Origin of the sequence: Desulfolithobacter dissulfuricans, assembly GCF_025998535.1 — a bacterium.
GTDB classification, from domain to species: domain Bacteria; phylum Desulfobacterota; class Desulfobulbia; order Desulfobulbales; family Desulfobulbaceae; genus Desulfolithobacter; species Desulfolithobacter dissulfuricans.
In genome coordinates, this window is record NZ_AP024233.1 from 1,499,459 (window position 1) to 1,614,801 (window position 115,343).

Below are 115,343 nucleotides of genomic sequence, written 5' to 3' on the forward strand. Positions count from 1 at the left end.
GACTTTCCTCCTGCGGTTCACGGGGTGTTCTGCCAGGGATCGTTCAGGGGAAACCTGGCCTATATCGGGCTGGCTATTGTTTATAATGGCTATGGTGACGCCGGTCTGACCAGGGCAGGAATCCTGCTTGGTTTTCTGGTGCCTGTTCTGAACTTTTTCGCCATCCTGGCCCTTATTCTGCCCCAGCGGCGCCAGCGTACAGGTTATCCTGAAATCGTAAAGATGATCCTTGTCAATCCGCTCATCCTTGCCTCGCTGGTTGGGATTCTCTGGAGTTTTTTCGAACTGCCCATCCCCACAATCCTGGACCGGTCACTCCACATTGCCAGCGGAATGACCCTGCCCCTGGCACTCCTTTCAATCGGCGGAAGTTTTTCTCTGAAAAACCTGCGAGGTGATTTCTGCATGGCAGCTCTTGCCACAACCATGAAGTTGGTTCTGTTGCCGCTGATAACAGCAGCGTTGATGCTGTTGCTTGGTATTACCGGGCTGGATTTTGCCATCGGCCTGCTCATGGCCGGTGCACCGACTGCGGTAGCCACCTATATCATGGCGTCCCAGATGGGAGCTGACGGGGAACTTGCGGGAACAATCGTGATGATGGCCACCGGATTTTCAGCACTCAGTTACACCCTGCTGTTGCTCAGCCTGCATGCTTTTGGCATGTAGGATGTTGCGATAGAGTCCGGCAGGTTCAGCGTTTATCAGGTAAGGATGAAAGTGGATTCACTATCTTTTCAAATTGGTGCGCCCAAAAGAACAGATGATTATTTATTCACTTGGTAAAACATAAAAGAACACCGCCATAAAATGGCTGAAACTGCCGATTAAAACAAGCACATGGAAGATGGCGTGGTTGAACTTTATGTTATTAATGCTGTATAAGACTGCACCTATTGTATATGATATTCCTCCGGCCAAAAGCCATAGGAAACCATCTAAAGGTAAATTGTTAATTAATGGTTTTATCGCGAAGATGATAACCCAACCCATTGATACATACATGATGGTTGAAAGTAAATCATACTTTCCGGTAAAGAAAAGTTTTAAAATTATTCCTGTTAAAGCCATCCCCCAGGAAATGCCGAAAATAACCCAACCTATTGTACCATTTAGAGTAACAAGCGTAAAAGGAGTGTAAGTTCCAGCAATTAGGATATAAATTGATGCATGGTCGATGATTTTTAGCCTATTTCTCAGGTCTAAATTCTTGGCACTGTGGTAAAGAGTAGAGGCAATATACAATATGATTAGACTTGTGCCAAAAATACTGAAACTAATAATGTGCCAGGCAGTCCCGTACATAATTGCATGCGTAACTAGAAGCACCAAAGCAGCAATACTTAAAATAAAACCTATTGCATGAGAAATGATATTTATCTTTTCTTCTGTTGGTAAATAATATTCTGTTTTTTCAGTATTTTTCATCTGATTAATATCTTATGTTTGTATTAATCAAGACTCGCGAACGGAATAGTGATGGAAGAATTATAATCTGCTAGTTGATATTAAAAAAATTATCAAAAAATACAAATTAGTAATTTAATATCAACTGGTTCTATCGGTTCTCCAATTTTTATATTCTAACCTATCATTTTTACCTTCTCCTGATTTTGAATGTATTCTTTTTTCTTTGAAAAAGCATCTCATTTAATACATCAGTACAGTATAATGGCTGACAGTTTGTATGGTATGGGGCTTGCCGAACCGGCAAAGCTGAGGAAGGGAGTCGGGGGGAGGTGGGATTTTGATGTTCGCGAACCGAGGAAAGTCAGATGCAGGTCTAATTCCTTCCAGTACTTACTTCACAGGTTCAACGTATGAAGTAGCTGGACTCCAGAATGAAGGTGCAGGGCCACGGACTATTTCTTGAAACTATAGTTTTCCCTAACATTCATAGCCTCTTTAGTTCCGGCTAACTGACTGGGCAGACTGTTGTTTCCTTGAACAGATACAGGTCAGCCTTAGAGCAATCCATTCATGCCAGTTGCCTGGGCCTGTTTTTATTTTTTGTCCAGCACCTCTCTTACCGCCTTGGCTAGATCCAACATAGTTACAGGCTTCATGAGATATTCTCTAATGCCAATAGATTTTGCCTTATCTTTATTCATCATTTCACTGAATCCGGTGCAGAGAATAATTGGAATATCCTGTTTGATGGCAAGGAGTTTTTCAGTCAATTCTGAACCAGTCATCTTTGGCATGGCCATGTCTGTGATGACAAGATCATAATATTCCGGGTGAATCTGAAATTCCTCCAGAGCCGCCTGGCTGCTGGTGAGCGACTTCACCCGGTAGCCAAGGCTCTCAAGCATTTGCCGCCCCATTTGCGCAATGGTCGCCTCGTCATCGACGAACAGGATTTTCTCCTTTCCCCTGGGAGGCGATTCCCCGTTTACAATTTCACGATTCTCAGAGGCATATTTGATCCTGGGGAGATAAATATTGAACGTTGCGCCCATACCAGGTTCACTGTAAGCCATGATATGGCCGCCAATGCTTTTGATGATGCCATGAACCACCGAAAGGCCCATCCCGGAACCTTCTCCAATAGATTTAGTGGTAAAATAGGGGTCAAATATTTTTTCCAAGGTGTCCTGGTCTATGCCGTGGCCGGTATCGCTAACTTCGAGCTTAACATAGTCTCCGGGAGCTATGGCCAGACTGCTTGCTTTTTTGTCATTTTTTTCGATTGTAACAGGCAACAGGGAAACGCTCAGGACACCGCCATTTTCCCGCATGGCATGATAGGCATTGGTGCAGAGGTTCATTATGACTTGATGTATCTGTGTTGGATCGGCCAGAACTGACCCGCAGTTCGGATCGATATCCTGTTTGATCTCGATAGAAGCTGGGATGGAAGCGCGCAATAACTTGAGAGCCTCTTTGATTATGGGATGAAGCTGTATTGGCTCAACATTGTGTTCGCTCTGGCGACTGAATGTAAGAATCTGCTTCACCAGTTCTTTGGCGCGGGTGCCGGCCATGAGCACTTGTTCAATATCAGCGGCAAGCGGACTACCGGCTGGCAGTTTATTCAGGGCCAGTTCCCCATATCCGAGGATAGCTGCCAGGATATTATTGAAATCGTGAGCTATGCCTCCGGCCAGCGTCCCGATAGCCTCAATTTTCTGAACTTGCCTGATTTTTATATCAAGTTTCTCTTTGTCTTGCTCTGCTTGCTTACGATCGGTTATATCGCGAACAACTGCGATGACACGACGTTGCCCGCCAACTTCAGAGCTTTTCAGCGCGACCTCTGTCCAAAAGCATTCACCACTTTTTTTTCTGGCCTTCCACTCAAAAAGTTGAGGACCTTGTTCGACAGCCCTCTTGACCAAGTGCACAGCTTCTTGTTGAGAATATGGGTAAGCTCCTAAATTCAAGTCATTGATACTCAGTTGGAGTACCTCTTCATGTGAATACCCAAACATGTCCGATACTGAATGGTTGGCGTCCAGTATCTTTCCATTGTCGGCATCATGTATAAATATTGCTTCGCTGGTTGCGTTAAAGATTTCCAGATAATTCTTCTCACGATCACGTAATAATATTTCAGCCTCTTTAACTTTAGTAATCTCTCTAAGCAGCAGCAATTCCCGGAGGACGCTGAATCCCTGATATAATGCAATTTGTCAAAAGTCCTTTCGTAAACTTTATGCAAATTTTTACGGTGAATGTTAAATTTTTCTTGACATATCAATGAGTTAGCGATTTCCGCCTTTTTGTAAGAAAAACAATAACTTACAAGGAGGCGACCATGTCGAACCAAATCAGAACAATCGTGAAAGCAAGCATCAGACAAGCCGCACATATCGAGCAGATCAGGTTGCGCAAGGACCTGAATGCGGATGCTCTGTTTGCAACAATGCGCTCTGGATTTGAAAAAATCAAGGACCATCGTCCAGGTCAGGTCAAGCATACGCTGGCCGATACGCTCATGTCGGCTTTTGCCATGTTTTCCCTGAAAGATCCGTCGTTGCTGGCTTTTGATTGCCGACGGCTCGACGACCCCGATAATCTGAAGACCATCTACGGCATGGCTACGATTCCCAGCGACACATCCATGCGTGAGATTCTCGACCCGGTTGACCCTACTCTCCTCAGACCGCTGTTCAAGGACGCCTTTCGTCCGTTACAGCGAGGCAAGGTGCTGGAGAAGATGGTCTTCATGGAAGAGGGATACTTGCTCAACCTGGACGGTACCGGTTATTTTTCTTCCAGTAAGCTGTATTCTCCGGCCTGCCTGGAAAAGAAGAGCCGCAGTGGTAAAATAACCTACCATTTACAAGCGGTTGGCGCAGCCGTTGTTCATCCTGGATTCCGGGAGATGATCCCTCTTTGTCCGGAGATCATCAGGAAGCAGGACGGCACCACCAAACAGGATTGTGAACGAAACGCCGTCAGAAGGATGCTGGTCAAACTGCGCCAGGATCATCCTCACCTGAAGTTCATCGTCAACGAGGATTCCCTGGCCTCCAACGCACCGCATATCAGAGACCTGCGGGAACTGGGTTTCCGTTACATCCTGGGTGTCAAAGAGGGGGACCATAAGTTTCTCTTTGAATACGTTGATCAGGCCGTGGAGGACGGTCAGGCAGTGGAGTTGGTTCTTCCCGATACAAAGAAAGAGGAGATATCCCACTGTTTCCGCATTGTCTACCATGCTCCGCTCAATAAGGGCAACCAGGACATCCGGGTCACCTTTGTCGAGTATTGGGAGGATAATCCCAAGAGAAAGAAGCCGTTGCGCTTCAGCTGGATAACCGATCTGTCCGTAACACCGGACAATGTGTACCAGTTCATGCGTGGTGCCCGGGCCCGGTGGAAGATAGAGAATGAGACCTTCAACACCTTGAAGAACCAGGGGTACCAGTTTGGCCATAATTTTGGCCTTGGCAAACAGCACTTGAGTGAGGTGTTTGTACACCTTATGATGCTGGCCTTTCTGGTGGATCAGATTCAGCAGCTATGCTGCCCATTGTTTAAAGCAGCCCGTAAGCTGTATCGCACCAATCGATCCTTCTGGGAAAAGGTTCGATACCATTTCTACGGTTATGTTCTCAAAACCATGGAGGAATTGTATTATACCCTGTTACTGGCACGCCGACGTAACCTTACCTCATAGACGGGAGAGGTTATATCGCTATTTCAAAGATCAGGCCTTCCGGTTGAAAAATAACAACCGGGGGCGGATGGACACGTCTGTCCAAAAAACGGAATTTTTACCTTCCGGCAGGCAAAATACTGCAAATATGTCGACAGGAAGAGCTGGTTTTACCTCTCGGCTTGTTTCCTCGACTGAAAAATCAACTCTTCGGCGGTCGATTGTGACCTTCCGGGAATAGCTGTCTAAGCAGGAGAATATAAACAATAAATGCTGTGAAGATGACGAAGGACCATCCCTTTATCATCTGTATTTTTGTTAATGTTTCTGCATCTTTAACAAAGTAAAGCAATATCTGGTCTGAAAATAATATCCATAATATAGAAAAACATGCATAAATAAGGGAGACCCTTAGTGCCGCGTTGTGGGTAGAAATAGATTTAAGAGTGAATCCCATGGAGCCAATATCCGTTTAAATTGGTTGCAATGCACTGTTGAGTAGTAACAGTTTTTATCAGGCTACCTTGAAAAATTGTGTTTTCGTCCTATCTCTGCGTCACAGCAAAATGAAAAATGCTCACATATGCTTAATATGCTGCGCTTTTCGCTGAACAGTCAAGCTGTCCGGCTAATTTTGCTGTTCCTCGGAGTCTCCGCTTACCTGATCTTGAACGAAAATCCTAATTTTTCAAGGCACCCATCAGTGCAAAATTTGCTTGCTACGGGTGGTACTATATGGATTTGTTTTCATCTTCTTGACATCTTTAATCTTTTTTAACTCTCCTTGTTGCGATACTATGTCAGGAAAAATGGAAAGTAAACGGAAATTTTGACCTGATCCCAAACAAAGGCTGATGCATCAGGAGCGGAAAATACTGTGTTTATCACCATTATGCCTATATGTAGCGTCCCGCTTGATTACATACCTCGGAGGAGTTATCCTTTATTGCGTGCCAGACACCTATAGGACTGAGCAGACCGTGGAGAACAATCGCCATCCCAATCCGCCAACAGTTTGTGGCCGAGAGGAAATCGAACGATTCTTCAGACATATTGAAAGAACCCATTATCTGATGGGCAAATAACTTTTTGGCTCTGGTATGCGGCTGATGGAGTGTGTCTGGCTCAGAATCATGGATATTGATTTTGCCCAAAAGAGAATTCATATCCGGGGTAAAGGAGATAAGCGGCGCTGTACCATCCTGGCTCCGTTAGTGATTCCGGAGTGGCAGGTCCATGGTGAACGGGTAAAGTAAGCTGCATCGGTATTGGGCAGGGGGGAAGGAGAGGCAGGAATGCTCCTGACGTTTGCATGCCGAGAAAAGTCCAAAGCAGACCTGTTACATCCTGCGTGACTGTTGGGGGTGAAGATGCCATCACTCCTTTTCATCAAGACAGGGGGCATTAGACAAAGAGCTAGCGCGGATTCCGCGTACCGTCGGTTGGTACTCTCAGTGAATCTCGGCCCAGAGCATTTCCATGATCTCTTTTTTAATGGCAGTGAACCCGGGAAGAACCGTTACCCGGTGGTCACGGGGACGTGGGATATCTACGGTGATCGATTTAATGATGCGTCCCGGTCGGCTGGACATGATGTGAATCGTATCGGCCAGCAGTATAGCCTCGTCGATGTCGTGGGTGATAAACAGGATTGTGGCACGTTCTTTACGCCAGATGTCAAGCAACAGATCCTGGAGTTGCAGACGGGTCTGGGCGTCCAGTGCACCGAAAGGCTCATCCATCAGCAGCATGTCCGGATTGTTGGCCAGCACCCGGGCTATGGCCGTGCGCTGTTTCATGCCGCCGGAAAGGGATTTGGGCAGGGAATTTTCAAAATCCTCAAGTCCAACAAGGTGTAAATATCGGCGTGCAATCTCAGCACGTTCGACTGCCGGCAAGCCTTTGATGCGCAGGCCGAACTCCACATTTTTGCGTACGGAAAGCCAGGGAAACAGGGTGTAGGATTGAAACACCATTCCCCGGTCCGCCCCCGGGCCTTCAATGCGTCGTCCGTTGATCAGGGCCTGGCCGCTTGTTTCACGTTCCAGTCCGGCAACGATATTCAGCAGGGTGGATTTGCCGCAGCCGGACGGCCCCACCACGACGGCAAACTCTCCTTCACTGATATCGAGCGTGATGTCTTCCAGGGCCGTGACTGACGTATCACCTGACCTGAAGACTTTCCCTAAGTGTTCGAGTCTCAGTTTTGTCATGACCCTGCCTTTTCGCTCCAGGGTACACTGATGCGGGTGAGCCATTTAAAAAGCCAGTCCGTGGCCAGCCCGAGAAGACCGATAATGATCAGCCCGGCAAAGATCCTCTCAATGGCTAAAAAGCGCTGGGCCCGCAGGATCATGTAGCCTAGGCCGGAGTTGGCTGCCACCAGTTCCGCCACCACGAGATAGGTCCAGGCCCAGCCGATGGTGATCCGTAGATCATCCATGATGCCGGGCAGGGCTCCGGGGATAAGTACCAGCCGGTAAATCTGGGCCTGACTCGCGCCCAAAGTGGCAGCGGCCCGGGTCAGATCTTTTGGCACATTGGCCGTTGTATCGGCAACCATCAGCACCAGTTGAAAAAAGGTGCCAAGAAAAATGACCATGAATTTCTGCATGTCGCCGATACCGAAATACAGCAGCGTCAACGGTACCAGAGCCACCACGGGCAGATACCGGGCAAACTCCATGAGAGGTCCGAACAGTGCGGCACATTTCCTGGAGGTTGCAATCAGCATCCCCAGAGGAACGGCAATCACGACCGCCATGGCCCAGCCCACCATGACCCGGTAAGTGGAATCCCAAGTGTACTTCCATAAAATACCCTCGGCGTGCATTTCGCCAAAGGAAAGAAATACCCTGTGCGGTTTTGGCAGGAAGAGTTCCTTGACAGCGCCGGAATATGCCAGCAAACACCAGAAGAGGAAAAGCGCCAGAAACGAGAGCAGGGTGAGTCCCGTTCCCGGCGCCAGCCTGCGCAGTGGGTTGGGAGCGGTCATCTTATCTGGCCGCTGCTTTTATGTACTGGTCGGTGATCAGGCCGTCCACATCCAGATCCTTTTTCAGGATTCCTTTTGTTTTCCAGAATTTTCCGGCCCGAGCAGCAACTTCATAAATATTGTTATCCGTACTTTTATCGAAAAAAGCCAGGTTGCCGTCTCGGTCAAAAAAGCTCACGCCGGAAGCCATATCTGCTATGTCAGCCGGTTTTTCTCCCAGGTGTCTGGCCATGATGGCATTGCCCTCATCCGGGTTCTGCTTATACCAGGCAATGGCATCAAACCAGGCTTTGGTCATGCCGGTGGCTGCCTCGGGATGTTTGTCGGCATAATCCCGCCGCATGACAAACACATCCACGATGGTACGCGGAAAATCTTTTGAGGAAACCAGCACGTGGCCACCCTTGCGCTCTGCGGCCTTGGACAGCCAGGGCTCCCAGGAAACCGCCGCGTCGAGCCTGCCGGCCACAAAAGCGGCACCGGCATCAGAAGCACCCATTTCATGGATGGTCACTGTTTCTTCAGGCAGGCCAGCCTTGGCAAGGGCGGTCAGGAAAAAGAAATACGATGTAGAACTCTTGTCCAGGCCGATGTTTTTACCCTTGAGATCGGCCAGGGTCTTGATCTCTGCAGTGGCAATAATGCCATCACCGCCTGCAGATTCGTCCATGGCGAACAGAACCACCTCCGGGGTACCCTTGGCATAATGGATGACTTCACGATCCAGGACATTGCCCAGGGCATCGATATTGCCCGATGCCATGGCCGCGGCATACTGGGATTCGTCGTCAATGATCATCAGCTCCACATCCAGGCCGTATTTATCAAAAAATCCTTTCTCCTGGGCAATGTACAGAGGGCCGTAACCAACCCAGGTGGCGAAAGCAACTTTCACCTTTGTCTGACTGGCATCAGCATTTGATGAGACAAAAGCGCAACAGAGCAGGCCTATAAGAGCAAGAACCAGTCGTTTCATGAAAACCCTCCTTTTGGTGCTAAATGAAATGAATAACGGCTTAATGCTGATCAAAATCGAGTTATTTACATGGAATGCAACACCTTGCAACAATTTTATCTCAGACCAGTATCTGTTTAGAGAGTGGTTCGACTCTATCATGTTTCATGGTTCTGTTAACGTCTGGCACCCAGGGGATCATCGCAATGTATTGTACCCTGCTTTGACCTGGAATGGGTACCACACTATGATCTGCACATAATCTGGATTTTTTGGGCAGGCTCTGGATTGGCCAGCTCATGGCCGCTGCAACCCGGCTATGGCCATGGAGCTGACATGGAGGGGAAGGTGGTGCGGAGCTGCATTTATTTTTGCAAGCTGGTAAAAGCCAAAGGGATACCTGATCAGCACCATTTTTCCGGCAGAAACTGGTTTCAGTTACCAGCTGATCAGGGTGGAAGGAGTTTATCAATCCACTCTCCGACCTCAGATACACCTGCTCCTGCCCGGACTGCCCGCCCAGGGACTGCAGGTGGATCGCTGTTGGTAAAGATGGTAGAGGGGCCTTGTTATTTCCGGTAGCCGTTGTTGTTGCGCCGACCCCGTTCCCGAAGCTCAGGGGTTTTCATGCGCATGGTCAGGGCAGGGTAGCCAAGGGTCTGTTCCAGCTCCTGAAAAAATTCGCGGCAGGGACGGATGGTGAGGTCCTTGAGGATTTCGATGTCCACCTCGCCGCGGCCGTCGAAGTGAAGGGTCAGATGCACCGGGGTGGTGCCGTGGAACCGGTACAGCATGTCTTTGAGACGTTCCATGTGGCCACGGGTGGTCCGGTCGGCCCGCAGCTTGATCGAGGCCTTTTCAGTATACTTTTCCAGGGCGTCTGGCAGGGTGTGCACCGTCTGGGCGATAATCTTGGCGCCCCGTTCCTCCTGCTGCACCTTGCCAAGAACGATCACCGGGTCGTCACCGCCGAGCAGATGGGAGCAGTGCTCAAAGGAGGAAGGGAAAATCACGACCTCCACCGAGGAGGACATGTCCTCGAGAACGGCAAAGGCCATGCGGTCGCCCTTTCTTGATTTATGTTCCTTGTAATTCTGAATCAATCCGCCCAGGCGAACGGCCTGACCGTCCCGGTAGTTTTCCAGCCCGGCGATGTCGGTATCTGCCACCATGCGAATGTCATCGATAACCCCTTCCAGCGGATGACCGGTGAGGAAGAAGCCAATGGTCTCCTTTTCAAATGCCAGTTTTTTCAGTTTCGGCCACTCCTCCACATCCGGCAACTGCACCTCCGTAGTCTTTTGGGTCTTTGAACTGCTGCCCAGGCTGAACAGGTTCATCTGCCCGGAGAGCCGGTCGCGCTGTACGGCCTTGGCCTGTTCCAGGGCCTGGTCAAGGGCCTCCAGGAGCTGGGCCCGGTGTCCTTCCATGGTGTCAAAGGCTCCGGCCTTGATCAGGCTTTCGATCACCTTGCGGTTTACCTTGCTGGAGTCGATCCGGGAGCAGAAATCCCCAAGCGACTTGTAGGGGCCATTCTCCTCCCGTTCGGCAATAATGGATTCCAGAGCTGCGCCGCCGACATTTTTCACGGCTGCCAGGCCAAAGCGGATGCGGTCATTGATAACAGTGAAGTCCTGGAACGACTCGTTTATATCCGGTGGCAGGACATCGATGTCGTGCAGGTGGCATTCGTTGATGTACTTGACCACCTTATCCGTGTTGTCCACGTCGCAGGAGAGCAGGGCGGCCAGGAACTGGGCCGGGTAGTGGGCCTTGAGGTAGGCGGTCTGGTAGGCGATCAGCGCATAGGCTGCCGAATGGGACTTGTTGAAGCCGTAGCCTGCAAACTTGGCCATGAGGTCGAAAATATACTTGGCCTTGTCTTCGGGCACGTTGAGCTTGCGGGCCCCGGCCATGAACTTTTCCCGTTCCTCTTCCATGACTTCGGGAATTTTCTTGCCCATGGCCCGGCGTAGGATATCTGCGTCACCCAGGGAGTAACCGGCCAGGATATTGGCGATTTTCATAACCTGTTCCTGGTACACGATTACGCCATAGGTCTCTTCCAGCACCTCCTTGATCTGGGGCAGCGGGTATTCGGGCGGTCGCCGGCCATGCTTGGTTTCGACAAAGGTGTCCACCATGCCCGAGTCGAGAGGCCCGGGCCGGTAGAGTGCCACGAGCGCAATGAGGTCGGAGAACTGCTCCGGCTTCATCTTGATCAGGAGTTCGCGCATGCCGTCGCTCTCAAGCTGGAACACGCCCAGGCTGTCGCCCCGGCACAGCAGCTCGTAGGTCTTGGGATCGTCCATGGGGATCTTTTTAAGTTCCACATCGGTCCCGATATCGAGCTTGATGAGCTTGAGTGCCCGGTCGATGACGGTCAGAGTCTTGAGGCCGAGAAAGTCGAACTTTATCAGTCCGGTCATCTCGGTATACTTCATGTCGTACTGGGTCAGGACCTCCTTGTTGGGACCCACGCAGACCGGCAGAAACTCCACCATGGGTCGGGGGGAGATCACCACCCCGGCGGCGTGGATGGTCTTGTGCCGTGACAGCCCCTCCAGGGTCTGGGCCACGGTCAGCAGTTCGCGTACCGCATCGTCCTTCATGGCCTCGCGCAGGCGCGGTTCCTTGTCAATGGCCTTGTCCAGGGTGATCTTGAGCTCCTCGGGGATGAGCTTGGCGATCCGGTCCACCACCGGCAGGGGGATCTCCAGGACCCGGCCCACGTCGCGGATCACGGCCCGGGCCTTCATGGACCCATAGGCCACGATCTGGGCCACGTGTTTGTCCCCGCCGTATTTTTTCCGCACATAGGCGATCACCTCATCCCGCCGATCCTTGCAGAAATCCACGTCAAAGTCGGGCATGGATTTTCGCTCCACATTGAGAAAGCGCTCAAAGATCAGTCCGTAGGGGATGGGGTCGATGTCGGTGATGTGCATGCAGAAGGCGGCCAGAGACCCGGCTCCGGAACCGCGGCCCGGCCCCACCGGGATCTTCTGCGACTTGGCCCAGGTGATGAAGTCGGCCACGATGAGGAAGTAGCCGGAAAAGCCCATTTCCTGGATAACCCCGATTTCCATGGCCAATCGGTCCCGGTACTGCTTCTCAAGCTCCGGGGAGACCTCCTGCAGTTCGCGCAGATCGGCGAGCCGTTCTTCCAGGCCTTCCCAGCAGGCCTTTTCAAAGATCGTCTCCAGAGTTTCGTTTTCCGGCACCGGGAAGATGGGAAAATGATGTTCACCGAACTTGAGTTCCAGGTTGCACCGCTCGGCCACCTCCAGGGTATTGGTAACCGCTTCGGGACAGTAGCTGAACTGGGCCGCCATCTCCTCGGGAGACTTGAAATAGAGCTGGTCGGTGGAGAACTTGAACCGTTTGGGATCATTGATGGTCCGGCCGGTCTGGATGCAGAGCAGGACCTCGTGGGCATACGATTCCTCCCGGCTCAGGTAATGACAGTCATTGGTGGCCACCAGCTTGATACCCAGCTCGCCGGCAAGCTCCATCAATCCCCGGTTGGCAATGGTTTGCTCCGGAATACCGTTTTCCTGGATTTCAAAATAGAGCCGATCCCCAAAGACTTTCTGTAACTCCTGGGCGCTTTTCCTGGCCCCGTCTGGATCGTTATGGGTGATGCGCCAGGCAATCTCGCCGTGCAGGCAGGCGGAAAGGGCAATGAGTCCCTCCTGGTGGGCAAAGAGCACTTCCCTGTCAATGCGCGGCTTGTAGTAAAAACCTTCGGTCTGGGCAATGGAGGCCAGTTTCATCAGGTTGCGGTAGCCGGTCTCGTTCATGGCCAGCAGGACCAGATGAAAGTTATGGCCTGCGTTCTGGTTTTTTTTCAGCCGCGAGTGCTGGGCAATGTAGAATTCGCAGCCGATGATGGGTTTGAGGCCGGCTTTCTTTGCCTTGGTATAGAATTCCAGAGCCCCGTACATGGCGCCGTGGTCGGTGATGGCCACGGACTCCATTTCATATTCTTTGGCCTTGTTGATGAGGTCACCCAGACGGATGGCGCCGTCCAGCATGGAGTACTGGGTGTGGACATGAAGATGGACAAAGGGAGCGGACATATTTTTTCTTTCTGGTGTATCCGAAAATCACCCCGGGGCGTGGAGCTGCCAGGGAGATTTTCATGGTTTGTCATGGCTGGACAGTGGCGAAATATTGTCCACCCATGCTGGTTACCGGTCGGAACAGGTTGCAGGCTGCCTGGATCCTGGATGGAAAATTGTTTCTTATTACCACTGAAATTCAGCCTTCGATGGATGAAGGTGTCGACCTCACTTGTTTCACGGGTGTCTGTGGCCTGGATGGCCACAGTCAAGCCCCCAGGGACGGGTTTATGGCGTCCCGTGAAACAAGTGTAGAGTAGAGCGCTGTCAACAATGATCTTCAACGACTATGCCCTGCCGCACGCGGCTACTACATATCAGAGGAGGTCTCATTGCGGACAGCGCCCCCTCGTCGAACCGGACGTGCGGTTTTACCGCATCCGGCTCTCCGATGATCTCTCGCCTCAAGGCATTCACAGGGAGTTGACGGCTCTTTTATGCAGATAGACCAGCCCCTTGGACATAAGCGCCTTGTACAACGACGGTCCATCAAGGTGCCGGCAGTGCCGGTGGCTCCGTGTCCTCATAAAGCGACTGAACCGGGTCTGCACGTACCAATCAATCTTCTTGAACGACACCTTCGGGTATCCGAAGGAAAAGTAGTTGCCCCAGCCAATCAGAAATCGATTGACCTGATCAATTACTTTTTCTACCGGCTCTTGAATCCTGCGAATCGTCAGAGCATGTATCCTCTCCCGCGCCCGTTTCAGGCTCTTGGCAGAAGGGACAATGTTCAAATACCGACCCGCTCCGTACAGACTGCGATCAAAGCGGAACGTAAATCCAAGGAAATCAAAACTACTGCCGGGATCTTTCAAGTTAACTATGGTTGTCTTGTTCCGATTCAGGATCAGGTCGAGTTCCCCCAGCGTCTTGTCAACAAAGGCGTGAATGCGAGGTCCGATGTACCGAGCCATGATAACCCAGTCGTCGGCATATCGTACCAGCCTTGCGTTGGCAAAATTGCGGGGACCTTCCGGGCTGTGAAAGCGTTGGTCGAATTCATGGAGAAAGATGTTGGCCAGCAGAGGCGAGATGACTCCACCCTGTGGCGTACCCTTGCGGGAGCGAGTGATCTTGCGACCGCCCTGCCCATCCTCTTCAACGATATCGCTTTTCAACCACATCCTGATCAGCTTCAAAACGGATCGGTCAGCTATTCGACGCTCCAGGCATTGCATCAGTTTGCCATGGTCAATCGTGTCAAAGTAGCTGCTCAGATCCGCATCCAGGACTTCAGTAAATCCCGCCTTGAGCGCCTGCCGAATCGCGGCGAGAGCATCATGGGCCTTAAGGCCCGGGCGGAATCCGTACGAGCAGTCCTCAAAGTCTGCCTCGAAAATCGGCTCCAGGATCAACAGGACCGCCATCTGTACAACCCGATCCTTGACGGTCGGGATACCCAGCGGACGCATCTTTCCATTCGCCTTTGGGATATAGACCCGTTTTACCGGCATGGGCCGGTAGGTCTTATCCTTCAATTCCTGCTGTATTGTTTGCAGCAGGCCTGCTACACCTTCCGAACTCTCCTTGATGGACGCAAGGCTTACTCCATCCACCCCGGCAGCGCCTCGATTGGCGTAAACCCGGTTCCAGGCACTTTGCAGTACATCTAGGCGATACACCCGGTCGTACAGGGCATAGAATCGAAACTCCGGTTCCTGCTTGGCCTTGTGGCCCAGTTTCTTTCGCAAGAGGGAGACCTTCGGGCTCAGGCCGAACTCCTGCCCTGCCCGTTTATCCGTAGTGGGAGACAAACATGTGTACTCCAAGCGGGACTTCCTCCATTGTCAGAAACACGATCAAAGTCCTGCCCCTTCGCTCCACGGGAGTTACCCCGCTTCAACACTACTATGGGCAGGTCCGACTCCCGGCCGGGACCGCACAGAGGGTTATGCATTCCCCTCCAGCGTTTGGACTCGGGCTATCTGCTGCCCTGCCCGTCCCGCCGGGTCTCCCAGGTTCCCTGGCGCTCCCTTGAGTACATGCCATCTCCAAACACCCCGGGCGGCCCAACGCAACGCTCCTGTTGTCTCATCGCGTCAATGACTGGCTTCCCCATGACCTCGGAGGGTCGCCGCCGCCAAATGTGTAACGAGGCCGAATCGAGTTCACAGATGTTACGGCCTATACTCTATCTGACCTTACGGCCTTTTCCGACCCTGCTTGACGATTCGGGTTACCCCTACACGCCGGGTCGGCGATTTCGCGGTGAACAGGCAATTACCGCGGGTGGCATCGCAGCCACCAGATTCGCCAGAGCTTCGCCTGGCACACGAGGTCGACACCGGTTTCAATGCTGAAGATTGATGGTAATCACAAAATTGTTTGTTATGCCTGGCATGCGGTTATTTTAGTCCCTTGACCCCGTCAAGGAGGGCATCGGTGAGGTCGGCATCGGTGAGGTCAGCTCCGGTGAGGTCGGCCCGGATCAGGTTGGCACCCCGGAGAATGGCTCCACGCAGGTTGGCATCCCTCAGGTTGGCCCCGGGCAGGTTGGCGTAGATCAGGTTGGCTTTTTCCAGTTTGGCGCCCTGAAGATTGGCCCGCCGGAGGTTGGCCATACGCAGATTGGCATAACTCAGATCGGCACCGCGCAGATTGGCCTGCACCAGGTCAGCTTTCTGCAGGTCGCTGCCGGCCAGCTTGCAGTCGGGACAGTCGCGGGCCATCCATTTGACGGTCGCCTCTAGCTCACGCTTGTCAACCTTTGGCCGTGGGAGGACGCTGTCTTCCACACCGCCTGCCTCTTCTTCCAGCAAGATCTTTTTTTCCGGCCTGGCAGCGGACTCGGCAGCCTTGGTACGGATGGACGAACGAAAGCTTTTTCTCTTCTTCGTCTTTATTTCATGATAGAGGTTCTGGCTGTCGCCCTGGAGCAGTTCGGCGGTGTATTGCCGGACTCCGCTGCCGTTTACCAGGAAATAGTATTTTTTTCCGGGATCAGTGAAGACCTCAAAACAGCGCAGGTCGCCGTACCACCAGCTGCGCATGCGAATGCAGAGCTCGCCCTGGTCGCTGACATCCCATCGGCCCACCTCTTGGTTGTTATAGATATCCCTGGCAAAGACCGTGCTTGAAGGGTCGAAATAATAGTAACTTTCTTCGCCATATGACTGGAGAAAGAGTGTATTGCCTTCCACGAGGGAGAGTACGTCCTCCGGGGAGAGCCTGGAGGATCCTGTTTTCTCTTCCAGCCGGTGCTGGGTGGCCGGGCCGCAGCCAACAGCCAGCAGAAGGACAAGTACCAGAGACCAGACGGTATGCTTCATGGTCAGCTCCATATAATATTAATATGTTGAAATAAATGAATAAATTACGATTTTGTCCGGGATGGAGTCAGCCAGTATAGTACACGGTCACCGGGGTTTTGGCATTATCTTTTGCAGGGAGCAGGCCCTGGTCTCTGTGGACGTCGATCAGTCGCTGCAACAGGTCCCGGAGTCGGGTCGTCCCTGCATCATGCTGCAAGACCGGTAAAGAGGCCCAGTTCTTCGATGGCGGCCAGGGATTGCCACAGCCCTTCCTCGGTGTGGGGTTCCAGGGTGATAATCGGTGCCCTGTTCGATGCCTTCAGGTGGTCAAACAGACCCTGGAAGTCGAAGCTTCCCCTGCCAATGGCCAGATGGTCATCGCCGCCGGTGTTATTGTCATGCAGGTGAAGCTGGCCCAGCCAGGGGCCAAGCTCGTCCATCCATGGTTGCCACGGGGCACGGGCAAAGGCCTGGAGATGACCGGTATCGAGACAGAAGCCAAGATGGCTGCAGTCCAGTTTTTCAAAGAGTTTCCTGTGCACCGCCGGGCTTTTTTCATAGGTGTTTTCAAACATGACCCGGGTCCCGTTTTTCATGGCAATGGTAAGGAGCGTTTCCCAGGTATGGAGGGCATTATCGAACCAGGTGGAAAATTTTCCCAGGTGCTTGTTGTCCTCATAGCCTAGGTGGCAGACAATGGATCTGGGCGCAAATACCCCGGTTAACTGGAAGGCGCGGCGGAGTTTTTCCCGGGAAACCTCGCGGATTTTCGGGTCTAAGGCACCGGGAGAAAGATCGAAGAACGGGGCGTGCAGGGTGCAGCGCAGTCCGGCCTTGCCAAGGGTCTCCGCCAGGGCGGCAAATTCCTTTTCCTCCACATCCCACAGGCAGCCGCCCTCAAGACCGATTTCCGGCTGTAACCGGTGTCGCAGAAACAGGTCCAGCAGTCCGGTACCAAGGAGATCGAACGGTGCATTGATGAAGCAGCGGCTCTTTATGTGCTGAAAAGAGCCAGGATCTCGCCCGGTATTATCCCAGGTATGGTCAGCTTTACTCGACGGTTTCAACTTTTTTGACCGGGAAAAAGTCTTTATCCAGCGCTGTTTTCATATCTGCCACTTGTACTTTTTCGTCGTCATAGGTGACAAGGGCCATATGCTCACCAATGTCAGTGTGGACCTTGATGACGCCATCCAGCTTTTTCAGGGTAGCCCGTACCTTGTAGGCAGATCCGCCTCAGGTAATACCTGGCACAAAAAGCCTGACCGATCGGGTGGCGGCAAGAGCGAAAGAGAGGGAGACAAAGGAAAATATCAGCGTGAAGAGGAACACGACAAGATGTTTTTTGCCCATGTTGGATACCTTTTGTTTTATTATCTGTTCTGGGGTATCTGCCCGGCGGTCCTCCTGGATCAAGTATCCTGGAGCTCCCGGGCGGTGTGACGATTGTACCGGTTTTAGGCCTTGTAAACAAGAAGACAGAGGTGGAAAGGAGCGCTTTTCATGGCTCCATCCCAGGCCTCTGTCTGAAGGGTTCTGCGATCCAGCCGCCCGGCGGGCGACTGGATCGGCTATGGGTACTGTATTGAAGGGCTGTGACTTTACTCCTTGTCCTCCTCCTGCATGGATTTCACCAGCAGGGAACCGGCAATGCCAAGCATTCCGAGATCGCGGATCTGCTTCATGGCCGGCTGCATCATCTTGGCCAGCATGATCCGGCGAGTGGATGCTTCGGGCATCTCTTGCGGTGCCTGGGCCTTGAGCAACTCAATATCCTTCTTTTTGGAACCATAGTACCGGCTGTTTGGCCCGATCTGCACATTTTTGGAGGTTAGGCCAAAGGCGCCTTTCTTGACGTATTTGGATACCTCGGAGTTGGGATCGGTCAGGTCACCGAAGATCCGGGCCCCGGCCAGACAGGTCTGGACGCAGGCAGGCTGCAGCCCTTCAGCAACCCGGGGCATGCAGTAGGTGCATTTGTCGGCCTTGCCTTCGGACTCGTCGTCGGCCAGGTCAGGATTGACGTAGCGGGCGCCATAGGGACAGGCATCGGCGCAGGCGCCGCAACCCATGCAGCGGGTCTTGTCGATCTGGACGGTACCGTTGAAGGGATCCTTCCAGGTGGCGGCGATTTCCATGGTCTTGGTTTTACCGGTCTTGACATCCTTGAAGGTGGCCTCGACCGGATCGGCCGGGCAGACGTCCACGCAGGCCGGCTTGTCGCAGTGATTGCAAAGGCCCGGGTAGAAGGTGAAAGCCAGCTCGCCGGTGGATGTTTTTGCCGGGCCAAGGCGGTAGACCCAGTTCCGGCCAAACTGCGCCGGCACCTCCCACTCAGCCTTGCAGGCAATGGTGCAGGCATGGCAGCCCACACATTTGTCTATATCGATAATCATGCCATATTGCATTTGGATATACCTCCTGAATTTATCGTCTTGTCATCTCTTGCCGCGTTGTCCGCAGCAGGATCAGCTTGCCTTGACAAGCCGGACAAAGTTATTGCGCATGCCGCTGCAACCGGTTTCCGGGTCAACCGCCAGCTTGGTGATCAGGCTCTGATCATCGACACCCTGGTTGTAACCCACCGTGAGCTCCGGGTTCATGGAGCCAAAGCCGTGGTACATGTAGACCGCGTCTTCACGGATACCCGGCGTAACCTTGACCGTGGTGGTGGTGCGGGATTTGACCCCGTCCTGGTTGACGAAGCTGACCCGGTCACCATCACGCAGTCCCAGTCTTTTGGCAACCTTGTCGTTGACCCAGACCGGATTTTCAGGCATGGCGGCATGGAGCCAGACGTTGTTCTGGGTCCGGTTGAAGGTGTGGACCGGAGCCCGGCCGTACAGGAGGCGCATGTAGCCGGCCGGCGGCTCTTCCACCGGGATATAGGTGGGAATGGCCGGGAATCCTTCGTCTTCCAGATCCTCGTTGGCGAAGTTGACCGTGAAATCCTCGGAAATTCCGTAGGGATCCTTGCCCGGCTGGATATGGATGCCGTCTTCGGCCTTCAGCTTGGCAATGGACAGACCGGCACCGGCCAGGATCTTGTCGACCATCTCTTCCTGGCTCTGGACCGGAATTTTGTCACCGTAGCCCATCCTCCGGGCGATCTCGTTGGTGATCCAGACACCGTCCTTACGCTCGAAACCAGGGTCAACCAGTGGCATACGTGCTGAGACATACTGCTGATGCTTGTCAGCAAAGTTCCACTGGGTGCCTTTCTTGATATAGTCGTAGCGCTCGAGATAGGAGCACTCGGGCAGCAGGATGTCGGCGAACATGGTGATGTCGGTGGGCATGACATCGACACACATGACAAAGTCCATCTGCTTGAGCATCCGGATGGTCCGCTGCTGGTTGGGAATGGTCTGGATCGGATTCTGACCCCAGATCACGCAGCCCTTGATCGGGTAGGGGTCGCCGGACAGGGCGGCATCACGGATCAGCTCGGTAGGCGTTCCTGGAGGAGCAAAGGGATATTTACCGGCAATCTCCTTGAGATTTTCTCCTTCATGCTCGCCATGGGGCCAGCTCACCTTGCCAAAACCCTTGGGACCCTTGGGTTTGACAAAACCACCCTTGACGCCGTAGGCACCAAGAACACCGGTCAGGCAGGCCAGGGAGCGCTCGCGCTGGAAGTCGTTACCGTACCAGGAAACGTGACGGCCGGGGTGGATGGAAACGTTGGGCGCATTGGCGGCCAGCAGGTCAGCCACTTCCTTGATCTGGGAGGCCGGAACATCACAGATGGCGGCGGCTTTCTCCAGAGTCCATTCGCTGATACCCTCGGCCATGGTCTCAAAACCTTCACCGTGCTCTTCGACAAATTTTTTGTCATACTTGTCGTTCTGGATCAGGTAGTTCATGATGGCCAGCAGGAATGCGGTGTCGGTACCGGGCTTGATCTTGACCCAGATATCGGCCTTGCCGGCCGAGGCGGAAAAACGGGGATCAACCACGATCAGCTTGGCGCCGTTTTCCAGGCCCTTGAGATACCGTTTCAGATGCGAGACATGCACGTTTTCGCCGAAATGGCCACCGAGCAGCATGATGACCTTGGCATTGGGCATATCCACATTCTCGCCGGGCGCGGTACCTATAGTGGCAACATAGGCCGTATCCCGGATACCGCGGCACTGAAAGAAAGAGGCCTCGGATACGTTGGGTGTGCCAACGGTTTTCTCAAAAAAGTGCATGGGGTACTTGGCCGAGGCGCCATGGGGGAACATGGCCAGGCCGTGGGGTCCGTACTTGTCGACAATCCCTTTGAGTTTGCTGGCGCATTCGTTCAGGGCCTCTTCCCATGAAATCCTCTTCCATTTGGGCGCCCCACGTTTACCTACGTTTTTCAGGGGGTATTTCAGCCGGTCCGGATCGTAGAGCAGCTTGATGCCGGCGTTACCGCGGGCACAGATGGCTGTCCCGTTGTCAATGGATTTGGGGTTGCCTTCAAGTTTTACCAACCGCCCGTCGCGGACCTTGCCCACAAGCTGGCAACGCCAGAAGCACATCTCGCAGATTCCACCGACCGCAGTTTTGGTGTCCTTGAAGCTTCCCGGCGGGATCAGCGGTGTCTTGACCACACCGGTCTCAGCTTTGGCCACCACTTTGGAAAGTGGCACGCTTGCCGCGGCAAGAGAGGCGGTTTTCAAAAAATTCCGCCTGGTCAGATTAATTGCCATTTACGGTTCCTCCTTGGTGAAAAAATCTATTAAATCAACAGACACCTTGTAAAACGGGTGTCCTGCCTCGTTATGAACCCGTTGGTAGAACTGTTCAAACCAGGGACGGAAAAGCCGGCGCAGAAACTCTTCAGTCTTCTCCAGCCGTCCTTCCCGGGCCAGCTGAGCAAGAAATTCAAGTTCATGCATGATGTGGTCGGCCGGTTCAGTTTCATCGGCCAGATCAAAGCCGCATTGCCGGTAGAAATCCCTGGTCTCTTCTGTCAGCTTGCCCTGGAGACTGCCGGCACCGCCCACGTATATCGACCCATAGGGCGGGGCAATGACATGGGGTATGGCGTTTATGAACAGCCTGGTGTATTCAATCTGCAGGGTTTCAAGTGGGTTGTTATCCTGCTGGAGCCAAGTGCCTAACTCCCTGGCCTGGGAGTCCCGGTCGAGGGAGTGGAGCAGGTCCTGGAAGGTGACAAGGAATTCCTGATCGAGAAATGCGGGGTCTGGATAACGCATGCACAGCGCAAGAAAGCCGTACACTTCGGCAAGACCATTTGCGTCATCGCTCCCCGGTGTTGATTCTGTGGCAGAGTCTTTCGGTATCATGTGCGAATTCTACAACAGATAAATTTTAGTGTCAATGAATATGCATTCATTTTCTCCACAGGTGAATCTTATGTGATTAAGAAGGGTTGTGGGATGTCTGCTTTGACACAATGTGGTGAAATTTTCTCTTCCTAAACCACGGAATTCACAGCCTCCACTTGTCAGCCGGAAAAGGAGTGCATATCCTATTTCTGACTGACAATACCGCTGCGAAAACAGCCTTGAAAACCGTCCATGGGAATGTGGATAATCCGCCTTATGACCCCCTGGGTGGGAGACTGTGCTGATGATCGAGGCGGGCGAAATAATGTCTGAACTGCGAGGCGGGCGTACGTGCACAGAAGTCACGCGCTGTTTTTCGCTTCCACGGACAACCGGACCCGAGGTTGAGGAGAAGGGAGATGAAGATACTCACGGCGCCGCACATGGAGCGGTGTATAGGCTGCCATTCCTGTTCGCTGGCCTGCGCCAGGCTGGTGCACAAAAAACTTTCCTGGGAAAGCGCCGGGATCCGCATCCGCTCGGCAGGGGGGCTGTCCACCGGATTTTATGCCGTCCGCTGCCTTGGCTGTGCGGATCCGTTCTGCGTCGCGGCCTGTCCCACCGGGGCCCTCATCCGGCGGCGTGGCGGAGGGGTGCTGCTGCGGGAAAAGAAATGCATCCAGTGCGGCGATTGTGTCCAGGCCTGTCCGGTGGAGGGGATTGTCCAGGACAGGGACGGACGGATTTATGTCTGCCTTCAGTGCGGGCAATGCGTGGACTACTGTCCCCATGACTGTCTGGAGATGCGTGAAGCCAGGAGTGTGGAGCCCGGGGAGGTGATTGCATGAACAGGGATCATTTCAGGGTGCTGGTGGTTGATCTGGATACCGGTCAGAGCCAGGTGGAGCAGTTCGATGGCCGGGATCAGGCCATCGGCGGTTCCGGGCTTGCCGCCCTGCTTTTTGAAAAATACGGCCGGAAGGACAGGCCATGGAGCCACGCCGACCAGCCCTTTATCCTGGCCATTGGTCCCCTCACCGGGGCCTTTCCCCTGATGAGCAAGACCGTGGCCGCCTTCAAGAGTCCCTACCATGACCAGTACACCGAGAGCCATGCGGGCGGCCGGTTGGCCCTGGCGCTCCGGTTCGCCGGATACGATGGCCTGGTCGTCACCGGCTGCGCCCCCGGACTTTCCATCCTGGAACTGGGATCACGCCATATCCGGATTCGGGATGCCGGTTATCTTCGCGGTATGGATGCTTACGCCACCGGCAAGCTGCTCAGGAGAATACATCCCGGCGGTTCCGGGCACCGTTCCATCCTCCGTATCGGTCCGGCCGGTGAATGCGGCCTGGCCATGGCCTGCATCAATGTGGACACCTACCGCCATTTCGGTCGGCTGGGCGGCGGGACGGTGCTGGGAAACAAGAATATCAAGGGCATCATCATTCAGGGGGACAGTGGTTTTTCCCTGCCCGAGGGCAGCGACTACCAGAAACTCTTTGCCACTGTCTATGAACAGGTTACGGCCACCAACATGATGCAGAAGTATCATAACCTGGGAACGGCGGCCAACCTCCAGGTCCTGGATGATCTCAAAGCCCTGCCCTGGCGTAACCTGCAGCAGACAAGCGACCCCGAGACCATAACCGGGGTCAACGGTGAGACGTTTGCCGACAAGACGCTGCTCCGCAATGGAGCCTGTTCCGGATGTCCGGTGGGCTGCATCCACATCGGGTATGTACGGGAAAAATTTCACCAGGACAACCGCTACTTCTATCGTCAGGTGGCCTACGACTATGAACCCATCTTTGCCTGTGGCACCATGCTGGGGCTGGGCAACCCGTTTGAGGTCCTCGGGATCATGGATGAGATGGAGAAGATGGGCCTGGACGCCATGTCCGGCGGGGTAGCCCTGGCCTGGGCCACCGAGGCCCTGGAGCAGGGACTGGTCTCGGTCCGGGAAACCGGGGTAGAGCTGCGTTTCGGCGATGCGGCGGGCTACCGGCAGGCGGCGCGGATGCTGGGAACCGGGGCCAATGATTTCTACACCCTGCTCGGTCAGGGCACCCTTCGGGCGGCCGAGGCCTATGGCGGCCGGGACTTTGCCTGTGTGCTGGGCCAGGAGATGGCCGGCTACGCCACCGGCGAACTTTTCTTCGCTGCCCAGTCCCTGGGTTTCCGTCATTCCCACCTGGATACCGGCGGCTACTCCTATGATCAGAAGCATGCGGAAAAGGATGTCGACCGGGCGGTGCAGTTCCTGCTCGATGACGAGCCGGGTCGGGTCCTGCTGACCTCCATGGTGGCCTGCCTCTTTGCCCGGTCCATCTACACGGAGGAGATGCTTGCCCGGTGTCTTGACGTTCTGGGCTACGAAACCCTGGCTGGAAATCTCCCGGAGCTTGGCGAGCAGATCCGGTGCCACCGCTGGCGACTGCGGTTTGCCACCGGTTTCAGGCCCGAAGATGTCACCATTCCAAAACGATTCTACCGGGTGCAGACCTGGAAAGGGCCGGTGGATCCCGCCTATCTGGACCAGCTGCGGACCAGGTATATAGAGGCTCTGCGGGCGAGGGTCGAGCCTGATTAATGATCCACCTTGCGGCGCATCTTTTTTATTTTCCCACGGTGGGTCTTGCGATCGACCCGCCGTTTCTGTGATCCCCTGGTCGCCCTGGTCGGACGCCGAACCTTGCGGGGGGCCAGGGCCCGAAGGATGATGGCGCGCAGCCTGGCCAGGGCGGCTTCCCGATTTTTTTCCAGGCTCCGGTATTCCCTGGCCTTGATGATGATCTGTCCCTCAGCGGTGATGTGGTGGTCGTTGAGCTGCAGGAGGCGTTCCTTGAGAGGTTCGGGCAGGGAGGAGGCGCGGATATCGAAGCGCAGGTGCACCGCGGTGGAGGCCTTGTTGACATGCTGGCCCCCCGGTCCGGAAGCGCGGATGGCGGTCAGGCGAATCTCGTCGGCCGGGATAGTCAGTGAGGCGGAAATGGTACAGGCCGGGGAAACCAAGGTTATCTGTTCTCCCTGAGCGCAGGCGGCTTAAACAGAGCCATGAGTTCATCAAGGGACCTGCAGTCGGTTATCTGTCGGCGCAATCTGCTGGCTCCGGGCAGGCCGGTCAGATAGCGGGCAGCGTGGTTTTTCAGCCTGAAGAGGATGCGCTCTACCGGAAGAAACTCCCTGGCCAGTTCCAGGTGGCGCAGGACCACCGGGAAACGCTCTGCCAGGGTATCGGGCCGCCCCTCGGGCTGAAACACCCAGGGGTTTCCCAGGGCGCCGCGACCGACCATGACCCCGTCGCAGCCGGTCTCCTCCATCATCCGCAGTCCGTCTTCAAAGGTGAGAATATCGCCGTTACCGATCACCGGAACAGCCACACTCTCTTTTACTTTTCCGATCATATTCCAGTCCGCCAGACCGGAAAATCCCTGGGACCAGGTCCGGGCATGGATGGTGACCGCGGCCACCCCGGCCTCCTGGGCCATACGGGCAAATTCAGGGGCCACCAGCTGGTCGCTGGTCCAGCCGGAACGGAATTTGACCGTCACCGGCAAGCTGGTGTTGCGAACCACGGCCCTGATAATGGCCGCGGCCCGGTCAAAATCCTTCATCAGGGCGGCTCCAGAACCCTTCTTGATGACCTTGCGGACCGGACAGCCCATGTTGATGTCAATGAGATCAATGGGCAACCGGTCAAGCTCTGCCGCGGCCCGACCCATGATCTCAGGTTCATTGCCGAAAAGCTGAAAGCCCACCGGTCGTTCCCGGGGAGTGGTGGCCAGCATTTCCAGGGTCTTTGGCTGACCATGGACCAGCCCATGGCAGCTTATCATCTCCGAGAGACAGAGGCCGGCGCCCATCTCCCGGCACAGGAGGCGAAACGCCAGGTCCGTGTAGCCGGCAAGGGGAGCCAGGATGAAGGGGCTCTTGAGGGTAACTGTTCCTATCTGCATTATTCTTGAAAGATTGGTGCTCGTCTTGGGGCTGGATTTTTCCGGTTGTCTTTCTGGGGCATTGTATTATAACGATTTGATCATTTTGTACACGAAAGAGCGACAACCATATTGTTTCCCTTCTCCGGGTCCGGAGCAGGAGACTGCCTGAAGGTGCACCGACCCCCGACCAGTGGCCGGAAAACGGTTCCTTGGATGTCAGCCGGCCCTGAGCCGCAGGACAGCCGCTGCAGGTTTTTCAGTTTTTTATTGTTTGTTGTTCTTCCCGGCCCTGTAAACGGGAAGACAATGCCATGAATTTCGTTACAGGAGTTATGGAGAAAAAAAGACAATGGTTCTGAAGTTAGATGTCAGCAAATCAGAATTGAGCAGCGAAGAGATTCAAGAGCTCCAGGCAATGCGCAAGCGGTGTGCCCGGCGCATTCTGCTCTCCACCACCCTGGCTGCCTCCGGCCATCCCGGTGGCTCGCTCTCCTCCCTGGACATGCTGCTGGTCATGTATGCCATGATGAAGCATGATCCGGCAAATCCCCGCATGCCCGAGCGGGACCGGGCCGTGATGTCCATTGGTCACATCTCCCCGGGTGTCTACTCTGTCCTGGCGGAAAACGGTTATTTTTCCGAAGAGGACTTTCTCCAGGGATTTCGCCGCACCGGTTCTGGTTTTCCAGGCCATGTGGAGTCCATTGTCCCCGGGGTCGAATGGGACACGGGTAACCTGGGGCAGGGGCTTTCCACCGCTGTCGGCATGGCCCAGGCCCACAAGGTGAAAGGGGAAACCAACCGGGTTTTCTGTCTCATGGGTGACGGTGAACACCAGAAAGGCCAGCTGGTGGAAGCAATGCGCTATGCCCGTAAATACAGGCTGGACAATCTCATCGGCCTTGTGGACCGCAACCATCTGCAGATCTGCGGCTCCACCGAGGAGGTGATGCCCCAGTCGATCCGCAAACTGTACAGCGACATGGGCTGGGAGGTGATCTACCTGGAAGACGGTCATGACTACAATGCGCTCTTCCAGGCCATTTCCCGGGCCTACGGCAACACCAGCGGCGTACCGGTGGTGATCATTGCCCGTACCATCATGGGCAAGGGCATTTCGTTTATGGAAAACCAGGCCAAGTATCACGGTTCGCCCCTCAAGCCGGAACAGCTGGCCGAGGCCCTGGCTGAACTGGGCGTGGAAAACGATCTTGAAAAATGGCAGGAACTTCGCCAGCAGCCGGTACGGACCCACACCATCATGGCGCCGCGCACCGACTATCCCGAGGTTTCCCCAGGTGAGCCCATCCTCTACGACGCAAAGACCATGACCGACAACCGTTCCGCCTATGGCAACGCCCTGCTCGGACTGGCCGAGGCCAACAACAACGGGACCCCGGTGATCACCGGTATCTCGTGTGACCTGGAAGGATCGGTCAAGATGGGCGGATTCCATAAACATTCACCCGAGGCCTATTTTGAGGCCGGTATCCAGGAACACCATGCCGCGGCCATGGCCGGGGCCATGAGCTGTGAAAACCTGGTCACCTTCTTCTCCACCTTTGGTGTTTTTGCTGTTTCCGAGGTCTACAACCAGAACCGGCTCAGCGATTTCAACCATGCCAACATGAAGATCGTCGCCACCCATCTGGGGCTCGACGTGGGTGAAGACGGGCCGACCCACCAGGGCATCGATTACCTGGGACTCTTTAAAAATCTGTTCCGGTTCTCGGTCTTCATGCCGGCCGATCCCAACCAGACCGACCGTATTGTCCGCTATATTGCCACCAGCCCTGGAAATCATTTCGTGGGCATGGGGCGCTCCAAGACGCCTGTGATCACCCGGGAAGACGGCTCAGTGTTCTTTGACACCGACTATGTCTTTACACCGGGTCGGGCAGACTGGCTGCGGCGGGGCAGCGACGCGACCATCATCACCTACGGCGCGGTGACTCCGAGCTGTATCGAGGCCTGGAAATTGCTGCAGGAGGCCGGTATCTCAGTGTCGGTACTGAACATGGCCTCGCTTATTCCGCTCGATCGCGACAGCGTGATCGAGGCCGCCAAGGCCGGTCCCCTGGTCACGGTGGAAGACCACCACGTGGAGAGTGGGCTCGGCGTCAGTGTGGCAACCGAGCTGGTCGAGGCCGGCGTCTCGACACCGCTGGTTCGTCTCGGGGTTCGGCGCTATGGTGGTTCGGGCAAACCGGCCGAGCTCTATCAGCAGCAGGGACTGGATGCCCGGTCCATTGCCGAGACGGTCCGGGAACTGCTTAAATAAGGATTGCCACCCAGATAGCAGAAAGAAAAAAAAGACGCGACAGCCGCTATCTGGCTGTCGCGTCTTTTTTTATGTCCTCTTTGTCTTCTGGCCAGCTTGAAAATTTTGTTTTTTCTGCTACCGGCCGGGGCTCTTTTCTGTCTCTTTTCTTCTCTGTTCCTGCCGCAGCCTCTCCAGGGTTCCAAGATAGATCCGTTCCGAGAGATCGGCAATAATCTGCTCCACCGCCTCCTGTTCGTTGATGCTGGTGGTGTTGTCGCTGAGCTGGTATTCCTCGCTCCATACTTCCCGCGGGACCTCCCAGAGCAGGGTGCCGTTTTTCAGGTCTTTGAGCACGTAGCGGACCTGGAGCCGGACCTTGACCTCTTTTGTCTCGGCATTGCCATCCCAGGATATGCTGGGCAGATCGATGGCGACGATTTCACCGGCCAGAATCAGATCGGCCCGCTCCCGATCCCGGATCAGGTTGATACTGGGCGATTTCTGGAACCAGCGGGCCAGAGAGTGGTAGATTCTGGTGTCCAGGTCCAGCTGGTTGGTGCGGTTTTTCCACTGGGGCATGTAGACGGTCTTTTCCGGTCCATCATAGATGTGGGGAAAATAATAACCGCAGCCGCCGAACACAAGTGTAAGCAGCAGGACGGTCAGGAGTTGACCCCTCTTGTACAGTCTCACGTGATACCCCCTGTCGTGGTATGGGCTATGGGTCTGTGGTTCAGACGACGATATTGACCAGCTTGCCCTGAACCACAATAATCTTTCTGGGTTTTTTGTCGCCGGTGAACTTCTGGACCCGTTCGTCGGCCAGAGCCTGTTTTTTTAAGTCCTCCTCCTGGATAGCCGCCGGAACCTGCAGCCGGGCCCGGACTTTGCCGTTCACCTGGACCACAATGGTTATCTCCTCTTCCTTCAAAGCCTCGGGATCACAGGTGGGCCAGGGTTCCTGATCCAGAAGTGTGGTATGTCCCGTCTGTTCCCAGAGTTCGGCGCAGAAATGGGGAACCATGGGAAAGAGAAGCCGCAGGATGGCCTCCAGGGCCTGGCGCAGGACCGTGCGGTGGATCCTGGCTGCCTGCTCAGCGGTCAGCCGGGAGATCTGATTGGTCAGTTCCATGACCGCTGAAATGGCGGTGTTGAAATGGAAGTTGGTTTCAATGGAATCGGTAACCCGCTGGATCGTCTGGTGTGTCTTGCGGTAGAGGGCCCTATCGGTTTCGTTCAGGTCGCTGATCCGGATATCCTGGGGTTCCTCCTGAAAGCAGTCCAGGCTGGAGTTGACGAGCCGGTATACCCGGTTGAGAAAACGCGACGCCCCGTCCACCCCCTGGGCGTTCCATTCCAGATCCTTTTCCGGCGGCGCAGCGAACAGGGAAAAGAGACGGGTGGTGTCGGCCCCGTATTGATCGATGAGATCCGAGGGATCCACCACGTTGCCCTTGGACTTGGACATCTTGGCCCCGTCCTTGATCACCATGCCCTGGGTCAGGAGATTGGTAAACGGTTCGTCGATGTTGAGGTAACCAAGATCCCGCAGCACTTTGGTGAAAAACCTGGAATAGAGCAGGTGGAGGATGGCATGTTCCACCCCGCCGATGTACTGGTCCACCGGCAGCCAGTAGCCGGCCTTTGCCGGATCCAGCGGCGCCTGGTCGTTATCGGGGCAGGTGTACCTGGCAAAATACCAGGACGACTCGACAAAGGTATCCATGGTGTCGGTCTCCCGCCTGGCCGGACCACCGCAACCGGGGCAGCTGGTGCTGTAGAACTCCTCTTGCTGGTGAAGCGGGGCGTGGCTGCCGTTTGGATCGTTTGTGCCCGGCAGGGTTACGGGCAGCTCATCGGCGGGTACCGGGACCACGCCGCACTCGGGACAGTGGATGATCGGGATAGGGGCGCCCCAGTACCGCTGGCGGGAGATACCCCAGTCCCGAAGCCGGTAGGTGATGTGCGGTCGGCCAAAACCCTTGTCGGCGGCATAATCGATGATGGCCTTTTTGGCTTCCTGCCAGTCCATACCGGTGAACTCAGCGGAATCGACCAGTTTTCCAGGACCGGTCCAGGCCTCCTCCATGGTCTCGCCGGCCAGGTGGTTTCCTTCCGGCTGGATCACCGGACGAATGGGCAGACCATATTTTCTCGCAAACTCGAAATCACGCTGATCATGGGCCGGGACGGCCATGACAGCTCCGGTGCCGTATTCCATGAGTACAAAGTTGGCCACATAGATGGGCACCCTTTCGCCGTTGAAGGGGTTGATGCAGTAAGCGCCGGTGAAGACACCATGCTTTTCCGGTTCCTCGTCCACGGCCAGGCGCTGTTTCTCAATCAGAGTCTTTTCTATGAACTCCCGGACCCGGGTTTCCTCCTCGCGTCCCTGGATGAGTTTGTCGATGAGCGGATGTTCCACGGCCAGCGACATGAAGGTCACCCCGAAGATGGTGTCGGGCCGGGTGGTAAAGATGGTGATCTTCTCCTGGCTGTCCTCCACCGGGAAATCGCAGGCCAATCCTTCGCTGCGGCCGATCCAGTTGCGCTGCATGGTGACAACCTTTTCCGGCCAGCCGGTGAGCTGATCCAGGTCTTCCAGCAGTTCGTCGGCATAATCGGTGATCTTGAAAAACCAGCCGTACATGGTTTTGGGCAGGACATGCTCGTCGCAGCGCCAGCAGCAACCGTCGATGACCTGTTCCCGCGCCAGCACGGTCTGGCAGCTCTTACACCAGTTGACCGTGGTCTCCTTGCGATACACCAGCCCCTTTTCAAGCATCTGCAGAAAGATGAGCTGTTCCCACCGATAATAGGAGGGATCACAGGTGGCCAGTTCCCGGTCCCAGTCGTAACTGAGGCCCATGGCCTTGAGCTGGTCACGCATGTAGGCGATATTATCGTAGGTCCAGGTAGCAGGATGGATACCGCGCTTCAGGGCAGCGTTTTCCGCCGGCAGGCCAAAGGCGTCCCAGCCCATGGGATGAATGACATTGAAACCCTGCATGCGTTTGTAGCGGGCAATGACATCACCGATGGAGTAGTTGCGGACATGCCCCATGTGGATCCGGCCGGAGGGATAGGGAAACATCTCCAGGACATAATATTTCTTGCGGGAAGGATCTTCGCTCACCTTGTACGGTTTTTCTTCGGCCCAGCGTTGCTGCCATTTGGCCTCGATGGTCTTGAAATCGTACCTGTCGCTCGACTGTCTATCCATGACTCTCTGTGGTTTGGTTGTTTACATGAATCCGTGCAGCTTGCCGGGTTGCCGCCCCGGCCGGGCAGGGGCGTGGCTCCTAGCTGTATCCTTCTCCCGGAGGCTGCATGGGGGTGTAGTTTTCAAACGTAGTGTACTGGGAGAGGAAGGTCAATTTGACCGTACCAATGGGCCCATTACGCTGTTTGCCGATGATCACCTCGGCAATGCCCCGGTTGGGGTTGTCCTCTGCGGTGTTATACACCTCGTCGCGGTAGATGAAAAGGATAAGGTCGGCATCCTGCTCAATGGCGCCGGACTCACGCAGGTCCGAGAGCTGGGGCCGCTTGTCGTTTCGAGATTCCAGGCTGCGGTTGAGCTGTGAGAGGGCCACCACCGGGACATCGAGTTCCTTGGCCATGGCCTTGAGCGAGCGGGAGATGTCGCTGATCTCCTGGGTACGGTTCTCGATATTGGACTTACCCTTCATCAGCTGCAGATAGTCGACCACAATCAGGCCAAGGTTATGTTCGGCCTTGAGGCGTCGGGCCTTGGCGCGCATGTCGAGCACGCTCATGGCCGCTGTATCGTCGATGAAGATGGGCGCGTCGGTGAGCATGCCGGTGGCCCGGGTCAGTTTGGGCCAGTCGCTTTCCAGCAGCCGGCCGGTCCGGATTCGCTGGGAATCGATGCGGCCCACAGAGCAGAGCATACGCAGGGCCAGCTGTTCCATGGACATCTCAAGACTGAAGACCCCCACGGATACCTTCTCGATAAGAGCGGCATGCTGGACCATGTTCATGACCAGGGCGGTCTTGCCCATACTGGGGCGGCCGGCGAGAATGATCAGGTCCGAAGGCTGCAGCCCGGCAGTCATCCTGTCAAGTTCTTCATAGCCTGTGGCCACACCGGTGATATGTTCCTTGCGTTCAAAGAGCTTGGTTACCCGTTCAAAGGCCCGGGGCACGATCTTGGCCATGGGCTGGAAGCCCTGACCCTTTTTGGCCTGGGCGATCTCAAAGATGGTCCGCTCGGCGTCGTCAACCAGGGAGTCGATATCGTCCTGTTCTTCGTAACAACGGGCCGCCACTTCTGTGGCGCTGCGGATGAGGCGACGGAGAATGGATTTCTGGCGGATTATTTTCGCGTGGTGGACCAGGGTCCCGGAAAAGGGGATGATATCGGTCAGTGAGGCCAGGTAGGCAGGACCGCCGACCTGATCGAGTTTGTTCTGGTCGCTGAGAAGGTTGGTGACCGTGATCAGGTCATGGGGTTCTCTTTTTTCAAAGAGCTGGACCATGGCCTGGTAGATCAGCTTGTGGGCGTCGCGGTAGAAATCTTCCGGCTCGAGAATCTCGACAATTTTGATCAGGGATCCATCCTGAATGAGGACAGTCCCGAGTACGGCCTGTTCCGCCTCCACATTCTGGGGCGGCAGGGTACCGGTATGGCGCTGTTCCTGTGGTACGGGTGACGATGTTTGCAGAGCCATATCAGTTCAGCTGGAGAAATGTCTAAACCGTGTAGGGTTCAGACAGAAAAAAGGCGGTGTTATCCACTGTCAGAAACGACGAATGGTTTTTCCTGCATAGTGAGCGGGAAAAACCATTCGCCTGGCAAGCAACTGATTGCGGCTGCCGACAGGACCGGCAGCTCCGTGCTCTGGCAGCCTAAGCCGCGTCACCCGCGGTTTCCGGTACCACCTGCACGATGATATCGGTGGTCATCTGGTAACCCACCTTGACAGCAACCTTGACTTCGCCGATGGCCTTGATCGGCTCAGCCAGCAGAATGGCTTTGCGATCTACAGCAATGCCGGCTTCGTCAAGTTTCTCTGCAATATCGCTGGTGGTAACGGAACCAAAGAGCCGGTCCTCTTCGCCAACCCGGCGGGCGATTTCAATGGTCTTGCCTTCCAGCTTCTCGGCCAGGGACTGGGCAGCCTTTTTCTCCTCTTCGAGTCGGGCGGCGATGGCAGCCTTCTCCCGTTCGAGGCGGGCCATGTTTTCCTTGTTCGCGGGTACGGCAAAACCTTTGGGAAAGAGATAGTTTCTGGCATAGCCAGGCTTGACATTTACAATGTCTCCTTCCTGTCCAAGATTGTCAATTGTCTTTTTCAGTATGATTTCCATCGGTTGGATCCTCTTTCGTCATATTCGCAAGAATTATCGAAAAATGAAGCTGTACAGTACCCGCCTGGATTAAGTGGTTCGGATCAGAATGGGCTGTGAACTTCTTCCGGTCCTTCTGAAAAACTGTCAATGGCTTTGGTACCAGTGTTTGCCGGTAAAAATTTTCTTTCCGGGCATGGTGTCCAGGGAACAGCGTTTCAAAAACGACCTGCTTTGTACGGCATCTGAAAAACAACCGGCATCCACCGGTTGTTTCGTCTTGTCAGGTGTTTTGGTGTTCGTCCGCCGGCGGGGTCTGGAATTTTCTGAAATCCAGCCAGACATCGGCCAGCCCCAGCATAGCCACCAGCAGCAACCCGTAGCTCTGGACAATGAGGATAATATACAGAACCATCCTCAGATATCCAGGTACTTTCCACCGGTCAAGCAGAAAAACAACCACCGCCAGACCCTGGAAGAAGTAGAGCAGCCCCATGACCAGGGCGAGACAGGTACCCAGGTCACGAATGAATCCCCGGCCAACCAGGATGAGCAGTCCGGCCCCGATTATTCCCCACACCAGCCGGTCGGGCAGCTGCCACTTGCTGTATGGGGGCCAGGGGGCAAATTCCGGATGCAGACGCCTGAGTATCCTGCTGCCGGCAACCAGGTTGAGCCAGACGGTCAGCAGCAGGGAGCAGGCAAGTACCCCGGGCAGCACCCGGGGGATCAGCATCCTTATGTCATCGACCACTTCTTTCAGGGCCAGGAGCATTTCCGGAGAAAGCTCGGTGCTCTGGCGGTAGGCCTCGTAGGTCTGGGCAAATCCAGCATCCAGCATCTCCACGAGATGGCGGTAGGGATTAACCCCCTGGGTCATTCCGTAGATGGCCCAGAGAATAAACCAGGTAAGGCCGAGAACAAAAACGCCGCGACCGCCGGCCGCGACCGGTGATTCGCCCTGGATCGTGCTTCGGTACAGACTGTAGCCCAGCGGTACCAGGCTCAGCACGAGAAGCTCCATGCCGAGCTCACCGGTACCTATCGCCACCATGAGTGAAACGACAAGACCGTTTCGCAGATAGATGCTCCCCTGACGCAGGCCATGCACCCGGAGGGTATATAGTACCGGGATGGCCAGCAGTCCCGCCCCCCAGCTGAAGAGGGAGGGAATCAGAACCGGCAGGGAAAATACGGCGGCCAGCAGGACCGCCGGACCCGATAGTGGCGAATTGTTCGCGGGTCTGGCGCTGTCATGCTCCGCCACAGTTAGTAATTGCTCAGAACTGGGTTGGGCCTGTGTACGGCAGAAGGGCCAGCTGGCGGGCGCGTTTTACCGCTTCGGTCAGCTGTCTCTGGTGCCTGGCACAGGTACCGTAGATACGTCTGGGAATTATCTTGCCCCGTTCCGTAACAAAATTACGCAGGGTTTTGACATCCTTGTAATCTATAACCAGCTCTTTATCTGTGCAGAACCGGCACACCCGGCGACGGGAAAATACTCTTTTGCGTGGAGCCATTGTACTTCTCCTTATGTTCTTGTCCCGGTTCGGGAATTACTCGGTTTTCTCTTCAGTTGAGGCGGTCTCTTCAGCAGCACCGGCCTCTTCCTCGGTTTCTTCAGGTGCAGCTTCGGCGGCCACCAGTTCCATTTCCCTGGCGATTTGCTCGGCATCGATGGAATCGGCCAGCTTGATGGTGAGGTAGCGCAGGACCCGGTCATCGATGCGGAAGATACGCTCCAACTCATCAACAGCGGCAGCCGGGGCGGCGTAGTTGATATAAACGTAGTAGCCCTGGACCTCTTTCCTGATCTCATAGGCCAGTCGTTTCATGCCCCAGCGATCAAGATTGATGATCGTGCCGCCATCATCGGTGATGATGGCATTGGTACGATCGATGATTTCCGTGAACTGGTCTTCGCCCAGGTTTGGGCGCAGAATGTAGGTGGTTTCGTAGTGACGCATGATTCCTCCTCTTGGTCAAAACGGCCCTCGCTTCAATCCCTGGGGTGAGAGCGAGAAGGTTAATGTTGGTGAACATCTCAGTTAACACTGATGCATGCATAGTGTCAACAGAAAACTCACCGGCTCAAGAGATGGAGTCAGAGGGGATGGGCGTCAGGAGTTTTTCTTCTCGTCCGCCTTGATGGCTTCCCACTGACGGCGGAGCGCTTCGTCGTCGCCGGTGGCCGCACCAGCAAAGACATGGGGATGACGGCGGATCATTTTTTCACAGATGGACGACAGGGCATCAGTCGCGGTGAAGCAATCCTGGTCGCTGTACATGGCGGTGAGCATACCAAGGATATAAAAGAGATCGCCGATCTCCTCGCAGACGTGGTCCGGATCATCCCTGTCAATGGCCTGGGCCAGTTCCTCTGTTTCCTCAAGGAGGTATTTTTTCAGGCTTTTCGGGGTCTGCCGCTGATCCCAGGGACAACCATCGGCGGACCGGAGCCGGGCGATGATATCCCTTAGGCGTAGGAACTCTCTGGCATCACTGGTGTAATTCATGGGCAATTACTCTCATGGACCTGCACATATTGCCTGGGTGGCCTGGAACAGCTATTGGACGCCGATAATTTTCAGGGCCTCTGCTATCCGCACCCCTTCCTCTTTTTCCGGGTCCGAGAGAATTTTCCGCAGCTGGTCCAGCTTGAGCTGCAGGTCAGCGGCGGTAATTTCCAGGTACTGGATGGTCTGGGCGGCCGAAGATTCCGTGACATCCATGGCCTCTCGCAGATCATCGGCATTGCGGATCAGGGATTTGACCTCGCTGATCTTTTCCAGGCGGATGAAGAGCTCATCGAAGTTAACCGGTTTCTCCAGGTAATCCACCGCCCCCTTTTTCATGGCCTCCACCGCGGTGTCGATGGATGAATGGGCTGTGATAACTATAACCTCGGTGTCGATGCTCTTTTCCTTGACCACCTGCAAAAGCTCGATACCGCCGATGTCACCGGGCATGACCAGATCGGTGACCACCACATCAAAGCGTTGGCTAGCGAGTTTGCGGGTCGCCTCAACACCATCGCCGGCAACCGTTACCTCATAGCCGGCATCCTGCAGTCTTTTTTCCAGCAGACGCCGGACAACCGGATCATCGTCTGCAACGAGAATGGACATATGGTTCATAGCAACTCCTTGCACCGGGTGCGCTGTACTTTCCTGGATCCTGGATGGCACATATTACTTGAGCTGATAATAGAGGGCCCTGAGATGTCTCTTGGGGACAAAACGGGAGCATATACCGGTCAGGGATTCGGTGGCGCCAATGATGAGATATCCGTCGGGTTCCAGGACATCGGCCAGCCGGTTGAAGAGTTTTTTCCGATCTTCCATGGTGAAATAAATGGCAACATTGCGGCAGAAAATGATGTCAAACTTGCCAAGACCGGTGAAGGGCCGCATCAGGTTGAGTTTGCGAAAGGTGGCCATCACCCGCAGTTCATCCTTGACCTGCCAGTAGCCGCCGACTGGAATGAAGTATTTTTGCAGTTTGTCCCGGCCAAGTCCCCGTTCAATTTCAAACTTATTGTATCTTCCCCTGGAGGCCTGGGCAATGGCTGTGTCTGAGATGTCGGTTCCCAGCAGCTTGATGTTGTATTTTGAGGTATCGCCCAGCAGTTCCTTGAGGACAATGGCAATGGAGTAGACCTCCTGGCCGGTGGAACAGGCGGCGCTCCAGATCCGGATTCTCGGCTTGGAGAATTTGGATTTGGGGGTTCGCCGATCGATCAGGTCGGGAAGAATCTTGTGCTGAAGGAGTTGAAACGGTCCTGCATCGCGAAAGAAGAGGGTTTCATTGGTGGAGATGGCATCGATTATCTTGCGCTCAATGAGCTTGCGGGAATCGGAACGGGCTTTCTGGTACAGTTCCTTGAATGTTCTACAGCCCAGTTCCTCTGCGACCTGGGAGAGCCGGGTCTCAATAAGATATTTTTTACTTGCATCAAGATGGATCCCGGATACCTCATGGATATACTTGGTGATTATCTTGAGCTCTTCTGGTGTGATTTTCAGCATGCAGTGGACCGGCGGTTATGCTTCAGACAGGGATAAGACCACAGTGTCTTGTTGGTGGTCACGTGCTTTAGCATCATTTGACAGTTTTAATAATCTCATCGGCGATTTTGTCGAGCGGAGCCACCACGTCCAGCAGACCTTTTTCCGCCGGAGCCTTGGGCATGCCGTAGACCACACAGGTTTCCCTGTCCTGACCGATGATCCAGGCACCCTTGCGCTTGAGAATCTCCAGCCCCTTGGTCCCGTCGGACCCCATGCCGGTCATGATGACGGCAGTGGCCCGGCCAACGTAATAATCGGCCACCGAGCGGAACAGATAATCGACCGAGGGCTTGCAGCTGTTCTCCGGTGGATCATTGGTGATCTTGATGAGTCGGTTCTGGCCGTCGGCCGAGGCGACCAGTTTCATCTGCTTGCCGCCGGGCGCGATGTAGGCCACATTGGGCTGGATGGCCTCCCCGTCCTCAGCCTCTTTGACCATGATTGCACACTTGCTGTTGAGGCTGTTGGCCAGCGACTTGGTGAAAACCGGCGGCATGTGCTGAACAATAACGATGGGCACTCCAAGATCACCGGGCAGCATGGGCATCATCCGGGCCAGGGCATTGGGGCCTCCGGTGGAGACGCCAATGGTGACGATCTCGGATTTACTCTGCCGGACCGTGCCCTTGCAGGGCAGTGGCCGGCTTCCACCGGCAGCAGGCCGGGTGGCCGGAACGGTTTTTTGACTGCGCAGGGAAGAACCAATGGACCTGGCCGTGGTCGTTTTGCGCCCCCAGGTTTGCGGCCACGGATTGCACCTACGGTGGTTCGACCACGCTGAAAAGCCTTGATCAGCGGTGCCAGCAGATCATGGAGTTGTTTCTTGCTCTCGAGAATATTGTTGGTGCTGGGTTTGAGGATGAAGTCAAATGCGCCGAGTTCCAGGGCCTTCATGGTCATTTCCCCGCCTTCGGTGGTAAGGGTCGAAACCATGATGGCGCTGGTATCGGGAGCTTCCTTCTGCAGGGCTTCGAGCACCTCGATACCGTTCATCTCCGGCATCTCGATATCCAGGGTCAGAAGATCCGGCTTTAAGGTCCGGACCTTGGACATGGCGATCTTGCCGTTATGGGCTACCCCGACCACCTCTACCCCGGGCATTTCCGAGAGGATATCACTGACCGCCTTACGGTAGACAACCGTGTCATCGACGACCAGGACCTTGATTTTTTTATTAAGCATCAACTTTGGCTGGTATGTTCATTGGGTTGCTATTTGCTGGACAGCCTGGTGTGCCGGCGTAGTGCAGTCTTTCCAGACAAATCTGCCCGGCGCTGCTCCATCACTGCTCCACACCCTCCCAGAGGGCAGGGAGTGGCTGATATTATGATTATTGCAGGTATAGTTTCCGTGCCTTTTCAGGGTTGTAGAACAGCAGCGCTTACGCGACCGGTTCGCTCCCGGAAGGCCCTCTGGCAGGGGCGGGCTAATTGACCCGGTGACCGGTCCGGCTCTCGTTCTCCATCTTGAGCACTTCCTCCACATCCAGGATACCGATAAGTTTGTTATCGGTCTTGTAGACCCCGGTGAAGAAGTTTCCCTGGATACCGGACATGTTGGCCGGGGCCGGCTCGATCTTGTCGGGATTGGCCATGACCACGTCACTGATCTGGCGTACCAGAAGGCCGATATGTTCACCCGGGGCATTGACGATGATGTTGCGCGGGTCGTCACCGAGGCTGGTTTCGTCCAGGCCGAGTTTCTTGCCAAGATCGATGATGGTGACGATCTGTCCCCGGAGATTCAGGATTCCGGTGACATAGGAGGGTGCCTGGGGCACCCTGGTCATCTCCATGAGCTTGTTGATCTCCTGGACCTTGAGGATATCCATCCCGCACAGGGCGTCCCCGACATAGAAGGTTGCCAGCTCAAGGATATTTTTTTCGGTTTTGGTGGTATTTGTCATAAACTGCTCCATAACAACTGTATTAAATTGCTCAGGGGGCTTGTCAGCTGAGGCGGAAACGGCTGATCATATGTTTGAGTTCCTCGGCCAGCCGCTGCAGATCCTCGGCCTGGTCATGTACCTTCCTGCTGCCCTGGGAGATGCTGGAGGCCGCAGCATTGACCTGGGCCACGTCACTGGAGATCTCCTGGGAAACGCTGGAGCTCTGGGCCACGTTTTCAGCCACTTCACCGATGCCTTCACCGGCCTGGAGGATGTTGCTCGTCAGCTCGTGCATGGTGCCGGACTGTTCGTCAAGAGCAGTGGAAATGGAGGAGACGATGGAGTCGATCTCCCTGATAACATCGGTGATGTTGCGGATCCCCTCCACCGTGACACCGGTGGAACTCTGGATATCTTCAATCTGCTTCTTGATCTCGCCGGTGGCCTCGGCGGTCTGCTTGGCCAGTTCCTTGATCTCGTTGGCAACCACGGCAAAACCCTTGCCCGCTTCGCCGGCCCGGGCGGCCTCGATGGTGGCGTTGAGGGCAAGGAGATTGGTCTGCGAGGAAATTTCCGTTATGGTCTCGGTAACTTTGCCGATATCCTGGGCCGCCACACCAAGCTCGTCCACCTTGCTGGAAATATCACCCGCCTCGCTCACCGCGTTGCCGGTGATATCTTTGGCCTTGGATGTGTTTTCCTGGATCTCCCTGATGGTGGAAGAGATTTCTTCCGTGGCCGTGGTCATCACGTTGAGGTTGGCGGCTGCCTCCTCTGTTGCTGCGGCCACGCTGGCCATGTTGGAACTCATCTCTTCGGCAGCCGCGGCCACACTTTCCGAGCGCTGTGCGGTTTCGGCCGAGGATTCATCCAGGGTGTTGGACACCGTCACCAGGGATCCGGCGGCGCTGTTGAGGTTGAGGGCATTGTTCTTGATGTCCTCGACCATTTTGGCCACGTTTTTCAAAAAACCGTTATAGTACACGGCAACCTCGGAAAATTCATCCTGCACCACTGTTCCGAAAACTTCCTTGCATTCACTGCAGGAGCTGTACTCGCCGCTGGAAATTTTCGGGCACTGGGGGTGGTCCGACAGGGAGCCGGCTTCTTCCCAGCAGTATCCTGTCTTGCCGTACATGGTACAGTCGGTCTTGCCGCATTCGGCCACGGAGGAGCAGTTGACCCCTTCCACGCTGCTGGAGTCGAGATACTGGGTCAGGTCACCATTGCTGGCCTTTTCAAAGCGGGCGATGAGTTCGCTGATCGGCTTGTTGATAGTCTGGTTGAACAGGAGCCAGATCACGGCCTGGACCAGGAGAAGCGCTGCAATCCCGAGCCCGACAATGGTCAGCGCGGTCTTGCGGGCCTGGGCCAGGGGCGCGGTGATGTCCCGGGGCACCACGAGGACCCCGGCGATTTTTCCGGAGTAATCGAGCAGGGGCTGATAGGCGGTCAGGATCTCGCGGCCATTTTTGCGGCTCGGTTCAACGACCAGGTCCGTACTCTGCATCATCTTGCGCAGTAGCGGTTCCTCGGTTTTGGAAATTTCACCGTTCTGGGTTGTGGCCTGATAACGGAATCCTGTACCATCGGGTACCACCAGGGAGATATCTTCGCCGATGATCCGCTTGATTCTGGCGAGGAAGGCGTTGTCGAGCGGAGCGCCAAATTCCACCGACCCCACATGTTCGCCCTCATAATCGATGGGTACCACGGCCCGGATGGAGAGGCCTGCCTTCCCCTTTTCAATGGCGGCGATAGAGGACTGGTTGGTATTGACGGTCACCACGGTCTTGCGGAAGCTGGAAAGGTCATCGCCGAACTTGCTGGGTTTCTGTAGCCGGAGAAAGGAGATGGCCGGCGGCAGATGGAAATGAAAGACATTGAGGGAGGTGTGCTCCTGCAGTTCCTTGTACAGGGGCAGACAGAGCTGCAGCATGGAGGTTCTGTTCCTGGTGGCAAGATACTCCTGTACGGCTGGAATATGGGCCACGGTCTGGGCCAGCAGCTGGGTCTTTTCCTTTTCCGATTCGATGAAATCCTGAATCCGGCTTGTCTGCTCCTGCAGCTGTTCGCGGCTTTCAGCAAGCGTCTGTTTGGTGGTGCTGGTGTAAAAAACCCACACAGGAATTATAACCAGGATGGCAACCACAGCCCCGAGGGCCACCAGGAATCTGGTTTTGATCTTCCTGGGCCGCAGTTTCTGCAGAAAATTCATGTTGTCCTCCAGAGATAAATTAGTTGTCCCATACTGACTGATTGTTTCTGAAAAAACCGAGACAGCAGTTCAGGGTATGCAGTCATGACAAGGACTAATATTTTTTACACCTTGAACTTCCGGACCAGATTGTCAAGAGCTTTCGCCAGGTCTTTGAGTTGTTCCGCGTTGGAAGCCAGTTTAGAGGATTCATCATTGATTGCAGATGCCTTGCTGTTCACTTCAACTATGGCAGTTGCAACTTCATTGGATACCAGGGAGCTTTGCGCCACATTTTCGGTGACCTCCTGAATTCCTTCGGAGGCCTGGACGATATTTTCAGTGATCTCATGGGTGGTGGCAGTCTGTTCTTCCAGGGCTGTGGCGATGCCGCCTACAATCTCGTTGACTTCTTTAACAGTTTCCGCAATCTCGCGAATTTCTGTAACCGTCACCTTGGTAGAGGACTGGATGGATTCGATCTTCTGCCGGATATCCTTGGTCGCTTCGGCAGTCTGTTTGGCCAGTTCCTTGATCTCGTTGGCAACCACCGCGAAACCCTTGCCAGCTTCCCCGGCCCTGGCTGCCTCGATGGTGGCGTTAAGGGCGAGCAGGTTGGTTTGTTCCGAAATTTCAGTGATGGTTTCAGTTACTTTGTCGATCTCGCTGGCAGCAGTACCCAGTTCATTGACCCGGGTCGACGCTCGCTGGGATTGGGAAACAGCATTCTCGGTAATGTTTCGTGCGTTTTCGGTATCCTGGGTGATGGTGTTGAATGTTACGGTCATTTCCTTGACCGCTTCTGCCATAATGGAGACATTGGTGGATGTTTCCTCGACTGCGGCGGCCACGGTATTCATATTGGAGGACATCTCGCCTGCTGCTTCAGCCACAGCGTGAGAACGGTCGGAAACTTTTTCCGTCTCCGAGGAAACATGGGTGGAAATAGCAAAGAGTTCTCTGGATGATGTGTCCAGATCACCCGCATTGTCGCTGATGTGTTGGATTATCTTGCGCAGATTACGAGCCATGCTATCCAGGCTGGTACCTATCTGGCCCAGTTCATCGGTACCGGAAATATTTGCGACTGCAGTGAGATTACCATTGCCAAAGGTTTCGGTGAACGAACGGATCTTCTCAAGCCTGCTGCCGATGGACTGTACCGTGGAGAGGGCGAACGCAATGGCGGCCAGACCAAAAATGACCAGAACGACCTGTATGGTGATAAGCAGTCGAACCGATCCTTCGGCATTTTCCTGCATGATGGTTACCGCTTCGTTCATCTTTTTCAGCAGGTCCATATTCCCTTTGATGATGGTGTCAAGGATGGCATCGACCGGCTGCTCACTGGTGAGGACCGTGTTTATTCTTCCCTTGCACGACTCCCATTGCTGGGCGACAACTTTCAGTTGTTCCAGTGCGTTGCTTGTTGCAGCAGGCAGTGTTACGTATTTGCTGCTCTGGGCATCAAGGGTAAGCGGTGCCTGCCCGGAATGAATCAGCGCGTTGAGTGTCTTGTCAAAGATGGTGGTGGTGTTTTCAACTTGTTCTGCAAGTCTTCTGTCAATCTTGCCGGTTTTTTCCCTGGCAAGCTGAAACTGCAGCAGTTCCTTGGCCATTTTCTGGGTCAGCATTCGTTGCCTGCCGGCCAGGTTGATGACTAGGCTGTCATTTTTCTGCTTTGATGTCACATACCAGGTGGCAAGGAACATGCACACGATAATGCAGGATAGCCCCAGAACTGTAGATATGAGTTTAAGTTTAATATTCATTGTTGTTACCGTTATGTTGTGGAATTATTTCCGTTTGATTTTATAGTTATTGCCTGACACTTTTTCACGGTCAGACATCCCTGTTATGCGGCCACAGCCTGTCTGGCGTACTTGTGGACACTTTCCATGAGCCGTTCTTTGTCCAGCTTGATGTGATATTCGTTAAATCCCACGGCTTTGCCTTTGGCAATGTCTTCATCTGCGGCCAGCGTGGTCAGCGCGATAACCGGCAGATTGGCAAATCTGGGATCACTGCGGATCTTCTCTGTTAACTCGAATCCGTCCATGTTGGGCATCTCGATATCTGTCACAACAAGAGATATCTCATCGGCCCGTTCTTCCAGGGCATGGAATGCCTGGACTCCGTCTTCGGCCTCGATAACATGGTAGCCGGCTTCCTCCATGTATCCCTTGACCTGGTTGCGGAAGAAGTTGGAGTCTTCTACCACCAGGATGGTTGCAGCCTCCTCTTCCTCCACCACTTCACTGAGTGCAAGGTCGGCGAACCATTCAGGATGAACGGCCTGGACAAGTTCAAAGATATCCACAAGCATAGTGGTCTGGCCATCAATAATGGCAGAACCCATGATGCCGGTCTGCTTGAGGGTGACATCGTCTATGTCTGCCGCCACTTCGATGGCATCCACCGGTCCGATGGCCAGGAGTCCGATATCCTTGTTCGCCAGGTGGAAAACGATAACCAGGAGATCGTCCTGTTCCTTGATCGGCTGGACCATGGCTACATCGTCAATGCAGAGCAGGGGCAGGCTGCCGCCTCGGTACTGCATGACCCGCCGGCCACCCACGTCTTCGATGTCTGTGATCTTGATTTTTTCAACCCGTTCCACCATGTTGAGCGGCACGCCGAACTGTTCTTCCTCGGAACTGCGGAAGATCAGCAGGGCCTGCTTGTCACGGCGGGCAATTATGGCCTCTTTGGCGGCCTCGGCAAGTTCCTGGGCCCGGTCCGAGCCTTCCATGGATGTAAGACCGGCCATCTGGGCCAGGTTGCTGACATCGAGGATCAGGGCGATGCGTCCGTCCCCCATGATGGTGGCGCCGGCATAGCCGCGGCACTGCTGCAGATGACGGCCCAGTGGTTTGATGACTATTTCCTCGGAGTCGTGCAGCCGGTCGACGATGACCCCGTATTTCATGGTTCCGGTGGAAACAACGACAATATTCAGGGCCGAGGCTGGTCCCTGCCGCCGTTCGATGGATTTTCTTTCATGGCGGTCCGTGTCATCGGGCGGTACTGTTTCCTCCCGGGATTCCGAACTGTCACGGAACAGGGGACTTTTTCTGGATCTCCGATCGGCGATATTGACCCTGCGGTCGAGTTTGGTCTCCCCATCCTTGGGATCGTAATAGGTCCGCTCGATTTCCAGGACGTCGGAAAGCCGGATCAGGGGCAGCAGGTTGCCGCGCAGGCGAACAACCTCGGCATCACCCACCCGTTCCACCCGGTCCTTGACCTGGGCGGCCGGGATGCGTAGCAACTCCTCCAGGTTGACCTGGGGTATGGCATACCGTTCGCCGCCGGTCATGACGATCTGACAAGGAATGATGGCCAGGGTCAGCGGCAGCTTGATGGAGATGGTGGTTCCCTTGCCGACCTCGGACTCGATCTCAATGGAACCGCCGAGCTTGTCCAGGTTGGTTTTGACCACATCCATACCAACGCCGCGGCCGGAGACATCGGTAACCTCCTTGGCGGTCGAAAAACCGGGCAGGAGGATGAGGTTGATCTTTTCCTTCTCCGACATGGTCTTGGCCTGTTCCGCCGTGATCAAACCCTTGTTTATCGCAGCCTGGGCGATCATGTCACCGTCCAGCCCCTTACCGTCATCGGAGATCTCGATCACCACCTGACCTGCTTCATGGTAGGCTTTGAGGACGATGAGTCCTCTGGCATCCTTGCCTTTTTTGATCCGCTCTTCCGGCGGTTCAATGCCGTGGTCCACCGAGTTACGGATCAGATGGGTCAGGGGATCGTTGATCGCTTCGATGATGGTCCGGTCCAGTTCGACCTCCTTGCCGACAATGGTGAGCTCGATCTGCCGGCCAAGTTTCTTGGCCAGATCGCGGACCACCCGGGGGAACTTGTTGAACACGTTACCGATGGGCTGCATCCGGGTGAGCATGATGGCCTCCTGGAGCTCGGAGGTCACCAGGTCGATTCGCTGGCCCACCGCTTCGGCGTTGCGGACATCGCCGGAGGTTATGGTCTGCAGGAGCTGGTTTCTCGACAGAACCAGTTCGCCGGCCAGGTTCATCAACTGGTCGAGCAGGCTCACGTTGACCCGGATGGTGGTGTCGGGTTTGTGCGAGGTGGCGGCCAGTTTTTTCTTGGCCTTTTTGGGTGGGTCCGGAGTACTCTGTGTCGGGGCCGGCTCCAGAGACTTCGGTGGCGGTGTCTCAACCGTTGCCGCGGCCTGAACGGGTTCCGGCTCGGGCTCGCTTTCAGGCGTGACGGCCTCGGTTTCCACCTCTTCCTCTGCAGCTGTTTCCTCAGGCTTTTCTTCAGAGGCGGACTCAGGTTCAGATTCGCTGGCCGCTACCGGAGGCGCCGCGGCCTCGCCACCCTCATAGATGGCATTGAGCGCGTTCAGGTGCTCGGAAATATCCACCTCGTTGCTGTCATGGATGTTTTCGATCAGTTGCTGCAGTTCATCCGAGGCCTGAAGCAGGACATTGATGATTTCCGGGGTCGGAACCAGCTTGCGGCTGCGGATAAGTCCCAGGACGTTTTCCGTCGCATGGGCCAGTTCCTGGATAACGGTCAGGCCCATGAAGCCGGCTCCACCCTTGATGGAGTGGGCAGCCCGGAAAACCTTGTTGACCAGGTCATCATCAATATCCGCCCCGGCATCCTCGATGGCCAGCAGATCATTCTCTATGTCCGCCAGATGCTCCAGTGATTCTTCTATAAAACCCTGTAGAATTTCATCATCTTCGATTGGCATACCATGTGCTCCCTTGCAATATGGGACAGCAATGCTGTCATATCTTGTCGTAAATAGCGCCAGGCACCACGGCATTAAACGGGACTTTTTTTCCGTTCTCCGGCGGCGGGCCGATTCACGCCGAACAGTCCTGCAGAGGTCGCAGGACTATCATAGTTAGTATTTTACGGGTATCCTTTCAGGGTTGTACAGATTTTTTTAGTCTGCCTGGAAAAAAAGACGCCGTATATGGCACAGAGCCCGGCCAGGAAAGAGATAAAATGACGCCCGGAAGCGACCAGGCCACCTGGTTTTTTCTTCTCGAGGATGGCGATGGGATTTAAGGTGTGTTATTTGTTGATTCCCACCAGGGTGACGGTATAGGTAATGGGCTTGCCGGCCAGGGGATGGTTATAGTCCACGGTGACGGTATCGTTGTTGACCGACAGAACCGTTGCCGGAACCTGTTCTTCCCGGCCGTCCTTTTCCAGGGCCAGGGAAAGAATCATGCCGGGCTTGGGCTCGATTTTTCCTTCAAAAATGGAGCGGGGCAGGGTATGGACCAGTTCCTTGTAATGCGGACCGTAGGCGTCTTCCGGAGCAATTGTCACGGTCCGTGTCTGGCCCGGTTCCATGCCCAGGAGGGAGACCTCCACTGCCGGGAAGATCTTGCCGTCACCGATGGATAGCGTGAGAGGCTTGTTCTCCGGAGTCGCGTCGATAACCTCGCCGGACTTAAGGGTGGCCTTGTAGGTGATGGTGACGGTATCGGTCAGGGCTACTGGAGACATATGGCTTCCTCTGCTTTGCTTTGGTGGATGGTCGTTGATCGCGGTCATTGTAAAGAATTCCTCCCTGTTTGACAATAGGCTCCTGAAAAGAAAGACCACCTCTTGACAAAGCAGGATTAAGCGCATAAATGTGCTAATTTCCTGAATGGAAGGAGAAAGATATATGGAACTGGAATGTGCAAAATACAAGGAGAAAATGGCCTCGGATGAGGCCAGCTGCCGCCACCCTGGTGATTACTGCACCTATCGGACATCGTGCATCATCCACTTCATGGGTATGGAAAAAAAATCAGACGGTACGACGAGCCCTCCCGATCCAGTGAGTCAAAAAAACGAAACAACTACTATGATACCACTAGATTTTTCCAAATCAGCCGACGGTCTTTTGCCGGCTATCGTCCAGGACCATGCCAGCGGCGAGGTGCTGATGCTGGCTTATATCAACGAGGAGTCCTGGAAAAAAACCCTGGAAACCGGCAAGGCTCATTACTGGAGTCGCTCGCGAAAAGCCCTGTGGCTCAAGGGTGAATCATCGGGCCATGTGCAGATGATCCGGGAGATCCTGGTGGACTGCGATGCCGATACCGTGGTCTTCAAGGTGGAGCAGCTCGGTGGCGCCGCCTGTCATAAGGGGTACCGAAGCTGCTTTTTCCGCCGGGTGAGTGATGGAAAACTCGTGGTCGACCAGACGCCGGTGTTTGATCCCAAGACCGTCTACGGGTCATGAACGGACTCCGGAGTCCGGGCAGACCATGTGAAAGATGAGAGATGCAGGCTTGCCCCCGGCCGTTGCCGGGGCAGCCTTACCCCGCTAACCGCTTCAACTTTAAGATTATGAATCAACTTAAACTGGGAATTCCCAAAGGCAGCCTGGAAAAGGCTACCATCGACCTGTTTGCCAAATCCGGCTGGCAGATCAAAATGATGTCGCGAAACTATTTCCCCTCCATCGATGATCCGGAGCTCTCCTGCTCCATCTGCCGGCCCCAGGAGATGTCACGCTATGTGGAGTCAGGCATGCTCGATGCCGGGATCACCGGCAAGGACTGGACCCTGGAAAACGGCTCGGATATCGAGGTCATCACCGATCTCGTCTACTCCAAGGTGAGCAAGAAGCCGACCCGCTGGGTGGTTGCCGTGCCCGGAGACTCTGACATCCACACCATCGAGGATCTCGAGGGTAAAAAGATCGCCACCGAACTTGTCAACGTGACCCGGAAGTTTTTCGAGAGCCGTGGCATCAATGTGGAAATCTTTTTTTCCTGGGGAGCGACCGAGGCCAAGGCGGTCTCCGGGCTGGCCGACGCCATTGTCGAGGTAACCGAAACCGAGACAACCATCCGGGCCCATGGTCTTCGGGTTATCCATGAACTCATGGAGTCCAACACCCAGCTCATCGCCAACAAAGAGTCGTGGCAGGATCCCTGGAAAAGAGAGAAGATCGAAAATATCGCCCTCCTGCTCCAGGGTGCTCTGCGGGCAGACCAGATCGTCGGACTCAAGATGAATGTCCCGCAGGAGAACTTTGACGAAATCCTCAAGATTCTCCCCAGTGTCACCGCCCCCACCGTGGCCCAGCTCTACAAGCAGCCATGGTTTTCCGTGGAAACTGTTATCTCCAAGCACCAGGTCCGCGACCTGGTACCCAGGCTGAAAAAGCTCGGGGCCGAGGGCATCATCGAATATGCTCTCAACAAGGTCATCTGAATGCATCTGCCTGCAGGAAACAGCATATAATGGACTTTTCCCGGGTTGAGTTTATCAAGGGGGTCTACTCCTTAAAGGAGCTGCCCGAACCCATCTGGCCGGAGATCGCCTTTGCCGGGCGCTCCAATGTGGGAAAGTCCAGCCTGATCAACCGGCTGGTCAGGCGTCGGAACCTGGTCAAGACCAGTTCCCGTCCGGGCAAGACGCAGGCGCTCAACTACTTTTCCGTGGACGAGCGGATGTACCTGGTCGATCTGCCGGGGTATGGTTTTGCCCGGGTTCCCAAACAGATGCGCTCCTCCTGGGAACATCTCATTACCGGCTACCTCGAAAGGCGGGAGACCTTGGTCTGCGTGGTGGTGATAATTGACCTGCGTCATGAATTAAAAAGCCAGGACCGGGAGCTGGTGGACTGGCTCAGGCACCATCAAAAGCCCTTTCTTCCGGTCTACACCAAGGCAGATAAACTCTCGAAAAACAAGCAGATGAAGAATGCAGCCGCGCTGGATGCGGCCTTGACGATCACCCCGGATAAGCGGGTCCTTTTCTCGGCCAGAACCGGGCAGGGACGGGAAGATCTGGAAAGCAGACTTGCAAACTATGTTGAAAATTGGTAGGTATTTTTGTGGCAACAGGTGCAGGAAAGATTTTCCGGTTTAAAGCGCAATAGTTATTGCGCCAAAACCGCAAAAATCCATGGGCAACGGAACAAAGGAGGAGTCAGATGTCGCTGAGATCAGATTGGCCGTGCTGGGAAATTATGCAGTGCAAACCAGAACATGCAGCCCAGTGTCCCGCATATCAGTCCTCGCGGCCCTGCTGGGAGGTCATGCAGGAGCTTGACGTCTTCTCGTTTAACATCTGTAAGGACTGCCTGGTCTATGTGATCAAGCAGAAGAATCCCATCTTCAGCAAGGAAGAAATCCTGAGCATCATGTGCCAGAAAGGGGTGGATGTCACTGGCAGATGCTGTGTGGCAGACTGTCATTCGGTGCGCTGAGACCAGTCCTTTTTCAGGTAGAGCCCCGCTTGCCGGAGACACCCCGGGACAGGAGTTCACTCTTTGAACATCCTTGCCTGCCTCGCTTACCTCTGAAATATCGGTCCGGTATATTCTGACTGGAGAGTTCGGTGTCATCGGCGGTCACCAGCCGATGACCTGCGAACTTTTTCCGTAAAAGCGGTGGTTTGACCGGCTGTCCGGTGACGGCCGGATAAACCGGCAGACGTACCCGGAGATCCAGTCGCAACCCTTCCTGCAGATTATCCTGGAAGTACCTGTTGCAGGAGATTTCCGGGCGTATGTTACCCGGCTCAATCCGATTTGAGGACGGCCAGGAAGGCCCGTTGAGGTATCTCCACATTGCCCACGGTTTTCATCCGCTTTTTACCCGCCTTCTGTTTTTCCAGAAGTTTCCTTTTTCGGGAAATATCACCCCCATAACATTTTGCCGTTACATCCTTTCGCAGGGCCGATACTGTTGTCCGGGCGATGATGTTTCCGCCGATGGCCGCCTGGATGGCGATCTTGAACATCTGCCGCGGAATCTCTTCCTTCAGCCGTTCACAGGCTCTCAGGCCCCGTTCCCTGGCCCGGGAACTGTGGACAAGCTGGGAGAGGGCGTCCACCTGCTCCCCGTTCACCAGGATATCGAGTTTGACCAGGTCGCTTGGGCGGTAATCGATCAGTTCATAGTCAAAGGAACCGTATCCCTGGGTCACGGACTTGAGCTTATCGTAAAAATCGTAGATCACCTCGGCAAGCGGCAGCTCGCAGGTGAACTCGATCCGGCCGGGCATGGGATAGTGGTAGTTGGTATTCTCGCCTCGCCGCTCCATGCAGAGCGTCATGACCGCGCCCATGTAGCGCTCGGGAATATGGATGGTCGCCTTGATGAACGGTTCTTCGATGCGGTCGATGGAGCCGGGATCCGGAAAATAGGCCGGGTTGTCCACCTCACGCATGGTGCCGTCCTTGAGATAAAACTGGTACTTGACCGTGGGCACGGTGAGTATGAGCGAGATGCCGAACTCACGCTCCAGCCGCTCCTGAACCACCTCCAGGTGCAGGAGGCCTAAAAAACCGCAGCGGAAACCAAAACCAAGGGCTGCTGACGAGTCTTTCTGAAAAGTGAGGGCTGCATCGTTTAACTTAAGCTTTTCCAGAGCCGCAGCCAGGTCTTCATAATCATCGGTGGAAATCGGATAGATCGATGAAAAGACAACCTGTTGCACTTCCCTGAATCCAGGCAGGGGGGCAGGGCAGGGGTTGTCCTTGAGGGTGATGGTATCACCGGGTCTGGTGTCGGATACGGTCTTGACCCCGGCAATGATATAGCCTACCTGGCCGGCACAGAGTTCCTTTTGTGGCTCCCTGGTCAGGTGAAACAGCCCCACCTCCTCCACTTTGTACTCGGCCCCGTTGGACATGAAGATGATCTGGTCGCCGGGCCGGAGGCGGCCGTTGATAATCCGGACCGAGATAACCGTCCCCCGATAGGGATCGTAGTTGGCATCAAAGATCAGAGCCTCGAGCGGTTTATCCGGGTCGCCTTCGGGCGGGGGCAGGTACTTGACAATGGTCTCGAGCAGTTCGTCCACACCCTCGCCGGTCTTGGCTGAACACTTGCAGATCATGTCCGCATCCAGGCCCAGGTCCTCCTCGATGGACCGGACCACCTTTTCAGGTTCGGCCGAAGGCAGGTCGATCTTGTTGATCACCGGGATGATCTCAAGATCGTTCTCCATCGCCAGGTAGAGGTTGGCCAGGGTCTGGGCCTCAACTCCCTGGGCAGCGTCGATGAGGAGCAGGGCGCCCTCGCAGGAGGACAGGGCCCGCGAAACCTCGTAGCTGAAGTCCACATGCCCCGGAGTGTCGATCAGGTTCAGAGTATAGGTCGTACCGTCCTTTGCCCTGTACGGCAGGCAGATGGTCTGACTCTTGATGGTGATGCCACGCTCCCGTTCGATGTCCATGGAATCGAGCAGCTGGTCCTGGAACTCCCGGTCGGTGACCATGCCGCAAAGCTGGATCATCCGGTCGGAAAGTGTGGACTTTCCATGATCTATGTGAGCGATAATGCTGAAATTTCGAATATGCTGCATGGGCAGATATAAACCTGTGTGAAATTTTTCCGCTTTTTCCATCGCAGAATGCGATTGGCCAAGCCGGGCAGAATTGATAGCATACTTCCGCTGAAAAAAAAACCATTCTGCGTTGAAAACACGAGAAAACAGGTCGTCAGGACAAAGGAATTTTGCGATTGACGGTGAATTTTTTTCTCCGATGGTATATAATAATGTAAGTCCCTCCCTGGTTGAGGGATATTTTTTATTGTTGCCTGCGGACAGGTTACTGGAAACCAAAACATGAGCACAACCGGGTACGGTATGGCTGGACAGGACTCTCAAGACTCCCAAGACACCTCAACGGAACTGTTGCCGCGGCAGATTCATCCCCTGGTCGCTCTGCCGGACGAGGAGAACCTGCCTGCTGTCAGTAATCCTGCCCTGCACCGCTATCTCCAGGAAATCAGCCAGTATCCTCTGCTTTCCCGGGAGGAGACCGATGAGCTTGCCAGGCGGTTCAAGGAGACTGGTGACCCGGAAGCGGCTTATCGGCTGGTGTCTTCCAACCTGCGCCTTGTGGTCAAGGTAGCCATGGATTTCCAGAAGTACTGGATGCAGAACTTCATGGATCTCATCCAGGAAGGCAATGTCGGCCTGGTTCAGGCAACCAAGAAGTTCGATCCCTATAGAGGGGTAAAATTTTCCTATTACGCCGCCTACTGGATCCGGGCCTACATACTGAAATTTATCATGGACAACTGGCGCCTGGTCAAGATCGGCACCACCCAGGCCCAGCGCAAGCTTTTTTTCGGCCTGAACAAGGAGAAGAAACTGCTGGAGGCCCAGGGTTTCAAGCCGGATGTCAAGCTGCTGGCCGACCGTCTCAATGTCAAGGAAAGCGAAGTCATAGAGATGAGCCAGCGTATGGACAATTGGGATGTTTCCCTTGAAAGTCCGGTGCGCAGTGACTCAGAAGACGAGCAGAAAAATTTTCTTCCCTTTGAAGGCCCCGGGATTGAGGAGGTCGTTGCCGGCCGGGAAATGCAGGAAAGAATCCGGGAAATACTCGCCAGTCTGAAGGACCGGCTCAACGACAAGGAAAAGATGATTCTGGATTCACGGCTGCTGAGCGACGAGCCCCGGACTCTGCAGGCCATTGCCGATGAATTCGGGATCTCCCGGGAGCGTGTGCGCCAGATCGAGGCGAATCTGCTGAAAAAACTCCGCCAGTACCTGGAGAAAGAGCTTCCTGATATCCAGAACTTTTTTGGCGACGACAACCAAGTCCCCACCCCAGGTGTCCGAAAGGCCGCATCCTGATATCCGTCTCCGGTTCCCTCTTGTTTTTAATCGAAGGTCAGAGGAATAATGAAAGTACCTCTTCTTGATTTGCAGCCGCAGATGCAGCCGCTGCGTGAAGAAATTCTGACAGCGGTCACCGCTGTCATCGATTCCACCCGCTATATCCTGGGCCCTGAGGTTGCCGGCCTGGAGGACGAGGTCGCCAGCTACTGCGGAGCGCACAGTGGCGTGGGGGTATCCAGTGGTACCGATGCCCTGCTTGTCAGCCTGATGGCCCTGGGAATCGGCCAGGGTGACCTGGTTCTGACCACGCCCTACACCTTTTTTGCCACCATGGGCTCGATCATCCGCACCGGCGCCATGCCGGTTTTCTGTGATATCGATCCTGTTTCCTTCAACATCGATCCAGAGGCCATGGCCGAGATCCTGGAGGAGGATGCCCGGGGGGAGCGGCGGATCCGGGCGATCATGCCGGTGCACCTGTTTGGCCAGTGCGCTGCCATGGAGCGGATTCTCGAGCTGGCCCGTCGCTACGAAGTGGCGGTCATTGAAGACGCGGCCCAGGCAATCGGGGCCGAGTATCCCATGATGACCGAACAGGGCGTTGTCTGGAAACGGGCCGGCAGCATGGGTGATACCGGTTGTTTCTCGTTTTTCCCCAGTAAAAATCTCGGCGGCATCGGTGATGGCGGCATGGTCACGACCAACGAACCTGCCCTTGCCGGCCGGCTGCGCTCCCTGCGCAACCATGGGGCAGAGCCTAAATATTTCCATGCCAGTATCGGCGGTAATTTCCGGCTTGATCCCATCCAGGCCACGGTGCTGCGCATCAAGCTCTCACACCTGGAGTCCTGGCACCAGGGACGACGACGCAACAGCGAAAAATATCGGCAGTACTTCTCCGATTCCGGTCTGAACGGAAGTCCGGTCCAACTGCCCGAGGCAGTGTACCGTGATTTTCCCGACGCTGCCGACCATAATTTTCACATATACAATCAGTTCATCATCCGGGTTCCCCGGCGCGATGAGTTGCGGGCCTATCTCCAGGAGCACGAGATCGGCTGCGAGGTGTATTATCCCCTGTGTCTGCACCAGCAGGAATGTCTCAAGTCCCTCGACATGAGCACCCGACATTTTCCAGTTGCCGAGCAGGCGGCCCGCGAAAGCCTGGCCCTGCCCATCTATCCCGAACTTTCCGATGCGCAGATCCAGTATGTGGTTGAAACAATACACTCCTTTTATCATCGCTGAAACGTGATGGCATCGTGAAACTCCACCTGTATAAATATGTCGGCTGCACGGCGTTGCTGCTGGTCCTGGGCCTTGGCCCTGCTCCGGCCGGTGGCGGACAGTCCGAGCCGGATCCCCCGGCAGAGGGTACCCTTGGAGTTCCGGAGAGGGATATCTCCTATCCCGGCCTGCTGGCTCCGGCCTGGAAACAGACCTGGGACCTGGCCCGACAGCTGGTTCGAGACCGCAAGCTGGGCGAGGCGCGGATCCAGTACCAGCTTCTGCTTGAAAAAAAACCAGGGGTCGATGAGGCCCGCTGGGAATATACGACCATCCTTATTGAGCAGGAACATTGGGACGAGGCCGGCCGCCAGCTGGAACAGCTGCTTGAACATGACCCTGAAAACGGGAAGTATGTCCTGGCCCTGGCCCGGGTTTCACTGATGACCGGTAATTATGACCGGGCGCTGTCCCTGTATGGCCAGTTCTATGAACGCAATCCAGACAGTCCCAGGGCGGTCAATGCCCTGCATGGACTGGTCACGGTGCTGGAGCGGCAAAAGCGTCCTGAGATGGTGCTGCCGCTGGTGGAACAGCTCATGCTGCGCGAACCGGAAAACAGTGCTTTGCAGCTCAAGGCGGCTCGGCTGGCCCTGGAGCTTGACAAGGTGGAGCGGGCCCGGAACCTGCTGCAGGCACTTCGTCTCAAAGAGCCGGATAATCCCGAGGTCATCGGCCTGCTGGCCAGGGCCGCGGATCGTCTTGGCCTGGTCGGGGAAGCGGCCCTCTGGTACCAGGTCTTGGTGGGTCTGGAGCCGGAAAACCGGCAGGCAAACAGGTGGCTGCTCGAGTATTACCACGACCTGAACCGGCCGGCCATGGAACTCCGCCACGTGGAGACCCTTTTAAAAGGAAGTCCTGATGACGCATCACTTCTTGAGCGGGCTGGTGTTCTGAATATGGAGCTGGGGCAGACCGGAAGGGCCCTTGATTATTTCCATTTCGCTCAGATGCTCGATCCGGACAGTGAACGGCTTGCCGGGGAAAAGAAAAAAGCCGAGGAAAAACTGGCCCGGGAACTGGTGGCGCTGGTGGAGAATCGCGGAGCCGACATGCTGTGGGCCGACCTGGACCGGATCACTTCTGACCGGATCGGGGTCTACCGGGCCATGGCCGAGCTGCTGCAGGCGCAGGGCAAGCAGGAGGAACGGATCGCTGTTCTGCGGATACTCTTTCTTGAAAACGGTCTCACTGCAGCTGAATGCTGCGACCTGGCACGTCTGCTCCTTGAACGCGGTCAGGGGCCGGTGCCGGACTGCTGCGAACCTGCTGCAAACAGACCCGGTGAGGGATTGGAGAACCATAACAGAACTCCTTGATGGGTACTGCCGGCTATCGGCTTTAGTTCTGGCTCACGATTTATTTTTTTATTTTATTTTATTCTAACTTTTAATTTACAACTTGTTTGTACGGGAATACAGGAGGACAGGACAATGGTAGAACGAATTCCGATGTCAAAGACCGGACATCAGCGTCTTCGTGAGGAGCTTGACCGGCTTGAGCGCGTGGACCGGCATGAGGTGGTCAAGGCCATCGAGATTGCCCGGGCCCATGGTGACCTCAGCGAAAACGCCGAGTACCATGCGGCCAAGGAACGTCAGGGAATGATCGAAGGTCGGATCATGGAGCTCAAGGATAAACTGGGCCGGGCCGAGGTTATCGACTGCTCGCAGGTTCGCTGCGACAAGGCGGTCTTCGGTACGGTGGTGACCCTGATGGACATGGACACGGACGAGGAGGTAACCTACCAGCTCCTGGGTCCGGAAGAGGCGGATGTGAAAAAAGGCTCTATTTCAGTGCTCTCTCCCCTGGGCCGCTCCATCCTGGGCAAGGAGATCGGTGACGAGGTGGTGACCAAGACGCCCGGCGGAGTGCGTGAATTCGAGGTGGTCGATATCAAGCCCGCACCGGTGGAGTAGGGGAGGGGAGGCTCAGCCCTCAGGTTTTTTCTCCCCGGGGGCCAGAATGCCGAGTTGAAAGATATCGGTTACCTGCTTGGCCGTTTCCTCGACCGTATACTCAGTTTCCAGATTCAGGTTCCATATCCTGGCTATTTCGTCCAGGGCCCCGAATATCGCCCTCTTGGCGATACCGGGCAGGATGTCTTTGCGAAAGACATTTTCTTCCTGCCCTTTTTTTATGATCGATGAGACAATATTGACGTATTCGCTGAACTTGTTGTTGCGGTAATCGCGGATCAGCTTGTTGGTCTGTCTGAGCTCGATCTGAATCACCTCGGCCAGGTTGCGGTTTTTCTTCATCTCCGTCAGGTGTTTGGTGATGAAGATTTCCAACATCCGCCGGGGATCGTCTTCCTTGGCCAGCAGGGTGGTCATCTGATCGACAAGACGGCCGATTTCCTGTTCGAATACCGAAATCAGGATGTCAAATTTATTGTTAAAATAAAGATAGATCGTGCCGTCTGCCACCTTGGCTTCCTTGGCAATGTCGGAAATCCGGGCATTGAAAAAACCTTTTTTGGCAAAGACCTTAGTGGCGGCACGAATGATTTTGCCGTGTTTGTCTACTGATTTCATTATGTTATGTCAGTGGGAGATGAAGACGATAATGAATGAGTGTTCATTCTTTAAACTAACAGAGTGGTTTGTCAGGTGTCAAGTAAAAGAGAAATTGATGACATCGTGAAGTGATTTTTCCGTTTTCAGGGCGGTCTTGGGGGCTCCGGTGTTGAGTGTGCCTCCGGTTTCTGCTACATTGCCCCGAAACAGTGATCAGAAGAGGGCAGAAGAGATCTGGGGGTTTCTCCTGGAGGCCGGGAGGGAGATGCGCTCTGTCGCATGGCCTGACCGGGCTGAGCATAGGAGCGTAACAGACTCCGGAGGTGCTGGCAGTAAAACCTCTTTTCTTCCGGCCATCTTTCAGGGCTGGCCGGGGACAGAGTTCCTCCTGAGGTTCTTTTTTCTTCTGGTCTGAGGCGCCCGCGGACAGAGATGGATGAGGCGGGTAACATAATGCATGGAGGGAGATATATATGAAGGTTCTGGTAATCGGCTCCGGTGGCCGGGAACACGCGCTGGTATGGAAACTGCGCCAGTCGGAAAAGGTTAAACAGATCTACTGCGCCCCGGGTAATGCCGGTATTCGGCGACAGGCGGACTGCATCGATATCGCGGCCAACGATCTTCAGGGGCTGCTTGCGTTTGCCCTCAAGGAAAAGATAGATCTCACGGTGGTCGGCCCTGAAGATCCCCTGACTCTGGGTATCGTCGATCTGTTTGAGGAGAACGGGTTGCGCATTTTCGGGCCCAGCAAACAGGCGGCTGAACTGGAAGGGTCCAAGGTGTTCACCAAGAACTTTCTGAAAAAATACAACATCCCCAGCGCGTCCTACAAGGTGTTCACCAAACGCGGAGCTGCCAGAAAATATATCGACAAGATCGGTGCTCCCTGCGTGGTGAAGGCCGACGGCCTGGCCGCCGGCAAGGGGGTTATCGTGGCCCATACCAAGGCCGAGGCCAAGAAGGCCGTGGACCTGATCATGAAGGACAAGGCTTTTGGCGAGGCCGGCAACCAGGTGATCATTGAGGAGTTTCTCACCGGTGAAGAGGCCTCGTTCATCGCCTTTACCGATGGCAAGACGGTTCTTCCCCTGCCGTCCTCTCAGGATCACAAGGCCATTTTCGAAGGCGACCGGGGTCCCAATACCGGTGGTATGGGCGCCTATTCACCGGCTCCTGTGGTTACCAGGGAGCTTGAGATGCGGATCATGAACGAGGTGATGCTGCCTACCATCCGTGGGATGGAGGCCGAAGGGCGGCCTTATAAGGGCATGCTTTATGCCGGGATGATGATCAACGGCGATCGGATGGATGTGCTGGAATTCAACTGCCGTTTCGGCGATCCCGAATGCCAGCCGCTGATGATGCGGCTCAAGTCAGACCTGGTAGAGATCTTCGAGGCAGCCATCGATGAGCGGCTGGAAGAGGTTGAGCTGGAGATCGATCCCCGGCCGGCGGTCTGCGTGGTCATGGCTTCCCAGGGATATCCTGGAAAATATGTGACAGGCAAACCTATCACCGGGTTTGTCAAGGCCTCCCACATGAAGAATGTCATGGTCTTCCATGCAGGAACCGCCATCAAGAACCGGCGCACCGTCACTGCCGGTGGCCGGGTCCTTGGCGTGACCGCCATTGGCCAGGATATCGCCAGTGCGATCAAGACTGCCTACGAGGCTGTCGGGGTTATCCACTGGGACGGCTGTTACTACCGCCGCGACATCGGCTACAAGGCCCTGCAGAGAATGCGGAAAAAAGATGCACCGGCGGTGGCCATTGTCATGGGCAGCGATTCGGACCTGCCGGTCATGGAGGCGGCGGCCGACTTTCTCAGCTCGGTGGACATCAAGCATAAGCTCATGATCTCCTCGGCTCACCGCACCCCGGACGCGGCGGCTAGCTTTGCGAAAAACGCCAGGGACGAAGGAATCAAGGTGATCATCGCCGGTGCCGGCATGGCAGCCCATCTGGCCGGCGTGCTCGCCTCCCATACCACGCTGCCGGTGATCGGCGTACCCATTGACGCCTCGCCCTTGAACGGTCTGGACGCCCTGCTCTCAACGGTCCAGATGCCCCCGGGCATTCCGGTGGCCACCATGGGGATCGGTAAGGCAGGGGCCAGGAATGCCGCGGTCCTTGCGGCCAGGATCCTTGGGCTTGAAGATCAGAAGATCGCTGCGGCCCTGGAGCAGTTCAGCCGCGAGATGGCCGAACAGGTGAGCCGGAAAAACGAAGCTCTTGGCAGGTGAAGAACCGGGCAACTGCCAAGCAGCTTGAGCAGGCGGTTTCGGTCCTCAGGCAGGGAGGGGTGGTTGCCTTTCCCACCGAGACCTACTATGGCCTGGCTGTGGATCCATTCAATGACCGGGCCCTGGAGAGTCTTTTTACCCTCAAGAAACGGGCTGGCGACAAGCCGGTGCTGGTCCTGGTCCGGGAGCCGGGGGAAATCAAATCTCTGGTGGCCTCGGTCCCGCCGGTCTATGAACAGCTGATTTCGCTGTTCTGGCCCGGCCCCCTGACCCTGGTCTTTCCCGCCCGTCCGTCGCTGTCGCACTGGCTGACGGGTGGGACCGGTACCATCGGCATCAGGCAGTCACCCCATCCGGTGGCCCTGGCCCTGGTCACAGCCTTTGGTGGCCCGATAACCGCCACCAGTGCGAACATATCCGGTCTGCCGCCAGCCTGTTCGGCTGACATGGTCCGGGCCGGTTTTGGCGCCCAGCCTGATTTTATCCTGGATGGCGGCCGCACCACCGGCAGCGGCGGCTCCACCCTGGTCGGCCTGGACCGGGAGGAACAACTGTGGTGTCTGCGTGAAGGCATGCTTCCGCTGGAGACGATCAACAGGCAGATCTACCCCCGGAGGGTTCGCAGGCCGGCTCAGTAGGATGATCCCGGTGCAAGTCCTGGCCGGTGAAACAGGGGGAGGCCGGTAACGCGGCAGGGGATGTCTTGTTATGAAATCCGTTTCCGAAGGACCGGCCCAGGATGGTCAGGAATCGGGACTTTCAGAAACCTGATGGTTTCTTGAATCAACTTAAGACGGCAGGAGAGGGGATGGCTGATCTACAATGGAACAGGGATTTTGCCCTGGAACAGACCGGCGGGGATGAGGAGCTGCTCGAAGAGCTTCTGGAGTTGTTTACCATATCATCGGCCGGAGACCTCGAAGAACTCAAAGCCGCCGTGGCCGCCGAGGATCCGGAAGAGGTGATCAAAGCCGCCCACAGCATCAAGGGCGCATCGGCCAGCCTCGGGATCGAGGCGATCCGGGAACTGGCCCTGGCCATGGAGGAGGATGCCCGGCAGGGTTCGATTGGTGTTGCCAGGAGCCGCCTGGCCGAGCTGGAAGACTTGCTTGCCCTGGTGCAGAGGATATAGCCGTACCGATAAAAAAACGGGCCGGACTGTTCAACAGCAGAGAAACAGCCAGGCCCGTCGGGATTTACGGATATGAAAGCAACTACTTACTCTTCGATGTCACATTCCGTCCCTTCGCATTCCACCTCGGCTACCAGGAAGCTGGCCTTGTAACCATGCTTTTTCAGCTCCTGGGCGGCCATGTCGGCCCGGGCGCCGGTGGTGCAGTGGACAAAGATCTCCTTGTCTTTGGGAAGTTCACCGAGCCGGCTGCTGAGCTCATCGAGCGGGATATGAATGGCTTTGGCAAATTTCCCCTCGGCCGCTTCCTCGCGTGTCCGGACATCGAGAATCGCCACGTTCCTGAGCTGACCTGCGACAGCTTTTTCAAACCGGGCCAGCGACACCTCTCCCTTGCCTGGCTTGCGCTGCCATCTTATCTCGGTCACCACCGGGCCCTGTTCCAGGGTGCCGCCTGAATTGACCCATCCCTCAATGCCACCGGGTACCAGGGATACTTTCTTGAAACCTTCCTGGCGCAGCAGTCTCCAGGCCCTGGCCGCTTCCTTCTCCCGGTCACTGTAGAGGACAACAGGTGCCTTGAGCGGAATTTCAGACATCATATCCTTGAGACTGGACGCCGGAATGGACACGGAACGTGGAATACGGCCGGTCCGATCCTTGTCTGCATCACGCAGGTCGATGAGAACAATGTTTCCTTTGCTGATAAACTCGCGCCCTGCATAGGTCGGATATCCGGCCTTTGCCCACCCCGGCTCGCCAGCGAGCAGAACGCGGATGTTGGTATAGCCCAGTTTCTTCGCCAGACCGGCGGATTTGGTGGACATACCTCAGGTGGGGCCCCCGCAGTAGAAGATAAGCTGGCGATCCTTGTCCGGTGGCAGCAGGGAAGCCATTTCTTTCGCCTTGTCCACCGGGATGGAGATCGCCCCGGGAAGGTGCGAGGCCTGGTAGCGTTTGGCCGGCCTGGAATCGATCAGGACAACATCTTTCCTGTCATCGAGCATGGCCTTGAGTTCGGCCGGTTTGATTTCGCTGACCCCGGCCGGCAGCTTGGCCAGCTTGGGCTTGATGGACAGGGCGTAGAGATCCTTGACCCGTTTTTCGCAGTTAATGATGGCGGCGTGGCCCTTGACAGCAAAATCGAGCCCCTTGGTCCGGTCATCGAACTTGACCATGACCGTCTTGCTCTTGGCTCCCTTGCCCACCTTGATGGAAATGGTTCTGGCCTTGTTGGACCTGCCGACCACCTTGCCCTTCAGGACCTTGTCGCCCACCTTTGCCACGGTGGCCGGGGCTTGGCTTGCCGTGTCCTGTCCAGACTTGGGTTGAACGCAGCCATAGGTGAGCAGCGAAACCATGATGCACAGGGGCGCCAGTCGGCGCAGGGACTTTTTCATCGGGTACCTCCGTGTTGCTGATTCTGTGTTAGCGAATGGATCAATTGGATTGCTGTCACGATGATTGCAAGGAGGATGCCAGAGATTTCTTAAGATATGCGTAAAGATAAATCTCCAGTTTTTCAGCACGTTGTCATTTATTATTCCTCTCCTGTCCGTGGATCTGCAGGTAGCTGTGTTAATGTTGCCGTTGTTTTGCGTTAACAGTAACAGTTAACAGTTAACTGTTATCCTGCCGGGCCATCCCGCAGTGATCCTGGGCAGACCGGGGATGTCGTGGTACATTGTATCCTGAGGAAAATCGACCGGCTTCAAGGTCGGCTAAAATGGATGAGAAAAGGAGGACACCGTGGAACGTGTCGATATAACCATAAACGGATATGCCATGGATTTTGACACCGCCCGGCAGATAGCCGCCCTGCTGGCCTCCCGGGACAACGAGTACACCACACTGGTGGCCTGGAACGACCGGGAACGAAATATCCATTCACCCCAGTGCCTGAAGTGCGAGATCAAGGGTGAGCCGGGCTGGGAGGTTTATGGTCGCAACCACGACGGGAGGCTGCGGATCAGTTTCAACGACGATCTCTTTGTCTTTATCTACAGCTGAGCTGCCGGGAGGAAAGAATCCTATTCCACCCGGCAGCAGATCTCTTCGAGTTTCTGCCACTTGCGGGCCAGTCTTTTCTCGGACACCGGCATGGCTGTGCCCAGCTCCGGCGCGAAGACCGCCACCTTGAACTCCTCCACCATCTGCCTGTATTCCCTGATAAACTGTTTGCAGGCCTCGCTCCGGTGCCCGGCCGGGGGGAGGTGGTCGAGCCTGTGCAGGGCCCTGGCCAGCCGCCGGGCCTTCTGTTCATCCTTGGCCGGGGCCTGTTCCGCCCGCTGGACCCGCAGGGACAGGGCGCGGAGATATCTCCTGGTATGGATTATATCGCCATAGACCATGGTGTGGAGAAAATCCGGAGGCAGCAGCCGGTCCACCTCCCGGTACCAGGCATCAAAACGCTCCTGGACAAAATGTCGCTGTCTCCGGGCGCGCTCACCCCAGGAGTGTATCTCCGCCAGGACCTCCCGTCGTACCCTGATCAGCTCCAGCACCTCGCCCAGAAGCGGCTGCAGGCTGCGAAATAACCCTTTTTCCCTGACCCGGGTGACTGTGTGCTCGAACTGTTCCCTGTCCGGCAACTCCGAGGTGGTCAGGTCAAAGATGCCATCCAGGAGAAATCCCTCCAGGGCCTCCCGGTTTTCCCTGGCCGTACCCTTGATGCCCAGTGCGATCCAGGAGCCGCTGTGGGTGGTGAAGGCAGCCTTGCACTCCCGGCGCACCAGTTTCATCTCCCCTGGAAACTGCAGGCTGTAGAGGAAACGCAGGCCCAACCGGTTCAGCTCCCGGCTTTTTTTCCGGTCCCTTATGCAGCGGAGCGTAAGGCACTGTCTGGTCTCGGCGATGAACAGGGTCGGGAAATAGAGGTCGGCGAGGTTGCCCTGGCTGTCGAGGACCGGAATCTGCGCCGGGATACCATCAAAATCCCACGTCCGGATCTCCTCGCGCCTGGGCAGGGATACCCTGTGGTCGTGGGCGGTCTTTCCGCTCCGGTGGGGCAGGTTATTCGCCAGGGCCAGGATCTCCTGGAAAGACCGGCTGGTACCCATGGTTTTCCCTTCGCGATCCAGGAGCCTGTACCGCATGCGCAGGTGGGGCGGCAGGGAGGAGGTCTGCCAGTCGGTCCGGGTTATGGTGACGTGGTACTGTCTTAAAAGCGCCTTCTCCATGACCGGATAGAGAGATCCCCGGTAGAGCGTCACCCCGTCCAGTATGCGGTCCACGGCATGGGGCAGCGGGACCAGCAGCCGGCGCAGCCGTTTTGGCAACCCCTTGAGCAGATGGAGTATCTTGTCGGGCAGCAGGCCGGGAACCAGCCATTCAAAGAGCTCGGGCCGGATCTGGGCCACGTACTGCACCGGGATGTCCACGGTCACGCCGTCGGCCTCGTGGCCCGGTTCGAACCGGTAGTGGAGGCGCAGGGGACCTGGTCCGGCCTCCAGGATTTCCGGAAAGAGATAGAGTTCCTGTTCTTCCGGCAGTCCCTGGCAGATATCCTCTTCCCGCATCCGGAGAAAGCGATCATCCCCTTTCCGGCGCTGCTTGAGGAACCGGTTGAGGGTGAATCGGTCATGGACCCCGACCGGCAGCCGCTGGTCGTAAAAGTCGTAGAGGACCTGCTCGTCCACCATGATACCGCGGCGGCGTATTCGTTCCTCCACTGCAGCGACCCGCAGGCAGAGGGCCAGGTTGTGCTTTAGAAAGGGATAGTTGCCACCAAGCCTGCCGTCGACCAGGGCTTCCCGGATGAAGATCTCCCGGGCCTCCTGGCGGGTTTCTTTGCTGATTCGCCCATAGGCCACCTTTCGTCCGGCGGTCAGAACCAGTCCGAAAAGGGTGACCTTTTCAAAGGCGATGACCTGGCCAGGTTTCTTTTCCCAGTGTGGATCGGACCAGGAACGGCGGCAGAGTTCCCCACCCAGACGCTCCAGCCAGTCCACATCGATGTTGGCGGCGGTTCGGGCAAAGAGACGGGAGGTGGCGACAAAATCGGCCGCCACGATCCATTCTCCACCTCGGTTGTACAGGGTCGAGCCTGGGAAGAGCATGACCTCGCGTCCTCCGGCCGCCTGGTAGATATTTTTTGTTGCTGTTTTTGTTTTTATTCTTGTCCCTGTTCTGTCGCTGCCGGACCGACCCTTTTCATCATTTTCATTTTTTCTTCTGGCGATATTTCTCAGAAATCCGGCGACCAGAGCCTGGTGGATGGCCTCGTAGGATGCCTCCTCCCTGTTTTCCTGGAAACCCTGCTGTTCCTTTAAAATACGACGGATCTGGGCGTGGACGTCCATCCATTCCCGCATCCGCTGCCAGGACAAAAAGTTTGCCTTGCAGAACTTGCGCAGCCGGGACATGGAGCCCGTCTTTTCACCGGTATGATGGAAACGGTCCCAGATGTTGAGCAGGGTGAGGAAATCGGACTTCGGATGGAGAAACTGGAGGTGCGCTGCCTTGGCCTTGTCCAGCTGGTCCGCCGGCCTGATCCTGGGGTCCATGATGGAGAGCGCGGCGGCTATGATCATGATCTCCCGAAGAGCACCCAGAGCGTCACCCTCGATAATGATCCGGGAGATGCAGGGGTCCAGGGGCAGTCTGGCCATGAGTTTTCCGCGACCGGTCAGCCGATTAGCTCCGTCGAGTGCCCCGAGCTCACGGAGGATGGTATATCCCTCGCTGATGGCCCGGGGTGAGGGCGGATCGATGAAGGGAAACTCCCTGGGATCACCGAGCCTGAGGCTTATCATCTGGAGGATGACCTCCGCCAGGTTGGAGCGCTGTATCTCGGGCAGGGTGTACTCGCTGCGGGAAAGGTAATCTTCCTCGCTGTAGAGCCGGACACAGATCCCGGGCCCGGTCCGGCCGCAGCGACCGGCGCGCTGGTCACAGCTGGCCCGGGAGATCCGGGTGACATGCAGGCTTGTGGTCCGGGCCCGGACATTATACCTGGCCAGCCTGGCCAGCCCGGTGTCCACCACGTAGCGGATGCCCGGCACGGTGATGGAGGTCTCGGCCACATTGGTGGCGACAATGATCTTTCGTCTCGGGCTGGGCTTGAAAATTTTGCGTTGGTCCCGTCCCTGCAGCCGGCCGAAAAGGGGCAGGATCTCGTGATTGTCCAGTCCGTGGCGCAGTCCATCAATGGTGTCATGGATGTCCCGTTCCGTGGGCATGAAGACCAGGATATCACCCGGCTCGGGCCGCCGGGCAAGACGGATGGTTTCCCGCACCGCCAGGTCCACGTAGGTCTGGGCGGTTTCATCCAGGTCCTCGTCCACGTACTCGATGGTCACCGGATGGTTGCGGCCTGAAACCTGGATAACCGGCGCCTGGAAATGATCGCTGAATTTATCGGTGTCAATGGTGGCCGAGGAGATGATCAGCTTGAGTTCAGGCCGTCGGGATAGAAGCTGTTTCAGGTACCCCAGGAGAAAGTCGATGTTGAGGCTGCGTTCGTGGGCCTCGTCGATGATCAGCACGTCATAGGCAGACAGCAGTCGGTCCCCCCGGCTTTCGGCCAGCAGGATACCGTCGGTCATGAACTTGATACGGGTCGCGGGAGATGTGTGGTCCTGAAAACGGATCTTGTAGCCGGCAATCCCGGCTTCGCCCAGTTCCTCGGCCACCCGTTCGGCCACGGCCACGGCGGCGATCCGGCGGGGCTGGGTACAGCCGATGATACCCCTGGTACCCAGACCGGCCTCCAGGCACATCTTGGGCAACTGGGTGGTCTTGCCCGAACCGGTGTCACCGGCGATGACCAGGGCCTGGTGCTCGCGGATGGCCTGGACAATTCGTTCTCGTTCTCCGGATATGGGAAGTTCAGGGGGATAGTGAAGACGCATGAAACGGAAAGGTTGACGACTGTTTTGTTGGCAGGTTGATACAGGGGCCGGCCCGGTTTTGCTGTTTCGGCATTGATTGTCCTATCCAAAAAATATACACTGAATGGGAGAGAACAGACAGTCTTTTCATGACCATACCCGGAACGCACCCCAGGCATGGGAAAAAACAGCGGCGTCCGGATGGGGTCCGACAGAGCTCGGGCCCGGTCCGAATTGCCGCAGGGAGGGAGGAACAGAATGAAAAAAATCCGTAAAGCGGTCATCCCGGTGGCCGGACTCGGCACCCGCTTTCTGCCGGCCACAAAGGCCATTCCAAAGGAGATGCTGACCATCGTCGACCGGCCGACGATTCAGTATATCGTTGAGGAGGTGGTGGCCTCGGGGATCGATGAGGTGATCCTGATCACCAGTGCCGGCAAATCAGCGATTGAAAATCATTTTGATTACGATTTTCAGCTCGATACCGTGCTCAAGGAAAAGAACAAGACCGACCTGCGCCGCGAACTGCAGGATATCTCCAACCTGATCGACATTGTCTCGGTTCGCCAGAAGGAACCCCTGGGCCTGGGCCATGCCATCTGGATGGCCAGGAATGTGGTCGGTGACGAACCGTTCCTGGTTCTGCTGGGTGACGATCTGGTCCGCAGCCGGGTCCCCTGCTGCAAGCAGATGATCGACCTCTACTCTCAGGTCCAGGAATCCATTGTCGCCATTCAGCGGGTCCCCATGGACCAGACCTACCAGTATGGTATCGTCGAGGGCGAGGAGACCGACCTGGAGCGGACCTTCAAGGTGCACCGGATGGTGGAAAAGCCTGCTCCCGGAACCTCGGACTCGAACATGGCCATTATCGGCCGCTACCTGCTCATGCCGGAAATATTTGAGCTTCTGGAAAAAACCACGCCTGGCCATGGGGGGGAGATCCAGCTCACCGATGCCCTGCTTGCTCTTTCCAACAGACGTGGTATGTATGCCTATGAATTTGAAGGCCGCCGATACGATGCCGGCGACAAACTGGGCTACCTGAAGGCCATTGTTGATTTTGCCCTGGAGCATCCAAGCCTTGGAGAACCGTTTAAAGAGCACCTGCAGAAATGCTGCGAACCTGGCAGCTGAGCGGAACCACGAAAAAATAAGCGCAAAAAGAAAATAAGAAAAAAGAACAAGATGCGGCCTGCCGGGCTGGATCTCATGGTTCACGCCGCCCGGGACCCCGTCTCGGCATCGGATTGCGCTGGCCTTTCATGACCGGAAGGGTTGCACGCTCCGGAGCGTTCTCATGTTTCCTGTCATCTGGTCAAAATTGCGCTCTCCACCAACAACTAACCAGCATGGCTGGACCAGGTAAGCGACCGAAGGGAGACTCCGGGTAAGCGACCGAAGGGAGACTCCGGGTTTCGGTACGGCTCAGTCACAGCAACCTATGAAAATCACTATGGAATTATTTAGACTTGTGGTGGTTTTCGGATAACCTGTTTTTGTCTTTACGGCTCTGTCTTTGTCCTCAAACATTCATTACGAGGTGGCGGTTACCGCCCCCATCCGTCATACTTTGACCTATGCCGGTCCATCCCGATCGCCGGAGCCTGTGCCCATCGGCATGCGGGTCCTCGTCCCCATGGGCCGACGCCTGGTCACCGGCTATGTCCTTGAACACACCAGCCTGGATCCCGATGCTCCCTACGATATCAAACCCATAACCCGGTTGCTGGACCCGGAGCCCCTGCTACCCGAAAACCTGATTCCCTTCTGCCGCTGGGTGGCCGATTATTATCATCATCCCATAGGTGATGTCCTGCGAACAGCTCTTCCTGCTGGCCTGACCACCAGGAGTACCCTGGAAATTATCCTGACCGACAGGGGCAGGGAGGTGCTGGGTGTCTCGGACAACGGGGATGGCGAACCGGCCTGGCTCAGCGAACTGCTGACCCATGGGCGGTTGACTGATAAATCCCTCCGGAGCTATGGCAAAAACAAGGACGCCGGTTTCAACCGGGTTCTCCGCCAGTGGGAAGAAAAGGGTCTGGTCATCAGGCGCCCCGGTATCCGTCAGGATGGGGCCCGGGGCCGGCGGGAAACCGTGGTGATCGGCATGGGGATGCCGGAGGAGAAACCTGAGGAAAAAGTTCTCTCCCGGTGGCGAAGCGCCCTTGCCAAAAGTCACCCGGACCTGAAAAAGTCAGAGCTTCGCACCCTGGATCTCTACCTCTCCTGCTGCCTTCGGTTGGGTTGCCGGGCCGTGCCGAGGCCTGAGATGACCCGGATCTACTCCGGAGCCGGCAAGGGGATACATTCCCTGGTGGCAAAGGGGATCTTCGCCCTTGAAGAGCGGCGGGTCTACCGCGATCCCTTTGGCCGGGTACCGGATTACCTGCCCGAACCCGAGCATCTCACCCCGGAACAGGAACAGGTTCTGGACAGGCTCGAGCCCGTGCTCACAGACAAAACCTTCCAGACCTTTCTTCTCCATGGCGTCACCGGTTGCGGCAAGACAGAGGTCTACCTGCAGGCGGCCTCCAGGGTGCTTGATGCAGGGGCAGACGTTCTCGTCCTGGTCCCGGAGATTGCCCTGGCCTCCCAGCTGGAGGCTCAGTTTCATGCCCGTTTCAAGGGATTGCTGGCCGTGCTCCACAGCGGTCTCTCTGCCGGAGAACGCTTTGACCAGTGGCAACGGATCCGTCGGGGCAATGCCCGGGTGGTGTTGGGAGCCCGCTCGGCCATCTTTGCGCCGCTGCGAAATCCAGGTCTTATTATTGTTGATGAAGAACATGAACCGGCCTATAAGCAGGAAGATAAGCTGCGATACCATGGCCGGGATCTGGCCGTCATGCGTGGCAAGATGGCCGATTGCCCGGTGGTGCTGGGCTCGGCGACCCCTTCGGTGACCAGTTACCACCATGCCAGGAAGGGAAAATATACCCTGCTCACCATGGAGAGCCGGGTCCAGGACCAGGAGCTGCCCCGGGTGGAGGTGATCGATCTTGGCTCGATACAACGGTCCCGGCCGGATCTTTTCTTTTCCGATCGTCTGATTCAGGCGCTGCGGGAAAACCTGGAAAATCGCCAGCAGAGCCTGCTTTTTGTCAACCGGCGTGGGTTTTCGTCCTTCATGCTCTGCCAGGACTGCGGGCAGATACTCCAGTGCCGCCACTGTCGCGTGTCGCTGACCATGCACCGTGCGGCTGGAAAACTGGTGTGCCATTACTGCGGCTACACTCTGCGTCCGGACGTGATCTGTCCTTCCTGCGGAGCTGGAAAACTGATCGGCCTGGGACTGGGCTCGGAACGGATCGAGCAGGAGGTCCTCCAGCTGCTGCCCCATGCCCGGGTGGCGCGGCTGGACAGCGACACGGCCGGCAGCGGTGGCAGAAAGGGGTATCTCTCCATACTCCAGGCTGTGCGCAATCGGGAAATCGATATACTGGTGGGGACCCAGATGATTGCCAAGGGGCTTCATTTTCCGGGCATGACCCTGGTGGGCGTGGTCTGGGCCGACAGTGGCCTGGGCATGCCCGATTTCCGGGCCCCGGAGCGGACCTTTCAGCTCCTGGCCCAGGTCACCGGCCGGGCCGGCCGGGGCGAGCTTCCGGGACGGGTGATCATCCAGACCCATCAGCCCGCCCATTACGCTATCGAATGCGCCCGGACCCATGACTACGACGGCTTTTTCAACCAGGAGCTGCTGCTTCGCCGTGAACTTGGTTATCCGCCGTTTGCCCGCCTGGTCAATATCCGTCTCAGCGGCCGAAATGATGGACGGGTTCAGCAGGCGGCCAAGACCATTGCCGCCTTTCTTCGTCAGTGTTCGACCAGGACCGATGTGGAACTCCTCGGGCCGGCCCCGGCGCCACTGGCCAAACTGCGTGACCGCTATCGCTGGCAGCTGCTGCTCAGGAGCCGACATCCGGCGCTTCTGCACAGACTCTGTCGTCAGCTGCTTGAGGAACAGCCAAGGCTCTGCCCTGCCACGGTGCGGCTTGGCCTGGATATCGACCCGGAAAACATGATGTGAGAACTGGTCGCCAGAGGGGTAACGGACCACTTCCTGATGGGGCAGTAATAGAGCAAGATCCCGCCGGCAGGAAGTGGTCGGTATCCGGTGGCCGATGTCGTCTGTTACTATGGAAGAAGGGTGAAGAGGGTGAAAAAAAGAGACCCGGCAGGAAAAGGAGGGGAAACCTGCCGGGTCTGATAAGGAGGAGACTATATGGTAAAAAGCGGTATCGCTTGAATGGTCCCTGTCGCTGCTGCGTTTTATGTTTTGCCTATCTTTTAGCCAAGATCGTGCCAGAAAAATTTTTTATTCGTAACATTTAGTTTTTATAGAATTTTTTCCCTGGTGGCCACAGAGGGGAAAAAAGAATTGGGTTTGGGTGGGGACTGGACGGGTAAAAAATATACAGTTGATTGGACCGGCTGGGTAAAATTTACCCGCCCCGTGCCATCCACGGGATGGCTGGGCCGCATCTGAGCCACGGAGCAGCGGTCTTTTCCTTCGCACCGACCTACCATGGCAACTGGAGACTATCTTGCATGAGCGGACTACAGGCAAAACTGATGAAACTCTTTACCCGTCCACGTCTGCTCTATGTCTCTCCATGGCTGCTTGCTGCGGCCACAGGGCTTCTCGTTCTTATTGTCGTGACCTTTGCGCTCAGTAATATTCGGCGCGAAAAACAGCTCATGACCACCTCCATGCTCCAGAAGGCCGCCACTCTCATGCGCGTGCTTCATTCCGGTTCCCGGGCCGCCTACCTGTCCGATCTGCGTCGGGGTGGCTGGCTGTCGGACTCGTGGGAAGTCTATGTGCAACGGGTGATTGATCACGTTGCCGAGGACCCGGATATCAGGTTTCTGGGCGTGGTCGACGAGCATGGTCGGGTTATCGCCTGGAGTGACAAGAAGCTGACCGGCTCAACCATTTCCTTTGTCCGTCCCCCGGCTCCGACCAGCCAGTCGGAAAACCAGTCCTCCCTGGTCTTTGAAATTGTCGGTATGGGAGAGGAAAGGGTCTTTGAGGCTGTTCGACCTTTCACCCCCTACCGGCCCATCATTCCTCCTTCGCCATTCAAGCAGCACTCGGGCCAGAACTTCAGTCCTGATTCCAAGCGGTATTACGTGGTGGTTGGCCTGGACATGCGCGACTATGACCAGACCCTTCGCCGGCTCCGCTTCCAGATCCTGATGATGTCACTGGCCATGCTCATGGTCGGTACCGGCGGATGGCTTTCCCTGGCTGCGGTCCAGGGATACCGGGTATCCCAGCGCACCCTGCAGGAGATACAGGCCTTTACCAGCCTGCTGATCGCCCGGTTACCGGTCGGTATCATCGCCACGGACAGCAAGGGCAGGGTATCGACCTGGAACCAGGCCGCTGCCGCCATGATCGGGCGGGAGGAGCGGGAAACCAAGGACAAGCGCCCCGGAGACGTCCTGCCCCGGGAGCTGGCCTCCTTCTTCTGCCGGGAAGTACGCGACGGCCACTGTGCCTCCCAGGTCCGCCAGGACGGGGAGATCAGGCTGCGTATCAACGATAAGGAGGTGGTCCTTTTCTGCAGCCGTATTATGATTTTTGATAATGAAAACAGATACACCGGCCAGGTGCTGCTGCTCACCGACCTGACCATGCTCAAGATGCTCGAGCAGGAGATGCGGGAAAATGAACGGCTGGCTGCGGTGGGAAGGATGGCGGCCGGAGTGGCGCACGAGGTGCGCAATCCGCTGAGTTCGGTCAAGGGCCTGGCCCTGCTGCTCAAGGGGAAATTCAGGGAAGGAAGCCGGGAAAAGGAAACCGCTGATCTGCTGATCAAGGAGGTGGAACGGATGAACAGAACCATCTCCGAGCTCCTCAGCTTTGCCCGGCCCATGCCACCGCAGACCAGACCGGTGGACCTGCAGGAGCTGCTTGCCAAGATCATGCGCCTCATGGAACATGACATCACGTCAAGCGGCATTGAGGCAACCTTTGAAGCACCGGACGGGCTGAAGACCGTGGCCGGAGATCCGGACCGACTGCAGCAGGTCTTTATCAATATCTTCCTCAACGCAGTCCAGGCCATGCCCGATGGCGGTAATCTCAGTGTCCGGGCCGAGACCGGCGACGACGGGGCCACCGTCCAGGTAACAGTGCGGGATACGGGCTGCGGCATGGACAGCGCCACCCTGCAGCAGGTTTTCTATCCCTACTTTACCACCAAGGACCAGGGAACCGGTATCGGCCTGGCCATTTCCCAGAAGATCATGGCCGACCACGGCGGCACGATCCAGATACGCTCAGTTCCGGGCCAGGGGACAGAAGTGATCGTGGAGCTGCCTGTCTTTTCAGGTTGATCCGCTCAGCAGTTTTCGGGTTCCCGGCTGAAGTTCTGGTCGAGAAACTCGCATTCGACCGGAGTCAGGTCAAAACGGAGTTCCGCCTCGCGGATAAGCTGGACCCTGGTTTTTTTGCAGTCGGACTGGACCATTTCACTGACCCAGCGAAGGGCTTTTTTCAGATTGGCCGAAGGCGGCTGTGTACACTGTGCGTCACCCATGTTTCCTCCCGGCAGGCCGATGGGACCTTGCCTTGCCATGTGCCATGGTTATAGTCTAGGTAAAAGTCTCTGGCGAGGTACGAAAAAAGCGTTCCATCCCGGAGAGACCAACTTTCATGTTTCGCTGTGGCTGGCGAATCTGGTCCAGCCATGCTGGTTTGTGGAGAATCCAAGTATACCCGGGTGGTCTGGGATTGCCCAATACTTTTCCTCCCGAGCAGGAGGGGATCGGCTTGACTGGTACCGAACGCCGGTGCTACAATTGAAGTAGACCACAAGGCAACAGGGGATGCGCACCATGGAAAGCCTGACAGGATATTTTCTCATCTCAACACCGCAGATGCCCGATCCGCGTTTTCAGGAGCAGGTTGTCTATATCTGCGCCCATAATGAGGAAGGTGCCATGGGCCTGGTCATCAATAACCCGCATCCCGAGATCACGCTGCTCGATGTGCTGCACGGGGCCAACATGCCCATTCCAGAGGGGGTGCTGCCGCCGGTGTACCTGGGTGGTCCGGTGGAAATGGAGGCCGGGTTCATACTCTACAGCGGGGACGGAAAATCCCGTCTCTCCCTGGAGATAACCCCGGAAATCCACCTTTCCCGGGATGCCGGTCTGCTGCACGATATTGCCCTTGGCAAGGGGCCCGAACATTTCCTCTTCATGCTGGGATATGCCGGCTGGGCTCCAGGCCAACTGGAAGCAGAGCTCATGGATAACGGCTGGCTGACCGTGCCCGGCGACTTTGACGTTTTGTTCAATACTCCGGATGAAGAAAAATGGAAGCTGGCCGCCGGCAGGTATGGTATTGATATCGCCGTATTTGGTGATGTCATAGGTAATGCCTGACCAGAGGCGGCACCTGCAGCGGTGAAAGAGAGCCCCTCCGGGGGCATGAGCCACTGCAACCCGGCTTCGTGCAGGCCGGGGATGTTTTTCCGGTGAAGACAACGAAACAGACAAGGAGCAGCGGGTCCGTCCATGCAGGGGATAAATACGTCCTCTCATCCAGCCATGCCCCGGCGCCCGCAGATCATCATGCAAGAAAACGATTCCACAGTACCACGATTATCCGATATTTTCCGCTGCACCAGGTGCGGCTACTGCTGTCAGGGAGAAACCACGGTCTCCCTGGACCAGGAAGACCAGCAACGCATGGTCGACAAACTAGGCCTTCCCCGGGAAGAGGTCCGGGAGAAGTACTGGCGGGTCACCGGTAACGTGGTGCAGATGAAGACCGTGGACGGGCACTGCATCTTCTATGATGAGGAAGCAGGCTGTACGGTGCATGAGGGCCGCCCCTGGCGCTGCGGCCAGTGGCCCCTGCATCCGAGCATGCTCTCGGATCGCAACAATTACGAAACCATCAAGGCATCCTGTCCCGGCATTACCAGGGACCTCGAGTACGAGGAGTTCTGCCGTATCCTCCAGGCCCTGCTCGAGCGGCAGGGGGTCCTTATCTGCTGAACGTGAAATTCATCTTTCCTTTCCTGGGCAAGACCAGGGAAAAATATCTTGACCAGGGAATCCGCGACTATGCCGGCCGGCTTAGCCGTTTTGTCACTGTGGACATGGTCTTTATCCGCGAGCGCCATGACAAGAATGGTCCGGACAAGACCGTGCGCAGAAAGGAGGCCGAACTGCTGCTGGCCCAGTGCCCTGCAAAGGGTCTGGTGGTGGCCCTGGACCCCGGCGGCACGCAGCCGGATTCGGAAAAACTGGCCCGGTTGGTTCGCACCTGGCAGGATGGCGGGGTGCGCAATGTCTGCTTTCTTATCGGTGGCCATCTCGGGCTGGACAGCTCGGTCCTGGCCCGGGCCGATGTGGTCATCTCTCTGTCCCGTCTTACTTTTACCCACGAAATGACGCGACTCATTCTCATGGAACAGCTCTATCGGGCCTGTACCATCAATGGTGGGCAAAAATACCATAAATAAGACCATGAACCTGGAACATGTCGAGCCGCATCTTGTCGACGACTTTGATCAGTTTGTCAGGGAAGTTCGGCAACACGCGCCTGTGCCCCTTCTGTCCATGCACGTGGTGGGCAGCGCCCTGACCGTGGATTTTGATCCGGAGACCTCGGATATCAACTCGGTGTGCGTCTTCCGGGAAATCAACACCAACCTTCTAGATTTTCTGGTCAGCCTGGGGAAGAAATACCGGGGGAGGCGTATCGGGGCGCCGGTGTTGATGACTCCGGAGTACATCCAGCGTTCCCTGGACGTGTTTCCCATCGAGTTTCTCAACTTCCAGGCCATTCACCTGACAGTGGCAGGCGAGGATATCTTCCAGACCATTGTCCTGCAGGACAGAGACCTGCGACTGCAGTGTGAACGGGAAATCAAATCCAAACTGCTCTGGCTCCACCAGAGCTATCTCCAGTCCCTGGGCGACAGTGATCTGCTGGCCGGGCAGCTGGCCAGGTCAATCTCCGGCTACTTTCCCCTGTTCCGGGCCCTGCTCCGTCTCAGTGGCCTGAAAATCCCCCTCTCCAACCAGGAGGTACTGGCCTCGCTCAAGGAAATTGTCCACCAGGACACCTCGATTTTCGAGATCATCCATGACCTGAAGCGGGACACGGGCCACCCGTCGCGCCAGGAACTGGCCACCTGCTTTGACCGTTATTATCGGGCCACCAGCGAGCTGGCCCTGTTTATCGATCAGCTGGACGACAGGGAATAGCTGCCATGGGACAACTGCAGAAAATGGGGCGGACATTTGTCCTTGTGCTCCTTTTCGTCTCCGGTATCGGGGCCTGGGGCCTGGTGACAGAAGCGGTCACCCCACCGGTTCCGGAGCGGCCGCCGGCCCGGGTCGTCGACCTGGCCGCTCTTCTCGACTCCGCGACCCGTCAGCAGCTGGAAAACGTACTGGCTGAACTGGAGCGGAAGACAGGTGCCCAGCTGGTGGTTCTGACCATCCAGTCCCTGGACGGGCAGGATATCAACTCCTTTTCCCTGGAAACCGCCGAGAAATGGCAGCTTGGTCAGAAGGACAGGGATAACGGGCTGCTGTTTACCGTGGCGGTAAAGGATCGCAAATATCGTTTCGAAGTCGGTTACGGGCTTGAGGAAATACTGCCTGACTCCAGGGTAGGGGCCATCGGGCGCCGCTACCTGGTACCCTATTTCCGCCAGGGAAAATACCGGGACGGGATCACCGCGGCTACCATGGCCCTGGTGGCGGAGATCGCCCGTTCCAGCGGGGTGAGTATCAGCGGCAGTACATCTGCCGGACCCGGAGTTGAAAAGAAAAAAGGTCCTGACCTGGCCGGGCCCGTTTTTCTTCTGATCCTCCTTCTATTCATGATCAGCGGGTTCCGTGACCGGAAAAGGAGAAGGGGGACCATGGTTCCCTGGATCTATACGGGAGGCACCGGCTGGTCCGGTGGCGACGGCTTCGGTGGTGGATTTGGCAGTGGCTTCGGTGGCGGCGGTGGAGGTTTCGGCGGCGGTGGGGCCTCCGGCGGCTGGTAGCCATTTTTCGTTTTTCCGTGCCGCCGGCCCAGTGAGTTTCGGGAAAATCCACCATGACGTCGTCGTCAGGGGGTGCTCCGGACGGATTCTGGACGTAGAGAGATTGCACATGCAGGAGATATGACATCATGAGTAATGGATTGAAGACCTTTCTGATTATCTTTGGCGTGACCTTTGCCCTGGTCCTGGGCCTTGTTCTGTGGGGAATGGGACAGTACAACAAGGTGGTGGCCATGGACGAACAGGTCAAGGCCCAGTGGGCCCAGGTGGAAAATCAGCTCAAGCGCCGTTTTGACCTGATACCCAACCTGGTGGAGACAACCAAGGGCTATGCCAGGCATGAAAAGGAGATTTTTGAAAATCTGGCCCGGGCCCGGACCAGGTATTTCAGCGCCGGCTCGGTACCGGAAAAGGTGAAGGCCGCCGGTGATTTCGAACGGGCTCTCTCCCGGCTGCTGATGCTCAAGGAAAACTACCCCCAGCTCAAGGCCAGCGAATCCTTCCTGCGGCTGCAGGACAGCCTGGAAGGGACGGAAAACCGGATCGCGGTTGAACGGAGGCGCTACAACGAGGCGGTTCGCCGGCTCAACACCTACCGGCGAACGGTTGTCGGTCGGTTTTTCGCTGCCCTCGCCGGGGTGGAGGCGGCGCCCTATTTCGAACCACCGGCGGAAGAACAGCAGGCGCCCCAGGTTCGTTTTTAAGGCCAGACTCCCCGGAACCCTCGCCGTGGCCAGGACGGGGGACAGGTTCAGTCAGCCCGGCCAAGCTCCTCGCGGATGGCCTGGCCAAGCTGTTCCAGTGTGTAGGGTTTTTTCACCAGCATGGCCGCCCCGGCCTCAAAGACTTTCTCCACCTCGGATGAGGTTGCAAAACCCGTGGCGATGATGGCCCGCTGATCCTTTCTGATCTCAATGATCCGTTCGTAGGTCTCCCGTCCACTCAGTCCTGGTTCCATGATCATGTCAAGGAGAACCAGGTCTACCCGGTGATTACGTATATGGGCCACCGCCTCTTCGCCGCAGGCCACGGCCACCGGCCGGTAGCCCAGGTGTTCGAGCATGTGACAGGCGATCTCCCGCTGGGTCGGTTCGTCGTCAACGATGAGTATGGTCTCTCCGTTACCGGTCAGCAGGTCCAGATCCACTGTACTGCGCGGTTTTTCCGGGAGCTCGTCGGTAACCGGAAAATAGATGGTGAACTGGGTCCCGTCCGGACCGGTAGCCACGTCGATATGCCCGCCATGGTCCTGGACCGCATTCCAGACAATTGTCAGCCCCAGTCCTGTTCCGCTTCGCCCCCCGGTCTTTGTTGTGTAAAAGGGCTCAAAGATGCGCTCCACATCCTGGGCGCTCATCCCCGGCCCGGTGTCCCGAACAGTGAGGATAGCGTATTCGCCGGCCGGCAGAGGATTACGGGTCTGACTGCTCTGGTCCAGCCGCCCGGTGTCGGTGGCGATCTCCACCCGTCCTGGACCATCTATGGCCTCGGCTCCGTTGTAGGCCAGGTTCATCAGGATTTTTCTGATATGGACCGGCGAGCAGCGGATTGGGGGGATTTCCGGCCGCAACCTGGTGGCAAAGACAACGCCGGGGTTGGCCTTCATGCACTGGCTGTGTTCGGCCGACTGGAGATAGCGGGTGATCAGGCTGTTAAGGGAGGCGGGTTCCTTTCTGCTGGCCGCGCCCCTGGCAACGGTCAGCAGATCGGCAACAATGGCGGCGGCCCGCAGGCCGGACTCGTTGATGACCTCGAGAGGCCTCTGCAGGGAGCTGTTTTCCGGAATCTGGCGCAGCAGAAGTTCGGGATAGCTGACAATACCGGACAGAATATTGTTGAGATCATGGGCCACCCCGCCGGCCATCAGGCCGATGGCTTCCATTTTTCGGGACCGGCGAAGCTTTCTGGCCATGGCCTCCTTTTCCGACTCCATCCGTTTTTCCCGGGTAAGATCATCATAAAGGACAACAACTTCACCGGAGGGCAGTTTATAGACACTGTTTTCCCGCCAGCTGAGGATGGTGTCATTCCGGGAGACCACCACCGGATGGTAGCGCGGTTCACCATCTTTCCACACCTGGCGAACGATTTCCAACAGGCCCGACGAGACGGTTTCAGGGAACATCCTGCTCATCCGGCGGCCAAGAATCTGTTCCCGGCTGATGCCTTCGATCTGTTCGGCTGCCCGGTTGAAATCCAGGAACACGAAGTCCTGGCCCTCTTCAACGGCACGTAACACGGCAACCCCACTCTTCATGTGATCAAAGAGTTCCCGGTAGCGGAGTTCACTTTTACGCGACGCTTCCCTGGCCTTTTTAATCTCGGTCAGATCGATATGAATGGAATAGAATTCCTTTTCCCCCTGACTGTTGGTCAGGGCCACGTAACTGGCATAGACCGGTACCGGGAATCCTTTTTTGTCTCGGAGGACCGTTTCGCCGGAAGGCATGGTCCGTTCCTGACGGATCCACGCTTCAAGATCTTTCCGGAACAGGGGGCGCCGGCTGTCAAAGAGGATCAGCGAATCGATTTTCCTGCCCAGAGATTCCTCGGGGCGGAAACCAAACAGTTTCTCGCTGGCCCGGTTCCAGAACACCACCGTTTTACTGCGATCAAATCCCTGGACCGCGATATTGGGAAGATCACGGACCAGGGAGCGAAACCGGTGTTCACTGGCTACCAAGGCCTGCTGGACCTGTTTTTTCCGGGCGATTTCCCGCCGTAGCTCCGAATTGGTGACCAGCAGCTCGGCGGTTCGCTGGCGGACCTTTTCCTCGAGCTCTTCCTGGTGCAGGCTGACCTGGATAACCTGGGCCGTGGAGTTGGCCAGGTTCTCGACAATGGCGTGCTGTTCCGCGGTGATCCGGTGATCAGCGAAAAAGGCCAGGACCCCGTTGACCCTGCCGTTGTTATCACGCAGCTGGTAGCCGGCAAAGGCCACCAGACCGAGTCGGGCAGCCCACTGGTGGTTATGAACCCTGGGGTCGGAGGTGACCTCGTTGGTGAGAAAGGTAGCTTCCTTGCCCGAGGCGATCCGGCCTATCTTGTAACAATCGTAGGGCACCCGTCCGTGAAAACCGTCGAGATGGGTATAGCGACCGCTGCTGGCAACCAGATGCAGGCAGCGGTCCCGGTAGCGGCAGAGATGACGGGGATCGTTTGAAGTGGCGTGGGGGCAGTTGTCACCACACCGGTCCCCCTGCTTGATCATCCAGATACGGCAGAAGTCAGCTCCGAAAACTGAAACAACCCCGTCACAGATTATTTTGAGCCGACCCTCAAGGTCCGTGGTGCTGAAAAGCCGGTCATAGATCTTGTTGACCCCTTCGTGCCAGCACAGTGACATGGAGGGGGCAGAGTCTTGAGGTGCTGTCATCTTCATGTATTCGGGATTGCAGAAAGCCGGCTGTATGGACGGCAGAGACAGAGCGTGGATGCCCCGGAACCGGCAAACCTTTCTGACACGCCACAGGCTGCGGGGAAATGTGGGAGTATACCATGGTTGAGAATCCCTTCCAACGCAAAAGGATTTTCACGGCCACGTTGTGACAGTTGCAAAGTCGTGCAGGGGTGCGCCATCGGACCGGGTCAGGACAACTGAACCGAATCAGCGTCGGTAAAATTTATGGTCGCCCCACTGGGCGACATAGGTCAGGCTGTCGGCCCAGGCGGGATGAATGTCCTTGCGGTGATAATAGGTGGCTCCGTTGGTGAAATCAGGGCTGATCATGGCCTTGAGGGCTGTGCGGAAACATTCCTTGAAAGCCTCAGGTTCTCTGGGTAGATAGGAGTTCTTGGTGAAGGTCCAGCTGAACTGGTAGGGCGCGGTGACCACCTCCTCGACACTCTGGTTTTTTTCCAGGGCCCGGTTCAGGGTCACATGGGCCACGGCCAGTTTGCCGATCTGCGGCTCACTGCGTGCCTCGTGGTAGATGTTGAGAGTCAGCCAGAGCACCCCCTCAATAAAACTCATCATGGAACGTGTTGCCTCTTTTTCGTCCGGCTGAGAAATGACCCGGGACCTGGAGAACGGATGGCGTCCCGGACGGAGAAGCGGCCCGGTGCTCCGTGTGCTCCGTGCGGGCTGCTCGTTTCTCCAGCTCGCCCGGATCCATGAAAAATTTTGCCCAAAAAACCATTTACTCCTATAATAGACACTCCAGATGAAAATACAAGATAGAAAAGGAGAGCCATTCTCTGCTGGGAGTTGTTCTCTTTTCTATATAACACCCATGCAGGTTCCCACGGCCTGCACAACGTAACATGAAAGCTGTTGTCCCCCTGGAGGGTGGGACGAGACTTTCATATTAATACCCATGCAGGTTCCCACGGCCTGCACAACGAAACATGAAGGCTGTTTTCCCCCTGGAGGGTGGGACGAGACTTTCATATAAACTCTGGTGAAGCGCCGGATGCGCATCACGGATGAGGCGTAAAATCATGCACCCAGATCTTCGTGTGTCCCTCGTTGTCCTCTGCGGGGTCTTTGTCTTTCTGCTCTGTCCCCTCCATGTTGTTTCCGGCCTCGCTGGCCAACCCCAGCCACCAAGCCTGCTTCGAGAGCTCAAATCGCCGCAGAAGGCTGCCCGCAGCGGCACCGCCGGATCGCAAAAGAAACGGATGGGGGTCAACCTGGAGGTCCTCAGGCAGCTGCTCCTTGGTCAGGCCGACACCGTACTCTTCCATGTGGCCGGAGAGGATGTCACCCTTAAGCGCAAGAGAATATCGCGGCGCAAAGACAGTTCGACCTGGGTCGGTACAGATCCCACCGGCCGCATCCGGGTCCTGTTGACCATTGGCAGGGACCATTTTTTCGGCAGGGCCCTGGTGGACGGCCGGGAGTTTTATTATCGGCCGGATCCGGATACCGGTGAGTGCGTGATCGAGGAGCGCGACCCATCGCAGAAAGTTCCCCTTGGAGATGATGTCCTGACGCCGCCGAGTGCACCGGCGCCTTCGGCCGCTCTGTCGCTGCCGGCCACCGCGGCTGCCGTGGCCGATGACACCAGTGTGATCGATGTCATGGTTCTCTATACCAGTGGTCTGGCAACAGACTATGTGACCACGGATCTCATCCAGAGCCGGATCCAGTATCTCATCGATGTCGCCAACGACAGTTACATAAACAGTAATATCAACACCCACTTACGCCTCGTCTACAGCCAGGAGGTGAGCTATGGGGATGATGTCCCGACGAGCGTTGCTCTGGATGATCTGACCGGCAACAACGGAGTGTTTGCTGATGTGGAGACGCTCCGGACCCAGTACGGGGCCGATCAGGTGACCCTGCTCCGCTCCTTTGTCGGCGAATACTGCGGGCTCGCCTGGCTGATGACCGGCAATGATCCCGGTTATGCCTATGCCGTGGTCGCCGATGGTTCGTACCAGGGCAGCTATTGCGATGACCTGACCTATGTCCATGAGTTGGGGCATAACCTGGGATGCGCTCACGACCGGGACCATGCCGCTTCCGGCGGTATCTATCCCTATTCCTACGGGTACCAGTTCGAGGCCGGAGGAGTGGGCTACAGGACCATCATGGCCTATGACTGTGTCGGTGGCTGCGCGCAGATCAACTATTTTTCCAATCCCGATGTATTGTATGAGGGGGTGGCCACCGGTGTGCCGGCCGGTCTGGCCGATGCAGCCGACAATGCTGCCACCATCGAACAGACCAGGCTGGTGGTGGCCGGCTACCGGAGTTCGGTGCTCCCGGCTCTGCTTCCCTCGGCCAGGAGCCATGATTTCGGTTCCCTGGAAGTGGGAACCAATGCCAATTTTGCCCTCTACCTGAGTAACAACGGCACCGGTAACCTGGAAATCGGCCAGATCAGCAATCCGGACGCACCGTTCTCCATCGTTGAGGATAACTGCAGCAACCAGAGTATCGCCGCCGGCGAGCACTGCATCGTCTGGATCGGATGTACCCCGACCGCGCCTGGTCTCTATGACAGCTCCTTCACCGTATTCAGCAACGACCCGGTGGAGCCGGAGTTTACCATGGTACTCAGCGCAACAGGCCAGTCCACCGCTCCGTGGATCACGGTGACTCCTACCTATCTCTCCTTTCCAAAACTTCTGCCCGGCCAGACCAGTGACCTGAGCGTCGCCATCGGAAATCTGGGCCTTACGGACCTGCAGATAGGGACCATCGGCATGGGTGATTCCCTGGCTCCCCCATTCACCCTCCAGACAGATACCTGTTCCGGCCAGGTCCTGGCGACCGATACCTCCTGCAGTCTGACTGTCCGCTATGCCCCCCTCACGGCCACCGATTCCTGGCAGGACAGCTTTATCATCCCGTCCACTGATCCCGATGACAGCCAGGTCACCGTGCGGCTCCAGGTCAGGCGTTTTCCATGGGCGCTTTTTCTGCCTGCCATACTCAAAGGATCAGGGGCCCGCTGACCGCGTGGAAAAAAAACGGATCGAAGAAAAACTGCGTGGAGTCGTCGAACGGGTCACCTTTCACAACCCGCAAAACGGCTGGTCCGTGCTCAGGGTACGTCCCTTTGACGGACCCGCGGACCTGGTCACGGTCACGGTCCATCAGACCCGGGTCTTTGCCGGAGCCACCATGGAATTCAAGGGGGCCTGGACCGAGCATCCCAGGTTCGGCCGGCAGTTCAGGGCCGAACAGGCCACGGAGCTTAAACCCTCCTCGGCCGCCGCCCTGGAAAAATACCTGGGCTCCGGCCTGATCAAGGGGGTGGGGCCCAAGACCGCCCGCCGCATTGTCCGCCATTTCGGCCGCGAAACCCTGGATGTTTTTGAACACCAGATCGAGCGTCTCACCGAGGTGGAAGGCATTGCCGAGAAGAAGCTGCGCTCCATAACCCGGGCCTGGCAGGAACACCGGGCCATCCGCGACGTGATGATGTTTCTGCAGTCCCACGGGATATCCACCCTGTTCGCGGTCCGTATCTACAGGGAGTATGGCGATCGGGCCATAGCCCTGGTCTCGGAAAATCCCTACCGGCTGGCCCGGGATTTTTATGGCATCGGCTTTTTTTCCGCCGACAGAGTGGCCCTTTCGCTTGGTTTTGCCCCGGACAGTCCCCTGCGTATCCAGGCCGCCATACGCCATGTCCTCTCGGCCAGTAGAGAACAGGGGCACTGTTACCTGACCCTGGAGCAGATAACCTCCCAGGTGGGTGAGTTGCTGGGCCAGGACCTGAGCCTCCAGATCGCCTCGCATCTGCAGACCATGGAACAGGAAAAAAGTCTCTGTGTCCGTCACCTGGCCGACAGCTCCGGGCAGGTGCGTCCCTGCTATTACTCCCGGACCCTCTACCATGAGGAGGAGTACGTCGCCACGCGGCTTGGCCGGATGACCAGGGAAATCCCGGTGGAAACCCGCCGGATCAGGGAATGGCTCGGGAAAAGGAGCCGGGAAACCGGGATTAAGCTCAGCGCGCAGCAGGCCCGGGCCGTGGAATCCATGGCCGGTTGCCATTGCGCCATCCTGACCGGCGGACCCGGCTGCGGCAAAACCACCACCACCAGGACTCTGGTGGAGCTCTTCGGGTTCCTGGGCCGCCGGGTCATGCTGGCCGCGCCTACCGGCCGGGCTGCCCAGCGAATGGGCGAGGTGATCGGCGCGGAAGCGAAAACCATACATCGGCTGCTGGAATTCCAGGGCACCGGCTTCAAACGAAACGAGGACAATCCCCTGGACACCGATGTATTGATTGTCGATGAGTGTTCCATGCTTGATATCAGCCTCATGGCCTCGCTCCTGAGGGCGGTGGGCGAAGAGACAAGCCTGATACTCATCGGCGATGCCGACCAGCTGCCGTCGGTGGGAGCGGGGAATGTATTACGGGACCTGATTGGCTCGGGCCGGATTCCCTGTTTCAGGCTGACCACGATCTTCCGCCAGGCCAGGAGATCCCGGATCATTGAGTTTGCCCACGATATCAATAACGGTCACCTGCCGCGGGTTGATTCACCCTTTAAAAACCCGGATGTCTGGCAGAAATCCGACTGTTTTTTCATCGATTCCGAGGAGGCGACCCAGCAACAGCTGCGGTTCATTGCCAGGGTCCGGCAGCAGTATCAAACCATCCGGGAACGCGAAGGGCAAAGTGACCAGGATGTGTATGGTTTTGATAGAGCGGAGACGCCCACAGGCCGCGGGTATGGTCTGCAGATACCGGAACAGTTCAGCCACGTCAGCCTGGAGCGGCTGGTAACAGCCGACTCTGCAGCGGAGCAGCTCCGGGCTGTGCTGAAAAAGGTTCATCCATGGTCCTCTCTCTACTACGGCCTGACCGCTGTGGACGTGGTGCGCCGACTCTATGCCCAGTGGATCCCCAAGTACCACCCGGGTCGCGAAGTGCAGATTCTCTGTCCGATGATCCGTGGCAGTCTGGGTGCGGCCAGCCTGAACAGGACCATCCAGCAGACGGTAAACCCGCCGGCCCCTGACAGGCCGGAGCTCCTGGTGGGGGAAAGGACATTTCGCACCGGAGACCGGGTGATCCACCGGCGCAACAACTATGAGCTCGGGGTATTCAACGGTGATATCGGTGTTATCACCGGCATAGACAATGAAAACCTCACCTGCACGGTCTCCTTTTCCCCGGATCAGCGGGAGGTGACCTACCGGCGGGAACAGATAGGCGAACTGGACCTGGCCTATGCCATTACCGTGCACAAGGCCCAGGGCTCCGAGTTCGATGTGGTGATTCTGCCGGTGGTCACCCAGCATTTCCGCATGCTCTATCGCAACCTGCTCTATACAGGGCTCACCCGGGCGAAAAAGCTGGCCATCTTTGTCGGCTCCCGGCAGGCCCTGGCCATGGCGGTGGCTAACAGGGAATCCAATAAGCGCCAGACCGCGTTGCTGGAGCTGCTCACAGAAACCGCTTGAGATCCAAAAAGGTCTGTCCGGCAGGTTTCTGAGACAGCTTTTGCACCCCTGGAAAACAAGCCGGAGAGCGGATCGTTCCGGCCTGGTTTTGCCCCCCGATTATCCAGCCCAACACCCACATGGTATGATCATCGCTGAGCGGCGATTCAGCCTCTTGTACAGGCATGTTCGTACTTTCTGCTTGATAAATCTCTATAATTCTGTTACCCTGAGAATCCTTATCATCCATTCCCGTTCCAAAAAAAATTGTTAAGATATTGGTTGCCGGCAGGATAACTATACCCTGACGGTGCTATTTGTGCGCAGGCGGCACACCGCTATACCTGCAAAAAAAACACAGGTAAACCGAAGGAGTTTATATGAGCGCGAAGATTATCAGTGGCACAGAAACAGCAAAAGAAATCCGGGAAGAGCTCAAGGCCGAAGTGGCCGAGCTCAAGGAAAAACATAATGTGGTTCCAGGTCTTGTAACCATACTGGTCGGCGAAGACCCTGCTTCCCAGTCCTACGTGGCTGCCAAGAACAAGACCGCCCATGCGCTCGGTATCCACTCCGAACAGGTGACCCTGCCCGCCGAAACCAGCGAGGAAGAGTTGCTTTCCCTGGTGGATAAATACAATAACGACGACAAGATCCATGGAATTCTCGTACAGCTTCCGCTGCCCAAGCACATCGACGAGTCCAAGGTCCTCTATGCCATTGACCCGGACAAGGACGTGGATGGTTTTCATCCTGTTAACGTAGGCAAGATGGTGCTGGGCGAGCAGTGTTTTCTGCCCTGCACCCCCCACGGAGTGCTTGAGCTGCTGACCCGGGCCGGGGTGGAGACTTCGGGCGCCGAGGTCGTGGTGGTCGGTCGTTCCAATATCGTCGGTAAGCCGGTGGCCAACCTGATGCTCCAGAAGCGTGAGGGCGGCAATGCCACCGTGACCCTGTGTCATACCCGGACCAGGGACATGACTTTCCACACCAAGCGGGCCGATATCCTGATCGTGGCTGCCGGAGTGGCCAACATGATCAAGGGAGACCAGGTCAAGGAAGGCGTAGTAGTTATTGATGTGGGTGTGAACCGGGTCGGCATGTCCGAGTCGGGCAAGGCAATCCTCGCCGGCGATGTGGAGTTCGACTCTGTCAAGGAAAAGGCTGCCGCCATCACTCCTGTCCCCGGGGGCGTCGGTCCCATGACCATTACCATGCTGATGAAGAATACTGTCCAGGCGGCCAAGCAGTTCGCCGGGCTTGCCTGATTTCCTGGCAGGATGACATGGGGCCGGCTCTGCCGGCCTCTTGTGTATATTTCTCCGGAGAATAGCCGACAAGTTCTCTTTTTTTCTCCGGCTCGCTGACTTACTTCTGACAAGGAGACCATATAATGGCCAAGTCAAACGGATGCGACAAGTGTAACGATATAACCGGGGCTTCGACCCTTGATCTGCTGAACCAGGATCTTGCCAAGCAGGTCCGTACCGCCTACGACCGGATTGAAGACCGGGGCATGTCCGCCTGTCTGTTCGGCTCCGGCGGCACCTGCTGCCGGAACTGCAATATGGGACCCTGCCAGATTATTGACGGGGTCGAGTCCATGGTCGGCATCTGCGGGGCCACGGCCGACACGGTGGCGGCCCGCAACTTCGCCCGGATCATTGCCGCGGGTACGGCCTCCCACACCGACCACGCCCGGGAAATGGTGCGCGGCTTCATTGCCACGGCCAAGGGCGAGACCCCACATGAGATCAAGGATGTGGACAAACTCCACAAGATGGCCAAGATCTTCGGCATCGAGACCGAGGGGAGGGATAAGAACGAGATCGCCCTGGAACTCGGGGAAAAGGCCCTGGCCGAGTTTGGCCAGCAGGAAGGCGAACTGGCCATGGTCAAGCGGGCTCCGGCCAAGCAGCAGGAGATCTGGCGCAAGGTGGGGGTTGTCCCCCGTGGTATTGACCGCGAGATCACCGAAATGATGCACCGGACCCACATGGGTGTGGACCAGGAATACCAGAACATCATGCTCCAGGCCGCCCGGTGCGCCCTGGCCGATGGTTGGGGAGCCTCCATGCTCTCCACCGAGCTGACCGACATCATGTTCGGCACCCCGACCCCCAAACGTGCCATTGTTGATCTGGGCGTGCTCAAGGAAGACCATGTCAACGTCACCGTCCACGGCCACGAGCCCCTGCTGGCCGAGTCGCTCTGTCTGGCTGCGGAAGATGAAGAGATCCTGGCCCTTGCCAGGAAGGTGGGAGCCAAGGGTGTCAACCTGGCCGGGGTCTGCTGTACGGGTAACGAAATCCTCATGCGCCGGGGCATCCCGGTCGCCGGCTCCTTCATCCAGCAGGAGATGGTGCTTGCCACCGGTGCAGTGGAGGCCATGGTGGTTGATGTCCAGTGTGTCATGCAGTCGTTGGCCCAGGTGGTCAAGGGTAAACACACCGACATCATTACCACCAACTACCGTGCCAAGATGCCCGATGCCATTCACATCCAGTTCGAGGAACATGAGGCCTATAATTCGGCCAAGGAAATCCTCAAGCATGCCATCAACAACTTCAAGAAGCGGCGGGAGTTCTACATTCCCAAGGACAAGAAACTCGATGTGGTTGTCGGTTTCAGCCACGAGACCATCAACTACATGCTCGGTGGCCGCTTCCGGGCATCGTATCGTCCCCTGAACGATAATATCATCAACGGCAGGATCCGTGGCGTCGGAGCCATCGTCGGCTGCGAACATTACAAGTATGCCGATGACGTTCATTTCAAGATTGCCGTTGAGCTGATCAAAAACAACGTCCTGGTCCTGGCCACCGGTTGTGCGGCCCAGGCTCTGGGTCGCCGTGGTCTGCTGCGGCCCGAGGCGGCCACCGAGTATGCCGGCGACGGGTTGCGCGAGGTCTGCGAGGCGGTCGGTATGCCGCCGGCCCTGCATGTGGGCTCCTGTGTGGACAACTCCCGCTTACTCATCGCCCTGACCGAGATGGTCAACGAGGGCGGGCTGGGCGAAGATATCTCGGAACTGCCCGCCTGTGGAACCGCACCCCTGTACATGTCGGAGAAGGCGGTTGCCATCGGTCAGTATTTTGTCAGTTCCGGAGCCCACGTCATCTTCCAGAATCTGCCGATCACCGGAGCCAAGAAGTTTACCGAATTCATCAAGGGCGGCATGAAGGAAGTCTATGGCGCCTGCTGGGACACCGAAGAGGATCCCATCAAACTGGCCCAGAAGATGATCAAGGCCATCGATGGAAAGCGCGAAGCTCTCGGAATCAACAAGAAGCAGGACCGCGTGCTCTTTGATATGGCCATGCGCCGTGATCTGGAAGGCAGGACACTGCCCGATACGGGTTGTGGATCCGGAGCTCACTGACAGCTCTTTTGGTTTTGGTTACTGCCCGCGGGGCAGAAATACAAGTTGCTAAACATGTCTTGTGTCAGTGAACAGCAACCCTGTTCATGCTGCATATAGAGGGAAGGAGGATCGATGAAATCGGGGAGCAATCTGGAGCAGGTGCTCAGGAGCGGGACATTTGCCGTTACTGGTGAGCTGGGACCGCCCAAAAACAGTGATCCTGAAGTCGTCAGGAAGAAGGCACGCATCCTCAAGGGAAACGTCGATGCGGTCAATATCACCGACTGCCAGACCGCCATTGTCAGGATGTCGAGCATCGGTGCCGGGCTGATCGCCCAGGCCGAGGGCCTGGAGCCGGTCATCCAGATGACCTGCCGTGATCGGAACCGGATCGGCATGCAGAGCGATCTGCTGGCTGCTTCGGCCATGGGGCTCAAGAACCTGCTCTGTCTGACCGGCGATCATCAGAAATTTGGTAATCACCCGGGATCCAAGGGTGTCTTTGACATGGATTCCATCCAGCTCCTCGGTATGGTCCGGGACATGCGGGATGCGAAAAAATTCCAGTGCGGAGAAGAGATCAAGGGGCCAGCCCCGAAATTTTTCCTCGGCTGCGCCGCCAATCCCTTTGCTCATCCCTTTGAATTCAGGGCCGTGCGTCTGGGGAAGAAGATCGCCAACGGTGCCGACTTCGTCCAGACCCAGATTATCTATAATGTGGAGAAATTTGCCAGATTCATGGAGATGGTCCGTGATCTCGGACTGCATGAAAAGGCCTATATACTTGCAGGTGTTACCCCGCCCAAGTCTCTGGGTATGGCCCGGTACATGAAGAAATTCGTCCCGGGCATGGACGTGACCGATGAGGTCATACAGCGGATGAAAGATGCCAGAGACAAGCAGGATGAGGGAATCCAGATCTGCGTTGACATCATCAACCAGGTCAAGGAAATCGAAGGTGTTGCCGGCGTGCACGTCATGGCCATCGAATGGGAAGAGGCTGTGGCGGAAATCTGTGAGCGGGCAGGGCTGCTTCCCAGGCCCACCTTTGAGACTATCGAAGAACAACCTGCCGCACCGGTCGCCGAGACCGAGACTGTTGTTGTACGTGAAGAGATTGCCGCACCGATTGCAGCGGCTCAGGATACCGAGGAGATTCTTGCCCGGGCCCGTGCCGAGGCAGAAGAGATCCTGGAGCAGGCCAGGCTGGAGGCCGAACGTATCAAGGCCAGTGCAGCCGGTTCTGAAGCTGCAGCTGAAGGTGTTGCCACAGTTACTGACGATGCAGGAGAACATGAAATGAACGAAAAAGAACGGTTAATGGCGCTTGAGTCTGTCAAACAGGGTCTTGCCGCCTTGAAAAAAGCATACGGACTCAGTGACGATCAGTTCGAGGCCCTGATGCAGTTTGCCGGTGCTGAATCCATTCTCAAAAAGGAACCCGAGGTGGCCAAGAGCGGCCCTGCTGCTCCGGCAGCACCGTCGGCGCCGGAACCCGCACCAAAGCCAGAGCCCGCCGTAGCCCCTGTGAAAGAGGAGGGTGCCGGTGCCGAAGCGGAAGCCAGGGCAAAGGCTGAGGCAGAGGCCAGGGCAAAAGCAGAGGCTGAGGCAAAGGCTGAAGAGGAAGCCAGGGCCAGAGCCGAGGAAGAGGCAAAAAAGGCTGCGGAAGCCAAGGCAAAGGCCGAGGCAGAGGCCCGGGCCAAGGCCGAAGCGGAAGCCAGGGCAAAAGCAGAGGCAGAGGCCAAGGCCAAAGCCGAGGCTGAGGCAAAGGCAAAGGCTGAAGAGGAAGCCAAGGCTGCCGAAGCCAAGGCCAAACCGGCCCCGGCCGGCCTGGATGTCCCGCCCCTGGCCAAAGAGGAAACTCCTTTTAACGAGCGGGCCACCAAAGTGCCGCCCACGTCCTACAGGCAGGACTATTCCGGAGCCATCCGTGAATGCGTGCTTGGCAATGGTGACAAGACCGTCACGGTCGGCGGGTCCGAGGTTCTGCCGTTCCATCTCTTTGAAGGTAACATGCCGCATAAACCGCTGGTTGCCATGGAGATCATGGACACCGCGCCCGACAACTGGCCCGAGACCCTGGGACAGTACTTCAACGATGTCTGGGATAACCCGGTGGCCTGGGCCAGGAAATGTATCGAGGTCTACGGCGCCGACGCCATCAATATCTGGCTCAACTCCACCGATCCCAATGGCCAGAACCGGTCTCCCGCTGACGCGGCCAGGGATGCGGCCGCGGTCATCGCCGAGATCGATGTGCCGATCATTGTCTGGGGCTGCGGCAACGCTGAAAAGGACACTGAAACGCTGCGGGAGGTCACCTCGCTGATCGGCGACAAGAAAGTCTGTCTTGCCCCGCTGGAAGATGCCAACTACCGGGCCATCGGTGCCACGGCCATGGCATTTGGCCATCCCATGGTGGCTGCCTCGCCCATCGATGTCAACCTGGCCAAGCAGCTCAACATCCTCCTGGAGAACCTTGGCGTGCCCCTGGACCATGTGCTCATGGATCCCTCCATCGGCGCCCTGGGATATGGAATCGAATACACCTACTCGGTCATGGAACGTATCCGGATCGCTGCACTGACCCAGAAGGACGACAAGCTGCAGGTCCCGATCATCTGCAACCTGGGCCGTGAGGTCTGGAAGACCAAGGAAGTTAGCCTGCCCAGCGACGACCTGCTTGGCGACCAGGAAGGTCGCGGAATCATGATGGAAGCCATGACCGCCAACTGCATGCTGATGGCCGGTGGCGAGGTGCTGATCATGCGGCACCCCAAAGCGATTAACATGACCAAAGCACTGATCGATGGTCTGATGGGCTGAGAACGGAAAACAAGGCCTGCGATCCAGGGCCCCCCGGGCCAAGGTGATAGAAACCGGCCTGGACCATCGCACTCCATATTGATTTTCATATAAAAACAGTTACCAAAGGGAGTTACCAAAGTGTCGAAGATCATCTGTTCCGCAGCAATACGTGGCGCCAAGAAAATCATTGACATGGCAGAAGAATCCTATGAGGAGGCCCTCAAGAAATATGGACCGGAACAGGAGGTTTCCTTCCCGAATACGGCCTACTATCTGCCCATCATCTATTCTATTCTCGGTGCAAAGGTTGAAAAACTCGGCGACATGAAAGACATCTTTCAGGAGTGCCGCAAACTTCTGCCGCCGGTGGTCAGTGAGGACATCTGGCTGCCCTATCTGGGCCCGGCCCTGGACGCCGGCATGGCGACCTTTTTTGCCGAAGAAATGTTCGAGGCCATCCGCTACCTGAACGAGCCCAACTTCTATACCAAGACCGAGGATCCCTCCGAGGACAATCTCTGGCTCGGTGCAGCCGATGACGTTATCTTCCGGAAGCGTGGTGTTGAGTTCGTGGACGGTACAGCTCCCGGTTTTGCCGCCATCATGGGTACCCCGGAAGACAAAGAGGTGGCCTCCCGCATCGCCCTGGAACTGCAGGAAAAGAACCTCTACATCTTCATGCACGACCAGTCCAATGGCAAGAACATGGCCGAGCTCCTGGTGGATAACGGGGTTCAGGTCGGCTGGAACACCCGGCTTGTTCCCTTTGGCAAGTCCTATACCTCGGCCGTCTTCGCCATCGGTTTTGCCTGCCGGGTAGCACTGGCCTTTGGTGGTATCAAGCCTGGAGATTACAAGGGTAACCTGATCTACAACAAGGATCGGACCTTCGCCTTCATCATGGCCTTTGGTCCAGTATCCGACGAATGGTATGCCAATGCTGCCGGAGCCATCAACTGGGGCTTCCCGACTATCTCCGACTGGGATATCCCCGAGGTACTGCCCACGGGTATCTGTACCTACGAGCATGTGGTCTCCAACGTTCCCCACGACGAAATCGTCCAGAAGGCGATCGAGGTCCGCGGACTCAAGGTCAATGTCACCAAGATCGACATCCCCATGGCCTTTGGTCCGGCCTTCGAGGGCGAAAGGATCCGCAAGGACGACCTGTTCATGGAATGCGGCGGCGGGCGGACCACCGGTGTCGAGGTCCTGATTTCCCGGGAGATGGACGAGGTCGAGGATGGCAAGGTCATCCTCGAAGGTCCGGATATATCTGACATCGAAGAGGGCCAGAACCTGCCCATCGGTATCCTGGTCGAGGTTGCCGGCCGGGAGATGCAGTCGGATTTCGAACCCATTCTCGAGCGCCAGTTCCATCACCTGATCAACTACATCCAGGGTATCATGCATATCGGCCAGCGGAACATCATGTGGATTCGCATAGGTAAGGGTGCAGTTGAAAAAGGATTCTCTTTCAAGCATATCGGTGTCGTTCTTCACGGAAAACTTCACCAGGAGTTCGGGGCCATTCTCGATAAGGTACAGGTCAAGATCTACACCATCCAGGAAAAGGTGGACGAGGTCATGCAGCTGGCGCTCAAGGTCTACGAGGAACGTGATCTGCGCCTTGGCTCCATGACCGACGAGACCGAGGAGGTCTTCTACTCCTGTACCCTGTGTCAGTCCTTTGCTCCCAGCCATGTCTGCGTCATCACACCGGAACGTATCGGTATGTGCGGGGCCTACAACTGGCTCGATGGCAAGGCCTCATACCAGATCAACCCCACCGGCCCCAACCAGCCCATTCAGAAGGGTGAGTGTCTGGACGAGCTCAACGGCTACTATGCCGGTATCAACGAATTTGTGGCCCAGGCCTCACGCGGGGCTGTAACCCAGGTCAGCTGCTACTCTCTGATGAACAACCCGATGACCGCCTGTGGCTGTTTCGAGGCCATCGCCGCCATGCTCCCCCAGTGTAACGGCATTATGGTCGTTAACCGGGATTACCGCGGTATGACACCGTCGGGAATGAAGTTCACCACCCTGGCTGGCATGGCTGGTGGCGGTATGCAGACGCCGGGCTTCATGGGCGTGTCCAAGCATTACCTGACCAGCAAGAAACTGTTCATGGCCGAGGGCGGACTCAAGCGTGTGGTCTGGCTGCCCAAGATGCTCAAGGACGAACTGGCTGAAAAACTCAAGAAACGGTGCGAGGAGATCGGCATGCCCGAGCTCTTCGACATGATAGCCACCGAGGAGCAGGGGACCACCGAGGAGGAGATCATGAGCTTCCTCAAGGAGAAGGGCCATCCTGCTCTGGAGATGGAAACAGCCATCGGCTGATACCTCGTCGTTCCACCACTGTCCGGCCCGTTCCCGGAGCTGGCCGGACGCCCATGATATGCTGATGCAGGACCGCTGTCCTGCATGGAATGTGATAGATTTTGAGCTGCGGTCCCTGAAATGTTGCGGACCGCCCTTGTGATACTCGAAGGAGGATAGAGACAATGGCGTTAACCGGTATACAGATTCTCAAAATGCTGCCCAAGAAGAATTGTGGCGAATGCAGTATTCCCACCTGTCTTGCATTTGCCATGAAAGTGGCAGCCGGGCAGGCGGAAATTGATACCTGTCCGTATGTCAGTGACGAGGCCAAGGCGACCATCGGTGAAGCATCGGCGCCGCCGATTCGAACCGTCAAGATAGGAGCGGGGGACGCTGAATTTACCGCTGGTGGCGAGACCTGTCTGTTCCGGCATGAAAAACGGTTCGAGCATCCCACCGGTATTGCCATTCTCGTGTCCACCAATGAGGACGATGCCGAGGTTGAAGGCAAGCTCAAACGGTTCCGGGACATGGAGTTTGAGCGGGTTGGCGTCCTGATGCGGGCCAACCTTGTGGCCATCAAGGATACCAGCGGTGATCCTGCCAAGATGAGCTCTCTGGTTGGTAAGGTGCAGGAGATGGCCCCCAAGGCGGCGATTATCCTGATGAGCGACAACACCGATGTCCTCAAGGCCGGCGCCGAGGCCTGCGGCGACAACAAGCCACTGCTCTATGGCGCCACCGCTGACAACTGGGAGGCTTTTGCCGACCTGGCCAAGGAGACCGGCTGTGTTCTTGGCGTCAAGGGTGCCAACCTCGACGACCTGGTCGAGGTTTCCGGCAAGCTGGTTGACTCCGGGCTCAAGGATATGGTTATCGATACGGGTGCCCGGACGCTCAGGGCAGCCTTTGAAGACAATATCGTCGCCCGGCGCTCTGCCATCAAGGAGCGCTTCAAACCGCTTGGTTTCCCTACCATCACCTTTCCCTGCGAGATGACCGACGACCTGATGATGGAGGCCATGATCGCCTCGGTCCTGATGGCCAAATATGCCGGGATCATCGTTCTCTCCGATATCCAGGGTGACATTCTCTTCCCGCTGCTGCTGGAACAGCTCAATATTTTCACGGATCCGCAGCGGCCAATGGTGGTTCAGGAGGATATCTACCCCATCACCGGGCCTGACGAGAACTCACCGGTGCTCATCACCTGTAACTTCTCGCTGACCTACTTCATCGTCTCAGGCGAGATCGAAGGGTCCAAGGTACCCTCGTGGCTGCTGATCAAGGATACCGAAGGTCTGTCTGTACTCACGGCCTGGGCAGCGGGCAAATTCGGGGCCGACCTGATCGCCCAGTTCGTCAACAAGAGCGGTATTGCTGACAAGGTCAAGCACCATGAGCTGATCATCCCCGGTTACCTGGCCACTATCAAGGGTGAGCTTGAAGAAGAGCTGCCCGACTGGACCATTACCATTGGACCTCGTGAGGCCGGCCATCTGCCAGCGTTCCTGAAGGAATGGCAGCCGGCGGCCTGATAGCGGCCGACTCCCGGATGAGGCCGTAAGCCTGGACCAGATTCCGGCAGCATTCAACTTTTTTACCTGAAGCGGTGGACAGGTTGCCGCCACCCGGGGACAGCGTGCCCCCGGTGGTGGTCCTGTACCCCACTCATATCCGATATTTATGGCAACTATAACGCTTAGCATCAACGGTAACGAAATCGTCGCGGAAAAGGGCCTGACCGTCCTCGAAGTTGCGAAACGTTCTCAGATCACTATCCCTACACTGTGCTGGGTCAAGGGAACGGTTCCCCGGAAAGCCTGTGAGATCTGCGTGGTCGAGATAGCCAACGGTGATGAACTCGGCCTGAAGAGCCGGGTGGGTGATGGAGAGAACAGACTCTATTGCGCCTGCACCACCCTGGCCCAGGATGGTATGGAGATAGCCACGGACTCGGAAGCGGTTATCGCCCATCGCCAACAGCGCCTTGCCATCATATCCCAGACCCATTTCGGTGACTGCAAGGCCCCCTGCAACCTGACCTGTCCCGGTCAGATCAATGTTCAGGGCTACATCGCCCATGTGGCCAAGGGTGAGTATATCGAGGCGCTCAGGCTGATCATGGAGCGCAATCCGGTGCCCTTTTCGGTCGGCCGGGTATGTCCCCGGTTCTGCGAGACCAGGTGCCGGCGGATACTGGTCGACGAGCCGGTGTCCATCAACCATCTCAAACGGTTTGTCGCCGACTGGTGCATGGCCCACCACATTGACCTGAAAATACCCCGGGAACGGCCCACGGGCAAACGGATCGCCGTGATCGGTGGTGGTCCTGCCGGCCTGAGCTGTGCCTATTTTCTCACCCGCAAGGGCCACCAGGTCACTATCTTCGAAGCCAACCCCAAGCTGGGCGGCGCCCTGAGGTACGGATTTCCCGAGTATAAAATTCCCAAGGAAGTCCTGGATTATGAGATCAACACCATTCTCAAGATGGGGATCTCGATCATGCTGTCCCAGAAATGGGGCCGCGACTTCACACTCCAGGACCTTCGTGACCAGGGATTTGACGCCATTTTCATCGGTACCGGAGCCGGGGTTGATCAACCCATGGACATCCCCTGTGCCTCCAGGGAGCACGTCTATACCGCCACCAGATTCCTGCGCATGATAAACGAAGGCCGGGACCTGGACCTGGGCCGCAAGGCCGCGGTCATAGGCGGCAACAACATAGCCATGGAGGTGGCCCGCTCCCTGATCCGCAAGGGCGTGGACGAAGTCACCATCATCTATCCCGGGCCAAACTGGAAATGCCGGCCAACCAGCGTAATATCAAAGAGGCCGAGCACGAGGGGGTCCAGTTTCTGCTCATGGCCTCACCGGTTGAAATATGTGGCCACCCGAAAGAAAACCATCGCCTCCGCCTCGAACTGATCCGGATGAAGCTTGGCGAACCGGACAAGAGGGGCCGCAGGGAGCCGGTACCGGTTCCGGGGTCCTTCACCGCCCTTGACGTGGATACGGTTGTTTCGTCGCTGGGGCAGATGGCGGTCAACGGCCGCTTCGCCGGCGGGATCCTGGAAGAACAGCTCGATATCTCTCCCCGGGGTACAATTGTCGCCAATCCCCGCTCCTCGCAGACCAGTGTCGAGGGCGTCTTTGCCGGCGGCGATGCGGCCACAGGCGTCAAGTCGGTCATCCAGGCCGTGGTCTCGGCCAGGAGGGCGGCGGAAAATATCCACGCCTTTGTCACCGGCGAGCCCAAGGCCCCGGCCGAGAGCCGGTTCAACTTCACCCGGGGCAAGACCTTTGACGATGTCTCGCTGAAGAACTTTGAAGGCATTGATGTCAAGCTGCGCGAGAAGATGCCGGAGAGACCTCCCGAGACCGCGGTCCAGGATTTCGACGAGGTCAAGCTGGGCTTTACCGAGAAGATGGCCCGCCGGGAGGCTGACCGTTGCCTGTCATGCGGCTGCACCGCCTTTGACCGCTGCGATCTCAAGAGGCTCGATATCGAGTACAACGTCAACATCAACAAGACCGGCATGGGCAAGGTGCCCCTCTACCCGAAGGACGAATCGCACCCCTCCATCGCCGTGGACCGCAACAAGTGCATCTTCTGTCTGCGCTGCGAACGGTCCTGTGCCTACGATGCCCTGGAAGTCAAGGCCAGCTCCTTTGATGAACTGGGGCGGCCCGAGGGGCTTGAGATTGACTTCAAGGACCACTGCGTCTCCTGCGGCAAGTGCGTCGACAACTGCTCCACCGGGGCCCTGAACAAGAAACACCGCCTCGTGCCGATCCAGTCTGAAGAGGTGCGTGAGGTCCGGACCACCTGCCCGTACTGCGGTACCGGCTGCCAGCTGATCCTCAAGGTCAAGGGATTGACCATCATGGAGGTGACCGCGGATCCGGAAATCGGCCCCAACTATGGCGATCTCTGTGTCAAGGGACGGTTCGGCTTCCACTTCATCCAGCACCCGGACCGGTTGAAAACTCCGCTTATAAGACGCTACAAGGGTGGCCCGCTGGAAGTGGCGACCTGGGACGAGGCACTTGACTTCGTGGCCACCTCCATGGCCAATATCCGGGCGGAAATGGGGCCGGATGCCCTGGCCGGACTGTCCTCGGCCAGGTGCACCACCGAGGAAAACTACGCCTTTCAGAAATTTTTCCGGACTATTGTCGGAACCAACAATGTCGACCACTGTGCCAGATACTGACACAGCCCGACGGTGACCGGTCTGGTCACAGTACTTGGTTCCGGAGCAATGACCAACACCATCAACGGTATTCTGGATGGCGAGGTACTCTTTGTCATTGGCTCCAACACCACCGAGACCCATCCGGTGATTGGCCTGAGGATGCGCGAGGCCGTGAAGCGGGGGGCGTCGCTGATTGTCGCTGACCCGCGGAAAATCAATCTGGTCGATGAGGCCCGGTTGTGGCTGCGGCAGCGTCCCGGTACAGACGGGGCTCTCATCAACGCCATGTGCCACGTCATCCTGCGCGATAACCTGGCCGATGAAGCCTATATTGCCGAGCGGACCGAGAATTTTGATAGCCTGAAAGAGGCCGTGGCCGACTGCACCCCGCAGTGGGCTGAAAAGATCACCGGCATCCCGGCCGAGGACATTGAAACCGCGGCCAGGATCTTTGCCGAGGCGGAGCGGGCCGGCATCTACTATACCATGGGGATCACCCAGCATACCTCGGGGACCGACAATGTCCTGGCGCTGGCCAACCTGGCCCTCCTCACCGGCAACATTGGCAAGCATGGGGCCGGACTCAATCCCCTCAGGGGCCAGAACAATGTGCAGGGTTCCAGTGACATGGGGTGTCTGCCTGTCTACTTTCCCGGCTACCAGCGGGTGGATGACGAAGAGGCCCGACGCAGATTCGAGGAACTCTGGCAGGCTGAACTGTCCCCCAAACCCGGGCTGACAGCCACGGAGATGACCGGCGCCATGCTCGAGGGCCGGATCAAGGGACTGTGGATCATGGGAGAGAATCCCATCCTCAGTGATCCCAACAGCGACCATGTCCGCAAGGCCTTTGAGCAACTCGATCTGCTGGTGGTCCAGGATATCTTTCTCACCGAGACCGCTCAGCATGCCGATGTGGTACTGCCGGCGGCCTCTTTTGCAGAGAAAAACGGAACCTTTGTCAATACCGAGCGCCGGGTTCAGCGGGTTCGCCGGGTGGTGCCGCCTCCGGGCGAGGCCCGGGACGACCTCTCGATCATCAACATGCTCACCGCCCGGATGATCGGACCGTCCCAGGCTGGACCTGTTCCTGCCGGCGGCAGGATATCCCAGGAAGAGGAACGGATGTTCAAGACCTTTCCGCCGCTGGCAGCAACCGTCTTTGACGAGATTACCAGCTGCTGGCCGGCCATGGCCGGGATGAACTATGATCGTCTGGAAGAGCAGGGGCTCCAGTGGCCCTGCCCGGATCCAGACCATCCGGGAACACCGGTGCTGCATGAAAACGGTTTCCCCAGGGGCCGGGCCCTGTTCTCTGCCATTGAATGGAAGGGACCGGAAGAGCTGCCCGACGAGGAATATCCGCTCCTGCTGACCACCGGCCGGGTACTCTACCAGTACCACACCGGGACCATGACCAGGCGCTCGCCGGTGCTTGAGAACTCAGCCCCGTCGCCCTATGTGGAGATGAACCCGGAAGATGCTGCCCGCCTTGGCCTTGACGACGGGGACAAGGTCCGGGCCACCAGTCGCCGCGGTTCGATTATCCTGCCGGTACGGGTGACCTCCCGGGTCAACGGTGGTATCGTGTTCATGCCGTTCCATTACCGGGAGGCGGCAGCCAACCTGCTGACCAACGATGCGCTGGATCCGGTATGCAAGATACCGGAGGCCAAGGTCTGCGCCGTGAAGATTGAAAAATACGAGGAACCCGTTGAAACCCTGTGACAGGGGGCGCAGCGATCGTGTTCTGGAATGGGGTGCAAACGGGTATGGACACGTCCGGAAGGTTATCCCGTGCTGGTGCGCGGGACCACTGAACTGTTTATAACCTGATACGCAACACTTATTACTTACTACTCATTCGTGGAGATTGTGATGGGAAAAGGAATGGAACATAGGGCCGGATCAGTGATGGTTGTCGGTGGCGGGATCGCCGGAGTGCAGGCCGCACTTGACCTGACTGAACTGGGATACTATGTCTATCTGGTGGAAAAGGCCGCCGTAATCGGCGGAGTCATGGCACAGCTTGACAAAACCTTTCCCACCAACGACTGCTCGCTCTGAATTCTCGCGCCCAAGCTGGTAGAGGCCGGTCGGTCTCCAAACATCGAGATGCTCACCAACGCAGACTTCCTGGCCCTGTCCGGGAAGCCTGGTGATTTCACAGCTAAAGTCAGACTGCGTCCGCGCTACATCGACGCCGATGCCTGTACGGCCTGCGGTCTGTGTACCCAGTACTGTCCGCGCCATCATGTGGATCCCTACAATGAAGGGCTGGCGCTCACCCGGCCGATCCACATCGATTACGCCCAGGCGGTACCGGCCACCTATTACATTGATCCGTCATCGTGTCTCCATCTCCAGTATGACACCTGCCAGATCTGTGTACCGGTGTGTCAGAGCCATGCCATCAACTTCAAGCAGCAGCCGGAAGAACGGGAAATCAAAGTGGGTGCGGTTATCCTCTCTCCCGGTTTCGGCAAGATAAGCGAAGAGACGCTGGAAAAGTATTCCTACAATAAACATCCGGATGTTATCACCTCCATCGAGTTCGAGCGGATGACCAATGCCTCGGGTCCGTTCCAGGGCGAGGTGAAATGCTTTTCCGACGGCCGCCATCCCAAGAGGATAGCCTTCATCCAGTGCGTGGGCTCCCGGGACCTGGGATGCGACAACGGCTACTGCTCGTCGGTCTGCTGCATGTATGCGATCAAGGAAGCTCTGGTCGCCAAGGAGCATGATCCGGAAGTGGATATCACCATCTACTACATGGACATGCGGACCCAGGGCAAGGAGTTCGACAAGGCCCGGCAGCGGGCCGAGGCCATGGGCATCAAGTTCGTCCGGGCCAAGGTGGCCGACGTGACCCCCTGGAAAAACCGTCTGCAGCTGACCTATGCCACCCTGGACGGGACCCACGAGTTCGAACCCTTTGACATGGTTGTCCTGTCCGTGGGCCTGGAATCGCCCAGGGACGCCAAGGGTATTGCCGACATCACCGGAATCGAACTCAACCAGTATCAGTTCGCGGCCACCGACACCTTCACCCCGCTCAACACCTCTGTCGACGGCGTGGTCGTAGCCGGTGCCTTCCAGGGCCCCAAGGATATTCCCGAATCGGTAACCCAGGCCTCGGGCGCTGCCGGGATCGCCGCCGGCATGCTGGAGAAACAGCGGGGGCAGGGCATTGTTCACAAGACCTACCCCAAGGAAAAGACGCTGGACGACGAGGTCCGCATCGGGGTCTTTGTCTGCCACTGCGGCATCAATATCGGTTCCGTGGTCGATGTCCCCACCGTGGAGCAGTCTGTTGAAGGCATGGAGGGCGTGGTCTACCACACCGATTCCATGTACTCCTGCTCCCAGGATGCTGTGGAAACCCTGAAGGAAAAGATCATCGAGCATAACCTGAACCGGGTGGTCATCGCAGCCTGTTCACCGCGGACCCATGAGCCGCTGTTCCAGGAAACCCTCAGGGATGCTGGTCTGAACCCCTGCCTGGTGGAGATGGTCAACATCCGCGACCAGTGTTCCTGGGTCCATGCCGGGGAACCGGACGCCGCCACCGACAAGTCCAAGGATCTGGTACGGATGGCCATTGCCAAGGCCCAGCGGCTCAAGCCGCTGCCGGAACAGACCGTGCCGGTAACGCCGCGGGCCCTGATCATCGGCGGTGGAGTGGCCGGGATGACCGCGGCCCTCACCCTGGCCGATCAGGGATTTGAAGCCGTACTGGTGGAAAGGGAGAAGCAACTCGGCGGCAACCTCGGTCAGCTCAATCACACCCTGGCGTCAAGCGAGACCGCCAGCTATCTCAAAAGTCTGGTTTCCCGGGTCAAGAAAAACAAGAAAATCGATGTTCTGACCGACGCCACCCTGACCCAGCTCTCCGGGTTCATCGGCAACTTTGCCTCGGTCGTCACCAGCGGCAGCGGCAAGGCCAGCCGGGAGCACACAGTGGACCACGGGGTAATTATCCTGGCCACCGGTGGCCGGGAGCACCGGCCGGGCGGATACCTGTTGGAGGAGTCCAAGAAGGTTCTGACCCAGCTGGAGCTGGAAAAACGGCTGGCGGGCAAGGCCAAGAAAAGGGCGCCGGACTCGGTTATCATGATCCAGTGCGCCGGATCGCGGGGCGACGACCTGAACTACTGCTCCAAGGTCTGCTGCAACCATGCGGTCAAAAACGCACTGAAGATCAAAGAAATCAATCCCGACTCCCAGGTTATTGTCCTCTACCGCGACATGCGGACCTATGGTTTTGCCGAGGACGCCTATCGGGAAGCCCGGCTCAAGGGGGTTGTCTTTATTCCCTATACCCTGGACAACAAGCCCGAGGTATATGAAAAGGGCCGTCGTCTGCACGTGAAGTTCTTTGACTCGCTGCTGCAGGAAGAGATGGATATGACCCCGGACCTGGTCGCCCTGTCTGTCGGTATTGTCCCGGAATCCACCGAGGATCTGAGCAAGATGCTCAAGGCACCGCTGACCGACGACAAGTTCTTCCTCGAGGCCCATGTCAAACTGCGGCCCGTGGAACTGCCCGTGGACGGGGTCTATGTCTGCGGTCTGGCCCATGCGCCCAAGCCGGTGGACGAAACCATTGCCCAGGCTCAGGCTGCGGCGGCCAAGGCAGCAGCTCCGCTGGTCAAGGGGTATGTTTCGGTGGCACCTATTGTCTCCCAGGTTGAAGAGGACAAATGCATCGGTTGCAGTATATGCGCCAGTCTCTGTCCCTACCAGGCCATCGAGATGGTCAAGGTGGACAAGAAACGCAAGGCCCGTACCATTGCCGCATCCTGCAAAGGCTGTGGTATATGCGCCTCGCACTGTCCCACGTTCGCCATCTCCATGGGAGGCTTCACCAATGAACAGATTACGGCCCAGATCGAAGCATTTGGGACGGATACGGAAAAAAACAGTCCTGAAACCGCTGAGGTATCCTAATGAGTGACCAATTTAATCCCAGGATCCTGGGTTTTCTCTGCAACTGGTGCTGTTATGCCGCCGCCGATGCGGCCGGTGTCTCCCGGTACCAGTATCCGCCGAACCTGCGGACCATCCGAATCATGTGCACCGGACGGGTTGATCCGGCCTTTGTCTTCAAGGGACTGCTTGAAGGTGCGGACGGCATCTTCACCGGTGGCTGACAACTTGGTGAATGTCATTACCAGGTAGGTAATTACGACGCCATGGGAATGGACGCGCTGGTGAAACGCATCCTGAACGATATCGGTATCCGGGAAGAACGGTTCAGTCTGGAATGGGCTTCGGCAGCCGAAGCTCCGCGCTTTGTCCAGCTGATAACCGACTTCACCGAGCGGATCAAGGAACTTGGCCCTCTGGGCGAAGCCGAAGGCCTGAGTGAGGATGAGGTCAGGGAGCGTTTACAGAAAGCCCTGGATATTGTCTCTTCCCAGAAGGTCCGGATCAGTTTCGGCAATGCAACCAAGGCGGTTCGCAAGGACGGCATCTGGACGCCGGAACATATTTCAGAAATTATCAACACCAAGATGGCCAAGACCCTGGAAAAAGCCCTGGGTTGATCTCCCTGCCATCACTATTTGGCCCCACGCCCTGGTTTTCTACTGTGAAAACCAGGGCTTTTTTTATGTCAAGCATCCGCATCATGACTTCTGCTTTTTTTGGCTTATGACTAGGACCGTTGGCACAGGCAAAGTTGGAGCGAAAAAAATCATTGCCTGAGGTTGGTTTCCCGGGGCAAGATATTCAAGAGAACTATCCCTGCAGGCTCCCGGCGGCCTGCACAACGAAACATGAAAGCTGTTGTCCCCTTGGAGGGCGGGATGAATAAAACATCAGGCGGTCTCCGAGAAGGAGGATGAGATGGAAGAGCATAAAGAGGGCAGGGGAAAGGGAGAGGAAATCAGGAGCAGCTGTCCGGCCTGCGGGGGCACCGGCCAGGTCAGTTTTTTCCAGGGAGAGTCTCGCTTCCTGCTGACCACCGAGGAATGTTCCCTGTGTCTTGGCCTGGGCTATGTACTCGAGAAAAACCAGGAACAGGCAGGCGGGACGGAAAAAAGGGCTGATTAAGAGAGGCAGGGTGGCAGCAATAATGCTGACACCCTGCATTAACTTTTAGATTTTATTTACTGTATTTTCGAATAAAATCTTTTGTCATCTGGTAGGCTCGGTCGTCGTTGAACTGGCGGATGGGATGCTTGCAGAAATAGGAGGAGGGTCCTTCGAGTACGCCACCGATACCGTTGTCCAGGGCCAGTTTGACGCAGCGGACCGCATCGATGGCCACTCCGGCCGAGTTGGGAGAGTCCTCCACCGACAACCGCAGTTCCAGGTTCATGGGCACATCGCCAAAGAGCTTGCCTTCCATGCGGATGAAACAGACCTTGTTGTCGTTTTGCCAGGCCACATAATCGCTGGGGCCGACGTGGATATTGACATCGTCGAGGCGGGTATCGGCTACCGCTTGGACGGCCTCGGTCTTCGAGACCTTCTTGGACAGCAGCCGGTCGCGGTTGAGCATGTTGAGAAAATCGGTGTTGCCGCCGGTGTTCAGCTGGTAGGTCCGCTCCAGCTTGACTCCCCGCTTGCGGAACAGGTCCGTCAGGGTTCGGTGGGTGATGGTGGCGCCGAGCTGGGCCTTGATGTCATCCCCGATGATGGGCAGGTTCTTTTCTGCGAACCGGGCCTCCCAGACCGGGTTGGAGGCAATGAATACCGGGATGTTGTTGACAAAGCCGATGTTGGCCTCCAGGGCGCATTCGGCATAGAACCTGGTCGCCTCCTCCGAGCCCACCGGCAGGTAGTTGAGCAGCATCTCGGCCCCGCTTTCCTTGAGAACCCGGACCACTTCCTCCTTGCCGGGTTCCTGGGCCGTGGCCGGAACAAAGGTCCGGGACTCATCATAGTTCTGCATGTGTTCGGAAAAACCGTCCAGGATACGGCCCATCCGGACCTTGACGCCAGAGACGGGGAGGTCACCGCAGAAGACCTTGGTACAGTTGGGCTTGGCAAAAATTGCCTGGTTGACATCCCGACCAACTTTGCGTTTGTCAATGTCAAAGGCGGCCACAACCTCGATATCACTGGGGCGGTACGGACCAATCTGCCAGTGCATGAGACCTATGGCATCTTCCGGGCTCCTGCTTTCATAGTAATAGATACCCTGAATCAGTGAGCTGGCGCAGTTACCAAGGCCGGCAATAGCAATCCTGATCTTCTTCATCACATTCCTCCCCATGTTAAAAATTTGACCAGATACATTTCAAATTCACGTCGAAAAATTGAATCCGGTACAGACCACAGTCTCCCGGGAACAGAAGGGGATACCCTGCCTGACCGTTTTTTTAGTATAGAGCAAGAAAATAGCTCCCGGCGGGGAGGATGAAGCAGATATCCATCGTCCCGGCCTGTTCGTTGACAACCAGATACACTATGATTACTTAACATAATGTCAAGTCTTCCTTCTACCACCCATGCAGGCTCCCACGGCCTGCACAACGAAACATGAAAGCTGTTGTCCCCCTGAAGGATAGGACGAGACTTTCATATAATCACCGTGAGGGTTCTTCCATGAAAAGAGACACACCCCTGGTCCAGTTATTCTACAAAGGCCTCAACCGGTACATCCTGCCGCTGCTCGACCGGTACCATGTAACCCCGGACCAGTTGACGGTGACCGGGCTTCTGCTCAGCGGTGTGGCGGGGCTGATCTTCATCTGGCATCCGGGCCTGGGGGCCGCCATGCTCCTGGCCGGCGGACTCTTCGACAGCCTGGATGGCCTGGTGGCGCGGGCCCGCGGCAGCGCCAGCAAGGCCGGTGCCTTCCTTGATTCCGTCCTCGACCGCTACGGTGAACTCCTGGTGCTGGCCGGAATCTGGGGATACTTGTACCGTACAGGCCAGCCGGTGGTCCTGGCGACCCTGGCCATCCTCTTTACGCTGGCCGGTTCGCTCCTGGTGAGCTACACCCGGGCCCGGGGCGAAGGATTGGGGGTTTCCTGCACCAGCGGACTTCTGCAGCGGCCCGAACGGATCCTTCTTCTGGCTCTGGCCGGATTCCTGGAAACCCTGCTGCCGGGCATGGCCCTGCTGGGCATCACCCTGCTGCTGGCCATCCTAACCAACTCCACCGCCGTGGGGCGGCTGCTTGCAATCCGCCACCAGCTGCGTCAGGCCGCGGCGGAACAGGGCTGAGCAGCGGCCGGACCGAACCTGACCGTCTACAGCAGGTCGGCGAAAAAATCATTTCCCTTGTCATCGATGAGGATAAAGGCCGGGAAGTCTTCGACCTCTATGCGCCACACTGCCTCCATGCCCAGCTCCGGGTAATCCAGACACTCCACATGCTTGATGTTTTCCTCAGCGATCAGGGCCGCCGGTCCGCCGATGGAACCCAGGTAAAAACCACCATAGCGCTGACAGGCCTCGGTTACCTGGCGGGAACGATTGCCCTTGGCGATCATAACCATGGAGCCGCCATGCTGCTGAAACAGGGCCACGTAGGAATCCATCCGGCCGGCTGTGGTCGGCCCGAACGATCCCGATGGCTTACCCGGCGGTGTTTTGGCCGGACCGGCATAGTAAACCGGATGCTTCTTCAGGTAATCGGGTAACGGTTTGCCGGCATCGAGCAGTTCCTTCCACCGCGCATGGGCCATGTCCCGGCCGACGATAATAGTACCGGTGAGCCGGATCCTGGTGGCCACGGGATATCTGCTCAGAGTGGCGAGTATCGCTTCCATGGGCTGGTTGAGATCGATGCGCACCGCATCCTTATCCTCACCATTGCGAAAGCGTTCTGGAATAAGACGACCGGGATTCCTGTCGAGTTCCTCGAGCCACAATCCCTTGCGGTCGATCCTGGCAAGGATATTGCGGTCAGCCGAGCAGGAGACTCCCATGCCGATGGGACAGGAGGCGCCATGGCGGGGAAGCCGGATTACCCGGACGTCATGGGCGAAGTACTTGCCGCCGAACTGGGCCCCGAAACCCAGTTTCCACGCCTCGTGCAGGAGTTCCTCCTCCAGTTCAAGATCGCGGAAAGCCCGGCCGTACCTGTCGCCGCTGGTCGGCAGACCGTCGAGATATTTGGTGGTCGCCAGCTTGACTATCTTCAGGTTGGCCTCGGCGCTGGTACCGCCGATGACAAAGGCCAGGTGATAGGGCGGGCAGGCGGCCGTGCCCAGGGTTTTCATCTTGTCGACAAGAAATTTCTTCAGAACCCCGGGCTGGAGCAGGGCCTTGGTCTCCTGGTAGAGATACATCTTGTTGGCACTGCCACCGCCTTTGGCGATGAAGAGAAAATCATAGGTTGAGCCGGTGGTGGCATGGATGTCGATCTGGGCCGGCAGGTTGGTGCCGGTGTTGACTTCCTCGTACATGGTCAGAGGGGCCACCTGGGAATAACGGAGATTCTCGGTCGCATAGCAGGTGAAAATACCCTCGGACAGCCAACGGGCATCATTGCAGCCGGTCCAGACATTCTGGCCCTTTTTGGCCATCACGATAGCCGTGCCGGTGTCCTGGCAAACGGGCAGGACGAAATCCGCGGCAATTTCGGCGTTACGTAGCATGGAAAGGGCCACGGCTCGGTCATTGTCCGAGGCCTCCGGATCGTCCAGGATGGTCGCCACCATTTTATTATGGGCCGGCCGCAGGAGAAAGGAGACCTCCCGCATGGCCGCCCGGGCCAGGACCTTGAGACCTTCGGGTGCGACTTGCACCACCTCTTCCCCATGGAACAGGTCGGTGCTGACATACTGCTGCGAGTCCTCCAGCAGCCGATAGCTGGTGGTATCGGGAGCCAGGGGGAAGGGATCGTGGTAGGTGAACTCTGTCATCACATTCTCCTTGCTGGGATTTGTCCACTCCAGGCACCGGTGTTTATTGGGCACCAGCCGGTATATATAGTCCGAACCGGCGATATCGGCCAGGTACTTTTCAACACTTTTTTCTTTTTCAGGCAATGATTTTTGTTATTACCACTGAAATTCAGCCACCGATACCTGAAGGTGTCGGCCTCACCTGTTTCACGGGTGTCTGTGGCCTGGATGGCCACAGTCAAGCCCCTAGGGACGGGTTTATGGCGTCCCGTAAAACAGGTGTAGAGTAGAGCGCTGTCAACAATGATCTTCAACGACTATGCCCTGCCGCACGCGGCTACTACATATCAGAGGAGGTCTCATTGCGGACAGCGCCCCCTCGTCGAACCGGACGTGCGGTTTTACCGCATCCGGCTCTCCGATGATCTCTCGCCTCAAGGCATTCACAGGGAGTTGACGGCTCTTTTATGCAGATAGACCAGCCCCTTAGACATGAGCGCCCTGTACAACGACGCTCCAGCAAGGTGCCGGCAGTGCCGGTGACTCCGTGTCCTCATAAAGCGACTGAACCGGGTCTGCACGTACCAGTCAAGCGTCTTGAACGATACCTTCGGGTATCCGAAGGAAAAGTAGTTGCCCCAGCCAATCAGAAATCGATTGACGTGGTCAATTACTTCTTCTACCGGCTTTTGAATCCTGCGAATCGTCAGAGCATGTATCCTTTCTCGCGCCCGTTTCAAGCTCTTGGCAGAAGGGACAATGTTCAGGTACCGGCCCGCTCCGTACAGACTGCGATCAAAGCGGAACGTAAATCCAAGGAAATCAAAACTACTGCCGGGATCTTTCAAGTTAACTATGGTTGTCTTGTTCCGATTCAGGATCAGGTCGAGTTCCCCAGCGTCTTGTCAACAAAGGCGTGAATGCGAGGTCCGATGTACCGAGCCATGATAACCCAGTCGTCGGCATATCGTACCAGCCTTGCGTTGGCAAAATTGCGGGGACCTTCCGAGCTGTGAAAGCGTTGGTCGAATTCATGGAGAAAGATGTTGGCCAGCAGAGGCGAGATGACTCCACCCTGTGGCGTACCCTTGCGGGAGCGAGTGATCTTGCGACCGCCCTGCCCATCCTCTTCAACGATATCGCTTTTCAACCACATCCTGATCAGCTTCAAAACGGATCGGTCAGCTATTCGACGCTCCAGGCATTGCATCAGTTTGCCATGGTCAATCGTGTCAAAGTAGCTGCTCAGATCCGCATCCAGGACTTCAGTAAATCCCGCCTTGAGCGCCTGCCGAATCGCGGCGAGAGCATCATGGGCCTTAAGGCCCGGGCGGAATCCGTACGAGCAGTCCTCAAAGTCTGCCTCGAAAATCGGCTCCAGGATCAACAGGACCGCCATCTGTACAACCCGATCCTTGACGGTCGGGATACCCAGCGGACGCATCTTTCCATTCGCCTTTGGGATATAGACCCGTTTCACCGGCATGGGCCGGTAGGTCTTATCCTTCAATTCCTGCTGTATTGTTTGCAGCAGGCCTGCTACACCTTCCGAACTCTCCTTGATGGACGCAAGGCTTACTCCATCCACCCCGGCAGCGCCTCGATTGGCGTAAACCCGGTTCCAGGCACTTTGCAGTACATCCAGGCGATACACCCGATCGTACAGGGCATAGAATCGAAACTCCGGTTCCTGCTTGGCCTTGTGGCCCAGTTTCTTTCGCAAGAGGGAGACCTTCGGGCTCAGGCCGAACTCCTGCCCTGCCCGTTTATCCGTAGTGGGAGACAAACATGTGTACTCCAAGCGGGACTTCCTCCATTGTCAGAAACACGATCAAAGTCCTGCCCCTTCGCTCCACGGGAGTTACCCCGCTTCAACACTACTATGGGCAGGTCCGACTCCCGGCCGGGACCGCACAGAGGGTTATGCATTCCCCTCCAGCGTTTGGACTCGGGCTATCTGCTGCCCTGCCCGTCCCGCCGGGTCTCCCAGGTTCCCTGGCGCTCCCTTGAGTACATGCCATCTCCAAACACCCCGGGCGGCCCAACGCAACGCTCCTGTTGTCTCATCGCGTCAATGACTGGCTTCCCCATGACCTCGGAGGGTCGCCGCCGCCAAATGTGTAACGAGGCCGAATCGAGTTCACAGATGTTACGGCCTATACTCTATCTGACCTTACGGCCTTTTCCGACCCTGCTTGACGATTCGGGTTACCCCTACACGCCGGGTCGGCGATTTCGCGGTGAACAGGCAATTACCGCGGGTGGCATCGCAGCCACCAGGTTCGCCAGAGCTTCGCCTGGCACACGAGGTCGACACCGGTTTCAATGCTGAAGATTGATGGTAATCAGATTGTTTTTTTCTCTGCTTGTCGGCGGGATCGAGTGTTTCTTCTCCCTTTTGCAAACCGTCCTGAGGCAGGGTCCAGAGGAGTGAGCCGGCCGAGCCGGAAGGTTATTTTCAGTCGGGGACAAATATCTGTTGCAGCCTTTGAACGCCGGCGTTATGAAGCCAGCATAACATCAGGGGAACAGTGAACCTCAATAAAAGGCACCCGAGCCATGGATAATGATATCTATTTCAGTAACTACACCCTTGATCCCGAGACGTACTATTTTCTCTATATCGGGGAACTCAAGTGTTATGGACTCAACCTGTTCCTGCGCGACATGTTTGCCCGAACCATGAACAGGCCGGTGGCCTTTATCTCCGTTATTCCAGACATACTCCACCAGTATAATTACAGCAATATCATGGTGATATCACCGATGCTCGAGCAGCTGCGGGCCATAAGCGGCAACCGCATCTGTTTCCGGACCGAGCCGGGTCGGTTCATGGAGGCGGTTTCCACCCATCCCGCTGTTCATGAGCTCATCGACCGGATTCTCGAGCACCAGGATCATCTCTATATCAACATGTATGAAAGCGATCCCAACATGACCCTGGATCAGCGCGACAGGGTCTCCATTCTGGGCCCGGACAAGGAACTGGCCCGGAAGTTCAACAACAAGATGGTCCAGTACGAGATGCTCCGCGACAAGATCCCGGTGATCGAATTTGAGATCTGCAAGTCCATGAGCGATCTGCTGTTTCGTTCCGAGCAGAAACGTCAGCAGTGGAGTGACGGCATCTTTGTCTCCAAAGTCTACTCTGCGGCCGGCGCGGCCAGTGGTATCACCCACAGCCAGGCCGATATTGTCCACCTTTTTGGCGCCGAGGACTGTATCTATCTCATGTCCCGCTATATCCCGCATGAATTCGATCCCACGGTGCTCGCGGTAGTGGCCAATGAAGAGGATGTCTATATTGCCGGGGTTGCGGATCAGAACATCGAGGACGGCAACCGCTTTGTCGGTTCGAGCTGGCCCTCGGTACTGCCGCTGGATATCGTCCATGAACTCAAGGAGTACACCCGGGTGGTAGGCCGGGAGCTGGGCCGCCGCGGCTACCGGGGGATCTTTGGCTGCGACTACCTGGTGGACCGGAAGAACAACGTTTACTTCCTGGAAATCAATGCCCGCAAGCAGGGAACGACCCTGGAATTCTGCTACACCCTGGAACAGGCCCTGCCCCGGGCAGTCCGTCCCTGCCCGAGCTGGAGTACCATGCCGTTGTTTCCGGCTCTTTCCCTGAAAATACCCGGGAACGTGCCGATGACGCTGTTCCCCTGCACTGGGGAACCTATAACTATAAACTCAAGCAGGCCCGTTCAACTCGCGGTTACATCCCGCAAAATCCCTACGAACGGGAGACGTTTTACAAGGTGGCCAAGGGCGAGCTGCTCAAGGATTTTGTCATCCTCGAACATATCGGTTCCGGGTTGACCGTTTTGCCCGGCACCTTCCTGGCCCGGATAGTTTCCGTGGCCCGCAACCGCCGGGATGTGGAGGAGGGACTGCGCCAGGGCAAGGAAATCATTGAACTGACCATTGAGTAACGGGTGCCTTGAAAATACAATTTTTCAAGGTAGCCTAAATCGGGAACATAGGGGGCAGGGGAGCGGGGCGAACACCAGCTCCCGGGCAGGAGATCAATGGGATATTTTTTATAACCAGCATGGCTGGACCAGGTAAGCGACCGAAGGGAGACTCCGGGTTTCGGCACTGTCCAGCCACAACAGATAGCGAAGACTTCGACATATGAAAATCACCATGGAATTATCCAGACTTGTGGTGATTTTTGCACAAACTGCTACGATCGAACAGCTGCAGAACCCGGCACGAGGCCGGGTTGCACCAGCCACAGCAGGAGAGGATCATGAATAACGAACTGGACAGCTATACCACGGAACTGATTGACAGACTGTATGCCGGAGAAGACGGCGCCAAACCGGACGACACCCTGCAGGCGGAAATAAACACCATGGTAATCAGGGCCGAAGAGGAGGACCTGACCGGTCCCATCGTCGAGCTCTTTGCCCGCCTCAAGGCCCTCCGGGAAGAGGAGAATATCCGTGCGGACAGCCTGGGGCTCAAGCGGGAGCAGCTGGAGGCCCTGGCCCGCAAGCATCAGGAGATCGACGAGCACATGGTTTCCGTGGGCGGACGGGTCGACCGGGCCAGGCCCATTGTCGAGGCTGCCAACGCCAGGGTGGACGCCTACCTGGATGTCAAGGACCAGGAGGCGCCGAGTGGAATCGAGCTCTGGGACCGGATACTGGAGAACCAGGCCCGGATCCGCCAGGCCCTTGGCATGGATGAGGAGGCCTGGAATACCTTTTCCGGCCAGATCCGCCATGCGGTTTCTTCGGTGGAGGAGCTGGCCCGGCTCATCGAGCTGCCCGCAGATGCGGTGGCAGATATTGCCCGGGTGACCAGAAATTACCGGATGCGGCTGACGCCCTATTACACCAGCCTGATCATGCCGCGCCTCAACGATCCCATTATGCTTCAGTCCATTCCCACCGGGGAAATGGTGGATAATGCCGGGGTCGAGATTCCGCCGGTGGCCGCGGACCATTCCCCGGCCCGGCTGGTGGACCAGTTTTATCCCCGGGTGGTGACCATCAAGTCGACTAACATGTGTGCCATGTATTGCACCCACTGCCTGCGGATCGCCCACATCGGCAAGAAGGACAAAATGTTCTCCAAACAGGCTTACGGTGAGGCCCTGGACTACATCCGGGCCAATAAGAGGATTCGCGATGTCCTGGTCACCGGCGGGGACGCTTTTGTCCTGCCCAACTCCCTGCTCAAGTGGCTGCTCGACGAGCTCGACTCCATTGACCACGTGAGGATGAAACGACTGGGGACCAGGGTCCCTGTGACCGTGCCCATGCGTATCGACGATGAACTCCTCGATATCCTTGAGGCATCCAATGACCGAAAACCGCTCCGGGTGGTTACCCAGATCAATACGGCCCAGGAGATCACCCCGGTATCCCGGGCCGCCTTTAAAAACATTTCCAAACGGGTCAGTGCAGTGCTCAACCAGGCCGTCCTGCTGCGGGGTATCAACGACTCGCAGGTCAAGATGTGGAAGCTGTGCGAGACCATCCACGAGTCCTATGTGCGTCCCTACTACATCTTCAACTGTTCCTACCGGAACCCGCAGTTCGTCCACTTCCGGGTCCCGGTGGAAAAAGGCCGCGATATTGTTGAATCCATGTACGGCAACATCTCCGGTGATGCCATCCCACGGTACATTGCCACCGCCGGCGGCAAGATTCCCATGCACCGCTCCAACGTGATGGGCCGGGAAGGCAACGAGCTGATCCTGAAAAAACCGTGGTCAGGTGAAGAGGTCCGCTATCCCGATGCCGATCCGGAAGTGTACGGGGACGACGACAACTTTTCCTTTGCCCGGTACGGAAAATGAGTGTCGACCAGGCTCTGTCCTTTCTGGAGCAGCGTGACCAGGACCTTTTTTCACTCCTGCGGGAACTGGTCCTCATTTCCAGCTACACCGGCGACAAGTCAGGGGTGGACAGGGTCGGGGCGGTCATCCGGAAACGGCTTGAGGGGCTCGGGCTGGAACTGGAAACCGTGCGGGTTCGGGAGTTCGGCGACCACCTGATCTTCCGGACCCGGGCCAGCCACAGCCAGCCCTATATCCTGGTGACCGGACATATGGATACCGTGTTTCCGGAAGAGAGCGGTTTTAACTGGTACCGGGAAGACGGACCACGGGTCCATGGTCCGGGGGTCATTGACATGAAAGGCGGGCTGGTGACCACCATCGGCGCGGTCCAGGCCCTGGCCCGGGCGGGAGTTCTGGAGCAGTTGCCGCTGGTTCTTCTGTTCAACTCCGACGAGGAGATGGGCTCGCCATCCTCCCTCGAACTCATCCAGGAGCTGGCCAGGGGAGCCTGCTGTGGGCTGGTCACCGAGTGCGGGGGCCTTTCGGGAGAAGTGGTCACCGGGCGGCGCGGCAAAACCGGCTACCGCCTGGAAATCAGAGGCCAGGCCGGGCATGCCGCCTTTGTCGGTCGAAACAAGGCCAGTGCGGTCCTGGAACTGGCCCGCAAGGTTCTTGCCCTGGAAGAGCTCAACAAGCCCGAACAGGGCGTGGTGGTCAACGTGGGTATCATCCAGGGAGGCATAGGTCCCAACACGGTGCCGGAACAGGCCGAGGCCCGGATCGACACCCGGTACACCACCAGGGCGGCAGGCCTGGAACTGGAGGAGCGGATCGGGCGGATCGCTGAAACCTGCGTAACTCCGGGAACCACCGCCCGGCTGGAGACCACCAACCGGCGGCCGGTCCTGGAAGAAACCGCAGCCAACAGGGATTTGTTCATCCTGGCTGCCGAGCAGGCAAGGCGACTCGGTATCGGGATCTGTCGGGAGGTCCGCCAGGGGGTTTCGGACGCCAACACCATGGGCGAATTTATCCCGGTTCTCGACGGGCTGGGTCCCATCGGGGAGCATGACCACAGCGACAGAGAATACATGCTCCGGGACAGCCTGCCGGCCCGGACCCGCCTCCTCACCGCCCTGCTGCCCGCCCTGGCCGGGAAATTCTCGACTCCTGCAGCCCGCTGATTATCGTTTCCCTGTTATTTTTCCCGGTCCATATCCTTCAGGATACGTTTGCGAAGACGGCCGGCATTGTGCTCGTCCCGGTAGGAGACAATGGTCACCGGCGAGCGACGGAAGAGCTTTTCTGCCACGGAACCGGTGAAGGCATGGACCAGTTCGGATTTGGCCTTTATCCCCATGACGATCATGTCGACATTTTCCTTGACCGCAAACTTCAGCAGGGTTGAGGCCGGCCGGCCCACCTTGAAGACAAAGCGGACCTGCTCCTCGGGAAAATCCACCTTTTTCATCATCTCCTCGAGCATACCGATACGCTGCTGCTGCAGCTGCTGTAGATAATGTTCCTCGTCCACCTCGTATCCGAACGAGGTGATCACCTGCACGGTCTCGATATCCCTTTCATTGATCACATTAATGAGGATCAGCTCGGCATCCAGGGGTTTTGCCAGCTTGGCGGCAAACTGGAGAATATCCTGGGAGAATGCCGAGAAGGCCAGGGGAACCATGATTTTCTTGAAATCTGACATGACAAGTGTCTCTCCGGCAATGGTAGGTATTTTTTTATAAACGTTCCTTTTCCTAGGGGAAGCGCAGGATTGGGAACAAACCGCCGGGATCCGGAGATCCCGGCGGAAGCATGATCATATCAAGCCCGGGACATGGCCACCTGGCCGCCGGCATCCTTCCTGCATCGCGGCCGCTGCATGAGATAGAGCATACCGTACAGGGCCAGCCCGATCAGGTAGGTCCAGTAGCGCTGGTCATGGGGCATGCCGAGCCAGGAGGCGATCTGATCCGGTCGCATCAGGATAAAGGTGACGCAGAGGAACAGAGGGATCTCCCACGGTTTGTTTCTGGTGATGAACCAGCCCTGGGTGGCCGAGGCAAAGGCAAAGTTGCCGATACAGGCCATGACAAAAATCAGGATACCCTGGGTCCAGGAAGAGACATTGTGCAGAATCAGATCTGAGTTGAAGATGAACATGAACGG

General features: G+C 56.7%; 87 protein-coding genes and 2 pseudogenes (2 of these 89 running past the window's edge). 42 read left to right on the forward strand and 47 right to left on the reverse strand.

The features are described 5' to 3' along the window. Nucleotides 1–669, forward strand: the 3' portion of a protein-coding gene (locus GF1_RS06680) for an AEC family transporter (protein ID WP_267928844.1). Its footprint begins 261 nt before the window's first position; only the last 669 of its 930 coding nucleotides appear in the window; the start codon falls outside the window, past its left edge; it ends in the stop codon at nucleotides 667–669. Nucleotides 670–771: 102 nt separating this feature from the next. Here the strand turns inward: GF1_RS06680 and trhA are convergent, their stop codons facing one another. Together trhA and GF1_RS06690 are read right to left on the reverse strand one after the other, a co-directional pair. Further along, complete coding sequence (trhA, locus tag GF1_RS06685; RefSeq protein WP_267928845.1) at nucleotides 772–1,428, reverse strand: PAQR family membrane homeostasis protein TrhA; 657 nt, start codon at nucleotides 1,426–1,428, stop codon at nucleotides 772–774. A 575-nt stretch (nucleotides 1,429–2,003) separates the two neighbouring features. Further along, on the reverse strand, nucleotides 2,004–3,596 hold the full coding sequence (locus tag GF1_RS06690) for a hybrid sensor histidine kinase/response regulator (RefSeq protein WP_267928847.1): 1,593 nt from the start codon (nucleotides 3,594–3,596) through the stop codon (nucleotides 2,004–2,006). A gap of 188 nt (nucleotides 3,597–3,784) precedes the next feature. Here GF1_RS06690 and GF1_RS06695 point away from each other — a divergent pair, with 188 nt between their 5' ends. After that, nucleotides 3,785–5,128, forward strand: coding sequence for a transposase (locus GF1_RS06695; RefSeq protein WP_267928758.1), 1,344 nt, complete (start codon nucleotides 3,785–3,787; stop codon nucleotides 5,126–5,128). 1,430 nt (nucleotides 5,129–6,558) lie between these two features. On the opposite strand, the gene GF1_RS06705 is transcribed toward GF1_RS06695, so the two are convergent. The 11 genes and pseudogenes from GF1_RS06705 to GF1_RS06755 form a co-directional block, all read right to left on the reverse strand. Next, nucleotides 6,559–7,320, reverse strand: coding sequence for an ABC transporter ATP-binding protein (locus GF1_RS06705; protein ID WP_267928850.1), 762 nt, complete (start codon nucleotides 7,318–7,320; stop codon nucleotides 6,559–6,561). Next, nucleotides 7,317–8,102, reverse strand: a complete 786-nt coding sequence (locus GF1_RS06710) for an ABC transporter permease (protein WP_267928852.1) — start codon at nucleotides 8,100–8,102, stop codon at nucleotides 7,317–7,319. Before GF1_RS06710 ends, GF1_RS06705 begins: the two co-directional genes overlap by 4 nt. 1 nt (nucleotide 8,103) lies before the next feature. Next, the gene (locus tag GF1_RS06715; protein WP_267928853.1) at nucleotides 8,104–9,078 is read right to left on the reverse strand and encodes an ABC transporter substrate-binding protein; all 975 of its coding nucleotides are present in this window, start codon (nucleotides 9,076–9,078) and stop codon (nucleotides 8,104–8,106) included. Nucleotides 9,079–9,626: 548 nt separating this feature from the next. Continuing rightward, nucleotides 9,627–13,139: a DNA polymerase III subunit alpha gene (gene dnaE / locus GF1_RS06720; protein WP_267928855.1), complete on the reverse strand. Its 3,513-nt coding sequence runs from the start codon at nucleotides 13,137–13,139 to the stop codon at nucleotides 9,627–9,629. Nucleotides 13,140–13,594: 455 nt separating this feature from the next. Further along, nucleotides 13,595–14,938: a group II intron reverse transcriptase/maturase gene (gene ltrA / locus GF1_RS06725; protein WP_267926035.1), complete on the reverse strand. Its 1,344-nt coding sequence runs from the start codon at nucleotides 14,936–14,938 to the stop codon at nucleotides 13,595–13,597. 591 nt (nucleotides 14,939–15,529) lie between these two features. After that, nucleotides 15,530–16,453 carry a pentapeptide repeat-containing protein gene (locus tag GF1_RS06730; RefSeq protein ID WP_267928856.1) on the reverse strand — a complete coding sequence of 308 codons (924 nt, stop codon included), beginning with the start codon at nucleotides 16,451–16,453 and terminating at the stop codon, nucleotides 15,530–15,532. A gap of 188 nt (nucleotides 16,454–16,641) precedes the next feature. Next, on the reverse strand, nucleotides 16,642–17,502 hold the full coding sequence (locus GF1_RS06735; RefSeq protein WP_267928858.1) for a sugar phosphate isomerase/epimerase family protein: 861 nt from the start codon (nucleotides 17,500–17,502) through the stop codon (nucleotides 16,642–16,644). Further along, a pseudogene (locus GF1_RS06740) lies at nucleotides 17,486–17,659 on the reverse strand (heavy-metal-associated domain-containing protein); the annotation flags it as partial. The pseudogene GF1_RS06740 and the gene GF1_RS06735, both read right to left, overlap by 17 nt. A 377-nt stretch (nucleotides 17,660–18,036) precedes the next feature. Further along, nucleotides 18,037–18,843: a 4Fe-4S dicluster domain-containing protein gene (locus GF1_RS06745; RefSeq protein ID WP_267928860.1), complete on the reverse strand. Its 807-nt coding sequence runs from the start codon at nucleotides 18,841–18,843 to the stop codon at nucleotides 18,037–18,039. Nucleotides 18,844–18,903: 60 nt separating this feature from the next. Beyond that, on the reverse strand, nucleotides 18,904–21,117 hold the full coding sequence (locus GF1_RS06750) for a molybdopterin-containing oxidoreductase family protein (RefSeq protein ID WP_267928861.1): 2,214 nt from the start codon (nucleotides 21,115–21,117) through the stop codon (nucleotides 18,904–18,906). Beyond that, on the reverse strand, nucleotides 21,118–21,717 hold the full coding sequence (locus GF1_RS06755; protein WP_267928862.1) for a TorD/DmsD family molecular chaperone: 600 nt from the start codon (nucleotides 21,715–21,717) through the stop codon (nucleotides 21,118–21,120). Nucleotides 21,718–22,118: 401 nt separating this feature from the next. Between GF1_RS06755 and GF1_RS06760 the strand changes: the two genes are divergently transcribed. Both GF1_RS06760 and GF1_RS06765 read left to right on the forward strand, forming a co-directional pair. After that, entirely contained in the window at nucleotides 22,119–22,547 is a 429-nt protein-coding gene (locus GF1_RS06760) for a 4Fe-4S dicluster domain-containing protein (RefSeq protein WP_267928863.1), read from the forward strand. After that, the gene (locus GF1_RS06765; protein WP_267928865.1) at nucleotides 22,544–24,292 is read left to right on the forward strand and encodes an aldehyde ferredoxin oxidoreductase N-terminal domain-containing protein; all 1,749 of its coding nucleotides are present in this window, start codon (nucleotides 22,544–22,546) and stop codon (nucleotides 24,290–24,292) included. The genes GF1_RS06760 and GF1_RS06765 overlap by 4 nt, the downstream gene beginning before the upstream one ends. Here the strand turns inward: GF1_RS06765 and arfB are convergent. Continuing rightward, complete coding sequence (gene arfB, locus GF1_RS06770; RefSeq protein ID WP_267928866.1) at nucleotides 24,289–24,714, reverse strand: alternative ribosome rescue aminoacyl-tRNA hydrolase ArfB; 426 nt, start codon at nucleotides 24,712–24,714, stop codon at nucleotides 24,289–24,291. The genes GF1_RS06765 and arfB overlap by 4 nt on opposite strands. 2 nt (nucleotides 24,715–24,716) lie before the next feature. Further along, nucleotides 24,717–25,658, reverse strand: a complete 942-nt coding sequence (gene dusB, locus GF1_RS06775) for a tRNA dihydrouridine synthase DusB (RefSeq protein ID WP_267928867.1) — start codon at nucleotides 25,656–25,658, stop codon at nucleotides 24,717–24,719. Nucleotides 25,659–25,989: 331 nt separating this feature from the next. Between dusB and GF1_RS06780 the strand changes: the two genes are divergently transcribed. After that, nucleotides 25,990–27,921, forward strand: a complete 1,932-nt coding sequence (locus GF1_RS06780) for a transketolase (protein WP_267928868.1) — start codon at nucleotides 25,990–25,992, stop codon at nucleotides 27,919–27,921. 117 nt (nucleotides 27,922–28,038) lie between these two features. Here the strand turns inward: GF1_RS06780 and lptE are convergent, their stop codons facing one another. From lptE to GF1_RS06865, 17 genes are all read right to left on the reverse strand, one after another. After that, complete coding sequence (lptE, locus tag GF1_RS06785) at nucleotides 28,039–28,596, reverse strand: LptE family protein (protein ID WP_267928869.1); 558 nt, start codon at nucleotides 28,594–28,596, stop codon at nucleotides 28,039–28,041. 40 nt (nucleotides 28,597–28,636) lie between these two features. After that, nucleotides 28,637–31,126 (reverse strand): leucine--tRNA ligase, encoded by a 2,490-nt coding sequence (leuS, locus tag GF1_RS06790; protein ID WP_267928870.1) that lies wholly within the window; start codon nucleotides 31,124–31,126, stop codon nucleotides 28,637–28,639. A 79-nt stretch (nucleotides 31,127–31,205) separates the two neighbouring features. Next, nucleotides 31,206–32,597, reverse strand: a complete 1,392-nt coding sequence (dnaB, locus tag GF1_RS06795) for a replicative DNA helicase (RefSeq protein ID WP_267928871.1) — start codon at nucleotides 32,595–32,597, stop codon at nucleotides 31,206–31,208. Nucleotides 32,598–32,775: 178 nt separating this feature from the next. Further along, a complete protein-coding gene (gene rplI / locus GF1_RS06800; protein ID WP_267928873.1) occupies nucleotides 32,776–33,237 on the reverse strand; it encodes a 50S ribosomal protein L9 in 462 nt (153 codons plus the stop codon). Between the two features lie 262 nt (nucleotides 33,238–33,499). Beyond that, complete coding sequence (locus GF1_RS06805; RefSeq protein ID WP_267928875.1) at nucleotides 33,500–34,483, reverse strand: DUF2232 domain-containing protein; 984 nt, start codon at nucleotides 34,481–34,483, stop codon at nucleotides 33,500–33,502. A 13-nt stretch (nucleotides 34,484–34,496) separates the two neighbouring features. Then, complete coding sequence (gene rpsR, locus GF1_RS06810; protein WP_267928876.1) at nucleotides 34,497–34,736, reverse strand: 30S ribosomal protein S18; 240 nt, start codon at nucleotides 34,734–34,736, stop codon at nucleotides 34,497–34,499. Between the two features lie 36 nt (nucleotides 34,737–34,772). Next, nucleotides 34,773–35,183 (reverse strand): 30S ribosomal protein S6, encoded by a 411-nt coding sequence (rpsF, locus tag GF1_RS06815; protein WP_267928877.1) that lies wholly within the window; start codon nucleotides 35,181–35,183, stop codon nucleotides 34,773–34,775. A gap of 153 nt (nucleotides 35,184–35,336) precedes the next feature. Then, a complete protein-coding gene (locus GF1_RS06820) occupies nucleotides 35,337–35,732 on the reverse strand; it encodes a MazG nucleotide pyrophosphohydrolase domain-containing protein (protein ID WP_267928878.1) in 396 nt (131 codons plus the stop codon). 51 nt (nucleotides 35,733–35,783) lie between these two features. Then, nucleotides 35,784–36,353 carry a response regulator gene (locus GF1_RS06825; protein ID WP_267928879.1) on the reverse strand — a complete coding sequence of 190 codons (570 nt, stop codon included), beginning with the start codon at nucleotides 36,351–36,353 and terminating at the stop codon, nucleotides 35,784–35,786. A gap of 54 nt (nucleotides 36,354–36,407) precedes the next feature. Further along, nucleotides 36,408–37,244, reverse strand: a complete 837-nt coding sequence (locus GF1_RS06830) for a CheR family methyltransferase (protein WP_267928880.1) — start codon at nucleotides 37,242–37,244, stop codon at nucleotides 36,408–36,410. A 73-nt stretch (nucleotides 37,245–37,317) separates the two neighbouring features. Then, entirely contained in the window at nucleotides 37,318–37,827 is a 510-nt protein-coding gene (locus tag GF1_RS06835) for a CheB methylesterase domain-containing protein (RefSeq protein WP_267928881.1), read from the reverse strand. A 5-nt stretch (nucleotides 37,828–37,832) separates the two neighbouring features. After that, nucleotides 37,833–38,468 carry a response regulator gene (locus tag GF1_RS06840; RefSeq protein ID WP_267928882.1) on the reverse strand — a complete coding sequence of 212 codons (636 nt, stop codon included), beginning with the start codon at nucleotides 38,466–38,468 and terminating at the stop codon, nucleotides 37,833–37,835. Nucleotides 38,469–38,712: 244 nt separating this feature from the next. Continuing rightward, a complete protein-coding gene (locus GF1_RS06845) occupies nucleotides 38,713–39,192 on the reverse strand; it encodes a chemotaxis protein CheW (protein WP_267928883.1) in 480 nt (159 codons plus the stop codon). A 43-nt stretch (nucleotides 39,193–39,235) separates the two neighbouring features. Continuing rightward, complete coding sequence (locus GF1_RS06850; protein WP_267928884.1) at nucleotides 39,236–41,392, reverse strand: methyl-accepting chemotaxis protein; 2,157 nt, start codon at nucleotides 41,390–41,392, stop codon at nucleotides 39,236–39,238. Between the two features lie 104 nt (nucleotides 41,393–41,496). After that, complete coding sequence (locus GF1_RS06855) at nucleotides 41,497–43,143, reverse strand: methyl-accepting chemotaxis protein (RefSeq protein ID WP_267928885.1); 1,647 nt, start codon at nucleotides 43,141–43,143, stop codon at nucleotides 41,497–41,499. Nucleotides 43,144–43,226: 83 nt separating this feature from the next. Then, nucleotides 43,227–46,109, reverse strand: a complete 2,883-nt coding sequence (locus GF1_RS06860; RefSeq protein WP_267928886.1) for a hybrid sensor histidine kinase/response regulator — start codon at nucleotides 46,107–46,109, stop codon at nucleotides 43,227–43,229. A 329-nt stretch (nucleotides 46,110–46,438) separates the two neighbouring features. Next, nucleotides 46,439–46,879, reverse strand: a complete 441-nt coding sequence (locus tag GF1_RS06865; RefSeq protein ID WP_267928887.1) for an FKBP-type peptidyl-prolyl cis-trans isomerase — start codon at nucleotides 46,877–46,879, stop codon at nucleotides 46,439–46,441. Between the two features lie 277 nt (nucleotides 46,880–47,156). Here GF1_RS06865 and hisI point away from each other — a divergent pair, with 277 nt between their 5' ends. The 4 genes from hisI (at nucleotide 47,157) to GF1_RS06885 (ending at nucleotide 49,586) form a co-directional block, all read left to right on the forward strand. Continuing rightward, nucleotides 47,157–47,606: a phosphoribosyl-AMP cyclohydrolase gene (hisI, locus tag GF1_RS06870; protein WP_267929115.1), complete on the forward strand. Its 450-nt coding sequence runs from the start codon at nucleotides 47,157–47,159 to the stop codon at nucleotides 47,604–47,606. A gap of 107 nt (nucleotides 47,607–47,713) precedes the next feature. Next, nucleotides 47,714–48,586 carry an ATP phosphoribosyltransferase gene (hisG, locus tag GF1_RS06875; RefSeq protein ID WP_267928888.1) on the forward strand — a complete coding sequence of 291 codons (873 nt, stop codon included), beginning with the start codon at nucleotides 47,714–47,716 and terminating at the stop codon, nucleotides 48,584–48,586. 29 nt (nucleotides 48,587–48,615) lie between these two features. Continuing rightward, nucleotides 48,616–49,203, forward strand: a complete 588-nt coding sequence (yihA, locus tag GF1_RS06880) for a ribosome biogenesis GTP-binding protein YihA/YsxC (RefSeq protein ID WP_267928889.1) — start codon at nucleotides 48,616–48,618, stop codon at nucleotides 49,201–49,203. Nucleotides 49,204–49,415: 212 nt separating this feature from the next. Beyond that, complete coding sequence (locus GF1_RS06885) at nucleotides 49,416–49,586, forward strand: hypothetical protein (RefSeq protein WP_267928890.1); 171 nt, start codon at nucleotides 49,416–49,418, stop codon at nucleotides 49,584–49,586. A gap of 314 nt (nucleotides 49,587–49,900) precedes the next feature. On the opposite strand, the gene lepA is transcribed toward GF1_RS06885, so the two are convergent. Further along, nucleotides 49,901–51,691, reverse strand: coding sequence for a translation elongation factor 4 (lepA, locus tag GF1_RS06890; RefSeq protein ID WP_267928891.1), 1,791 nt, complete (start codon nucleotides 51,689–51,691; stop codon nucleotides 49,901–49,903). Between the two features lie 264 nt (nucleotides 51,692–51,955). Between lepA and GF1_RS06895 the strand changes: the two genes are divergently transcribed. From GF1_RS06895 to greA, 4 genes are all read left to right on the forward strand, one after another. Then, entirely contained in the window at nucleotides 51,956–52,975 is a 1,020-nt protein-coding gene (locus tag GF1_RS06895; RefSeq protein WP_267928892.1) for a sigma-70 family RNA polymerase sigma factor, read from the forward strand. 48 nt (nucleotides 52,976–53,023) lie between these two features. Next, on the forward strand, nucleotides 53,024–54,208 hold the full coding sequence (locus GF1_RS06900) for a DegT/DnrJ/EryC1/StrS family aminotransferase (RefSeq protein ID WP_267928893.1): 1,185 nt from the start codon (nucleotides 53,024–53,026) through the stop codon (nucleotides 54,206–54,208). Between the two features lie 14 nt (nucleotides 54,209–54,222). Continuing rightward, nucleotides 54,223–55,566, forward strand: a complete 1,344-nt coding sequence (locus tag GF1_RS06905) for a tetratricopeptide repeat protein (RefSeq protein ID WP_267928894.1) — start codon at nucleotides 54,223–54,225, stop codon at nucleotides 55,564–55,566. A 114-nt stretch (nucleotides 55,567–55,680) separates the two neighbouring features. Beyond that, nucleotides 55,681–56,166 (forward strand): transcription elongation factor GreA, encoded by a 486-nt coding sequence (greA, locus tag GF1_RS06910; RefSeq protein WP_267928895.1) that lies wholly within the window; start codon nucleotides 55,681–55,683, stop codon nucleotides 56,164–56,166. A gap of 12 nt (nucleotides 56,167–56,178) precedes the next feature. Here greA and GF1_RS06915 read toward each other — a convergent pair whose 3' ends face one another. Further along, nucleotides 56,179–56,784, reverse strand: a complete 606-nt coding sequence (locus tag GF1_RS06915; protein WP_267928896.1) for a TetR/AcrR family transcriptional regulator — start codon at nucleotides 56,782–56,784, stop codon at nucleotides 56,179–56,181. A gap of 455 nt (nucleotides 56,785–57,239) precedes the next feature. Between GF1_RS06915 and purD the strand changes: the two genes are divergently transcribed. The 3 genes from purD to GF1_RS06930 all read left to right on the forward strand — a co-directional run bounded on the left by purD (nucleotide 57,240) and on the right by GF1_RS06930 (nucleotide 60,144). Beyond that, the gene (gene purD, locus GF1_RS06920) at nucleotides 57,240–59,012 is read left to right on the forward strand and encodes a phosphoribosylamine--glycine ligase (RefSeq protein ID WP_267928897.1); all 1,773 of its coding nucleotides are present in this window, start codon (nucleotides 57,240–57,242) and stop codon (nucleotides 59,010–59,012) included. After that, nucleotides 59,009–59,650, forward strand: a complete 642-nt coding sequence (locus GF1_RS06925) for an L-threonylcarbamoyladenylate synthase (RefSeq protein ID WP_267928898.1) — start codon at nucleotides 59,009–59,011, stop codon at nucleotides 59,648–59,650. The genes purD and GF1_RS06925 overlap by 4 nt, the downstream gene beginning before the upstream one ends. Before the next feature lie 170 nt (nucleotides 59,651–59,820). Continuing rightward, nucleotides 59,821–60,144 carry an Hpt domain-containing protein gene (locus tag GF1_RS06930; protein ID WP_267928899.1) on the forward strand — a complete coding sequence of 108 codons (324 nt, stop codon included), beginning with the start codon at nucleotides 59,821–59,823 and terminating at the stop codon, nucleotides 60,142–60,144. An 86-nt stretch (nucleotides 60,145–60,230) separates the two neighbouring features. On the opposite strand, the gene GF1_RS06935 is transcribed toward GF1_RS06930, so the two are convergent. Both GF1_RS06935 and GF1_RS06940 read right to left on the reverse strand, forming a co-directional pair. Then, nucleotides 60,231–60,971 (reverse strand): rhodanese-like domain-containing protein, encoded by a 741-nt coding sequence (locus tag GF1_RS06935; RefSeq protein ID WP_267928900.1) that lies wholly within the window; start codon nucleotides 60,969–60,971, stop codon nucleotides 60,231–60,233. 3 nt (nucleotides 60,972–60,974) lie between these two features. Then, complete coding sequence (locus GF1_RS06940) at nucleotides 60,975–61,544, reverse strand: rhodanese-like domain-containing protein (RefSeq protein ID WP_267928901.1); 570 nt, start codon at nucleotides 61,542–61,544, stop codon at nucleotides 60,975–60,977. 349 nt (nucleotides 61,545–61,893) lie between these two features. Here GF1_RS06940 and GF1_RS06945 point away from each other — a divergent pair, with 349 nt between their 5' ends. Further along, on the forward strand, nucleotides 61,894–62,154 hold the full coding sequence (locus GF1_RS06945) for an AF1514 family protein (protein WP_267928902.1): 261 nt from the start codon (nucleotides 61,894–61,896) through the stop codon (nucleotides 62,152–62,154). 20 nt (nucleotides 62,155–62,174) lie between these two features. Here GF1_RS06945 and hrpA read toward each other — a convergent pair whose 3' ends face one another. Further along, a complete protein-coding gene (hrpA, locus tag GF1_RS06950) occupies nucleotides 62,175–65,996 on the reverse strand; it encodes an ATP-dependent RNA helicase HrpA (protein ID WP_267928903.1) in 3,822 nt (1,273 codons plus the stop codon). Between the two features lie 237 nt (nucleotides 65,997–66,233). Between hrpA and galU the strand changes: the two genes are divergently transcribed. The 3 genes from galU to GF1_RS06965 all read left to right on the forward strand — a co-directional run bounded on the left by galU (nucleotide 66,234) and on the right by GF1_RS06965 (nucleotide 72,326). Next, nucleotides 66,234–67,112, forward strand: a complete 879-nt coding sequence (galU, locus tag GF1_RS06955; RefSeq protein WP_267928904.1) for a UTP--glucose-1-phosphate uridylyltransferase GalU — start codon at nucleotides 66,234–66,236, stop codon at nucleotides 67,110–67,112. A 382-nt stretch (nucleotides 67,113–67,494) separates the two neighbouring features. Beyond that, a complete protein-coding gene (gene priA, locus GF1_RS06960; protein WP_267928905.1) occupies nucleotides 67,495–70,008 on the forward strand; it encodes a replication restart helicase PriA in 2,514 nt (837 codons plus the stop codon). A 521-nt stretch (nucleotides 70,009–70,529) separates the two neighbouring features. After that, the gene (locus GF1_RS06965; RefSeq protein ID WP_267928906.1) at nucleotides 70,530–72,326 is read left to right on the forward strand and encodes a two-component system sensor histidine kinase NtrB; all 1,797 of its coding nucleotides are present in this window, start codon (nucleotides 70,530–70,532) and stop codon (nucleotides 72,324–72,326) included. Between the two features lie 5 nt (nucleotides 72,327–72,331). Here the strand turns inward: GF1_RS06965 and GF1_RS06970 are convergent, their stop codons facing one another. Beyond that, entirely contained in the window at nucleotides 72,332–72,529 is a 198-nt protein-coding gene (locus GF1_RS06970; protein ID WP_267928907.1) for a hypothetical protein, read from the reverse strand. Nucleotides 72,530–72,827: 298 nt separating this feature from the next. Between GF1_RS06970 and GF1_RS06975 the strand changes: the two genes are divergently transcribed. The 6 genes from GF1_RS06975 (at nucleotide 72,828) to GF1_RS07000 (ending at nucleotide 76,713) form a co-directional block, all read left to right on the forward strand. Then, nucleotides 72,828–73,379, forward strand: coding sequence for a YqgE/AlgH family protein (locus tag GF1_RS06975; protein WP_267928908.1), 552 nt, complete (start codon nucleotides 72,828–72,830; stop codon nucleotides 73,377–73,379). A gap of 189 nt (nucleotides 73,380–73,568) precedes the next feature. Further along, the gene (locus GF1_RS06980) at nucleotides 73,569–73,997 is read left to right on the forward strand and encodes a YkgJ family cysteine cluster protein (RefSeq protein ID WP_267928909.1); all 429 of its coding nucleotides are present in this window, start codon (nucleotides 73,569–73,571) and stop codon (nucleotides 73,995–73,997) included. Nucleotides 73,998–73,999: 2 nt separating this feature from the next. Continuing rightward, a complete protein-coding gene (locus tag GF1_RS06985) occupies nucleotides 74,000–74,467 on the forward strand; it encodes a 23S rRNA (pseudouridine(1915)-N(3))-methyltransferase RlmH (protein ID WP_267928910.1) in 468 nt (155 codons plus the stop codon). 4 nt (nucleotides 74,468–74,471) lie between these two features. After that, entirely contained in the window at nucleotides 74,472–75,215 is a 744-nt protein-coding gene (locus tag GF1_RS06990; RefSeq protein WP_267928911.1) for a hypothetical protein, read from the forward strand. Between the two features lie 5 nt (nucleotides 75,216–75,220). Beyond that, a complete protein-coding gene (locus tag GF1_RS06995) occupies nucleotides 75,221–76,009 on the forward strand; it encodes a TPM domain-containing protein (protein WP_267928912.1) in 789 nt (262 codons plus the stop codon). Nucleotides 76,010–76,137: 128 nt separating this feature from the next. Further along, a complete protein-coding gene (locus GF1_RS07000; RefSeq protein WP_267928913.1) occupies nucleotides 76,138–76,713 on the forward strand; it encodes a LemA family protein in 576 nt (191 codons plus the stop codon). A gap of 47 nt (nucleotides 76,714–76,760) precedes the next feature. Here the strand turns inward: GF1_RS07000 and GF1_RS07005 are convergent, their stop codons facing one another. Further along, nucleotides 76,761–79,385 carry a hybrid sensor histidine kinase/response regulator gene (locus GF1_RS07005; RefSeq protein ID WP_267928914.1) on the reverse strand — a complete coding sequence of 875 codons (2,625 nt, stop codon included), beginning with the start codon at nucleotides 79,383–79,385 and terminating at the stop codon, nucleotides 76,761–76,763. A 231-nt stretch (nucleotides 79,386–79,616) separates the two neighbouring features. Beyond that, entirely contained in the window at nucleotides 79,617–79,985 is a 369-nt protein-coding gene (locus GF1_RS07010; protein WP_267928915.1) for a cell wall hydrolase, read from the reverse strand. A 464-nt stretch (nucleotides 79,986–80,449) separates the two neighbouring features. On the opposite strand from GF1_RS07010, the gene GF1_RS07015 reads away from it, so the two are divergent. Further along, nucleotides 80,450–82,417: a reprolysin-like metallopeptidase gene (locus GF1_RS07015; RefSeq protein WP_267928916.1), complete on the forward strand. Its 1,968-nt coding sequence runs from the start codon at nucleotides 80,450–80,452 to the stop codon at nucleotides 82,415–82,417. Nucleotides 82,418–82,421: 4 nt separating this feature from the next. Further along, nucleotides 82,422–84,884, forward strand: a complete 2,463-nt coding sequence (gene recD2 / locus GF1_RS07020) for an SF1B family DNA helicase RecD2 (protein WP_267928917.1) — start codon at nucleotides 82,422–82,424, stop codon at nucleotides 84,882–84,884. Here the strand turns inward: recD2 and GF1_RS07025 are convergent. Then, nucleotides 84,868–85,113 (reverse strand): hypothetical protein, encoded by a 246-nt coding sequence (locus GF1_RS07025; protein WP_267928918.1) that lies wholly within the window; start codon nucleotides 85,111–85,113, stop codon nucleotides 84,868–84,870. The two genes, recD2 and GF1_RS07025, sit on opposite strands and share 17 nt — an antisense overlap. Nucleotides 85,114–85,243: 130 nt before the next feature. On the opposite strand from GF1_RS07025, the gene folD reads away from it, so the two are divergent. The 9 genes and pseudogenes from folD (at nucleotide 85,244) to GF1_RS07085 (ending at nucleotide 103,622) form a co-directional block, all read left to right on the forward strand. Further along, the gene (folD, locus tag GF1_RS07030; protein ID WP_267928919.1) at nucleotides 85,244–86,131 is read left to right on the forward strand and encodes a bifunctional methylenetetrahydrofolate dehydrogenase/methenyltetrahydrofolate cyclohydrolase FolD; all 888 of its coding nucleotides are present in this window, start codon (nucleotides 85,244–85,246) and stop codon (nucleotides 86,129–86,131) included. A gap of 125 nt (nucleotides 86,132–86,256) precedes the next feature. Then, a complete protein-coding gene (gene cooS / locus GF1_RS07035) occupies nucleotides 86,257–88,245 on the forward strand; it encodes an anaerobic carbon-monoxide dehydrogenase catalytic subunit (protein ID WP_267928920.1) in 1,989 nt (662 codons plus the stop codon). Nucleotides 88,246–88,359: 114 nt separating this feature from the next. Further along, the gene (locus GF1_RS16185; protein ID WP_326491603.1) at nucleotides 88,360–91,053 is read left to right on the forward strand and encodes an acetyl-CoA decarbonylase/synthase complex subunit delta; all 2,694 of its coding nucleotides are present in this window, start codon (nucleotides 88,360–88,362) and stop codon (nucleotides 91,051–91,053) included. A 120-nt stretch (nucleotides 91,054–91,173) separates the two neighbouring features. After that, complete coding sequence (acsB, locus tag GF1_RS07050) at nucleotides 91,174–93,381, forward strand: acetyl-CoA decarbonylase/synthase complex subunit alpha/beta (protein ID WP_267928921.1); 2,208 nt, start codon at nucleotides 91,174–91,176, stop codon at nucleotides 93,379–93,381. Nucleotides 93,382–93,545: 164 nt separating this feature from the next. Beyond that, complete coding sequence (gene acsC / locus GF1_RS07055) at nucleotides 93,546–94,901, forward strand: acetyl-CoA decarbonylase/synthase complex subunit gamma (protein ID WP_267928922.1); 1,356 nt, start codon at nucleotides 93,546–93,548, stop codon at nucleotides 94,899–94,901. A 148-nt stretch (nucleotides 94,902–95,049) separates the two neighbouring features. Further along, nucleotides 95,050–99,293 (forward strand): annotated as a pseudogene (fdhF, locus tag GF1_RS16305) (formate dehydrogenase subunit alpha). Between the two features lie 150 nt (nucleotides 99,294–99,443). Next, on the forward strand, nucleotides 99,444–102,515 hold the full coding sequence (locus tag GF1_RS07075; protein ID WP_326491604.1) for an FAD-dependent oxidoreductase: 3,072 nt from the start codon (nucleotides 99,444–99,446) through the stop codon (nucleotides 102,513–102,515). Beyond that, nucleotides 102,515–103,114: a hydrogenase iron-sulfur subunit gene (locus GF1_RS07080; protein ID WP_267928926.1), complete on the forward strand. Its 600-nt coding sequence runs from the start codon at nucleotides 102,515–102,517 to the stop codon at nucleotides 103,112–103,114. The genes GF1_RS07075 and GF1_RS07080 overlap by 1 nt, the downstream gene beginning before the upstream one ends. A 301-nt stretch (nucleotides 103,115–103,415) precedes the next feature. After that, entirely contained in the window at nucleotides 103,416–103,622 is a 207-nt protein-coding gene (locus GF1_RS07085; RefSeq protein WP_267928927.1) for a hypothetical protein, read from the forward strand. Between the two features lie 52 nt (nucleotides 103,623–103,674). Here the strand turns inward: GF1_RS07085 and GF1_RS07090 are convergent, their stop codons facing one another. Continuing rightward, on the reverse strand, nucleotides 103,675–104,775 hold the full coding sequence (locus GF1_RS07090) for an inositol-3-phosphate synthase (protein ID WP_267928928.1): 1,101 nt from the start codon (nucleotides 104,773–104,775) through the stop codon (nucleotides 103,675–103,677). Between the two features lie 347 nt (nucleotides 104,776–105,122). Between GF1_RS07090 and GF1_RS07095 the strand changes: the two genes are divergently transcribed. Next, nucleotides 105,123–105,746 (forward strand): CDP-alcohol phosphatidyltransferase family protein, encoded by a 624-nt coding sequence (locus GF1_RS07095; protein ID WP_267928929.1) that lies wholly within the window; start codon nucleotides 105,123–105,125, stop codon nucleotides 105,744–105,746. A 26-nt stretch (nucleotides 105,747–105,772) separates the two neighbouring features. Here the strand turns inward: GF1_RS07095 and GF1_RS07100 are convergent, their stop codons facing one another. The 3 genes from GF1_RS07100 to ltrA (GF1_RS07110) form a co-directional block, all read right to left on the reverse strand. Then, nucleotides 105,773–107,392 (reverse strand): fumarate hydratase, encoded by a 1,620-nt coding sequence (locus tag GF1_RS07100; RefSeq protein ID WP_267929118.1) that lies wholly within the window; start codon nucleotides 107,390–107,392, stop codon nucleotides 105,773–105,775. A 425-nt stretch (nucleotides 107,393–107,817) separates the two neighbouring features. Continuing rightward, nucleotides 107,818–108,222, reverse strand: a complete 405-nt coding sequence (locus GF1_RS07105; RefSeq protein WP_267928930.1) for a group II intron maturase-specific domain-containing protein — start codon at nucleotides 108,220–108,222, stop codon at nucleotides 107,818–107,820. A gap of 32 nt (nucleotides 108,223–108,254) precedes the next feature. Continuing rightward, nucleotides 108,255–109,160: a group II intron reverse transcriptase/maturase gene (ltrA, locus tag GF1_RS07110; RefSeq protein ID WP_267928931.1), complete on the reverse strand. Its 906-nt coding sequence runs from the start codon at nucleotides 109,158–109,160 to the stop codon at nucleotides 108,255–108,257. A gap of 773 nt (nucleotides 109,161–109,933) precedes the next feature. On the opposite strand from ltrA (GF1_RS07110), the gene GF1_RS07115 reads away from it, so the two are divergent. The 4 genes from GF1_RS07115 to GF1_RS07130 all read left to right on the forward strand — a co-directional run bounded on the left by GF1_RS07115 (nucleotide 109,934) and on the right by GF1_RS07130 (nucleotide 114,355). Further along, nucleotides 109,934–111,196 (forward strand): ATP-grasp domain-containing protein, encoded by a 1,263-nt coding sequence (locus tag GF1_RS07115; RefSeq protein ID WP_267928932.1) that lies wholly within the window; start codon nucleotides 109,934–109,936, stop codon nucleotides 111,194–111,196. Further along, nucleotides 111,136–111,309: a hypothetical protein gene (locus tag GF1_RS07120; RefSeq protein WP_267928933.1), complete on the forward strand. Its 174-nt coding sequence runs from the start codon at nucleotides 111,136–111,138 to the stop codon at nucleotides 111,307–111,309. Before GF1_RS07115 ends, GF1_RS07120 begins: the two co-directional genes overlap by 61 nt. Before the next feature lie 320 nt (nucleotides 111,310–111,629). After that, the gene (locus GF1_RS07125) at nucleotides 111,630–113,189 is read left to right on the forward strand and encodes a KamA family radical SAM protein (RefSeq protein ID WP_267928934.1); all 1,560 of its coding nucleotides are present in this window, start codon (nucleotides 111,630–111,632) and stop codon (nucleotides 113,187–113,189) included. Next, nucleotides 113,186–114,355, forward strand: a complete 1,170-nt coding sequence (locus tag GF1_RS07130; protein WP_267928935.1) for a M20 family metallopeptidase — start codon at nucleotides 113,186–113,188, stop codon at nucleotides 114,353–114,355. The genes GF1_RS07125 and GF1_RS07130 overlap by 4 nt, the downstream gene beginning before the upstream one ends. A 14-nt stretch (nucleotides 114,356–114,369) precedes the next feature. On the opposite strand, the gene GF1_RS07135 is transcribed toward GF1_RS07130, so the two are convergent. Both GF1_RS07135 and GF1_RS07140 read right to left on the reverse strand, forming a co-directional pair. Further along, nucleotides 114,370–114,879: a universal stress protein gene (locus GF1_RS07135; RefSeq protein WP_267928937.1), complete on the reverse strand. Its 510-nt coding sequence runs from the start codon at nucleotides 114,877–114,879 to the stop codon at nucleotides 114,370–114,372. 119 nt (nucleotides 114,880–114,998) lie between these two features. Then, nucleotides 114,999–115,343 carry the 3' end of a TRAP transporter permease gene (locus GF1_RS07140; protein ID WP_267928938.1) on the reverse strand. 1,740 nt of this gene lie beyond the right edge of the window, so the window shows 345 of its 2,085 coding nt (coding positions 1,741–2,085); the start codon falls outside the window, past its right edge; its stop codon occupies nucleotides 114,999–115,001.

Bases quoted from the DNA above. Each gene is read 5' to 3' on its own strand.
- hisG (WP_267928888.1), top strand. From the start codon at position 47,714: ATGAATCAACTTAAACTGGGAATTCCCAAAGGCAGCCTGGAAAAGGCT.
- GF1_RS06835 (WP_267928881.1), bottom strand. From the start codon at position 37,827: ATGCTGCCCGGTGATCTTGGAGTGCCCATCGTTATTGTTCAGCACATG.
- greA (WP_267928895.1), top strand. From the start codon at position 55,681: ATGGTAGAACGAATTCCGATGTCAAAGACCGGACATCAGCGTCTTCGT.
- GF1_RS06990 (WP_267928911.1), top strand. From the start codon at position 74,472: ATGAACCTGGAACATGTCGAGCCGCATCTTGTCGACGACTTTGATCAG.
- hrpA (WP_267928903.1), bottom strand. From the start codon at position 65,996: ATGCGTCTTCACTATCCCCCTGAACTTCCCATATCCGGAGAACGAGAA.
- GF1_RS06970 (WP_267928907.1), bottom strand. From the start codon at position 72,529: ATGGGTGACGCACAGTGTACACAGCCGCCTTCGGCCAATCTGAAAAAA.
- GF1_RS06965 (WP_267928906.1), top strand. From the start codon at position 70,530: ATGAGCGGACTACAGGCAAAACTGATGAAACTCTTTACCCGTCCACGT.
- GF1_RS07010 (WP_267928915.1), bottom strand. From the start codon at position 79,985: ATGATGAGTTTTATTGAGGGGGTGCTCTGGCTGACTCTCAACATCTAC.
- GF1_RS06840 (WP_267928882.1), bottom strand. From the start codon at position 38,468: ATGCTTAATAAAAAAATCAAGGTCCTGGTCGTCGATGACACGGTTGTC.
- GF1_RS07090 (WP_267928928.1), bottom strand. From the start codon at position 104,775: ATGAAGAAGATCAGGATTGCTATTGCCGGCCTTGGTAACTGCGCCAGC.
- hisI (WP_267929115.1), top strand. From the start codon at position 47,157: ATGGAAAAAAAATCAGACGGTACGACGAGCCCTCCCGATCCAGTGAGT.
- GF1_RS06855 (WP_267928885.1), bottom strand. From the start codon at position 43,143: ATGAATATTAAACTTAAACTCATATCTACAGTTCTGGGGCTATCCTGC.
- trhA (WP_267928845.1), bottom strand. From the start codon at position 1,428: ATGAAAAATACTGAAAAAACAGAATATTATTTACCAACAGAAGAAAAG.
- GF1_RS06820 (WP_267928878.1), bottom strand. From the start codon at position 35,732: ATGAATTACACCAGTGATGCCAGAGAGTTCCTACGCCTAAGGGATATC.
- dnaB (WP_267928871.1), bottom strand. From the start codon at position 32,597: ATGGCTCTGCAAACATCGTCACCCGTACCACAGGAACAGCGCCATACC.
- rpsF (WP_267928877.1), bottom strand. From the start codon at position 35,183: ATGCGTCACTACGAAACCACCTACATTCTGCGCCCAAACCTGGGCGAA.
- GF1_RS06845 (WP_267928883.1), bottom strand. From the start codon at position 39,192: ATGACAAATACCACCAAAACCGAAAAAAATATCCTTGAGCTGGCAACC.
- dnaE (WP_267928855.1), bottom strand. From the start codon at position 13,139: ATGTCCGCTCCCTTTGTCCATCTTCATGTCCACACCCAGTACTCCATG.
- GF1_RS07025 (WP_267928918.1), bottom strand. From the start codon at position 85,113: ATGGATGATAAGGATTCTCAGGGTAACAGAATTATAGAGATTTATCAA.
- GF1_RS06900 (WP_267928893.1), top strand. From the start codon at position 53,024: ATGAAAGTACCTCTTCTTGATTTGCAGCCGCAGATGCAGCCGCTGCGT.
- GF1_RS06750 (WP_267928861.1), bottom strand. From the start codon at position 21,117: ATGGCAATTAATCTGACCAGGCGGAATTTTTTGAAAACCGCCTCTCTT.
- dusB (WP_267928867.1), bottom strand. From the start codon at position 25,658: ATGCAGATAGGAACAGTTACCCTCAAGAGCCCCTTCATCCTGGCTCCC.
- GF1_RS16185 (WP_326491603.1), top strand. From the start codon at position 88,360: ATGAAATCGGGGAGCAATCTGGAGCAGGTGCTCAGGAGCGGGACATTT.
- yihA (WP_267928889.1), top strand. From the start codon at position 48,616: ATGGACTTTTCCCGGGTTGAGTTTATCAAGGGGGTCTACTCCTTAAAG.
- GF1_RS07100 (WP_267929118.1), bottom strand. From the start codon at position 107,392: ATGACAGAGTTCACCTACCACGATCCCTTCCCCCTGGCTCCCGATACC.
- GF1_RS06830 (WP_267928880.1), bottom strand. From the start codon at position 37,244: ATGCTGAAAATCACACCAGAAGAGCTCAAGATAATCACCAAGTATATC.
- purD (WP_267928897.1), top strand. From the start codon at position 57,240: ATGAAGGTTCTGGTAATCGGCTCCGGTGGCCGGGAACACGCGCTGGTA.
- acsC (WP_267928922.1), top strand. From the start codon at position 93,546: ATGGCGTTAACCGGTATACAGATTCTCAAAATGCTGCCCAAGAAGAAT.
- GF1_RS06980 (WP_267928909.1), top strand. From the start codon at position 73,569: ATGCAAGAAAACGATTCCACAGTACCACGATTATCCGATATTTTCCGC.
- GF1_RS06780 (WP_267928868.1), top strand. From the start codon at position 25,990: ATGGTTCTGAAGTTAGATGTCAGCAAATCAGAATTGAGCAGCGAAGAG.
- GF1_RS07125 (WP_267928934.1), top strand. From the start codon at position 111,630: ATGAATAACGAACTGGACAGCTATACCACGGAACTGATTGACAGACTG.
- GF1_RS07130 (WP_267928935.1), top strand. From the start codon at position 113,186: ATGAGTGTCGACCAGGCTCTGTCCTTTCTGGAGCAGCGTGACCAGGAC.
- GF1_RS06705 (WP_267928850.1), bottom strand. From the start codon at position 7,320: ATGACAAAACTGAGACTCGAACACTTAGGGAAAGTCTTCAGGTCAGGT.
- galU (WP_267928904.1), top strand. From the start codon at position 66,234: ATGAAAAAAATCCGTAAAGCGGTCATCCCGGTGGCCGGACTCGGCACC.
- GF1_RS07005 (WP_267928914.1), bottom strand. From the start codon at position 79,385: ATGACAGCACCTCAAGACTCTGCCCCCTCCATGTCACTGTGCTGGCAC.
- GF1_RS07085 (WP_267928927.1), top strand. From the start codon at position 103,416: ATGGAAGAGCATAAAGAGGGCAGGGGAAAGGGAGAGGAAATCAGGAGC.
- GF1_RS07115 (WP_267928932.1), top strand. From the start codon at position 109,934: ATGGATAATGATATCTATTTCAGTAACTACACCCTTGATCCCGAGACG.
- lepA (WP_267928891.1), bottom strand. From the start codon at position 51,691: ATGCAGCATATTCGAAATTTCAGCATTATCGCTCACATAGATCATGGA.
- GF1_RS06710 (WP_267928852.1), bottom strand. From the start codon at position 8,102: ATGACCGCTCCCAACCCACTGCGCAGGCTGGCGCCGGGAACGGGACTC.
- GF1_RS06975 (WP_267928908.1), top strand. From the start codon at position 72,828: ATGGAAAGCCTGACAGGATATTTTCTCATCTCAACACCGCAGATGCCC.
- GF1_RS06995 (WP_267928912.1), top strand. From the start codon at position 75,221: ATGGGACAACTGCAGAAAATGGGGCGGACATTTGTCCTTGTGCTCCTT.
- GF1_RS06825 (WP_267928879.1), bottom strand. From the start codon at position 36,353: ATGAACCATATGTCCATTCTCGTTGCAGACGATGATCCGGTTGTCCGG.
- GF1_RS06765 (WP_267928865.1), top strand. From the start codon at position 22,544: ATGAACAGGGATCATTTCAGGGTGCTGGTGGTTGATCTGGATACCGGT.
- GF1_RS07015 (WP_267928916.1), top strand. From the start codon at position 80,450: ATGCACCCAGATCTTCGTGTGTCCCTCGTTGTCCTCTGCGGGGTCTTT.
- leuS (WP_267928870.1), bottom strand. From the start codon at position 31,126: ATGGATAGACAGTCGAGCGACAGGTACGATTTCAAGACCATCGAGGCC.
- GF1_RS06730 (WP_267928856.1), bottom strand. From the start codon at position 16,453: ATGAAGCATACCGTCTGGTCTCTGGTACTTGTCCTTCTGCTGGCTGTT.
- GF1_RS07135 (WP_267928937.1), bottom strand. From the start codon at position 114,879: ATGTCAGATTTCAAGAAAATCATGGTTCCCCTGGCCTTCTCGGCATTC.
- rplI (WP_267928873.1), bottom strand. From the start codon at position 33,237: ATGGAAATCATACTGAAAAAGACAATTGACAATCTTGGACAGGAAGGA.
- GF1_RS06915 (WP_267928896.1), bottom strand. From the start codon at position 56,784: ATGAAATCAGTAGACAAACACGGCAAAATCATTCGTGCCGCCACTAAG.
- GF1_RS06935 (WP_267928900.1), bottom strand. From the start codon at position 60,971: ATGTCCACCAAATCCGCCGGTCTGGCGAAGAAACTGGGCTATACCAAC.
- GF1_RS06940 (WP_267928901.1), bottom strand. From the start codon at position 61,544: ATGAAAAAGTCCCTGCGCCGACTGGCGCCCCTGTGCATCATGGTTTCG.
- GF1_RS06745 (WP_267928860.1), bottom strand. From the start codon at position 18,843: ATGCAATATGGCATGATTATCGATATAGACAAATGTGTGGGCTGCCAT.
- rpsR (WP_267928876.1), bottom strand. From the start codon at position 34,736: ATGGCTCCACGCAAAAGAGTATTTTCCCGTCGCCGGGTGTGCCGGTTC.
- GF1_RS06755 (WP_267928862.1), bottom strand. From the start codon at position 21,717: ATGATACCGAAAGACTCTGCCACAGAATCAACACCGGGGAGCGATGAC.
- cooS (WP_267928920.1), top strand. From the start codon at position 86,257: ATGGCCAAGTCAAACGGATGCGACAAGTGTAACGATATAACCGGGGCT.
- folD (WP_267928919.1), top strand. From the start codon at position 85,244: ATGAGCGCGAAGATTATCAGTGGCACAGAAACAGCAAAAGAAATCCGG.
- GF1_RS06850 (WP_267928884.1), bottom strand. From the start codon at position 41,392: ATGAATTTTCTGCAGAAACTGCGGCCCAGGAAGATCAAAACCAGATTC.
- GF1_RS06715 (WP_267928853.1), bottom strand. From the start codon at position 9,078: ATGAAACGACTGGTTCTTGCTCTTATAGGCCTGCTCTGTTGCGCTTTT.
- GF1_RS06760 (WP_267928863.1), top strand. From the start codon at position 22,119: ATGAAGATACTCACGGCGCCGCACATGGAGCGGTGTATAGGCTGCCAT.
- GF1_RS06860 (WP_267928886.1), bottom strand. From the start codon at position 46,109: ATGCCAATCGAAGATGATGAAATTCTACAGGGTTTTATAGAAGAATCA.
- GF1_RS06865 (WP_267928887.1), bottom strand. From the start codon at position 46,879: ATGTCTCCAGTAGCCCTGACCGATACCGTCACCATCACCTACAAGGCC.
- GF1_RS06930 (WP_267928899.1), top strand. From the start codon at position 59,821: ATGGCTGATCTACAATGGAACAGGGATTTTGCCCTGGAACAGACCGGC.
- GF1_RS06895 (WP_267928892.1), top strand. From the start codon at position 51,956: ATGAGCACAACCGGGTACGGTATGGCTGGACAGGACTCTCAAGACTCC.
- GF1_RS06885 (WP_267928890.1), top strand. From the start codon at position 49,416: ATGCAGGAGCTTGACGTCTTCTCGTTTAACATCTGTAAGGACTGCCTG.
- GF1_RS07095 (WP_267928929.1), top strand. From the start codon at position 105,123: ATGAAAAGAGACACACCCCTGGTCCAGTTATTCTACAAAGGCCTCAAC.
- GF1_RS07000 (WP_267928913.1), top strand. From the start codon at position 76,138: ATGAGTAATGGATTGAAGACCTTTCTGATTATCTTTGGCGTGACCTTT.